Genomic DNA, 109,771 nt, shown 5'->3' with positions numbered 1-109,771 from the left:
GATGGTGACGATGCCCGGCCAGACCAGCGGCAGCATCACCCTGAGCAGCATGGTGACATTGTTGGCGCCGTCCATGCGCGCGGCCTCCTCGATCTCGCGCGGCACCGCGTCGAAGGCGTTGCGCATCATGAAGATCGAGAACGGCAGCTGCAGCGTGACGTAGACGCAGACCAGCCCGGTCAGTGTGTTGTGCAGGCCGATTTTTGTCAGCACCAGGAAGATCGGCGTCAGGATCGACTGGAACGGGATCATGATCGTCGACAGGATGACGACGAACAGCAGGTTCTTCAGCGGAAAGCGGAAGCGCGAAAAACCGTAGCCGGCGAGCACGCTGACGATCACCGACAGCACCACCGTCATCACCGAGACATAGATGCTGTTTTGCGCCGGCAGCCACAGGCCATCGCCGAAGGTGTTGAGCGTGGCGTAGTTCTCAAGCGAAAACCCAGTCGTCGGCCAGGGCGGCAGCGGCGGCTGGCGCGCCTCCTGCGCCGGCTTGAAGGCCGAAAGCACAGTCCAGGCGATCGGCGCCAGGAACAGAATGGATGCGGTGATGCCGGTCGCATGCTCGGCGATCTGCATGCCGATGCGGCGTTTGCGGCTCCTTGCCTGCGCCATCAGTCGACCCCCTCTGGCTGGCGCAGCAGCCGCAGCTGGATGAGGCTGAGCGCCACCAGGATGACCAGCAGGATCATCGAAAGGGCCGCGCCGTAGCCGAGCTTGAACGACACGAAGGACTGGTTGAAGATCCAGTAGACGGCGGTCAGCGTCTGGTTGCGCGGGCCGCCGCGCAGGATGATGTAGAACTGGTCGAAGGCGAGGATCGAGCCGGCCACCGACAGGATCAGCGCCAGCGCCAGCGTGCGGCGCATCAGCGGCAAGGTGATGGCGCGGAAACGCGCGAATGGCCCTGCCCCGTCGATCATCGCCGCCTCTTGCAGATCCGGCGGGATCGACTGCAGCCCGGTCATCAGGATGATCATGGTGAAGCCCGCCACCTTCCACACCACCATGGCGATGATCGACCAGAAGGCCGGTTGGAAGGTCGCCAGCAGGTTGAATTTCTTCTCGGTCAGGCCGAGGTCGAAAGCGGCCGGGCTGAACAGGCCGGAATCGACGTTGAGCAGCCACGACCACAAAAGGCTCGCCGAGGCGAAGCCGATGACGGCCGGCATGAAGAAGGAGGTGCGGTAGAAGCCGGTCAGCTGCCGCGGCCTTTCGATGAACAGCGCCAGCGGAAAGGCGACGGCAAAGATCGCGATCGTCACCACCACCGTGTAGTAGCCGGTGAACTTCAGCGCGTTCCAGAAACGCGTATCGCGCAGGATCGCCCAATAATTGTCGAGGCCGACAAAGCTATGCGCGCCCATCAGCGGCCAGTTGTGCAGCGACATCCAGGCGGTCATGCAAAGCGGCACAATGAAGAAGACGACGACAAGAGCGACGGCCGGCGCGACATAGAGCAGGCCGATCCACTGCCGGCGCCCGGCGCCGACGAGTTTTCTGGGGCGCGCCGGGGCGGAGATTGCTGTGATGGTGGTCATGCGGGTCTTCCATTGGTGGGACGTCCCCCTCCCCCTTGAGGGGAGGGTCCGGCCGAAGGCCGGGGTGGGGTCGCCTGCGAAGTGCTCCAACAGAAAAGAAAGCGTCGAGCACTGCCGCAACGACCCCACCCGGACCTTCGGTCCGACCTCCCCTCGAGGGGGAGGTGGCGCTTTACTTCTGCGGCGCCGAATCGATGATCGACTGCATGGTCTCCTGCGCATTGGCGATGGCGCCGTCGACGTCTTCGCCGAAGAAGACCTCGTTCATCATCTGGTTCCACGGACCGTTGGCCGAGTTGATCAGGTCGTTGAACACCACCGAATAGGGCGTGCGGCCCTTGCCCATGGCTTCGGCGGCGACCTTGTAGCGCGGGTCGAGGTCCTTCAACGCCTCATTGGCGATGTCGCCTCGCACCGGCAGGCTGCCGTATTTCGCCAGGATGGTCTGGCCTTCGAGCGAATAAGCGAAGTCGAGGAACTCCTTCACCACCGCGACCTTGGTGGTGCCTTTGGTGACGACGAAATTATCGCCGCCGGCAAACGACGACCAGCCGCCATCCTTGCCCGGCAGGAAGGTGATGCCGTAGTCGATATCGGGATATTGCGTGTTGAGCGCGCCGATGGCGAAAGCGCCGGAGGGCGAGATGCCGATATTGCCGGTGGCGAAGGCGGCAAAGAAGTTGGAGCCGGTGTCGGTCTGCGCGCCTGAAGGCACCAGGTCCTTCTTGACCATCGAACGGTAGAGGTCGATGGCGCCGCGCATCTGCGGCGTGTCCAGCGTCGCCTTCGAGCCGTCCTCCGTCAGGATGTCGCCGCCCGAGGCCCAGATCAGCGGCGTGAAGGTGAAGATGTTGCAGCCGCCGCAATTGCCGGAGAAATAGAAGCCCTTGATGTCGCCGCCGAGCGCGTTGACCTTTTCGGCATCGGCTTCGATCTCGGCCCAGTTGGTCGGGCCTTTTTCAGGGTCGAGGCCGGCCTGTTTGAACAACTTCTTGTTCCAGATCAGCACCGAGCTATCGGCCGAGAACGGCAGCCCGTAGATGCGGCCCTTATAGGTGCCGGTCTTGACATGCGCCGGCGACAGGCTGGCGAAATAAGGCAGCGATTTCGCCCAGTCGGTGATGTCCTCCAGCTGGCCTGCGGCGGCGAAGGACGGCGTGTAGATCAGGTCGAGCGACAGCGCGTCGGGCGCCGTGCCGCCGGCGGCGGCCGCACCGTATTTCGGGATGATTTCGGCGTTGGGGATGATGTCGAGCTTGATCTGGTTCTGATGCCCCTTGTTGAAGGCATCGACGATGCGCGGCATGAAGTTCGAGCCGTCGGCGCGAACCCAGATGTTGGCGGTGTCGGCGGCGGCCGAGCCGGCTGTTGCCAGCGTGCCCAGAATGCTCGCGGCGATGGCGAGCCCGGTAATGGTGGTTCTCATGCTTCTCCTCCACATGGTTCTAATTTAGCCGCGCCCCCAAGCAGGTGACTATCGACACGGCCCGTTTCGTTCAGCCGTCCGGCGGACGGCCGCATGACTGACGCACCACCAGCCGGCACGGCAGTTTTCTGATGCCCGGCAAAGCGGGTTCGCCGCCGACGAGCGAAAGCAGGGCAAGGCCGGCCTCGCGGCCAAGTGCTGCGAGATTCATATCGACCGAGGTCAGCGGCGGGCGGGTCGCCTCGGCGACGATCTGCCAATTGTCGAAGCCGATGACGCCGACCTCGTCCGGCACGCCGATACCGCGCTCGCGCAAAGCGTCGATGACGCCGCGCGCGATCTGGTCGTTGCCGCAAAACACCGCATCGGGCTTTTCGCCCGTGCCGTCGTCGCCGTCGAACAGTTTTCTGACCGCCTCATGCCCCCAGGCTTCCGACCACGGGCCGAGCAGCGGCTCCATGACGGGCAGGCCGTTCTCGGCCAGCACCTCGCGATAGGCCTGCGCCCGCGCGTGCACCACGGCAAAACTTGCGGGACCGCTGACATGGGCGATGCGCCGCCGCCCGAGGCGGCAAAAGTGCTCGACCGCCAGCCGCGCCCCGCCGGCATCGTCGGATACGAACGCGATGGCGTTGGGATCGGGCTCGGTGAAGGCGTAGATCGCCGGAATGCCGAGATTGGCGAGGTCGACCGGCAGATGGCGGTCGATGCGCTTGCCGGTGGCGATGATGCCGTCGACGCGCTTGTCGAGCATGGCATCGACATGCAGCTGGGCAAGGCGCGGGTCGTCCTCGACATTGCACAGGAACACCGAGACGCCGGCATCGACCAGCGCATCGGAAACGCCGGCCATCAGCGGCAGCGAAAAGCGGCCATAGGTGTCGTTGGTCAACAGCCCGACGGTAAAGGAGCGCCGCCGCAGCAGGCTCTGCGCCAGGCTGTTCGGGCGAAAGCCAAGCCGCTGCGCCGTCTCGCGAATACGGGTCCGCGTCTCGGCCGTCATCCGCCCTTGCCCGTTCAGCGCTTTTGACGCCGTGGCGACGCTGACGCCGGCAATGGCGGCCACCTCGCGCAAGGTGACCGGCTGTTTGGCGGGCGTTGGCTGCGCATCGGACGCCATGATTTGGATTTCGATCCTCCCATTGAGAAAAGCTTTTCTCTTATGGCCCCTGCGGGTGCTGAATGGTGGGGTCAGCGGCTGCGGGGCGATTTGGGAAAAGGTTTTCTCAGAGGGAGATTAGGACGAAGGATGTGGGGATGGCAAGGGGGAATGGCCTGGTTGTTCGGGCAGGCAACTGCGAATGTCTGCCCTAGGTCCACGACGGGCACCGCGATCGAATAATCGCGGTGCCGAAGTCTACCCGCAGAGCTAGCAGTTCTCAGTCTGTGGATCGCACGCCTTGTTTTTCTGTTTCTGTGGCTTGGGCTTGACCGCCTGCTCGGGCTCGGCCTGCTGCTGCTCGGCCGCTGGCTGCTCCTTGGCCTTCCGCTTCTCAGGCTTGGCAGCCTGCTCCGGCTCAGCCTGCTGCTGCTCGGCAGCGGGCTGCTTCTTGGCCTTCCGCTTCTCAGGCGTGGCCGTCTGTTCGGGCTCGGCCTGCTGCTGCTCGGCGGCGGGCTGCTTCTTGGTCTTCGGTTTCTTAGGCTTGGCCGCCTGTTCCGGCTCGGCCTGCTGCTGCTCGGCGGCGGGCTGCTTCTTGGTCTTCGGCTTCTCAGGCTTGGCCGTCTGTTCGGGCTCAGCCTGCTGCTGTTCCGTGGCGGGCTGCTTCTTGGTCTTCGGCTTCTCAGGCTTGGCCGCCTGCTCGGGCTCAGCCTGCTGCTGCCCGGCGGCGGGCTGCTCCTTGGCCGTCGGCTTCTCAGGCTTGGCGGTCTTTTCCGGCTCGGCCTGTTCGCTCGTTGCTGCGCCTTCGGTCGGCTTCGATTTGCGGCCAGCCTGAACCTGCTTCACCTCCTCGATGTCTTTGAGCTTAGCTGGTTTGGCATTGGCATCGGCTTTCACCTCACCTTGAAAGACCGTGACCGTATCGTTTTCCAATTTGCCGGACTGCTCGGGCGCGTCGGTCTTGCTGACCTTGACGGCAGTCACCTCCTGGTTCGTCTCCTTCTCGATCACATCAACATCAATGACTTTGTTGATCACCACATTGTTCTGGATCGTCACGTCGCCGGCCGGCTCGGCCGCCTCGACGATGCGCACAAACTCCGGCTCATCCCGGATAACGACGGTAGAAATGTCCGCAGCAAGGAATTCGCGGGTGGGGACCACAACCCAGTAATAATCCGGCGTCGTGTCGAAGGTCACCTCGATTGAAATCAAATCCGGATCGCGGCGCGGCGGCAGCGGAGCCCAAATCATGTGCTCCCTGTCACGACGCCAACTCACCCATGCCGGCGCCCAACGGGTGCCCGGAACCCAGTACCAGCCGATATCGTCGGCATAGCCCCACCGGCCGTAATGGTACGTCGCCCAGCCGAATGGCTCGTCGGATATCCACAGCCAGCCATACTGCTCGGTATAGGCCCAGTGTCCAACGGTATACGGACGCCAACCGTCAGGTACATCAACCGGCACGAAAACGGTCGCTCCGTGATACGAGACCCAATCACCATAGGAAGACAGGTCTTCGTAGAATGTGCTGATCGAAACGGTGGTGGCAGCCCTTGCCTCGGACACAAGCGACAACGGCATGATCGGGTTGGGAATTTGGACGACCGTGAGCAGACAGGCGGTTACGCCGCCGAGCATCAGTCGCACCGCAATTTGGGCAAGGACGCGTTTCATCGTAATCTTCCTCCGAAACAGATCGCCCTTCATCCTACAAACCCGCCGGCTGCCGGATTGTTCCACTTTGCTGACGTTACCCGCATCCCCTCCGGCAACGGCTTGGCATCGCACCATGATACCAAATATCAGAGTTGCTTCATGAGGGCGGTGACCGTCACAAATGCGCGGCGAAGGCGCGGCGATAGGTCGTTGGTCAGCGGGCCCGACGGTAAAGGAGCCGCCGCAACAGGCTCTGCGCCAGGCTGTTCGGGCGAAAACCCAGCCGCTGCGCCGTCTCACGAATCCGCTCGCGCGTCTCGGCAGTCATCCGCCCCTGCCCGTTAAGCGCTTTTGAGGCGGTTGCAACGCTGACGCCGGCAACGGAGAGGCCAGTAGCGTGTCGATTTGGGTGGTTGGCGACGCTTGAAGGACTGAGAAAAGGTTTTCCCAGAGGAGGTTAAGATGCGAATGCTGGGAATGCAAGCGGGTATAGTGGGGTGGGTGAGGCGAGCAGCGGTTACCAGTCAACGACCGCCTTGCGCCCAAGAACAGACGCTCGCGGCCAGCGCGGAGTTTGAAAACCCTCAAGCAGCGGGCGATTAGTCGCTTGACTGATAGGATGATGGCAACCCAGTTGTGGTAGTAGACTTAGGTAAGTTAATCACACGTCTCCAATGCTTTGAAATACGCAGTTGTGAAAAGGGGTTCCTCCAAGGCGGGCCCAGGTCGGGAGTTAGCGCACATGGAAGTCATGGATGCCGCGCTTAGGGCCGAGGACGACAAGGGAAATCGCGATCCAGCGGCTGCGCTTAGATCTAGCCCTCTCCGCATCGGTATCTCTACGCGCGCGCTTTTTGACTTGGAGGAAGAGCATCGCATATTCGAGGAGTACGGCGTCAAGGCTTATGCCGCTATGCAGCTCGAACGGGAGGGAGTCATCCTCGGCAGGGGCGCCGGCTTCGAGGTGGTCGAGCGGTTACTCGCGCTGAACGATCCCGGCGCGGCGCCTTATGTCGAGGTGATCCTCTTGTCGCAGAATTCGCCAGACCTCTCGCTCCGGGCCTTCAAGTCGATCGATCACCACGGGCTTGTCGTTAAGACGGGTAGTTTTACTAGCGGGCGGTCGCTTGCGCCCTTTGTACCGGCGTGGGGCTCCACCTCCTGCCGAACGGATGCAGGCTCAATACGATGCAGCGACTGGGCGTCGCTCGTGCCCGCCCCGACGGCGGCGGCGTGGTCTACGATGACGTAGGACCCACCGGGCTTCAGCCGCTCATAGACCGCTCGATTGAACTGGGCCGCCGTCGCGCCCCTGGCCTGAATCAGCGCGGTGTGGAGATCGTGGTAGAACAGGTGCAACCACAGGACATCCGCTGGCTGCGTGACCTCCGGCATCGCCACGAGGTCCGCCGAGACGGCCTCGACGTTCCCTCGGCCCGGCTCCTTCGAGAGCGTCTGGATGCGGCCGACCGGATCGTTCTTGAAGTGGGCGACCTCGGCCGGCACGAAGCTGTAGACCCGCCCCTCTGGTCCGACGATGTCGGAGAAGAGGCGCGTCCAGTCTCCGTCGCCAGGGTACACGTCGATGACGGTGGAGCCCGCATCGATGCGGGCGAACCGGATCAACTCGGATAGCTTGGATTGGTCGTACATCGGAATCTCCCTTACGGTTAGGCATTCGACGAGCGGGCGGCGTGCGAGGCGGGCAATCCACGGCTGATCCACCGTCTACCCCGAGCCGATGGCCGCAGAGGGCCAGCGCTACGCGAGCCCGGACGCGTCCATCTGCGAGGCCCGGGCCAGTGCTTGCGTGTCGACATATTCCCGGATGTTGGTCAGCCTACCATCCCGGACCGTGATGGCGAAGATCCAGTCGTCCTCGAACGTCCTGTTCGTAGCTTTGATCTTTCCCCTCGCGAAGCCGACGACGAGGACCCGGTCTCCTTGCGCTACGAACTCCCGGGGTTCCGTGGACGTTTCTATCGACTTGGATGCCGTCTCAAGCAAATCCGCCATCCCGGCGTGTCCGTGGCGCGTTCCGGCCAGCGGCCAGTCCTCGCCCGGGATGATCCACTCGATGTCTTCGGCGGCCAGCGCCAGCAGAGCCTCCCTGTCGCCGCGGCCGATCGCGGCGAAGAAGTCCTTCACCGTCTGGATGTTCTTCTCAATGCTCATGGAACTTCTCCATTTCGCACGGATCGCATCGTGCTCGATCCGATCCGTGCATCGTGGCCCTGCCGGTTGGCACGTCGTGTTCATCAGTCGAACTTGACCAAGTCCTTGAAGATCAGTTGACCCCAGCTATTTCCGCGCGCCTGGACTAGCAATCCGCCTTCCGAAAGCCCGCCAAGTTTGATCGGCGCGAAACCGAGCTTTTCCGCGAGCGCACCAATCTCCGCTGCGGCAGCGTCATCGTCGCTCGCCAGGAACACGACTCTCCTGCCACCATGCACGGCCGGGTCTTGGTCAAGGGTGGCAGCGATCAAATGGTTGAAGCCCTTGACCAGTCTTGCGCCAGTGAAGGCCTGTGCGACGAACTTGGACGAAGGCTGTCCTCCCAGTTCCTCAGGGGGCACGCCGTAGGCATTGGTCACATCGATGATCGTCTTGCCCTGCCAGCTGGGGAGCGCCTTCGCGACATCCGGGTGCGCTTCGAAACGGACCGCCAAAAAGATGATGTCCGCCTTGACCGCTTCCGCCAGTGTTTTGGGGATGATCGTGGGTCCGATCGCGGCCGCGTCGGATGCAAAGCTTTCCGGGTCGCGCGTGGTTGCCACGGACACTTCGATGCCCTTGCGGGCAAACGCCTTGGCGAGAGCGTGACCGATCTTGCCGAAGCCGATAAGTGCGTAACTCATAATGCTTCTCCGATCCTGTGTTAACGCCGGGTCAGACCTGCGCCATGCCTCCATCGACCGCCAGATCCACGCCGGTGATGTAAGAACTTTCATCTGAGGCGAGGAAGGTGACGGCAGCCGCAATTTCCTCTGGCTTTCCCCTGCGACCCATTGGGATCTGTGACGCAAACTGGGCGGCCGCTTGCTCGGCTTGCTCGGGGGTAAGGCCTGTCGTTGTCTCTAAGGCGGGGGTCTCGATTGGCCCGGGGCTCATCGCGTTCACGCGGATTTTGCGGTCTTTCAGCTCCAGTGTCCAAGCGCGCGCAAAGTTGCGCACAGCAGCCTTACTCGCGGCGTAGGTGCTAAACCCTGGAACCCCCAACACGTTCGACACTGAAGAGTTCAGGATAATCGAACCGCCGTCTTTGAAGAGAGGAAGGGCCTTCTGCACCGTAAAGAACAGACCCTTCACGTTCACATCGAAGGTCTGGTCAAAATGGGCCTCAGTAGCGACCGCGAGCGGTGCGATTGTCCCTGCGCCCGCGTTCGCGAAGAGAATGTCGATGTGACCATGTTTCTCTTTCACGATGGCATAGAGGTGGTCCAGATCTTCCAAGCGCGACACGTCGCCGACGACCGCCGTAACGTTTCTCGTAATGAAGGCTGCGGCCTCCTTCAGCTCTTTCTCTCTTCGCCCGGTGATCACGACGTGCGCACCTTCTTCCACGAAGCGCTTGGCTGTCGCTAACCCGATCCCGCTGCTTCCGCCCGTGATGACTGCGATTTTACCTTCGAGTGCTTTCATAATCTTTTGTCTTTCGCTGATTGGCTGTACGGTGAGGTTTCATCGAGATCCTCAAAATGGGTTCGCCGAAGTCAGGCGGTGAGTGCGGAATCGCGCACATCGGTGGTGCGAAAATGATCCAGCTACTACAGATCAGTGTGTTAGAATGGGCTTGGAAGGCGCACCGCGCGGTGCCGGATTGCACCATGATCGACTGGGATGACATTCGCTACTTTCTTGCCGTCGCGCGCGGAGGCTCGGTGCGGGCTGCCGCCAAGCGCCTCGGCGTCAACCACGCGACGGTGCTGCGACGCATCGCCCAGCTCGAGGACCGCCTCGGGGCGCAGATGTTCGAAAAGCTGCCTTCGGGCTACCGCCTGACGGCTGCGGGCGAGGAGGTCCTCGAGCTCGCGAACCAGATGGAAGCGTCGTCGCACCAGCTGGAGACGCGCGTCTTCGGGCGCGACCAGAGCGTGCGCGGGCTTCTGCGGGTGACGTTGGCTCCGTCCCTCGCGACACACCTGCTCATCGCGGACTTCGCCGATTTCGCGCGTCTGCATCCGGACATCGAGATGGAGATCTTGTCGTCCGGCGAGCTCGCAAATCTGACCAACCGAGAGGCCGACGTCGCCATCCGCGTCGTCTACGACCGCAAAACCCTGCCGCTCAATCTTCACGGCCAGAAGGGACCGGAGCTGTTCGGCGGCGTCTACATGTCCTGCGATCGACTAGCCGCATGGCGTGCGGGCGCGCCTGATCCCATCCGGTGGATCGTCATAAGCATTCATGGAATTCCGGAATGGGCCAGCGAGGGTGAGGTTCGCACCACGAGGATCCCATTCAGGACCACGGACGGCGAGGCGCAGATCGCTGCTGTACGGCAAGGGCTCGGGATGACGACACTGCCGTGCTTCATTGGCGATGCCGACCCCCTACTGGTGAGGGTGCCGGGCACCGATCTGCACATGTACGGAACGCTCTGGCTTCTCACACAGGGTGAAACACGCAAGACGAAGCGCGTGCGGCTCTTCACGGAGTTCGTATCCCGCAGGCTCGCCGCGTACGCTCCGCTTCTCGGAGGGCTGTCCATATCGCGCGAGGCGACGGTGCAGCTGTCGCCGGCTAGATGACCGAATGGCGGCTTCTAGGAGCAAGGAAACTTTGGCACGAATGACCGAATGTAAGGCGCATTGCTGCCATTCGAGAAGCGGACAATGAAGGTCGCCAAGTGGTCAAAAGTGGCCGTTCCAACTCACCCACCAACACGCCGGCGGCGCCTCACTGCTTAAAGCAGTTCTCGCGGTGCCACTGCAAGAAACGAGGATGCGGGCGCTCAGACTGTCGGCGAGGCGGAAGTGCACGGCGAGTCTTGTTTGCGAACGCCTGCACGCTGTCGAGGTCATTAACCTGTCGCGAGATCAGGATTTCCAGATCGTCGGATAGGCTGATCAATCCGCGATCGAACATCCAATGCGCTGTACCGGACAGTGCGATCCCATTGTTGACAATATCGGGACCGTTCGCTTCAACCGGTCGAATATGCGCCGCGGAAACCTCTGCTCGGCCGCCGCCATTTATCAACTTGAGTCCCGTAATCGCGCAGCGTTCGTCATAGGCGCGCAAGACGATGCGGCGGAAAATACGATCTCGTACGATTCGTGACCCAATGTAACTCACGCGGTCACGGCTCTGCTCGAACTCGAACGGCGCTGGCTCATCCTGAAAGCCAAGCGACGTGCCGCTCTCATCAACGCGCGGCAGCAATAACTCATTACTGTCCAAGCCGAGATCGATAATGCGGTTGAAGTCGGTTGGACTGATTGGCCGGACCGCCGATTGGGCGCGACCGGAAATCCGCCCTTCGTCGTTAAGTACACTCTTCTCAACGATGCCATTCGCGCCGTTAAACGGAACAGGATTGACGAAATCGAGGTAGGTTCCGGGCTCGATCAGAGCGAGGTACATATCAGGCTTCGCAGGATCGGGGATGACCTGTTGGACTTTGGCTACGGCGAAATAGCCGCGGCTCTCTTCTACCTTGCTGGGCTCATAGTAGATGATCCAGTCGCCGACGCATGCTTCAACCCGGCGCAGATATTGGCTAGGAAACTGGTATTGCTCAGCCGGGTGGTCTTTGTAGATCGAATCTGACCGGTGAATGAAGACCCCGAACCCCATGATCTTTCTACAATTTGTTCTTTGGAGATGCCTGCCCCAGGTAATATCATCCGACCTTGGGAGCTTAGTCCAGGTCGGAGAAGCTTTTCCCCACCTATCGGTCTTTGGAAGCTAATGGGGAACGCCCCTCCCCATGACAGAACGCGGCTCTAATTCACCGGGCCTGTCGCAAAAGCCCCGTCCCATCCGTCCCCCGACAGAAACGACCCCCCATGAGAAAACTCATCATCAGCGAATTCATCAGCGTCGATGGCATTGCCGAGGTCGAGAAGCTGCCGGGCGTGACCTGGAACGATGAAATGCAAAAAGTTCAAGGATGACGAGCTGGCCGACAGCGGCGCCATGCTTTTGTGCGCACGACCTATGAGATTTTTGCCGGCTCGTGGCCTAAGGAGACCGGAGACTTCGCCGACCGGTTCAACGCGCTGCCGAAATATGTCGCGTCGACGAGTTTGACGCCGCGTGGATCGGGGCGTCTCCGGCGATTGATGCGATCGAGTTCGCAGCCACCAGGCGGAAGGCGCCCTTTCTTGCTGCTGCGGTAGGAAGACTTCGTGATTCAGCCACCAACCCAAATTGCTGGATTTGGCAGCCCAGGAAGTATAGGCTTGGTTTTTGGTTCAGCGATGGAACAGAGACTAGCCGCAATTCTGGCTGCCGATATGGCGGGCTACAGTCGGCTAATGGAGGCCGACGAATCCGGCACGCTCGCACGCCTTCGCACCCATCGCATAGAACTGGTCGATCCCGCCATCGCGAAGAACAAGGGCCGGATCATCAAGACCACCGGAGACGGCATGCTCGTTGAGTTCCAGAGCGTGACCGATGCCGTGAAATGCGCCGTGGAAATCCAACAGCGCATGAAACGGCGCAATTCGGATGTGCCGCAAGAACGGCGCATCGAATTCAGGATCGGCATAAATCTCGGCGACATCATTTTCGACGATGATGATATTTTCGGCGACGGCGTCAATATTGCCTCGCGCATCGAGCAACTCGCCGACGTCGGCGGCATCTGCGTGACCGCAGCGGTGGCGACCCAAATTGCCGACCGTCTCGAAATTGCCATGGAGGACCTGGGCGAGAAGACGTTAAAGAACATCAGCCGCCCGGTTCGCCTCTATCGCGTTGGGTTTGACAGTCCTGTCCTGCCACAAGTCGAGGCAAAGCGATCCATCTCGAAACCTTCGATAGTGGTGCTGCCATTCAGCAACATGAGCGGCGACCCCGAGCAGGAATTTTTCGCGGACGGACTGACGGAGGACATCATCACGGAACTGTCCCGCCACCATGAGCTGTTCGTCATCTCGCGCAATTCCGCCTTCGTCTACAAGAACCGCGCCGTGAATGTGCGCGAGGTGGCCGAAAAACTCGACGTCCAATACCTGGTGGAGGGAAGCGTCCGCAAGATCGGCGACAGGGTGCGCGTGACGGTTCAGCTCATCGACACGGCGAATGACGCTCATATCTGGGCAGACAAATATGACCGGAAGCTGGACGACATATTCGCGATTCAGGATGAGGTGACCGCGGCGATCGCAGCCACGCTGCCCGGTCGTGTCGAGGCGGCTCAGCGGGACCAGCTCGCGCGGGCGAAACCTGCAAATATGGCCGCGTATGAATGTGTGCTTGCTGCCAAGGTGCTGCATCACCGAAGCACGATTGCGGATAATGAACGCGCGCAAACCTTGATAGAGAGGGCCGTCGCGCTCGACCCCGATTATGCCCATGCCCATGCCTGGCGGGCCTGCATTCTTGGCCAGGCCTGGGTCCATAACTGGTGCGAAGACAGGGATGCCGTCTGGAACAACATTAAGGCAGCGCTGGACAGGGCGCTGGCGCTGGACAACAACGATGCCGATGTCCACCGCATCCTCGCCGCAGTGAACGTGAACAACAATGAGCTGACCACAGCGCGCTACCATCAAGAGCGGGCGCTGGCCCTCAATCCCAATTACGACCTCGTGGTGGTGCAGCAAGGCGAGTTATTGACGTGGCTGGGGAGGCCGGAAGAGGGAATTGAATGGATCCGCAAGGCAATGCAGTTGAACCCGCACCACCCGGAGAGGTTCTGGAGCCATCTGGGAAAGGCGCATTTCGCCGCGCGCCAGTATGGCGAGGCGATCGAAGCTTTCATGCATCTGTCAACCATGGACTCGGTTCAGCACGCTTTCGCCGCTGCCTGCTACGGCTGGCTCGGCGACGAAATCGCGGCCGCGGCGCATCTAGGCAAGATCAGAACGCTCGATCCCCAATTCGACCTCGATTCATTTATCGCCACCCTGCACTATGCCCAGGAGTCTGATGTGCAGCACGTCCGCGAAGGACTGCTGAAAGCCGGTATTGCCCACCTGTAGGCAGCCGGTAACTACGAACCAGATCCAATCGGGGACAGGCAAAAAAGACCGGCCTCCGATACGGACCTTGTGGCATGACTGAACGACGGGCAGGCCGGAGAAGCTTCTCCCACGGTATCGGTCTTTGGAAGCGAACAGGGGAAAGCCCTGCCCCTGAAAAAGCGCCGCGCTAGTTGATGGCGCAGTTCGCACAAGACCCGCGCCCGCCTCCGGCAGAAAGGAACCCGCCATGCGAAAACTCATCGTCACCGAATTCATCAGCGTCGATGGGATCGCCGAGGTCGAGAAGCTGCCGAGCGTCGCCTGGAACGACGAGATGCAAAAATTCAAGGACGACGAGCTTGCCGATAGCGGCGCCATGCTTTTGGGGCGCACGACCTATGAGATCTTTGCCGGCTCGTGGCCCAAGGAGACCGGAGATTTTGCCGACCGCTTCAACGCACTGCCGAAATATGTCGCCTCGACCAGCTTGACGGCGCTCGACTGGCAGCCGGCAGAGCTGCTGACTGGCGCCTTGCCGGACGCGGTCAGAGGGATGAAGCAAGGCAGCGGCGGCAACATCTATGTGCATGGCAGCCTCAGCGTCGCGCAGGAATTGCTGCGCCACGGCCTTGTCGACCGCATCAGGCTGCTCAGCTACCCCGGTGCCGTCGGCCAGGGCAAGCTGCTGTTCCCGCCCGGCGCGCAATTGCCGCTCGAGCTGATTTCGGCCAGGCAATTCAGCAACGGCGTGGTGGCGCTGGAATATGCGGCTGGAATGGGCAAGCCGTGATGAAGGCTAATCTCCCCCCTTGAGGGGGAGATGGCCGGCAGGCCAGAGGGGGGCGGTTCGACCGGGCGCGGCCTGCCTCTTGCGTCGGTGGGGGTTGGCGCATTACGCGAGACGACCCCCTCTGGCCTGCCGGCCATCTCCCCCTCAAGGGGGGAGATTGGCAGCTTCGGCCAAGGGCGCCTCGCCCAAATCTACCGCCCCCGCCCGCCTGCCTCCACCTTCTGCACGGCCGCAATCAGCATCTCGACAAACCTCATCACCTTGGGCGGGCGGAAGCGGGCGGCGGGGTAGACTGTGTAGATGCCGCCGGAGGGCAGCCGCCACTCGGGCAGGATCTGCACCAGCCGCCCGGCGGCCAGCTCGTCCCGCACCAAAAAGTCCGGCAGCACCGACAGGCCGGCGCCGGCGCGGACCGCCGCCAGCACTGCCGGCGTCGCGTCGATCGCAATCGTTGCCTGCATGCGCACGGCCTGCTCGTCATCGCCGCGCGAAAATTGCCATAGCAGCGGTTCGCGCAGCGCCATGTTGGCGACGAAGGGCAGCCCGGCAAGATCTTGCGGTTCGCCGGCGGTGAACCGGCCTGCAAAGCCGGCGCCGCATACCATGAATTGTTGGAAGGTGCCGATGCGCCGCGCCTGCAGGCTGGAATCGGCCAGCCAGCCGACGCGGATGGCCACGTCGATGTGGCCGGAAACCAGGTCGATCGTCTCGTCGCCCAGCGTCAGCTCCACCCGGCAGGCGGGATAGCGCGCGCTGAAGGCGGCGACCACCGGCACCACCGCCGACGTGCCGTAGTCGTTAGACGCGGCGATGCGCAGCGTGCCGGTCGGCTCGGCGGCGGCCTGCGCGAGCTCGTCGAAGGCATCCTCGGCCTGCTGCAGGACCTGCAGGCAGCGGGCATGGAATGTCCGGCCGGCCTCGGTCGGATGGACGCGCCGCGTCGTGCGGATCAGCAGCGTCGTTCCGACATCGCGCTCCAGCCGAGCTACCTGCTGGCTGACGACCGCCTTGGTGATGCCCAGCCGCTCGGCGGCCCGCGTGAACGATCCGGCATCGACCACCGCTGCGAAATAGGCCAGACGGTTCAGGTTCATGCTTCGCTCATGGCAGGTGCAGCTCATTGTCAGGCAATGGCATACATTACGTCTATTTTGTCGGCCTTCAATACGCATTCCGCTTTTGCAATCTTGCGGGCATCGAGGCTGCGCGCCGCCGAGTTCCGCATTCCCAGGAGACATCCATGTTCACACGGAGAGCCATCATGAAAACCACCCTCGCCGCCGGCGCTGCCGCGGTCTTTGCTCCCGCCGGGCTCGGCCATGCGGCCGGCGGGCTTTCCTGGAAGCATTTTCCCGCTGGGCAAAACGGCTTCTTTCGCGCCCCGGTGCTGGTCTCCGGCGCCGCCGAAGCCGTGCTGATCGATGGCGGTTTCACCTACCCCGACGGCCGGGCCGTGGCCGAGGCGATCAAGGCGACGGGCAAGACGCTCACCACCATCTATGTCAGCCAGTCCGACCCGGACTATTATTTCGGCCTCAAGCCGATCAGGCAGGCGTTCCCGCAGGCACGGGTGATCGCCGCGGCCGAGACGGTGGCCGCCATCAACGGCAATGTCGAAAAGAAGCTTGCCGTCTGGGGGCCGCAGCTGAAGGAGAATGGCCCGCAGGCGCTGGCCGATGTCGTCATCCCCGAAGCGTTCGACGGCAAGGCGCTCAGCGTCGATGGCGAGAGCATCGAGATCGTCGCCGCGGAAGGCCTCGCCAACCGGCGCTATCTCTTCGTGCCGTCGCTGAACGCGGTGTTCGGCGGGGTGATGATCTTTGCCGGCGTGCATGTCTGGACCGCCGACACGCCGACCAGGGAACTGCGCGCCGCCTGGCTTGCCAATCTCGAAAAGATCGCGGCGCGCAAGCCGGCGATCGTCGTGCCCGGGCACATGGCGCCTGAGGCCGCTACGGACCTTTCGGGCGTCGAGCACACCAGGGCCTATCTCGTCGCTTTCGAGGAAGAACTGGCCAAGGCCAAGGACGCTGCCGCGCTGAAGAGCGCCATGGAAGCCCGCTTCCCCGGCCTCGGCATGGGCGTCGCGCTCGACATCGGCTCCAAGGTCGCCACCGGCGAGATGAAGTGGGGCTGAGATTGGCGCCAATCTCGAGCTGATCCGCGCCACTTACGAAGGATACACGCTCATGGTCCAGCGGGCGCTGACGCCCGACGACTGACGGCTGTCATCCGCCGAGACGGTTTGTGCGCTTGCTGGTTTCGGCCTTGGTGCAGGCCTCGACCGCCTTTTCGATCTCGCGCTTCAGTTGGTCCTTGATCGCCACCGTCTCGGCCATCAGCGCCTCGACCTTCATGAAATCGAGCACCCGGTATTTCGACACCGCCGGCCGGATCAGAATGTCGGGCCGGCTCTGGTTGAGCTTGCTGGCGATGATCGACTGCATCATCAGCTGCGTGGCGCCGAACATCAGGTCGACGGAGGTCGGGAATTTGCGCCCGGCCTCGGTCGGCGCGCCGACCACGTCGACGGCAATGATGATGTCGGCGTCGAGCTCGATGAGGTCGAACGGCACGGGATTGTAGATGCCGCCGTCGATCAGCAGCCTGCCGTCGCGCATCACCGGGCGGAACACCGCCGGGATCGCCGCCGAGGCGGCCAGCGCCGAATGCAGCTCGCCTTCGTCGAGCACCGCGAGCTTGTGTCCGTAGAAATCGGTTGCCGTCACCTTCAGCGGTATTTTGAGTTCGGCGAAGGTCTCGGGAATGGCGTCGGGGAGGAATGCCTTGAGGATGCGCTCGACATTGAACTGGCTGACCCGCAAGCCGCCCTGCACCGCCTCGGCAAAAGTGCCGGGCCGCGCCCGCCACATGCGCGTCGCCACTTCGGCGCGGCGGCCGAGGATCGAGCGCGTATAGTCGTGGATGTCCTTGCCGGTCATGCCCGAGGCCATGCCGGCGCCCATGATGGCGCCGATCGACGAACCGGCGATTGCCGCCGGCCTTATGCCCAGCTCGTCCAGCGCCTCGATGACATGGATATGCGCCAGCCCACGCGCGCCGCCGCCGCCAAAGGCGATGCCGAAGCTAGGGCTCATCCCTTGTTGGCCGCGCCGAGCTTCGGCCCGACCACCATGACCGCCGGCTCGGCGGAGAGCAGCTTCTTCGCCGCCGCCTTGACCTGGTCCAGCGTCACCGCGTTTATCAGCGCGGCACGGCGCTGCATGTAGTCAATGCCGAGCTTGCCGAGCTGGATCTCGACCAGCGTTGAGGCAATCGCGCCGGAGGAATTCAGATTGTTGATGGCATAGGCACCGATCATGTATTTCTTGGTCGCCGCCAGCTCGGCTTCGGTCGGCCCCTCCTCGGCCATGCGCTTGACCACGTCGCGCACCACAGCCAGCGTCTCGGCCGCCCTGTCGGCGCGGGTCGAGGTGGTGATGGACAGCGCCTCGGAATGCTGGTGGTCGACGAGGTCGGAGCTGACGCTATAGGCCAGGCCGCGCTTCTCGCGCACCTCGTCGAACAGCCGCGAGGTGAAGGTGCCGCCGCCGAGGATCTCGTTCATCAGCACGGCGGCGAAGAAGTCCGGCGCATTCCGCTTCACGCCGGGATAGGCGAGTTGCAGCGAGGCCTGCGGCTGGTCATAAACGACCTCGAGCTGCTGGCCGAGCTTCAGGTCGATGTCGGGAACGGGCGTAAGCGCCTGCTTTTCCGGCAGGCTGCCGAAGACCAGGTCGAGCTTCTGCTTCAGCGTCTCGTCGTCGATGGCGCCGACCACCGCGACATGCAGGCCGTTGCGGGCGAAATTCGCCTTGTGGAAGGCGCTGAGATCGGCCGGCGTGATCGTCGCGATGCTTTGCCTGGTGCCCTGGTCGGGCCGCGCATAGGGATGCCGGCCGTAGATCGCGTCCAGCCATTTGCGTTGGGCGAGCGTGTCGGGATCGCGCTCGTTGGCGATGATGCCGGACAGGATCTGCGAGCGGATGCGGTCGATCGGCACCTGGTCGAAGCGCGGCTGGTTGACCGCCACGCGCAACAGGTCGAAGGCGCCGTCGCGCTGCTCGGCCAGCATGCGCATCGAGCCGTAGATGCCGTCGCGCTGCGCATCGAAGCTCATCTCGGCGCCGACATCGTCAAGCTTGATCTGGAAGGCCTCGCTGTCGAGGTTGCCGGCGCCTTCGTCGAACAGGCCGCTCATCAGATTGGCAAGCCCTTCCTTGCCGCGCGGATCCTGCGTCGCGCCGCCATCGAAAACGAAACGAATGGCGACGATCGGCACCGAATAATCCTCCACCAGCCAGGCGGTGATGCCCTTCGACGAGGTCACCTCCTGGATGTTCATGGCGGCGCGGGCGGAAAGCGCCGGCAGGACGAGGAAGACGAGGGAGAGGATGAGGGTTGCTAGAAGAGGACCGGCGTGCGCGCGCTTCCCTTCTCCCCTTGTGGGAGAAGGTGGATCGGCGCGAAGCGTCGAGACGGTTGAGGGGTGTTGGACGGAGTGCCGTTGGTGCCAAGCTGGAACACCCCTCATCCGACCGAGCTTCGCTCGGCCACCTTCTCCCACAAGGGGAGAAGGGGAGGAGCCCACGAGGGGAGAAGGCAGAGCGGGACCATGCTGGCTCATCATCAAATCAATTCCCAGCCTGGGTTTGCGGCAGAAGATAGCCGGTCGTTGCGTGGTCGAGATTGAGATAGCGGGCAGCGACCGCCTTGACCTGGTCGGCGGTGACCTTGCGGATGCGGTCCGGCCATTGCTGGACATCCTGGACGTTACCGCCGGTGGCGAGCGTCGAGCCGTAGATGTTGGCCATGTCCTCCTGCTTGTCGCGGGCAAAGATCATCGAGCGGACGAAACGGTCCTTGGATTTTTCCAGCTCGTCGCTGGTGACGCCGTCTTTCGCGATGCGGGCGATCTCGGCGTCGACCGCGGCTTCGATGTCGGCAAGCTTGGCATCGCCGCGCGGCGCGCCATAGACGGTGAAATTGGTGTCGTCGAGCATGGTGCCCTGGAAGAAGGCGCCAGCCTCGGCGGCGATGCCTTGCCTGACGACAAGCTCCTGGTAGAGCCGGCTGCGGTTGCCGCCGCCAAGGATTTCGGACAGAACGTCGAGCGCTTCGGCTTCGCCCGGTTTTGCCGTGTGATAGGACGGAACCACCCATTGCGTGGTGAAGCTCGGAACGCTGACGCGCCCGTCGGTCAGCGTCACCGTACGCCTGGTGTTCTGTTCCGGCTCGACCGGGCGGATGCGCGGCGGCAGATCCGGGCCGCGCGCGACCTTGCCATAGGTCTTTTCGGCCAGCGCTTTGACCGTTTCCGGCTCGACATCGCCGGCCACCACCAGCACGGCGTTATTGGGCGTGTAGTATTTGTTGTAGAAGGCCATCGCGTCGGTGCGGTTCAGCTTCTCCATCTCCTGCATCCAGCCGATGACCGGAATGCGGTAGGGCTGGTTCTGCCACAGCGTGGCGTCGATCTCCTCGTCGAGCACCGCCTGCGGATTTGAGTCGATGCGCGAGCGGCGCTCCTCGAGGATGACGTCGCGCTCGGTCTTGATGACATCGTCGTTGAGGATGAGATTGCGCATGCGGTCGGCCTCGAAGCCCATCATCTCACCGACCGCCTGCGGCACCACCGTCTCGTGAAAGGCGGTGTAGTCGTAGGAGGTGAAGGCGTTGTCCGAGCCGCCGATGGAAGCGACGGCGCGGTCGAGCTCGCCGGCCGCATGCTCGCTGGTCGCCTTGAACATCAGATGCTCGAAGAAATGGGCAATGCCGGACTTGCCCGGCGGCTCGTCGGCGCTGCCGATCTTGTACCAGACCATATGGGTGACGATCGGGGCGCGGTGATCGGGGATGACGACGACCTCCATGCCGTTGTCGAGCAGGAAATCGGTCACGACGCTATCGTCAGGATTGTTATCCGCCAGAGCCGGCGCGGCCATCACCAGAGCCAGTCCCAAGAGCGTTCCGCGCAGCCATTCAGCCTGAAATGTCATAGATGGCTCCGGTTTGTGATGGGACGATAGGCGGGGTTGCTGGTCGAGGCAAAGCGAATTGTTCGTCATTTTGAAGGCGCCATCGTGGAAGCCGAACTCAGGCGGCTTCGATGAACCGGATGACCGTCTCGCCATAGTTGCGCTCGTCGACAACCGAAAAGCCCAGCCCTGCCTCGAACGGCGCCGCCGCCGCTTCCTCGATGACGCAGAGCGCGCCAGGGGCTAGCCAGCCGCCGGCCTTGGCCGAGCGCAAAGCGCGTTCGCCAAGGCCCTTGCCATAGGGCGGATCGGCAAAGACCAGGCCAAATGCGGCGATGGTGCCCGCCTCGCCCAAGCCCGTCGCGTCGCGGCGGAATATCTTGGTGCGGCCGGTGAGGCCGAAGACCTCGACATTGGTGCGGATCAGGCCGCGCCCTTCGGCGGATTCTTCGATGAAGACAGCGTAGGAGGCGCCGCGCGACAGCGCTTCGAGGCCGAGCGCGCCGGTGCCGGCGAACAGGTCGAGCACGCGCGCGCCGTTCAGTTTTTCGGGAAAGCGATGCGTCAGCACGTTGAAGACCGCCTCACGCGTGCGGTCGGTCGTCGGGCGGATGGCAAAGGTGCGGGGCGTCGCCAGCGGACGCCCGCGAAACTCACCGCCGACGATCCGCATTGCTTCCCTTCGGGCCGCCACGCGGCCGGTCGCCACCACTATCCGGACGCTCGCCGCGTGGCTTTCCGAACGGCTTTGCGCCGCCGCCTTGCGGCTTGCCGCCGGGCTTGCCGTAAGACGGCTTGAACGAGGCCTTGCGCGCCTTGTTTTCTGCCGCCTTGGCGGCATCTGCCTCAGCCCTGCCCTTGCCGATCGGCCGTGCGCCCGGCGCCATCCAGACATTGGCCTTGCGCTGGCCCGGCGGCTCGATCGGCCGCTGCTCGCGTTCGGATTTCTTCCCACCGAAGCCGCCACGAGGCTTGTCGCCACGGGGTTTGTCCCCGAAGTCGCCGCGTTCAGGTCTGGGGCCACGCTCGCCAAAGCTCTTTTTCGGCCCAAAGCTCCTGTCGGGGCTTGTCGACAGCTTGCCGAGCGCTTCGTCGCGGCTGCCTTCGCGGCGCTTGCGGTTCTTAATCAGGCCGCCCTCGCCGATCGGCCGGCGTTCGCCGTCGCGGGTGAATTTCGGCCGCTCGGGCTCCTCCTCCCGCTCACGCCTGACCGGTTTGTTGGAAAACGGCTTGGCGATATCGGCATCGAAATTGGCGCCTGATTCCTCGACCAGGCGCTCACCGAGCTGGTCGCGCAGCACGCGGCCCTTGATCTCCAGCACATGGCCTTCCGGCAAATCGTCGAGCTGGAACGGCCCGTAGGAAATACGGATCAGCCGCGTCACGTCGAGACCGAGCGAGCCCAGGATGTTCCTGACCTCGCGGTTCTTGCCTTCGCGCAGGCCGAGTGTCAGCCAGGCGTTCGAGCCCTGCTCGCGGTCGAGCGTCGCTTCGATGGCGCCATAAAAGACGCCGTCGACGGCAAGGCCTTCGCGCAGGCCGGCAAGCGCGCTTTCTTCGACCTTGCCGTGGACGCGCACGCGATAGCGCCTGAGCCAGCCGGTGGCCGGCAGTTCGAGCACCCGCGACAGGCCGCCATCGTTGGTGAGCAGCAGCAGGCCTTCGGTGTTGATGTCGAGCCGGCCGATGGTCATCAGCCGCGGCAGCCCAGGCGGCAGCACGTCGAAGACGGTTTTGCGGCCTTCGGGATCGCGGTTTGTCGTGACCACGCCGGCCGGCTTGTGGAACAGGAACAGCCTGGTGCGCTCGATCGGCGGGATCTCCATGCCGTCGAGATGGATGATGTCGCCGGGCATCACGTTGAAGGCCGGCGAGGACAACACCTTGCCATTGACCTTGACGCGGCCGGCCGCAATCAGTTCCTCGGCGTCGCGGCGCGAGGCCAGGCCGGCACGCGCCAGCCGCTTGGCAATGCGTTCGCCGGCTTCTTCCGTTGCCTCGACGCGACGCGGGCGCGGCTTGAAGCCGCCTTCCGATGCCGCCTGTGCCCTTTGTGCCCCATGGGGTCGATCGCCGCCAAAATCACGTTTGGGACGATCGCCGAAGTCACGCTTGGGATGGTCGAAGCGCCTCTCGCCGCCCTCGACTTCGGCAGCTGCCGGCCGGTCGCCGCGCGGTGCGTAAGGCTTGCGCGGACCTTCGCGATTTTCATAAGGCTTGCCCTCCGGACGCGCCCCTTTGCTGAACGGCCTGTCGCCGCCTTTGAAGTCGCGCTTCGGCCGCTCGCCTTCGGCAGCTTCTGGCCGGTCGCCGCGCGGCGCATAAGGCTTGCGTGGACCCTCGCGCTTTTCATAAGGCTTGCCTTCCGGACGCGGCACTTTGCTGAACGGCCTGTCGCCGCCTTTGAAGTCGCGCTTCGGCCGTTCGCCTTCGGCCGCCGCCGGCCGGTCGCCGCGCGGAGCATAAGGTTTTTTGGCGCCGAAGGACGGCTTGCCGCCCTTGCCGCGAGCGCTATCGCGACCGCGCGGCCCCGCCGGTTTCGGGCCGGCCTTGCGCGGGAATTTCTTGTTTTTGTCGTCCATGTGGCCTTTGCTCGTTTGCGCGGGTAGTAACAGGATCGCGCTCTAGTGGCGAGGAGATAATCGGAATGGAAACCGCGTGAAGCGGCAGGATTTCATGGCGCTGGCGCTGAAAGAAGCCGAAGCCGCCGCCCTGCGTGGCGAAGTGCCGGTTGGCGCGGTCGTCGTCGGCGGCGATACGGTCGTTGCGAGTGCCGGCAACCGCACCCGCGAGTTCGCCGATCCCACCGCCCATGCCGAGATGCTGGCGATCCGCGAGGCCTGCCGCAAGCTTTCCAGCGAGCGGCTCAGCGGCCACGATCTCTATGTGACGCTGGAGCCGTGCGCCATGTGCGCCGGCGCCATCTCCTTCGCCAGGCTGCGCCGGCTCTATTTCGGCGCTGCCGACGAGAAGGGCGGCGCAGTGGTCAACGGCGTTCGCTTCTTCACGTCACCGACCTGCCACCATGTGCCCGACATCTATCCGGGCATGGCCGAGAACGCTGCAGCAGCGCTGCTGAAAGACTTTTTTCGCGAGCGACGCGGACCCTGATTTTCTGGTCCGCCAGACGGTCCAAATCCAAGTCAACCAATCCAGGCCAGAAAGTCTCTGGCGCCGTCAGGCTACCAAGGCAGCCAGTCGAACATGCCGCCACTCTTGCTCTTGGCGGCCGCCTCCTTCTTGAGGCGTCGTTCCTTCTTGTACTCGTCCTCGCCGAGGTCGCCCTGCGGCGCAGTGTCGGCAGCAGCGCGGTATTGCACCGGCGGCTCGCTCAGATATCTGCGGGTGGTCGGGTCGCCCTGTTTGCCTTCAGCCCGGCGGCGCATGATTTCCGCGGCGCGGCCCTTGTCCGAATCGGCCGGAGTCCAGGCTGGCGGGTGGCTCGAGCCCGACTGCTTCAGCGCGGCCTTGACCGACGCCGGATCCGTCTGCACGTCATCGATGACCTGCGCCTGGTAGGCCGGGTCGTCCTGATGCAGCGTGGCATCGGCGCGCAGGCGGGCACGGCGCTGCTCCGGCGATTCGGGCCATTCGGCGCTTGCCGTCTCGATGCTTTCCTGCGGCGGCGGCAAGACTTCCTTCTGCCCCGGTCCTGGCTTCACCAGCGTGGGGCGCGGCTTGTAGTCGATACTATCCTTGCGCTTGGGTGCGAAGGAAAACGCCCCGGTGAGGTCACCGGCAAGCTGCGCGCCCGCGGTCTTGTCGGTCCCGTAAGTGGGCGAGCCCATGCAGCCGGACAAAGCGAGGCCCGATACGACAAGCGGCGCTAGCAGCGCAACGCGCGCGTAAGTTCTCTCGGTCATGCCAAAAAGTCCCACTGTAGACAGCCTCTCGATTGCCGCCGGCCAAAGAAAGGTCCGGTCCCCATCGCCTATGCTCTTCCGACGGAATTCCGGCGACAATTTGTCGTCCGGAGTTTCGCGTGTTTACCTCAACCACTCGTTAAGGGCAACGCGCGGGGGCCGATCGGCCGCCCGCCGTGGCATTTGTGCACCGCCTTAGAGGCGGCTCAAAGCTTTCAGCTCATGCAGGACAGCGGCGTCACGGGCCGAAACATCGGGGAATTCCGGATCTGAGCCGACATCGGCGGTGTAGCGCCAGGAGCGCGCGCATTTCACCAGGCCGCGGTCCTCCGCCTTCTCGACGACCACGGCGACGCCCTTGACGTCGTCGAGGGTAAAGCTGCCCGCCGGCGCCTTGCCGTGCACGATTACCAGATCGCTGGTGATCGCCATCTCGGCCATGTCGACATCGGCGATCGCCGCTTCGAGCACGGCATCGTCGAGGGTGACGACCGGCACCGCTTCCAGCGAAGAGCCGATGACCTTCTGCGCACGGGCGATTTCCAACGCGCCGGTGACGACACGGCGGACCTGCCGCACCTTGCGCCACTTCTCCGACAGCGCCTCGTTCTTCCAGTCCGCCGGGATCTCCGGGAACTGGTCGAGATGCAGGGAGACCGCATCCGGATGACGGTCGAGCCAAGCCTCTTCCATGGTGAAGGGCAGCATCGGCGCCAGCCATTTCACCAGGCAGTCGAAGAGATGGCGCACCACCTGGACGGAAGCCTTGCGCTTCACGCTGGAAGGCGCTTCGCAGTAAAGCGCGTCCTTGCGGATGTCGAAATAGAGCGCCGACAGCTCGACCACCATGAAGTCGAGCAGCGCGCGGGTGATGCGCTTGAATTCGAAGGCGTCGTAGCCTGAGCGTACGACTTCATCGAGTTCAGCGAGCCGGTGCAGCATCAGCCGCTCCAGCTCCGGCATCTTGTCCAGCGGCACCTCCTCGCCGTCGTCATGGGCGAGCGTGCCCAGCATCCAGCGAACCGTGTTGCGCAGCTTGCGGTAGGCGTCGATGTTGGTCTGCAGCACGTTCTTGCCGAGCCGCTGGTCTTCCCAATAGTCGGTCGTCACCACCCACAGCCGCAAGATGTCGGCGCCGGACTGCTTGATGACGTCCTGCGGCACGACGGTGTTGCCGAGCGACTTCGACATTTTCCGCCCCTCCTCATCCATGGTGAAGCCATGGGTGACGACGGTGTCGTAGGGCGCCCTGCCCCTGGTGCCGCAGCTTTCGAGCAGCGAGGAGTGGAACCAGCCGCGATGCTGGTCGGAGCCTTCGAGATAGACGTCGGCCGGCCATTTCAGGTCCGGCCGGCCTTCAAGCGTGAAGGCATGCGTCGAGCCCGAATCGAACCAGACGTCGAGGATGTCCATCACCTGCTGCCATTTCGAGGCATCGTGATTGCCGAGGAACCGCTCCTTGGCGCCGGCGGCGAACCAGGCGTCGGCGCCTTCCTTCTCAAAGGCGTCCATGATGCGCTGGTTGACCGCCTCGTCGCGCAGCACATTGCCATCGGCATCGGCAAAGACGGCGATCGGCACGCCCCAGGCGCGCTGGCGCGACAGCACCCAGTCGGGGCGCTCCTCGATCATGGCGCGGATGCGGTTCTGGCCGGCGGCGGGCACGAAGCCGGTATCGTCAATGGCCTTCAGCGCGCGGCTGCGCAGCGTCGTGCCGTCGCCAAGCTCCTTGTCCATATAGACGAACCATTGGGGCGTGTTGCGGAAGATGATTGGCTTCTTTGAGCGCCAGGAATGCGGATAGGAATGCTTCAGCCGGCCGCGCGCGAACAGCGCGTTGCGCTTGATCAGCTCGTCGATGACAGCCTGGTTGGCATTGCCCTTTTTGCCATTGTCGTCGATGACGCGCGCCGCTCCACCCTCGCGGTCCGGGCCGAAGCCCGGCGCGTCCTTGGTGAAGAAGCCGGCATCGTCGACCGTGAAGGGAATCGCAGTGTCGATACCGCGCTGGCGAAGATCAGAGGCTGCATCCATCCAGGCGTCAAAGTCTTCGCGGCCGTGTCCCGGCGCGGTGTGGACGAATCCGGTGCCCGCATCGTCGGTGACATGATCGCCGGCGAGCATCGGCACGGGAAAATCGTAGCCGCCGCCTAGAGCTTTGAGGGGATGCGAAAGCGTAAGGTTTTCAAGCTCTTCGGCGCCAACGTTGCGAAGCCGATTCAGAGTGACCTTGGCCTTCGCGGCAGCGTCGTCCGCAAGCTTCTCGGCAAAGATCAGCTTTTCGCCGGGCTGAGGACCAAAGGCGTTCTCGGCCGCCGTAACCTCGTAGAGACCATAGTTGATGCGCGGCGAGTAATTGACGGCGCGATTGCCGGGGATTGTCCACGGCGTCGTCGTCCAGATGACGACGTTGGCATCAAGCAGATCGAGCGACGTCTGCGTCAGCTTGGGATCCAAGGCTGGCTGCCCATCCTCGATGTTGATGACCTGGCGAGCGAGGCTGACGACCGGAAACTTCGCCCAGATCGTGTCCGACTCATAGTCTTGGTATTCGACCTCTGCCTCGGCCAGCGCGGTGCGCTCGACCACGCTCCACATCACTGGCTTGGAGCCGCGATAGAGCTGGCCGGACATGGCGAATTTCAGCAGCTCGCCGGCGATCCGCGCCTCGGCGTGGAAAGCCATCGTCGTATAAGGATTGTCGAAGTCGCCGACGACGCCGAGGCGCTGGAATTCGGAGCCCTGCACCTTGATCCAGTGCGCCGCAAACTCACGGCATTCCTGCCGGAACTCGTTGACCGGCACCTCGTCCTTGTTCTTGCCCTTGGCGCGGTACTGCTCCTCGATCTTCCATTCGATCGGCAGGCCGTGGCAATCCCAACCCGGCACATAGTTCGAGTCATAGCCGCGCATCTGGAACGAGCGGGTGATGACGTCCTTGAGGATCTTGTTCAGCGCATGGCCGATATGGATGTTGCCATTCGCATACGGCGGGCCGTCGTGCAGCACGTATTTTTCGCGGCCGGCTGCGTCTTCGCGCAGCTTGCGGTAAAGGTCCATATCCTGCCAGCGCTTGACCAGCAGCGGTTCCTTTTCCGGCAAACCGGCGCGCATCGGGAAATCCGTCTGCGGCAGGTAGAGCGTTTTGGAATAGTCGATCGTCTCGGTATCAGTCATTCGTCTGCCATATGCGTTGCCCGGCGGCAAAAGGGCCCGGGCGTTGAACTATCATGATCTGGAAAAAGCGCGAGAGGCCGCGCGCAAGATTCCCGGCGGCTCCGGCGGCCGTCAGGCCGCCCGGAACACCGGGCCTGTAATTCGTATCGCAGTCGCGAGAAGGCGCGAAAAGCTCGTCATGGCTGGGCTTTTAACCGACAGAGGCGATATTGCAAAGCCCGAACTCTGATGCTTCCTTGCGCTATGTGCCAATTGCGCATACATTTGCAGGCAAATGGCCTGCAGTGCCAAGGAGACGTTCATGTCGGTCGCAGCAAGGGCAATTCGCGCAACACACGACTTTTCCGTCCCTACGGACAAGATCGATCATCTGCGCAGTCTGGGTTTCAGTAGCGAAGAACTCTATCGTATCGTTGCCCCCCGCCGCACGCTGGCGCGTCGCAAGGAACATGCCGAGCCGCTTTCGCCAGCTGAATCCGACCGCGCCCTGCGCCTAGAACGCATCGCCGAGCAGGCGGATCGGGTATTCGGCAGCCATGAGAAAGCCCAGCGTTGGCTGAGAAGCGAGATCATAGCATTGGATGGTGCAAGGCCGATCGATCTCCTCGAGACAGAGACCGGCGCCCACGTCGTTTCCGAAGAGCTTATCCGCGTCGACTTTGGCATGCTTGCCTGACGATGCGCATCTGGCGCATCTCCAATTTCGCGGATCTCTCGGGTCGTGGCGGAACGCTCGTTGATGGAAGATGGAACAGGCGCGGGATGCCCATCGTCTATTGCACCGACCACCCTTCCACGGCACTGCTGGAGATATTGGTGCATGCGACGCGCGAAACCGTTCCGGAAACCTACCAGCTTATCGAAATCGACGTTCCGGACGGAATAGAAATGACCGAACCGGTTATCCATGACGGCTGGGACAAGGACATGGAATCGACACGGCGACAGGGCACGGACTTTCTCTCGGCCAATCGTTACGCGCTCATGAAAATTCCTTCGATCATAATGCGCAAAGCAAACAACTATCTGCTCAACCCGACCCATGACGATGCGTCACGCATTACGATTGCGGCCCTATACCGTTATCCGTTCGACAGCCGTTTGATCAAATGAGCCGACGCCTACCCGCTCACATCGAGAAATCGAAGCGATAGGTCGTCGACACGCCGATCATGAACTGATCCCTGGAGCCGCGCTCCTTGACCAGGCTGGAATCGGCGGCCGGGCCCATCAGGCGGGAATATTCGCCGAACAGGCTGGCCGTCATCGGCTCGGTCACCTTCCAGGTCACCGCGCCGCCGATGCCCGCCGACTTCACCCCGCCGCCGGGATGATATTCGCTGAGCCCCGAGGCCAGGGACTCCTTGGCATCAACGCCGTAATAGGCGTCGAAATAGTCCGATGAGGCGAACGAAACGCGCGGTCCGCCCGAAATCCTGACATCGGGCGTCACATCGTAAAAGGCGTCGGCGGCGATGTCGGCGACAAAGCCGTTGTGGGCGCGAATGCCGTGCCGCAATTCGGCGCGGGCACGCAGCCAATCCAAAGGATAGAATTCGAAGAAGCCGCCAGCCTCCCCGCCCCAGCGCACCGGGTCGAGACCCTTCAATTCGTCGGCGTCACCACCGTCGCGGGAAAACAGGAACTTGCCTGTCAGGCCGGCGCGGACGCCGCCATCGTCGATCAATGCCAATGAGATATTGTCGTTGCGCGACGTGAAGCGCGCCGCGGGACCAGCCTTGCCGAGCGAGATGATCGGCGAGGCGCTGAGCAGGTATTTCTTGCCGCCCTCGAAATTCGGGGCAACCATGCCGGTGGCGCCGACCGTCAGGTACCAGTCTCCGGACAGCCAGCCGAAGGTGCCCTCGCCTGCCTTGGCAACGCCGCAGGTGCCGAGCATGAATGCGGCCAAGACCGTCGGGATCGTCGGGACAGACCGCATCGTTACTCCATACGTCGAACGCGTTGGCCAATACAACCAGCCTTGACTGAAGCCATGGCGCCAGTTCGGTAAAATTTGACTTAATGTCCGTAACATTGGCGGCGTTGGCCGGCCTGTTCCGGATTGCAGCGAACTGTACTGGCGCACCAAGATCCCAGATCAAGACGTCTGGAATACGCCAGCAGTTGCCTCTGCAAGGGTTATAAATACTCGCGGACAAGCATGCCGGCGCTGTGAAGAGCGCGCCGACCGGCACTCAACCCCGCATTCCAAACCGGCCAAGCGTGAATCATATGCGGCCAAATTTCGAGACGTACTTTGACGTCAGCAGCGCCAGCGGCTTCCGCGAGCCGAGTTGCGTCCGACAACAGCGTCTCGGCCGAACCGGCTTGTATAAGCATTGGGGGAAATCCGCTCAGATCGGCGAACAAAGGCGAGATCAGCGGATCGCGCCGACTAGCACTATGGGGAACATAGGCGGCTGCCAGTTCCTCTAAATACGCCCGGTGGATGATAGGGTCGATCGCGTCCTTCGTTGATAGTGTCGCGCCGGACATCGAAAGGTCCGTCCAGGGCGAAACCAGCCAAAGACATCGCGGCAAGGGCTCGCCTGCCGCGCGCAATATACTGACCAGGCACAGGGTGAGGTTGCCGCCCGCACTGTCGCCGCCAACCACAATGCGATCCGGCGCGATCCCTTGCCGCCTCAGAAAGCGCCATGCCGTGAGTGCGTCTTCATGTTGTGCGGGGAAAGGATGTTCCGGTGCGCGTCGATAGTCGATCGCGAGGGTGCGCATTCCCATTGCCCGACCTGCCTCGGTAACCATTCGACGATGACTTTTAAGAGAGCCGGAGCAGTAGCCACCACCGTGGAAAAAGAGCAGAACCTTATTCCGGTCACTCCCAGGCGCCAGGGACCACTCGCCCGCGAGGCCATCGAAATCCACATGCTCGCATCGGATGTCCTCCGCAATCGGCCATACCGAACCGACTTCGTCGAGCCGTGCCCGGCGTTCGTCCCAGCGGACCGTTCGCGGCTTTGAGGTCAACAACCTCCGGACGGCGTTGATCTCTGTCAGATCGAGGTGTTCGTCCACATCGCCCATTTTGCTTCCCTAGTCTTGCCAAGCGTTGAAAACGGCATACAGCGGCAGCCACACGTCATCGACAAAGGGCCAATGCCAGCGCTGGAAATTTTTCGTTACACTTGCGCCATGGCGAATACACGGGACGACGGGTCGCCCGTAAACCCGCTTGTCATCTTTTAGCACTGGCCCACTCCCCGCACATGATCGAATATTCCATCTGATATTTGGCCGCTTCGGGTCAAAAGCGGAGGTCTGGCAAGCGGATCGCTCGGGAGTGTGGCGCTCACACCCTGCTCGCTTTACGAGAAGGCCTATCGGCGTTACCTTCAAAGCCGGCAAAAAAGGGCAAGTAGTCTTGAGGGAGAGGCGATGACACTGCACGGCGATGCCTTGAAAGATGCGATCAGCCAGACGCGGGCGAAATGGGGATGGTTCGTCGCGCTCGGGGTGCTGCTGCTTGTCTTCGGCGGCATCGCCTTCGGCAATCTGTTCATCGCAACCGTCGCCTCCGTCTTTGTCGTGGGCTGGCTGATGCTGATGGCCGGCGTTGTCGAAATCATCCATGCCTTCGGCGTGAAGACATGGGGCCGCTTCTTCTATTGGCTGCTCAGCGGTCTCCTCTACGCCGTCGCCGGCTTCTTCGCCTTCGACAATCCGGTCCTCGCCTCGACGGTGCTGACCTTCCTCCTGGCGGTCGCGCTGCTTGCCTCAGGCGTGCTCAGGGCTTGGGTCGGCTACAGCCACCGGCCGCAGCCGGGCTGGGGCTGGGTGGTCGCAGCCGGCATCATCAGCGCACTGGCGGGACTGGTCATCGCCATGGGCTGGCCGGTCAACAGCGTGTGGGTGCTGGGCCTGTTCCTGGCCGTCGACCTGATCTTCCAGGGCTGGACCTTCATCGCCCTTGGCCTGGCGCTGAAGAGATAAATTCTGGTTTGAGCATGATTTATCGGAAAACCGGTTCCCACTTTTTGCTTCGCTGACCTTCAGTTCGGGACGATGCTCTAAAAAGCTACGGCCGCGTCGAGCCCGGAAAGCGGCCTGACGCCGGCGAGCAGTGCCTTCGCCTCAGCCTCGTCGCGCTTCATCTGGGCGACCAGCGCGTCAAGCCCGTCGAACTTCACCTCCGAACGCAGGTAGCCGAAAAAGGACACGGCACAAATCTCGCCGTAGAGGTCGCCGGAAAAGTCGAAGACGAAGGTCTCCAGCAGCGGCGCGCCATTGTCATCGACGGTCGGCCGGCGGCCGAAGCTGGCGACGCCATCATGAAGCGAACCGTCGGCGCGGCGGAAGCGGACGGCATAAATCCCTTCCTTAAGGGTGGCTTCCGGCGAAAGCCTCATGTTTGCGGTCGGAAAACCGAGCGTCCGGCCGAGCTGCTGGCCGCCGATCACCTCCGCCTCGACGGTGAAACGGTAGCCGAGCAGGCCGGCGGCCTCGGCCACATTGCCCTCGCACAGCAGCGTGCGTATGCGGCTCGACGACACCACCTCGGCGCTTTCGTCGCGAAACGCATCGACCAGCGTGACGCCGAAGCCGTGGCGCTCGCCGGCCGCCATCAGATAGGCCGGGCCGCCCTGGCGGTCCTTGCCGAAGTGGAAATCGAAGCCGGTGACGGCGTGGCTTATGCCGAGGTTGCGCTCGAGCACGCCGGTGACGAAAGCCTCCGCCGACAAGGAGGCGAACTCGCGTGTGAACGGCTGCTCGACCAGCGCCGCAAAGCCCAGATGCGACAACAGCCGCGCCTTCATCGGCGGCGGCGTCAGCACGAACAGCGGCATGTCCGGCCTGAACACCTTTCGCGGATGCGGCACGAAGGTCAGCACCAGGGCAGGTACGCCGCGACGCTCCGCTTCGGCGCGCGCACGTTCGAGCACCGCCTGGTGGCCGCGGTGGACGCCGTCGAAATTGCCGATCGCCACCACGCCGCCGCGCAGATGGGCCGGCAGCGGTGCGGTTGCGGAAATGCGTTCGAACATGGCCGTCATGGCTTGAACCTATTGCAGCCTGGGAATCACTGCGACCGGCCTGTAGCCGTATTTTTCCAGGAAGGCGGCGAGCCTGGCCGGATCCGGCTGCAGCGCTTCACCGTAATCGCGGGCATGGATGCCGCCCGATACGTAAAGCACGTCGAAGCCATTGTCGGCCGCGCCCTTGATGTCGGTCATCATGCCGTCGCCGATGGCCAGAACTTGTGAACGCTCGACCGGGCGGCCGAGAATGTCGGCGATCTCCTTCATGGCGACGTCATAGACCGGCGCATAAGGTTTCCCGGCGATCAGCGTGCGCCCGCCAAGCTGTGCGTATTCGCGGGCCAAAGCGCCTGCGCACCAGATCATGCGTTCGCCGCGCTCGACGACGATGTCGGGATTGGCGCAGATGAAGGGCAGGTTTCTGGCACGCAGCCTCTGCAGAAGATCGGCATAATCTTCCGGCTTCTCCACCTCGTCGTCGAACAGGCCGGTGCAGACCACACCGGATGCTTCGAACTCCTCGACGAGTTCGACGTCGAGGCCCTCATAGAGCGTGAAATCCCGATCGGCGCCGATATGGAAGATCTTTCGCGGCCCTTCGGCGATCAGGTCGCGTGTAACGTCGCCGGACGTCACGACAAGGTCGTAGGCGGCGGGAGGAACGCCGATGGCGTTCATCTGCGCCACCACGTCGGCGCTGCGGCGCGGCGAATTGGTGATCAGCACGACAGGTATTTTCGCCGCGCGAGCAGTGATCAGCGCGGCAGCCGCCGCGGGGAAATGCCATTCGCCATTGTGCACCACGCCCCAGACGTCGCACAGGATGGCTGAATAGGCTCCCGACAGGTCTGTGAGCGAACCGATGATGTCGGGCGAATCCGCCATGCCGTTGTCCTTGTATCATGATGGTTGCAAGCGCCGCGACCGACGGTCCGTAGCGGCCGGCCCGGATTAGCCGAAGCGCTTCGCCATGTCACCAGCTTTCGTTGTGTCCGCACGATTGTCGCACGGGACACATCGTCGGCTGAAGGCGATGGGATTGGCGACTAAGGCAGGGGGCCCGGCGCGCTGGCGCAAAGGCTCCTGCCCTCATGCCCTTGCGGGTGATGGAAGCGTGTGGTGAGTGTCCCCACCCGGAGATGCGCTCTTGCCTGAACCCGCCAACCACTTTGCCTTCGCGCTGGTCTGCCTCGGCATGGTGCTGACGCCCGGCCCGAACATGATCTATCTGATCTCGCGCTCGCTGTCGCAAGGGCCGAAAGCCGGGCTGATCTCGCTGGGCGGCGTGGCGCTCGGTTTTTTGTTCTACGTGCTGTCGGCGGCGTTCGGCATCACCGCGCTGCTGCTCGCCGTGCCCTTTGCCTATGACGTGCTGCGCCTTGCCGGCGCGCTCTATTTACTGTGGCTCGCCTGGCAGACGGTGAAGCCCGGCGGGCGCTCGCCCTTCCAGATCCGCGAGCTGCCGAAAGACAGACCGCGCAAGCTGTTCGCCATGGGGCTGATGACCAACCTGCTCAAGCCGAAGGTGGCAGTGCTCTATCTGTCGCTGCTGCCGCAATTCATCAGCCCGGCAAGGGCCACGTGCTGTCGCAGCTTCTGGTGCTCGGTGCCACGCAGGTCGCGATCAGCCTGACCGTCAATGCCATCATCGCGGTGACGGCCGGCTCGATCGCCGTTTTCCTCGCCGGGCGGCCCTTATGGATTGTGATCCAGCGCTGGATGATGGGCACGGTGCTGACCGCGCTGGCCGTCAAGATGGCAACCGACGCGCAACGCTGATCGGTCCTACATCGGCCGCCTGACCTGCTGTGCCCGCTCCGGTTCGACCACCCTGCGGTAAAGATGCCAGGTCGCGTGGCCAAGGATGGGCATGACAACGGCAAGCCCGGCAAATAGCGGGATCGAGCCGATGACCAGGAGCACGGCGACCATCAGGCCCCACAGCGCCATCTGCAGCGGGTTTGTCATAACTGCCCTTGCCGACGTCTCGACTGCCGAGACCGCGCCGACGTCACGATCGAGCAGCAGCGGAAAGGCGACGACAGTCGTCGCCAGCACGATCGCGGCGAACGCGAACCCGGCCAGGTTGCCGAGCAGAATCAGCATCCAGCCCTTGCTGGTCGTCAGCACCTCGCGAATAAAGCCGATAATAGAGGCCGGAGGCTGATTGCCGTACAGGCTGGTGTAGATCGATTGCGCGGTGAACAGCCAGAGCAGGAACAGTACCACCAGCATGATACCGATGACCGCAATCGCGGGCAGCGCCGGGGAGTGGCGCACGTCGAGCGCATGCCACCAGGATGTATCCATGCCGAACTCGCGCCGGCGGCTGATTTCGTAAAGGCCGATAGCAGCGAACGGACCGACCAAAGCGAAGCCGGACATCAGCGGATAGATGAGCTGGATGGCGTTCGAGCCCGACGTCCACTGCGTCAGGATCAGGCCGACCACCGGATAGATCAGGCACAGGAACACGTAGTGCGACGGCTTGGCCCAGAAATCCTCTACGCCGAGACGGAGCGCATCGAGCAGATCCTCGGTGCTGATGCGGCGCACCGTGGGCTGTACATGCATTCCACCTGCGTCCGCCATGACATGAAAGCCGGCCATAACCTTTCTCCCGTGTGTCGGGGCGGTCACCGCCAGGATGGCCGCCCGCAGCTGCCACTTCAAGAACGGCGATATGATATCCGATCTCGGCACGCTTGTCGCGACCGCCCGGCGCCGGGGCGCCGGGCGGCTGAACGAACAGATTAGGCCGCGAAGCGATCGATCACCTCGGCCAGCGGCACGTGACCGAGGCAAGCGCCGGACCCGGCGGGCTTTTCGCCAGCTTCGACAGCGAGCGCGTATCGCACGGCCGGATCAGCTTCGATGCGGCGGCGTAGCGCCGCCAGCTTGGGATAAGCCGTGCCGTCGACCGCCTGGTGGAACTCCGCCCAGCGCGCCACGCCGATCAACGTGGTATCGGCAAGCGTCAGCCGGCCGCCGACCAGAAAGTCCGTGTCGAGGATCATCGCCTCAAGCTGATCATGGCGGTTGGTAACGACCTTGCGGCCAAAGTCACGCAAGGTTGCCAGCAGCACCGGATCGGCCGACTCCATTTCATATGCAGCCCAGAGCGGGGTGAAAGCGGCGGTGAAACCGGTGTTCACGAAAGCCATCAGCTGATGCATCCGGTCGGCTTCTGGCGAGCGGGGCTCGAAGCTGATACGGCGTTGCGTGTCGCGGGCTTCGAGCCAAGCGGCAATCGCCATGGTCTCGGTGAGCACCCTGCCCTCGTCCGTGATCAGCACCGGCGTTTCCTGACGGCCGTTGATGCTGGCATAGGCATCGTTCTTCATCTCAGTGAGCATGTCGACACGACACAGGCGGTAGGGTTGTCCGACGCGTTCAAATGCAGCGACAAGCCCCATCGAACTTCCCAGCGGGAAGCCGTAAAGGAGGATAGGTTCCATTTCTTTGTCTCTTCCATGATTTAGGGATTACGCTGCGCAGCGAAACTTGACCCTAAACGCTGGTCGCCCCATGTAAATTACGCACTATTCTGTAACCAGGTTCCCGCCATGAAAGATGTCGTCTCTCGCTGCCCGATCGAAGAGACAATGCGTGTGCTCAGCGGTCGCTGGCCCACCTTGCTGCTCTACTATCTCAAGGATGGTACCAAGCGCTTCAGCGACCTGAGGCGTGACAACCCGACAGTGTCGCACCGCATCCTGGCGCTCGAACTGCGCAAGCTGGAGGAAGCCGGGATCGTGCGGCGAACGGCGCATGCCGGCTATCCGCTACGCGTGGATTACGACCTCACGGAGCCCGGGCTCAAGCTTGTGCCGCTCATCGACGCCCTGGGCGACTGGTGGGAACATACCGAGGACGACCGGGCCGGCCGGGCTACATCGACGCCGGAAACGAGTCTGGACACAGCCGCCTAGCCGGTGGTGAAAATCGGACGCTTGCCACCCGAGGCTGGACAGCCGCTTTGGGTCGGATCCGGGCCGAATACCGAAATGCACCGGCAGCGCCAGAAGCTCATTGCCGAGCAGATACTCTAACGTCGCATTTTGGGCCGCAAGCGGACTGGCCGCTTTTAGGTCCTTGGACCATCGAGCCGGCCTCAGTTCGGATCTGCCGACGTTGCTTTCGACCGGCCCTGTGACCACGGCGGCTTCCACCGGATCGCCAGAAAAGCGAGGCAAGCGAGGGAAGGCAGCGTCAAGTTCGAGCCAGAGATTAAGAAGAACGGAGCCATCGCCGCATAGGCGTCTGCCTCCGTGGGTATGGACGGATTCACTCATGCGCAATATGAATGACGATGAGGCTGCCGTGGCGCTCACATTTTCGCCGCGTCGCTAAGGCGGGTGGCGCTCGTTCAATGCCGCTGCGCGGGGCGGGTTGGCCTTCTGGTCTAACGCCGCCCGCAGAAGTGTCGATATCAGGGGATCTGGTCAATGACCGACAACAAGCCAGACGTTACCAAGGATTGGCAAGCGACGCAGGGCCAGAAGTCCTCCGCCACGCGTCTTCGCCTTTTCGCCGCACTCTCGTGGATCGTCGCCATTGGCGGCGAGATCTACGGAATTATGCTGCTTCGCCAGAACAAGTTCGACCAGGGACACCTGCCGCTGATCATCGGCCTTCTGGTCGGCATCGCGATTTTCGCAATCGCCGGCAACTTGCTGTGGAAGGCGGCCAACAGGCACGATCCGGCCCGTGCATCCGACGCGGCCAGGTTCTTCTTCCAAAACCAGCTCGGCGCAATCATCACGCTGATTGCCTTCCTCCCGCTGGTTTTCCTGATCCTCACCGACAAAAACATGGATCCGCGGACCAAGAAGATTGCCGGCGGTGTCGGCGCTGCGCTGGCCGTGCTCGCGACGGTCACGGGGATCAGTTTCAAACCCCCGTCGGTCGAACAGTACACCCAGGATATGAACGCATGCGCAGCCCAGATCAAGTCGGGGCAGCCCACCACCGCCTGTTCGCCCGATGTCGCCGTTCAGGCGCAGGCGATCGCGACGGACACCGCCGCGGTGGCGGCGGCGACGAAGAACGCGAGCCACCCCGCCGGTCAGGATGTCGTCTACTGGATCGCGCCCGAAAACGGAGCCGCGAAGTCCGCCGAGCCGCATGTTTTCCACCTCTGCGCAGGCGTGAGTCCGCTGAAGGACAAGACCGTGAATAGTGGCTCCGTGACGGAGGCCTATGCACAGAACGCCATTCGCATCACGAAGCAGATCGATATGGAACAGAAGCAGTGCGGGTTCACCGCCACAACCAGCACCAACTGAACCCGCCTGCGCTCGCCCCCGCACTAGCGCCTTGGATCAGTGGGGGCGTCGTCAGCGGAGCTCGGCCCTTTTGTTGCGCTGCGGGTCGGCTTGCGCGAGATTCTGGTCCCCTGCCCGGCAAAAGCCATGATCACCGCTATGTCAGGCGGGAATGACCGTTGCGAAAATCGAAAATGATGAAGGCAAACCTGGCCTAAACAGGCGCATGCTGCTCAGAGCTGCCGGCCTTGGCGCCGTTGCCGGGCTCGTCGCCTGCGCCACCGCCGTGCTGCCCACCGGTGAAGGCGCCGGTGTCTCTGCTTCCGCCGCCGGCACCCTGACCGGCATTCGAGCCTCAGCCGGTCTTGGACCGCTTGTCCCCGATGCGCGGCTCGAGCAGGCGGCGCTGCAGCAGGCCGGCTACATGGCGCGCGGCGGCCGAATGAACCACACCACCGGCTGGGGCAAGGACTTTGCCTCGCGCGTCAAAGACAACGGCATTGCCGGCGCTGCTGCCGAAAACATAGCCGAAGGCCGCTTCGACCAGCAGAAGCTTTTCGATATCTGGGTACATTCGCCAGGCCACCGCCGCAACATGCTCGACCCGCGCTTCACCCGCTTCGGCCTCGCTTATGTACGCGACGGCCGCGACAGCACGCTTCGCTACTGGTGCCTTGTGCTCGGTAGATAAGCTTGCGCCATTGATCGGCGGAGGCCCTGCCGGATGACCGACCCGTCAGTCTTTGCGGCCGCCGAGCAATTCCTCGATGTCCTGCGCGCAAACCGGTTTGCTGAAATGATAGCCCTGCATTTCGTCGCAATTGTTCCTGCGCAGGAAGGCAACCTGATCATCTGTCTCAACGCCCTCGGCGATGACCCTCAGGTTGAGATTTTGCCCCAATGAAATCACCGCGCTGGCCACAGCCTGGTCGTTCTCGTCGGCGGCAAGATCGTTGATGAAGGACTTGTCGATCTTCAGCCGCGCCACGGGAAAGGTCTTGAGTGCGCTGAGGCTAGAATAGCCTGTGCCGAAATCATCGATTGAGATCTGGACACCCAGGCTTTGCAGGGCGTTCATGGTCGCGACGGCGAGCTCGATATCCTGCATGATAAGGCTCTCGGTCACCTCCAGCTCGAGATACCTGGCCTCCAGGCCGCTGTCCTTCAGCGCGCTGACGATGCGATCGATCAGGTTGCGTTCCCTGAATTGCCGCGGCGACACATTCACGCAAACGGTCAAGGGCGGCAGCCCTGCGTCTTGCCAGGCTTTGTTCTGCCGGCACGCCTCATTCAGAACCCAGTCGCCGATCGGTACGATCAGACCTGTCTCCTCGGCGGTCGGGATGAACATCGTCGGCATTACCGTGCCAAGCGTTGGATGGTTCCAGCGTATCAATGCCTCGACGCAAAAACCCGACCTGATCGAAGGTCCACCTGCGGCTGGTAGAGCAGCGTGAATTCCGAACGCGCCAAGGCGTTTCGCAACTCTTCCTGAAGCACGAATTTTTCATGCGCCCTGGTGTTGAACTCGGGAGCGTAAAACTGGAAATTGTCGCGGCCGAACTCCTTGGCGCGATACATCGCCGCGTCGGCATTTGCCAGCAGCGTATCGGGATCCGTCCCATCCTTGGGATAGTTGGCAATGCCGATGCTGGCCGTCGCCCGTACAAGATGCGCTCCGAGCTGAACTGGCTCGGCGAGTGCAGCCCTGAGCTTTTGCAAGGTCTCGGAGACGAGATCGACGTTCGCCGGCTGGTCGAAAAGCACGACGACGAATTCGTCGCCGCCAAGCCGCACGACGGTATCGGTCGCCCGGACGCAGTCGACCATGCGACTTGCGACGATCTTCAGAAGCTCGTCGCCGGCATTGTGGCCGAGCGTGTCGTTGACGAATTTGAAATTGTCCAGATCGATGAACACCACCGTCACCCAGCGATCGTATCGCTGGGCGTACAAGACGGCCTGCGAAAGCCGGTCCTCGAGCAAGGCGCGATTGGGAAGCCCGGTCAGCACGTCATGATTGGCCATGAAGTGGATCCGGTCTTCGGCCTGTTTGCGTTCGATGGCGATCCCGGCGATGCGCGTGGTGAAATCGATCAGGCGGGTCTCGGCCTCGGTCGGTTCGCGCACCGTCATCGAATACATCGCAAAGACGCCAAGCACGACGCCCTGATGCGACAGGATCGGGGTCGACCAGCATGAACGCAAACCGTGCGGCCGCACGAGTTCGCGATAATCCTGCCAAAGCGGATCCTGCATGATGTCAGCGACGATCACCGGTTCGCGCCGATAGACTGCGGTTCCGCAAGACCCTGCCTTGGGTCCGACCGCGGCGCCGTCGACGGCGTCGGTGTAGTCTCTCGCCAGGCTCGGCGCAGCGGCGTGGCGCAAATGGGTGCCATCCTTGTCGAGCAGCAAGACCGAACCGAATATCCCCGCCAGTTGGGATTCGACCAGATGCATGAGCCGCTCGAGCACGTCGTCGAGGGGAGCACTCTTTGCGATCATCTCGAGGATATGCGCCTGCCCGTCGCGCAGGATTTCGGCCTGCTTGCGCGCAGTGATGTCGCGGGCAATGCCGACGAGGCCAAAAATGTTGTTTTGAACGTTGCGCAACGGCAGTTTCGTAGACAGGAACCATTTGCCGGTGCCTGACGCATCGACGACGAACTCCTCCTCGTCGATCATCGGTTGTCCATCGCGCATCAGTTGCTGCTCGATGAGGCGAAATTTCTGCGCAAGTTCCGGCGCATGAAGGTCGAAGTCGCTCAGACCGATCATGTCGCTCGTGCTGTCTCGACCGCTGTCGGACGCAATGGCTCGGTTGGCGACGACGAAGCGGCTTTCGGTGTCCTTCACCCACATGTAGTCAGGCACCAGGTCGATCAGCGTCTGCAACGAGATACGCTCGTCGACGACCAAGCGGTTGGCGCTGAGCTCGCTGATGTCCTCGTGCGTGGCCACCCAGCCGCCGTCGGGCATCGGCTGGTGGCAAACCTGAATTGTCCGGCCGTCGGCGAGCACGGCTGACCAGTTTCTCGAAGCCGTGCCGGAATTGACTGCCCGGGCCAACGGCAGATAGGCGTCCGCTTTCATCGGCGAGGTCCCGACAGCGACGCGACGTTCGACGATTTCGCGCAGAGCCAGGCCCGGCTGCAACTGCTCCGGCGCAAGGCGATAGATTTCCGCATAGCGGCGGTTGCACAGGATCAGCCGTTCATCGGCGTCAAAAAAGCAGATGCCTTGCGAGATGTTCTCGATCGCGGTCTGGAACCGCAGCGCCTGGTCCTGAAGTGCCGCAATCGTGGCGCGAAGCTCGCGCTCGAGGGCCTCATATGAGGCAGTCGCCAGTTGTGCCAGAGTCGTCAAATTGGCGGATTCGGGCGCTTCGGCGGTTTGCCTGGATGATTTCGTGGCCAAACACAATTCCTCCCGCTGATGCTTGAGGCAAGCAAAGGAGGCTCGCCTTTAACCCAAAAGCGACTGCATATTGGTCCGGATATACTAATGGCAGGTGAACCGGCTCAATGCCGACGCGACCGGTACAGGCAACGGAGCCTCGAGCCGGTCGCGGTTGCGGTAAGCCCTGAGGCTTAGTCCATGTGCGCGGCAGGCGCCCCACCGGCGGGCGGCGCAGCCTTTGGCTTGCGCAGCAGGAAAACAAACGGGACGGCAAGCAGTGTCATCATCATCAGCAGCTTGAAGTCATTGACGTAGGAGATCATCATCGCCTGTATGTTTACCATGCGATCCATCAGCGACAGCGCCGTCGGATCGCCGCCCGCCGCTGCCGGCGACGCCGCCCAGAGGTTGGGATTGAACGGATTGACATAGGCCGAGAGCTCCGCGTGGTTGATTTGCGTGTTACGCACCAGCAGAACCGTCACCACCGACACGCCGATCGACGAGCCAAGATTGCGCACCAGGCTGAACAACGCCGTTGCATCGGTGCGGAAGCGTGCGTCGAGCGTGGCGAAGGCCACGGTGGACAGCGGCACGAACACCATTCCCATTCCAAGGCCCTGGATGACGCCGGAGCTGAGGATAAGCCAGTTGTCCATCTGCGGCGAAAAGCTCGACATCGTGTAGAGCGATTGCGCGGTCAGCAGGAAGCCGATGACGACGAGGATTCTGGCATCGATCCTGTGCATGATCCGCCCGACGAACAGCATCGCAATCATCGTGCCGACACCGCGCGGCCCCAGGACGATGCCGATGGTGAGGGTCGGATAGCCGAAGATGGTCGACAGCATTGGCGGCAGCAGCGACATGCTCGCCAAGATGAGCACGCCCATGACAAAGATGAACGCCAGCCCGGTGACGAAATTGCGATCGAGGAAGATCTTCGGGTCGATAAAGGGGTGCTCCGCCGTTAACGTATGTATGGTAAATACCCAGAAGCCGGTGATGGAAAGACCAAGCTCGATCCATATCTCGATCGAGGAAAACCAGTCGACCTCGCCGCCGCGATCGAGCATCAGCTGCAGCGCGCCGACACCGAGCGAGAGCATGGTGAAGCCGAAGAAATCGAAGCTGCGCACCCGCCGGGCGACGCTGGGAAGATATGCGGCCATGCCGAGGAAGGCGATGATGCCGACCGGCAGGTTGATGAAGAACACCCAGCGCCAGTTGAAATTCTCGGTCAGCCAGCCACCCAGCGTCGGGCCAAGGATCGGTCCCAGCATGATGCCGGCGCCCCAGATGGCCATTGCCTGGCCGTGGCGTTCCCTGGGGTTGATGTCGAGCAGGAAGGTCTGCGACAGAGGCACGATGGCCGCGCCGAACACGCCTTGCATCAGCCGGAAGAGAACGATGGTCTCCAGGCTCCAGGCGATGCCGCACAGCATGGAGAAGACCGTGAAGCCGACCACGGCCGTCAGGAACAGCTCCTTGCGGCCGAAGCGATCGGCCAGCCAGCCGGTCACCGGCGTCATGATCGCGGCGGCAACGATGTAGGAGGTCAGCACCCAGTTGATGTTGTCGGGGGAGGCGCCGAGATCGCCGGTCATGGTCGGCAGCGCAACGTTGGCGATCGTCGTGTCGAGCGCCTGCATGATCGTCGCCAGCATGAGCGCAACTGTGATCAGGCCGCGGTGCGGTACTTCGCGAAAGGGTTCTGGGCTGCTCATGACGTAAAACTTCCAGCAGGTAACAAAAACGTGTACATTAGGTTTCCGGACGGCGAGGCCCTCGCTGTAGAGAGACCCTCATCGCGGTGGGACGCGAGCATCGATGTGGGGGATACATCGACTGAGCGTCTCGACAAAGCGGGCGCCTGCCGCCCGGAAACCTGAGGACCGAAGATCCTGAGCGGAGTTGTCTGCTCAGGGAGGCTAGAGTGCAGCCCGTCTACGCATTCAATTTTTCCTGCGCCTCCCTCGGACCAATCCTGTCACCTGCATCCATCTCGCTGTTTGCTATGCGGCCGCTGTTAGGCCTCCTTACTTGGCCTCGCCTGCCGTGGCGCGGCGGAAAATGCTCGGCAGCCCGCGGGAAACGCCGGTGTCCACCGTGACGGTCGCGCTCATGCCGGTGCGCAGCGCCATCTTGGCGTCGGCATCGGCCAATTCCAGGCGGACCGGAATGCGCTGCGTGACCTTGACCCAGTTGCCGGTGGCGTTCTGCGCGGGCAGCAGCGAGAACTCGGCCCCGGTGCCGGCGCCGATCGCCTTGACGGTGGCTTCGAACGTCTTGCCCGGATAGGTGTCGACCACGATTTCGGCCTTCTGGCCCGGCTTCATGTTTGTGAGCTGGGTTTCCTTGAAATTGGCGTCGACCCAAGTGTCGCCGGTCTCGACCAGCGAAAACAGCGGCGTGCCCGAACCGACATACTGGCCGACCTTGAACGAAGCGGCCTGGCTGACGATGCCGTCGGCAGGCGCCTTGACCGTGGTCTGGACCAGATCGTAGGCCGCCTTGTCGCGTGCGGCGAGCGCCGCCATTACCGTTGGATGCTTGTCGGTCTCGATGTCGGGATTGCCGCCAAGTGCCGCCTTGGCGCTGACGATCCCTTGCTGGGCCACGGCCAGTTGCTGCTTGGCCTTGTCGAGGTCGTTCTTGGCCTCGTCCAGCGACGACTTGGCGTTGATGCCCTTGTGGGCAAGGTCGGCGGCGCGGTCATATTGCGACTGCGCGTACTGGACCTGGCTTTCGTCGGACTTCTCCTGCGCCAGCGCCTGGCTATGGGCCGCACGCAGCTGCTCGACATTGAGCCGCGCGCCCGCCACCGCCGCGTCGGCTTGGGCCAACGCGATCCGGTAGGGCTCGGGATCGATGGCGAACAACACGTCGCCCTGCTTGACAGACTGGTTGTCGAAAATGTCGACCTGAACAATGCGGCCCGCCGCATCGGCGGCTATCGACACCTTGGCCTGCTGCAGATTGGCGTTTTCGGTCTCCTGATAGCGGCCGCCGGTCACCCAGACATAGCTGCCGCCGGCGATCAACGCAGCGGGCAGCACAAACATCAAAAGGAAGCGGCCGGCACGACGCTTCTTCTTCGGCGCCACCGGCGCCGGAGCTACCTGCGCAGCGACCGTTACCGGAGCTGCCGCCGGCTTCGCGGGAGCTTCCATCTCCAGCTTGGCCGCATTCTCATCTACTTTGGCTACCGCGTTCATGCTGCTGCGCCTTCCGTATTCTTCACTTTTTCCGAGGGCGGCGTGTCACCATCTGCAAGATTCTGCACCATTGTCTCCAGCGCCTTGACCAGGACGCGGCGATCTTCCGGCGAAACGCCAACGAGCGATTCCTCATAAACCTCGCCGGCAAGGCTCTTGACGTGGGCGTAGGCCGCGTTCGCCTTGGCGGTCGGGAAAATCATGCGCACCCGCCTGTCGGTTGCGTCCGGACGGCGCTCGATCCAGCCGCCCTCCTCCATGCGATCGACAAGACGCGAGACGCTGATCGGCTCGATTTCCAGAAGCTCGGCAAGCCGCGCCTGCGCGACACCCGCCTCCTTGGCGACGCGGACCAGAAGCCGCCATTGCGCCGAAGAAAGGCCAAAACCGCTGGCGCGCGCCTCGAAGCGCTTGCGCATCAGGCGCTGCACGTCGTGGATCAAAAAGCCCAATCTGTCGATGCCATCGGAAACCATGAGCGACATATATAATAAGCGTGCTCATAATTCAAGGAGCCGGATTATGCCAGAAGCCGGCAAGTGTGCATGGCAGTCAGTGCAGGGCGATCGTGGTTAGCAATTTATCACCCCGGGCGCTTGTGACGAGTATGCAGAAGATCGGCGTTCAGATGCTCAGACTATCGATCTCATCCAGGCGGAAAAGGCTTCGACATGCGCTTGTCGGGGGTGATTGGCTACGCAGGCAAGGTAAAAGCCATAGCCTGGCAGAGAGAGATCATGTGCCTTGACCAGCCTGCCAGCCTCGAGTTCGCCACTGACGACCACATCGCTGCAGATAGCGATGCCTTGGCCTGCCGCTACCGCGTCAATCGCGTGCAGCTCTTCGCGGAAACTTAAGTCCCATGCCTGGTTGGCATTGGGGATGCTGGGATCGATCGAGCGTGCGATCGCCAGCCATCGCTGCCAAGTCGGCGCTTCCGGGTCGCGGTTCGTCCAATTGAAATGGATGAGCGGGTATTGCAGCAGATCGGCGGCGCGCTCGATCTGTCGGTCGCCTCCTGCGAACAGCTCCGGGCTGCATACCGGAAAGAATGCGTCCCGAAAAATTTCCTGCGCGGGAACATCGCGCGGCATCCTGCGCGCATAGCGGATCGCGACGTCGGCGTCACCGCCTCGCAGGTCGAGAACGGCGTCTGTCCCGATGATCTCCAGTGGAATGTTCGGATGCTGTTCGCGCCACTTCGACAGGCGCGGAACCAGCCATCGGCTGGCAAATGCATTTGGGCTCGTCACGCGCAACGGGCGTTGGCCAACACCGGCCGAGGCTGATGCTATTGCCGCAGCGAAAGCGTCGAAGCCGCTGCAAATTACCGGAAATAGCCGTTCGCCCACGCCTGTGAGCACCAGCGGTCGTGGGCGCCGCCGGAACAGCAGTTGCCCACAGACCTCCTCCAGCAATCGAATCTGGTGGCTGATGGCCGTTGGCGTCACTCCGAGTTCCGTCGCGGCCTTCCTGAAGCTCATCAGCCTGGCAGCGGCTTCGAAGGCGCGAAGCGACCCGAGCGGCGGAAGTTTTCTCATCCAGGCAGCTTAGATGAATTTAGCTCATCCAGCGACTGAGATATTCGATTTTGCAGCGAATGGCGTCGCATGAGATCATTATGATCCGACACATGTCGGTGAACGAAAGCGGCCTGTCCAACCGTGCCAGATCACGAAGGGTATCCCTCGATGAGCATGTTCAAGCTTATAGACGGTTCCGAGCCGACGTTGCAGGCGCCAGATATCGCCCGGCTCAGGCAGGCGATTCGCGGCGATCTGATCCTTCCGGACGACCCTGGCTATGACCAGGCGCGCAGAGTTTGGAATGGCATGGTCGATAAGAGGCCGGCGGCTGTCTTCTATTGCGCCGAATCCAGCGATGTCGTCACGGCCGTCAACTTCGCCCGATCGCAAGGCTTCCTCGTCGCCGTCCGCGGCGGTGGTCATAACGTCGCCGGCAGTTCGGTATGCGACGGCGGCGTGGTGATCGATGTGTCACGCATGAAGCGGATCGAAGTCGACCCGATCCGCCGTGTTGCGCGCGCAGAAGCTGGCTTGAACCTGGGCGAGTTCGACGCAGCCACACAGGTCCATGGTCTTGCGACGACCATGGGTGTCAACGCGGATACCGGCATAGCCGGACTGACACTCGGCGGCGGTTTCGGCAAGCTTGGCCGCAAACATGGACTGAGCTGCGACAACCTTGTCGCTGTCGAAATCGTGACGGCGGACGGCCGGTTGCTCACGGCAAACGCGGCCGAAAATGCAGATTTGTTCTGGGGCATTCGGGGCGGCGGCGGCAATTTCGGAATAGTCACGACTTTCGAATACAAGCTCCATCCCGTGGGTCCGCTCCTCATCGCGGGATCGATGCTATACCGCTACGAAGAGGCACGCGAAGCGATGCGGTTCTACCGTGCGTTCTCGAGCGGCGCCCCAGATGAGCTGAGCCTGGATGCAGCACTTGTCACGGCGCCCTCGGGCGAGCGCTTCTTCAGCATATCGGCGTGCTACATCGGCCCGCTCGACGAGGGCCAGCAAATCATTCAACCTCTGAGAGAGTATGGTCGGCCGGTTGAGCGCCAGATTGCTCCTGTCCCCTATCTTCAAATCCAATCGGCCGGGGACAGCCTCTTTCCGCGCGGGCGGCGCTACTACTGGAAGGCGCAGTTCATGCGCGAAATCACAGATCAGGCGATCGATACCATGCTTGCGGCTTACATGACTGCACCCAGCGAATCGCTTCTGGTCCTGCAGCAGGTTGGCGGCGCCATCTCGCGAGTACCGATGGACGGAACGCCCTACGCCAACCGGGATGCACTTTACGATTGCTTCCCGATATCGATCTGGGACAATCCGTCTGACGACGAAACGCACATCCGATGGGCGCGTGACCTGTGGGATGCAATGAGACCGTTCTCGACCGGCGGCGTCTATGCCAACAATCTCGGCGAAGAGGGCACTGATCGGGTTCTGGCAGCTTACGGCGAGAATTATCCGAGGTTGGCCGCACTAAAAAACAAGTATGATCCTACCAATTTCTTTCGCTTGAACCAAAACATTAAGCCAACAACCTGAGCGACCGCCGCAGGCCGATGCCCGGAATTCTGTAGCGCTGCTACAACTCCAAATTCCAGTTCTGGCCGACCAGATCCTTGCCGAAGGAATGATGGCGCTCCTCGTTGGACAATTTAAAGCCCGCAGCCTCATAGATGTGGCGGGCGGCGGCGAGCACGTCGTTGGTCCACAGCGTCAGTGTCCTGTAATCCTTGGCGCGGCAAAAGCCGACACATTCCTCGACCAGCCGCTTGCCGATGCCGAGGCCGCGCGCCGACGGCTCGACATAGAGCAGGCGCAACTTCGCCACCTCGTCCGACTGGCGCACGACGAAGACCGAGCCGACGACCTCCGCTTCCCGCTCGGCGATCCAGCTGCGTTCCCATTTCGGATCGAAGGATTTGACGAAGGCACCGAGGATTTCGGCGACCAGCGCTTCATAGGTTTCGTCCCAGCCATATTCCTGCGCGTAGAGCAGGCCCTGGCGATGAATAATCCAGCCGATGTCGCCGACTTGCAGAGGCCGCAGCATATAGGGAATTTTGGGCTCGGCGCTTCCGCCCAGCAAACGCTGCACCGTCTGCATGGCCTTGACCAGCCTGTCCTGTTCGGCAACCGAAAGCCGTTCGAGCAAAGCCGCGACCTGGTCGTGCGAACCCTGGTTCAGCGGAGCGAAGGCCTGCCGCCCGGCCTTGGTCAGCGCGATCGACGAGCGCCGCGCATCCGCCTCGATCGTGGCGCGCTCGACCAGATCACGCTCCTCGAACTTCTTCAGCAGCCGGCTGAGATAACCGGCATCGAGGCCGAGGTCGCGCCCAAGATCCGTGGCGGTCAGGCCATCGCGATGCGCCAGCTCATAGAGCACCCGCGCCTCGGTCAGCGAGAAGGTGGTTTTCAGCAGCCCTTCGTCGAGCAGCCCGATCTGGCGGGTATAGAAGCGGTTGAAGGCCCGCACCGCGTCGACCTGCTCGTTGCCTGGGTGATGATGAATGGTCATGGCATCCTCCTCCCGGCAAGATCAGCCATTTAGTTGACTTAGTCAAGGATCCTGTTTGAAGCAATTGTCCTGATGATGCTCACCGGGCGCCTTGACTCGCGCGAGTTGCCAGCCTATTTCAGCGCCACGTTAGCACTCCTCCAAGATGAGTGCTAACCACATGTCCGGCGCCGCCGGACGGAGGAACTGTTCTCACCATTCTCATCGAGGAATAAAAAATGGCAAAGTCGAAGTTCCGCCCGCTTCATGACCGCGTGGTCGTTCGTCGGGTCGAATCCGAATCCAAGACCGCGGGCGGGATCATCATCCCCGATACGGCTAAGGAAAAGCCGCAGGAAGGCGAGATCATCGCCGTCGGTTCCGGCGCCCGCGACGAAGCCGGCAAGCTCGTCCCGCTGGACGTCAAGGCCGGCGACCGCATCCTGTTCGGCAAGTGGTCGGGCACCGAAGTCAAGCTCAATGGCGAAGACCTTCTGATCATGAAGGAATCCGACATCATGGGCATCATCGGCTGAATATCGGCCACACCCTCACTTAAATCTTCGGGCTCAATTCAAGCCCCTGCCAGGAGCTAAAAATGGCTGCCAAAGACGTAAAATTCTCCCGCGACGCTCGTGAGCGCATGCTGCGCGGCGTCAACATCCTCGCCGACGCAGTGAAGGTCACGCTCGGCCCCAAGGGCCGCAACGTCGTCATCGACAAGTCGTTCGGCGCACCGCGCATCACCAAGGACGGCGTCACCGTCGCCAAGGAAATCGAGCTTGAGGACAAGTTCGAAAACATGGGCGCGCAGATGGTCCGCGAAGTTGCTTCGAAGACCAACGACATCGCCGGCGACGGCACCACGACCGCGACCGTTCTGGCACAGTCGATCGTCCAGGAAGGCCACAAGGCGGTTGCCGCCGGCATGAACCCGATGGACCTCAAGCGCGGCATCGACCTCGCCGTCGCCGACGTGGTCGCGACGCTGATCAAGAACGCCAAGAAGATCAAGACCTCGGAAGAGGTTGCCCAGGTCGGTACCATTGCCGGCAATGGCGATGTTTCGGTCGGCTCGATGATCGCGGAAGCGATGCAGAAGGTCGGCAATGAAGGCGTCATCACCGTCGAGGAAGCCAAGACCGCCGAGACCGAGCTCGAAGTCGTCGAAGGCATGCAGTTCGACCGCGGCTATCTCTCGCCCTACTTCGTCACCAACGCCGAGAAGATGGTTGCGGATCTGGAAGACGCCTACATTCTTCTCCACGAGAAGAAGCTCTCCAACCTGCAGGCCATGCTGCCGATCCTCGAGGCTGTCGTGCAGACCTCGAAGCCGCTGGTCATCATTTCGGAAGACGTCGAAGGCGAGGCCCTGGCCACGCTCGTCGTCAACAAGCTGCGTGGCGGCCTGAAGATCGCCGCCGTCAAGGCGCCGGGCTTCGGCGATCGCCGCAAGGCCATGCTGGAAGACATCGCCATCCTCACCGGTGGCCAGGTCATCTCCGAAGACCTCGGCATCAAGCTCGAGAATGTCGGCCTGAACATGCTCGGCCGCGCCAAGAAGGTGTCGATCTCCAAGGAGAACACCACCATCGTCGACGGCGCCGGCAAGAAGGCCGAGATCCAGGGCCGCGTCGCCCAGATCAAGCAGCAGATCGAAGAGACCACCTCGGACTACGACAAGGAGAAGCTGCAGGAACGTCTCGCCAAGCTGGCGGGCGGCGTTGCCGTCATCCGCGTCGGCGGTGCGACCGAAGTGGAAGTCAAGGAAAAGAAGGATCGCGTCGATGACGCCCTCAACGCGACCCGCGCGGCCGTCGAAGAAGGCATCGTTCCCGGCGGCGGCGTCGCACTGCTGCGCGCTTCGCTGACCATCAAGGCAACCGGTGCCAACTCCGACCAGACCGCGGGCATCGCCATCGTGCGTCGCGCGCTGCAGGCTCCGGCCCGCCAGATCGCGTCCAACGCCGGTGCGGAAGCATCGATCGTTGCCGGCAAGATCCTCGAGAACAAGGGCGCGACCTTCGGCTACAACGCCCAGACCGGCGAATATGGCGACATGATCACCATGGGTATCGTCGATCCGGTCAAGGTTGTGCGCACGGCTCTGCAGGACGCGGCCTCGGTCGCTGGCCTGCTGGTCACCACCGAAGCCATGATCGCTGAGGCTCCGAAGAAGGAGTCGGCTGGCGGCGGCATGCCTGGCGGCATGGGTGGCGGCGGCATGGGCGGCATGGGTGGTATGGATTTCTAATCCAAGCAATCCATCAAGTCTTCAGATACGGAAAGGGCGACCGAGAGGTCGCCCTTTCTGCTTTGAGAGCAAGCCGCTAAGCTCAAACAGCGGCGTCAATGCACCGCGGCAGCGGCGCCCTTAGCCAGCAATGCCCCCTCAATCAGCGCGGCGACCTCATCGGCTACCGCCAGCACCGGGGCGCGGTCGTGGGTGGCGCGCGCGATCACCATCAGCCCTTCCAGCGATGATTCGACCAGCAGCGCCAGCGCATGCGCGCGGCGCTCGGGCACCCCAGCCCTGACGAAGGCGGCCCCGAGCAGGCCTATCCATTGCTCGAAAGCCGACCGGCACAACTCGGCCAGTTCCGGCATGTCGTTCGGCGAGTCCAACACCACGGGCGCGATCGGGCAACCGAGCGTGAACTGATTGTCTTCCAGCATGCGCGCGACCGACTGGTAGATGTGGTGGACAGCCACCGCCGGGTCCTTTTCGGCAGCGAGCGCGGCGTCTAGCCTCTGCGTCACATCGGCGACGCTGTCGCGCGTCACCTCGATGACCAGCTGATCCTTGCCGCCCGGAAAGTGAAAGTAGAGCGAGCCTCTCGGTGCAGCGGAGGCGCTCAAGATGTCGCTGAGCGACGTGCCGTGGTAGCCGCGCTGCCTAAGCAGCAGCGCCGTCGTCTCGAGTATGCGGGTGCGGGTGTCGTTCGCCATGTCAACCTCTGCCAGGAGTGAGCATTATAGGCCTTGCCTCGAATATGACAACCGGTCTACATAATATGTAGATCAGTCTACATATAGAGAGAAGCAGATGCGCAGTTATCGCCTTGAAGGAACGAGCGGGACCAAGGGCCTGGTGATGCGCGACGAGGCGCAGCCGACGCCGAAGCCGCACGAGATCGTCGTGCGTGTCCGCGCCACCTCGCTCAACCGCCGCGATACGATGATCCTCAACGGCACCTATCCGCTGGCGCCGCGCCAAGGCGTTATCCCGCTGAGCGACGGTTCCGGCGAAGTCGTTGCCCTCGGCGAGGCCGTCACCCGCTTTGCCGTAGGCGACCGCGTCACCGGCAGTTATTTTGCGCGCTGGATCGATGGCCGCATCAATGCCGGTCTTATCGACCAACTTGGCTGCACGCTGGACGGGATGCTGGCTGAATACGCCGTGCTCGACGAGCAATGGGCGGTGCCGCTTCCCGATCATCTCGACTGGCATCAAGCGGCGACGCTGACCTGCGCCGGCCTGACCGCCTGGAATGCCGTGACGGCGGCCGAGATGCCGAAGCCCGGCCAATGGGTTCTTGTCATCGGTTCAGGTGGCGTCGCGCTGTTTGCGCTGCAATTCGCCAAGCTGCTCGGCTGCCGTGTCGTGGCCGTCACCTCGCGCAACGAGAAGCTGAACCGGCTGCGGGCGCTCGGCGCCGACCTCGTCGTCTCGACAGCCGGCATGCCGGAATGGGGTGCTGCGGTGAGCGAGCAGACCGGCGGCATCGACCTCGTCGTCGAGACCGGCGGCCCGCCGACCTTCGCACAATCGATGATCGCCTGCGCCCTTTACGGGCGCATCGTGCTTCTCACCATACAGGATGCGAAAGGCGGGACCGTGCAGATCCCCGGCCCGGTCTACCAGCGCAGCCTCGCCACCATCAGCCGCCTGTTCGTCGGCAATCGCACCAACCTCGAAGCCATGCTGCGCGCCATCTCGGTGCATCGGCTCAAGCCCGTCATCGACAAGGTGTTCGCCTTCGACGAGGCCAACGACGCCTACCGCTATTTCCAGCAAGGCGACGTCTTCGGAAAAGTGGTCGTCGACGGCGCCTGACTGGTTCGCCCCCAAAAAACTGATCAACCCTCAAACTAAAAGGAGAGACACAATGACCATTCGTGAAGCAGAGGCCCAATGGCAGGGATCGTTGAAGGAAGGTTCGGGCCGGCTGAGGCTCGGCAGCGGCGTCTTCGAAGGTGCCTACTCCTTCCCGTCGCGTTTCGAGAACGGTCCCGGTACCAACCCGGAGGAATTGATTGTGGCGGCGCATGCCGGCTGCTTCTCGATGGCGCTGAGCGCCATCCTCGGCCGCGAAGGTCACACTCCCGCGCACATCCACACGATCGCGAAAGCGCATCTCGGCGCCACCGCGGCCGGACCGACGCTGACCCGTATCGAACTGGAGACGGAGGCAAGCGTCGCCGGGCTGGCGGCGGCGGATTTCGAGCGGCTGGCGCAGACCGCCAAGGAGAGCTGCCTCGTGTCGCGGGCGCTGGCCGGCGTCGCCGTGATCACGCTCAAGGCCCGCCTCATCGAGGCCGCTACTGATCACTGAAGGGAAAGGAATATCCAATGACACAGGAACTCATCATCGATATCGCCGCAGCCGAACGCTCCGCCGAAACGGCCGAAATCATGCGGCGCTACAACGACGTCTTCCAGCGCCACGACCCCTCGGCGCTCGACGATCTGGTGGCGGAAGATTGCGTGATCGAGAACACCACGCCAGCCCCGGACGGTGCCCGCCGCATCGGCAAGGGCGCCTGCGTCGAACTGTGGTCGGCGATCGCGACCGGACCCGGCACGCGCTTCGACATCGAAGAAACCTTCGTCGCCGGCGACCGGGCGACGATCCGCTGGCGCTACTGGATGGCCGACGGCAATTCGCTGCGCGGCGTCAACCTGATGCGCGTGGCGGACGGGCAGATCGTCGAGGCCATGGGCTACGTGAAGGCATAAAGCTGTCTACCGGTCCGCCAGCGCCAGTTTGGCGCCGAGCATGACAAAGGCTCCGGCGAAGGTGCGGCGCATCCAGGTCAGCACCTTTGGCCGCGACACGACATGGCTGCGGATTGACGCCGCAAAAACGCCGTAGCCGACAAAGACCACGAAGGTGAGCACCATGAAGACGCTGCTGAGCTCCAGCATCTTCGACAGCGCATGCGATTCGGTGGTGCTGACGAATTGCGGCAGGAAGGCAAAGAAGAAGATCGACAGCTTCGGATTGAGGATGTTGATCAGAATGCCGGAGGCGATCACTTTGCCGGCCGAGCGCGGCGCGACATTTTCGTCGACGCTCAGGCCGCCCTTCTCCTTCAGCGTGTTCCAGGCCATGTAGAGCAGGTAGGCGACGCCCAGATATTTCAGCGTCTCGAAGGCGACGGCACTGGTATGCAGCAGAGCCGCCAGGCCGGTGATGGCGGCCGCCATGTGCGGAATGATGCCGAGCGTGCAGCCGAAAGCGGCAATGATGCTGGCCCGCACACCACGTGAAAGCCCGGCGCTCAGCGTATAGAGAACGCCGGTACCGGGCGAAGCCACGACAATCAGCGACGTCAACAAAAATTCGATGCTCACGGATGGTCTCCCGGTGCTGGCCCTGCCGCCGGCAGCGTAGTCAGCGAAACGTGCGGGCACAAGCCAGCCTGAGAGCCTATGCGCATTCAGATCATGCTGTTGGCGTGCAGCTTGCTATCGGCAATGGGCTGCCGAACTTCCCAGTGTTCGACGAGCTTACTTTCGTTCAGCCTGAAAATGTCGACGATGGCCAAGCCTTCCTCCTCCGGTTCACGTTTTGCGTGCATGTGCACGATGACGAAATCCCCTTCGGCAAAAATCCGCTTCACCTCTCCCTTCACGAGGGGAAATGACTGTTTGAGCTGCTGCAGATAGGCTTTGAAGCCCTCCCCACCATCCGCAATGTTCGGATTGTGTTGTATGTAGCGTTCGCCAAAATGCATCGAAGCAGCTTCGATGTTGCCCTGGTTTACCGCTTTGTCGATGAAGTCCAGGACGATCATCTTGTTGGTCTCGAGCGAACTATGAGCCTTGGCTGGAAGTGGATTTGATGGTTCGTCACGCATGTTTTGCTCCGTCAGGTGCCTGCTTCTGCCCGGCGTGGACAGGAGCGTCCGCACGCCAACATTGCCAACATAATCTGTCGCGATTGTGAGAGGTCGATACGCTATTCCGCTAGATTCTTATCCGATCGTCTAATAGCGTCGTCCTATTCATCGTTGGAGGATGGTTCTCGTGGACGCCTTGTCCGAAGTTCTTGCTTCGCTGAGATTTGGCAGCGCCATGATCGGCAGCGCGACCCTGCATCGGCCATGGGGTATTTCGGTGGATCCGACAAGGAATGCCGCCATCCACGTCATACAGAACGGCGAATGCTGGCTGCGGCTAGCCGGTGAAAAGGTGCCGATCCGCTTAGACCAGGGAGATGTCATCCTTGTCGCGAGCGGTATCGGGCATGCCCTTTGCAATCCGGCGGATGCACCGACGGCATCGATATCCGCCGTCCTTTCCGCAAATCAGAGCGGACCAGAACCGAAAAGCGAGCGCCCCGCGACAACTCTTCTTTGTGCGAGATATTCACTCGACGGCGTCGGGCCATACCCGATGGTTTCGCTGCTTCCTCCGCTGATTCATTTGACCCGAAATCAGATAGGCACCAGCGAGCCGCTGCGGCTTGCCCTGGAACTTCTGCAGGTCGAAGCGAAAGGCGATCTCGGCGGCCACGACATTGTCGCCCCAAGCCTTCTCGACAGCACGTTGATCTTCTTGTTGCGTGCCTGGATCGAACATCAGCCACTCGGAACGGGGGGATGGTTTGGCGCCTTGCGCGACAAAGGCATTGCGCAAGCTTTGCGGCTGATCCACGAGCGGCCGGGCAATCCCTGGACTGTCGCTTCCCTTGCCAGCGGCGCAGCACAGTCCCGGGCCACCTTCGCGCGTCGCTTCGCTCAACTGGTGGGACAGCCGCCGCTGTCCTATGTGACCCGGTGGCGGATGAACCTTGCCGCCAAGGCCCTGCGGGAAACGAACCAGAACATTGGCGAGATCGGGCGCGCCGTCGGATATGAATCGGTGCCGTCGTTCTCGCAGGCATTCAAACGGTTGACCGGACGATCGCCCGGCCTCTACCGCAGCGACTTTCGATCATCTGACTGAAGAAATTCAAACTGGGACGCCAGCCCGAGGGCCGTCATTCAAGCGTCGGCAGTCCGTGAGCCCGGCGCGCCATCAGGCAGTCGTCATCGCCCGGCATGCAGGCGCGGCAGACGTCAGGACGGATCTCGTAGATGCCGCAGGCGGTCGACTTGCCGACCTCGCCGCACAGTGCCGAACAGCGCGCGCCGTCGCAGCGCATGCCGGCTTCGTCGGCAGCCACGTATTTTTGCGGGATAAGGTCGAGCTGCGCGTCATCCTCGGTGGAGAAGCGCGGCCATCTGGACGAGTAGGCACAGCAGGCGCCACAGGTCTGGCAATCGAAGGCAACCGGACCGGCGCCCTCTTGTGGCGACGAAAAATCCTCCGCGACCGCCAAGGCAAGCGGCCTTGGCGCGGATTTCCGGCCGGCATTTTGCTGCAAGGGCGCTATTTCTTCTTCGGCTTGCGCGGCGGCGCTTCGGCCGGCGACCTGAACAGATCGGTGCCTGCTTCGGCGGCTTCACCGGTTTTTGGCGCGGCGGACGGCTTGGCCGGCTTCACGGCGGCAGCAGGTGCTGCCGGTTGGCCCTTGGCGGAAAACTTGATTGCCATATCAATCCTCGTCAGAGAAACGCGATGATGGCGCATTCGGATTGCGAAGGCGGCCGATGAGCGCCGAAACGGCCGTGATGTTCATTTCTTCGGGCGACCAGTTCCTGGCTTCCTCGATGTGCCGGGGCGCCAGCTCGCGATGCGTGCTGCCGCTGTAGGCGGCATCCTGAAAGGTCACGCGCTCGTGGGTCTTGGCGTTTTCCCGGACGTATTCGATCAGATAATTGGGGCATTCGGCACGGCCGCGGACGCCGAGCCGAACCTGGGCATCGCCGTGGACACGCCGGCAGCGCTCGAGCTTTTCAAGCACGCGCCGGACATATTCGACCGGCTTGTCGAGTTCGCTCACGACATCGGCGATGGTCGAATCGGCGGCGATCGCCTTTTGAGGCACACGTTTGGTGGCCATCAGCGTTTGCCTGCGCGTCTTGGCGAGGCCGCGAGCGCAACCGCTGCCGCCATTTCGTCGGCTTCCTTTTCCAGGCGCAGTTCGCGCAGCCGCGCGGTCTTGGCTTCGCGGGCCTGGCTGACGGCATCCCGTTCGGAATTGATGCGGTCGAGCGACATCGACTGGGTCCGCGTCTTGCTAAAAATGGATTCGGCCTGGTCGCGGGGTTTTTTTGAAGGTTCGGTCAAGGTCTTTCTCCCGGTTCGGAGCGCGCCGCCGAAAAAGTGACGAGACTGGTCTTTTGGCCAGGATCCCGCACAAAGCAATACGGCAGCCGGTTTCAAATTGCTGGAACGTCCTTACAGCCTCTTAGCACGTCCGGGCCGTCGAGCAGCGCTCTTTCGGCGGTCGAAGCGCAAAAATGAAAAAGGCCAGGCACCGCCTGACCTTCCATGAGAGCGCCCGCGCATCCCGAGAGACGCGCAAAGAAACGTTCTTCTCATGCGCATGAGCGGGGACTTAACCTCCCCGCGACCATGCGCCGGAATTTGCCATTCACCGGTGCCAGTACATCCGTGGTCACCGGTGAGGCTGAATTCCGTCTTAGGCCGCCTTCAACTGGTCGGCGGACATTTTGCCCGACTTGTTGTCGCGGACCATCTCGTAGCCAAGCTTCTGGCCCTCGACGATGTCGCGCATTCCGGCGCGCTCGACGGCTGAGATGTGGACAAAAACGTCGGCAGAACCGTCGTCAGGTTGAATAAAACCAAAACCCTTGGTGGCGTTGAACCATTTAACTGTGCCTGTGCTCATAACGAACCCTTTCCATGGCAAATATTCGTTCGTCGTCATGCGGATGCACAACAACGTTTGTCTCGATTTTGATGGGGAAGTTCGTCAAAGGCGCGCCTCGGCGCGCGGATAACAAAAGTCGGTCAAACAAACATCGACAAAATTCTTGTAGACTTCTTTGCGCGCTGTGTCAATTTTTTTGATTTGCCACACTCGCAGAGACGCGCGGCGGCGACCCGCGCTCCGGCAAATCCGACAGCAAAACCGGGCTACTGCCCGCCGAAAAACCACTTAGACCGGTTCATCGTTCACGGAAACGATGAACCGCTCTATCTCTTTGTTTTTGCGCAATTCCGGACGGAAAACCGTTCACACTTTTCCTGGAATTGCTCCAGCCGGGAACCATTTTGGCGACGCGAGCATTACTGTCGATGTCGAAAGCCGTTCTCGAAAGAGCGATTTTGAGAAAGGCGGACGACAAACAGGACGCCCCCCGCGCAGATAAAAGGCACGAGGGGCGTTCCTGCGTGATGCGACCATTCGCGCCGCTGCACCCTTCCCCTCACAGCATGCCGCGGCTGAGCCCGCCATCCACCGGCAACGCCACGCCGGTGACATAGGCGGCTGCGTCGCTGGCCAGGAATGCGGCAACCGCGCCGAATTCGGCGGGAGTGCCGTAGCGCTTTGCCGGGATTTCAGCCTGACTCTCGGCGGCGATCACAGCAGCGTCGACACCCCTGTCGGCGGCGTCCATGGCGTCGAACTGTTTCGTCCGGTCCGTCGCAAAACGGCCCGGCAGCAACAGGTTGACGGTGACGCCGTCCGCCGCCACTTCGCCGGCCAGCGTCTTGGCCCAGCCGGCGAGCGACGCACGCAGCGCGTTCGAGGCGGTAAGGCCGGGGATCGGCTCACGGACGGAAGTCGAGGAAACGGCGATGATGCGTCCCCAGCGCCACGCCCGCATGCCGGGCAGGAAAGAAATGGCGATGCGCATCTGGCTCAGCACCATGCTGGTGAACTGCTTCTCCCAGACGCTCGCATCGAAGACGCTGGCCGCGAAGGGCGGCGGGCCGCCGCCGTTGAGCAGGACGATGTCGATCCGCTGATGCTCGCCCTCGACGGCACGGATCAGCCGGGAGACGCTGTCGTTGTCGGAGAGGTCGGCGCTGAAGGTCGAGCAGATGTGGCCGGCGGCCTCGATCGCGCGCCGCGCCGCATCCAGGGTCTTCTCCCCTCGTCCGACCAGGATGATCTCGGCGCCTTTCGCCGCGAGCGCTTCGGCGACGCCGAAACCGAGGCCCTTGCCTCCGCCGAGAACAAGCGCCTTCCTTCCCTCAAGATTTGCAGCCATCAAGCCAAGCGTCCTCCTGGTTTCACTGCCCATTTCGGGCGACTTCCCTAGCGGACATGCACGATAGCGTCGGCTTCGACCGGAACATTGGCCGGCAAGCCGGCCATGCCGAGCGAGCAGCGGGCGTGCTCGCCACGCTCGCCGAAAACATGGAGCAGAAATTCGGATGCTCCGTTGCAGACCTCCGAATAGGCCGAAAAGCCGGCCGCCGCATTCACATAGACGGTCAGCTTGGCGAATTTCACGACACGGTCGAGATTGCCGTCCAGTTCCTTGTCCAGCCAATAGACGATGTTGGCCGCGCAGAGCCGGGCGGCGTTCTGCGCAGCAGCCAGATCGATCTCTCTGCCGACCTGGCCGATCGCGGCGATCTCCTGCGCGATCTCGGGAATCTGACCGGAGACATAGACGATGTCGGCGACCCGAACCGTCGGCGAGAACGGCAAAGCAGGCCGCTCGAGCGATGGCCAAGCGACACCGAACTCCTCAAATCTTCTTCTGTAGGACAAGGTGGCTGCTCCTGTTTCCGTTCGTGCGAGCGGACCTTGAATTCAGATCGGGCTTTCGGATAGCCTGATAGTGCTGACACAGCTATCAGGAATTCTTATGACTGAAGATATCGACGTCAGGCTGCTGCGCGCCTTCGTCACCGTGGCCGATACGGGAACGATGAGCCGGGCGGCCGATCGGCTTGCCCGCACCCAAGCGGCGGTGAGTATGCAGCTTCAGCGCCTCGAGGGTGAAGTCGGCGCCGAGCTGCTGCGCCGTTCGCCGCGCGGCGTGACGCTGACCGAGGCCGGCGAGATCCTGCTCGCCTTCGCCCGCAAGGCCATCGCGATCGGCGACGATGCCAGGCGCGAGATAGAAGGCCGCAGGCTGGTCGGCCGTGTCCGGCTGGGCATCGTCGAGGATTTGGCGGTGACGCGGCTGCCGTTGATCATTGCCGACTTCCGCCGCCGGCATCCTTCCGTGGAGATCGAGCTGACATCAGCCAGCAGCACCGATCTCAGCAAGTCGCTGGGCGAAGGAAAATGCGACATCGTCATGGCCGATCCGGCGCGCTTCACAATGGCGCCGCGAGGCCATCTGTCACGACAGCTGGTCTGGGCGGCAAGCCGCATGATCGAGATCGATGACGAGGTCGAGCTTCCGCTAATCATCTTCGAAGGCGCCTGCTCCTGGCAGGACAGAATGCTGGCTTCGCTCGCCGAGGCCGGGATCGGCTGGAAGATCGGCTGCCGCGTGTCGACCTTCGCGACACTGATCTCGGCGCTGAGGGCCGGGCTTGGCATCGGGCTTCTGCTGCAGGAAGGACTACCGCCCGACTGCCAAAGCCTCAACGGACGCTTCAACCTGCCGCCGGCGCCGATGGCGGATTTCGGGGTCTATCTCGCGAGGGACCCGTCGCGGCTGGTCGAGGAGTGTGGCGATTTCCTGCGGGCGGGATTCGAAGCGTAGCGAAAAGATCTGACGCCGTTCACCGTTCCTGGTCGGTCGGGCGGATAACGATCTCGTTGACGTTGACGTGTGCCGGCTGGCTCACTGCGTAGAGAATGGGCCGCGGCGATGTCCTCGACGGTCAGCGCCTTCATGGCGGCGAGCCGCTGGTCGAGCCCGGCCTTCGCCGCCGGGTTGGTGATATGGTCGCCGAGCTCGGTGCGCACCAGGCCGGGCTCGATGACGGTGACGCGAACCTTATCGGCATAGACTTCGCGGCGCAGCGATTCGGAAAAGCCGACGACGCCGAACTTGGTTGCCGCGTAGCCGCTGGCGCCCGGATTGGCGACACGGCCGGCGACCGACGAGACATTGACGATGTGACCTTTGGCGGCCCTCAGATGCGGCAGCGCCGCTTTGGTGACGCCCATCAGCGCCAGCAGGTTGATCTCGACCATGCGGCGCCAGTCGTCGAGCACCGCCTCGGCGGCCGGCGACAGAAGCATCACCCCGGCATTGTTGACGAGGATGTCGAGGCGGCTCCATTCGGCGACAACCTTGTCGACCATGGCGCTGACATCGTCGTTGCTGGTGACGTCGGCCTCGATGCGGAGCGCCGTGCCGCCGGCCTTTTCGATACGCGCGGCCAGCGCTTCGAGCCGATCGGCGCGGCGTGCGGCAATCGCCACCTTTGCCCCGGCGGCGGCCAGCGCCACAGCGGTTGCCTCGCCGATGCCCGATGAAGCGCCGGTGACGAGAGCGACCTTGCCGGCCAGTGCGGAAGAAACAGCTATCATGGTGAAGTCTCCAAAGCCCCTGCCCGATCTTCAGATAGGCCGCGGGGCGCGAAGTGGAAGACCGGCTTTGCTTGGTTACTCGTCTGGGCCGGGCTCCGGCCAAGGCTCTTTCGCCGCCTCGGCATACCAGTGGCGCATCGCCGGCATCGAAAGCACGGCGTCGACATAGGCGCGGGTATCGGTTGCCAACATGCCGCCATAGGTGTCGAAGCGGGTGACGACCGGCGCGTACCTGGCGTCGGCCGCGGTGAAATGGCCAAACAGAAACGGCCCGCCTTTGACGTATTTTTCGCGGCATTGCCGCCACAGATCCTCGATGCGCGCCCGTTGCGCCTCACCTTCGGCGTCGAGCGGCTTGTGGCCTTTCGGCCGGCGCAAATTCGTCGGCCAGCCATAGCGGACCTCGCGAAAGCCGGAATGCATCTCTGTTGCCGCCGAGCGGGCCAGCGCGCGGGCGCCGATATCGGCCGGCCAGAGCTTTTTCTCGGGAAACAGCTCGGCGAGATATTCAAGGATGGCAAGGGTTTCCCAGACGATCCGGACCTCGCCGTTCGGCAGCCGATGGTTCAGCACCGGCACTTGGCCGTGCGCAGGCGCACAAAACCTTCCTCGAACGGGATCTCCAGATGCTTCATCGCCAGCCATGGCCTCAGCGACCAGGACGAGAAGCATTTGTTGCCGATGAAGAGCGTGAATTCAGCCATTGTCCCTCCGGCCCTGTCTGTTCGGGCGTTCTGGTGCACCCTATCCTGTCGGCTTCGCGGCCGGAAGCTATCCCAACTCGACCGGCCGAACCCGGAACCTAAGCGATCCGCGACCGTTTCTCCAGGCGAACGGTTCAGGAGATGCGAGATGGTGAACAAGGATCAGGTTGCCGGCGTTGCCAAGCAAGCCAAGGGCTCGGTCAAGCAGGCCGCCGGCAAGGCCACCGGCAACAAGCGCGCCGAGGCCGAAGGCAACGTCGACAAGGCGACCGGCAAGATGCAGAAGGCTTACGGCGACGTGAAGGACAAGGTGAAGAAGGCGCTTTGACGCCAGCCCTTCGCAAACCAGGAAAAGGCGGCTCGGCCGCCTTTTTTGCGTCCTCTCCTGCCCGTCAGAAAATCAGGCTTTTGCTGTACGCATTGGTGAACGTGACCTCGCCATGATCTCCGGCGGCTTCGCCCAGCACCACATCCATGCTGTTTTCGCTCACCCGCGCCAACGCAAAGCCGCCCATGAAGGCAGCCTTCGGCTTGAACATATCGAGCCCGTCACGGTGGTAGATCATCGGCGTCGCGTGCTGGTGGCCATGGAAGATGCCGACGACGTTGTAACCCTTCAGCACAGCCAGCAGCGCCTGCCTGTCGGCTTCGCTCCACCAGTGCGGCGGACCCGTGCCGCCGTCGTCGAAGGTTTTCTCGGCGGCGTCCCATCTTTCGATCGAAAAAGTATCCCAGCCGTAATGCTGGAACAGGATGACCGGGCGGCCGTCGCCGGCATAAGTCGCCAGGTCCTGCTTCAGCCATGGCAGGCTGCTGGCGGCGCCATGACCGGTATCGCCGGCAAAACGGTGCGTCTGGACAAGATGCAAGCCGCCCCAATCCCATGAATAGCAGTCGGTCTCGACGTCGTAGTCGGTCGCCGGCGCAGGCGGCTTGAAGAACACGCCGGGGCGGTGGTTGACCTCGACGTGGTCGCGCATTTCGCGGCGATACCAGTCGACATGAGAGCGCGGGCCGTTCTGGTCGAGGTCGTGGTTGCCGAGGCCGACATAGACCGGCATGTGCACGCGGTCGGGGCCGACGCCTTGCTGGTAGCGCTGGCTGAACTGAAGCAGCTGCGTGCCCTCGCTGGGCTGGGTGATCTGGCCGCCGCCGTCGTCGGTGATGTCGCCGCCAACGACGAGGCCGAGCGGTGTGCCGATGTTGCCCGTCGAGCGCAGGCCGGTGGCAACGCCATCGATCTCAGCCGGCCATTGCCGGTCACCGACGCCGTTGAGTGCGGCGACATTGCGCAGCAAGGCAGCGTCGGTCTTGCCCTCCTGCTCGCAATGCGGGCTCAATCCGTTCGCCATGCGGCAGGCATGGACATCAGCGATAAACAAGAAGGTGGCGTCGATCGGCGGAATGCGCTGCCCGGTCTGGCCGAAGGCCGGGCGCGAAACGGCGCCGGCCGCGGCAAGGCCCGCTGCCTTCATCAGGAAGCTGCGCCGGGAGACCGGTCGGGCGGAAATGCGATGCATCATGCGCTAAAATTCAGCACGACGCGGACCGGCAGTCCAGTTGCTCGCAAAGTGTGTCGACACGTTCTCTCAGGTCTGGCATTGCTTTCGGCATTCAACTTGCGCGGGCAGAGGAGGACGCCATGAACACTGCATCCATCGGCATGACAATGGCCATTCTGGCGATGACGAGCGCAGCGCATGCCTCCGAGTGCATCGACGCCAAATCGGCCAAGGCCGGCTTCATTCTCGAAAGGCCCGGCATCCACAGCGAATTTCGTCCGGCGGCGGGCGGAATGGTTGCCGTGGCCAACAAATACCAGTCGCAATCGCCGCAGTCGCAGTACCTGTTCGGCGGGCTGATCGAAGTGTTTCGCGACAGCAGCACGGGGCAGCTGGCGATGATCCCGTTTTCCGATCTCAGGAAGGTGTTCCCGCTGAAGGCGGGGGCTAAGAGCAAGATCGTATTTGCCCGTCTCGCACCGAACAAGCCGCCGAAGGGCACCGAGACGCTGGAGATCAACGTCAAGGGCAAGGAGACGGTCAGCCTGGGTGATTGCAAATACTCCGTGCTCGCGGTCAAGCAGACGATCAGGAGCGAGGCCGGCGAGACGCGGGACGAGTTTACCGCGCTCTACGCACCCGACCTGCAGGCAGTTGTGGCCAGGCGCTATGACGAGGGCACCAGTGCCGAAAGCGTGGTCGGCTACGAGCTGATCAAGCCGCTGCCGAATTAGGAGCTCGGCCTTCCCGCCTTGGTCGTGACATCAGCGACAGGGCGCCTCTGTCCTGCCGGCGTCAGAGGGCTCTGTGCAGTATCCTGCTACGTCGCCTCGTTCCTGTTTTGGACGACATAACTCCCTGCTCCAACGCCATCAGGCAGTCGCGCAGCACGCTTGCGTCCTGTGCGGTCTTGGCCATCGACATGGCGCCGGAATAGCTGGCGACGGCTAACGCTGCAAAGCGCTGCGGATCGGTGCCCAGCTCCCGGCCCGCCTGCTGGTCGGCGCTGATCTTGTCGGCGATCGCCTGACGCCAGGTCGAAAAAATGCCGGCAAGGGCAATGCGGAAATCCGGATCGGCAAGCGACAGCTCATGCGCCAGGTTGTTAAGCGGGCAGCCGCGCACGAAACCCTGCCGCTCCAGCTCCGCCGCGACGGCCGCGAACACGGAGCGCACGCCCTCGCGCGCTGAGGGAGCCTCCCGCACCGGTGCGATCCATGTCTCTTCTACCGCGGCGGCGACCCGCTCCTCGATCACTGCAAGCGCCAGCGCCTTCTTGGTTGGGAAATGGTGGTGCAGCGCGCCGCCGGTGACGCCCGCCGTCGCCATCAGGTCGCCCATGCTGGAGGCGTGATAGCCGCGTGCCTGAAACGCCTCCTCGGCGACATCGAGCAACTTTTTGCGCATGCCTTCGGGGTCGTTGGTGCGTTTTTGAGCCCGCGACTTTGGGCGAGCGGTTATCTCTGCTGACATCTTCAGACGATAGCAGATTGACAAAACAGGACAACCGGTCTGTTTTATAAACAGGATGACTGTCCTGTTTTGGAGATCCAGCGATGAACCTGCCTTTGAACGCCGAATCTAAATCCGATCTGCTCGCCTCGCCCGTTGTCGAACTCCGGCAATACACGCTGAAACCCGGCCGGCGCGAGACGCTGATCGGCGTCTTCGACAATCAGCTGATCGAGGGCCAGGAAACGGCGGGGATGACCATCATCGGCCAGTTCCGCGATCTCGACCGGCCGGATATGTTCGTCTGGCTGCGCGGCTTCGACGGTATGGAAGCGCGGAAAAACGCTCTGACCGCCTTCTATGACGGGCCGGTCTGGGCTGCCTGGCGCGACGCCGCCAACGCCACGATGATCTCATCCGACGACGTGCTGCTGCTGAAGCCGGCCTGGCCGAGCGCCGGCCTAGACCTCTCGGGATCGCAACGGGCAGCCACACCGGATTTCGAAAAACCAACCGTAAGCAATGATTTGCAGGCAATTGTTGTCATCAGGATTCATCATTTGCGGCCGGGCCTGGAAGCCGGCTTCGCCAGGGATTTCCAGACCGGGGCTCTTCCGGTGCTTGCCGCACTTGGCGCAAGGCCGCTCGCCGCCTTCGTCACCGAGCATGCCGAAAACAGCTTTCCGCGGCTGCCGGTGCGGGCCGGCGAAAACGTCTTCATCAGCATCACGGGTTTCGACAGCGCCGAAGCGCACGCTCGCCACGAGGCAGCCTTGGCTGCCTCCCCGGAATGGCAGGCATTCGAGCAGGCCGCGCAGCGGGAATTGGCCAGGCCCGTGGAGGTTCTGCGCCTGGCGCCGACGGCGCGATCGCTGCTCGGGCGCCGGTATGACCAACGCCGTTGAAGCGCCTATATCCGCCGGAGTCCCCTCATCTGGTTCACGCCTGAAAATGCCTGGCATGGATCACCTGATAACGCGCCGTCCATGCGGTTGCCTGCTCCAGGTCAAGGGAAACGCGAAGCAGCCGGTGATCCTCGTTCTTGCGGCCAATAAGCTGGATGCCAATCGGCAGGCCGCCTTTCGACTGGAACAGCGGCAGGCTGGCGGCCGGTTGGCCGGTGACATTGAAGATTTCCGTGAAAGGCGCAAAGCCGTAGGCCCGGCTCGCCCAAGCCTCGTAATCGAAGACAGCACCATCGCCATGGATGGCGCCAAGCCGGGGTGGCAGGTCGGCCGTGGTCGGCGTCATGATCAGGTCGAACGCATCGAAGGCTCTCGCCATCGCCAGCGAAGCGCTGTGCACGTGGTCTTGCGCCCTCAGATAGTCGGCGGCCGAAGACCGCCGAAAACAGTCGAGCGCGTGACGAGTCAGGCCTTCGATTTCGCCAGCCGCCGGCATCCGCCCGATCTCATCGGCGCGCTCGTCAACCAGCCGCGCAACCTCCGACATCCAGAAGATGCTCCAGTCCGCTCCGGCGCTGGCTTCCCGCGGGAAACGCGCCTCTGTGACCTCGTGCCCCATATCCTCGAGGAGGATTATGGCTTCCTGGAATTTTTCCCCAATCTCGGACGCGACCGGCGTGCCATCCGGCCGGTGCGCCAGGCACGCGACGCGTAGACGCTCGCCGGCGGAAGACAGCCAGTCCAGGTAGGACGGCACCGATTTCGACACGGAGTAAGGCGCTCCTTGTTCTGGACCGGCAGTCATGTCCAGCATGGCGGCGCTGTCCCGAACGGTGCGGGACAGGACGTTCTCGGCGTAGAGCCCGGCGCCGACCTGACCTCGACCAGGCCCGACAGGCGTGAGCCCGCGCGACGGCTTCATGCCGAACACGCCGCAACAGACAGCCGGCACCCGGATCGAGCCGCCGATATCGGAACCGTGGGCGACCGCCACCATGCCGCTTGCCACCGCGGCAGCAGCACCACCGCTCGAACCGCCCGCCGTCAGCGAAAGATCCCAGGGGTTCAAGGTGGGGCCGCGAAAGCTGGGCTCGGTCACGAAGTCGTTGGCAAATTCCGGCGTGTTTGTCTTTCCCAGCAAGATCAGACCGGCGGCCCGCCAGCGCCGGACGATCTCGCTGTCGGGCTTCGGCTCGGCGTCCTTGAAGTAGAGCGACGAGTGCGTCGTCGGCCACTCCCGTACATTGACGCCGGTGTCCTTGACCAGGAAGGGAATGCCGGCGAGTGCGGCTTGCCGGTTGCAGCTTGCCGCGGCGGAAAGCGCCCGGTCCGCATCGATTAGTGTCACGGCATTGATGGCGGGATTGATGCTTTCGATCGCCTCGATAGCCGCCTCGACGACCTCGATAGGCGATAATTCGCCCGAGCGAACATGCCCGGCCAGGGCGACGGCATCCAACGCCACGTATTCGGAAAGATTCATGACTGCTCTCAGCCCGGATTGCCGGTCGCTTCGAGGTCGGCTTCATTCCAGACCTTGAAATATCGGGCGATGGCTGCCGCAACCAATGCCGGATCCTCCCAATGCGAATTATGCCCGCATCGCGCCGCGCTCACGAGCTTGGCGGCAGGGATTTCTTCGAGGAGCCGCCGTTGGTGCGTTTCGTCGAAGAGAACGTCGCGCCCGCCAGCAATGACAAGCGCCGGCAGGCGCAGCGTGCGCGCCTTGTCGGTCAGATCGATGCGCCGAACCTGCTCCAGGATTGCGCGCCAAAGTGCCGCCGGCATGGCTGACGCCTCCTCCGCAGTCATGGTCAGGAAGTCCGCTGGAACCTCGGCCTCGCAGGCATGCCAATAGTCATAGAACGGATCGGCCGGCGATATCGGATCTCGAAGCGCCCGCACACCAATGGTCATCGGGTGGTCCTCACCGATCTGCGGCCGCAGCGTTCCGGCCATCAGCACCAGGCCGCCGATCATCTCGGGGTAGCGCGCGGCTGCCTCGATCGCCACCATACTGCCCAGGGAATGCCCGACCAGAACCGGCCGCTCGAGCCGCAATTGCTCGATCAAACCCGCCACGTCTTCCGCGAAATCCGCCGGGGCGAAGCCGCGTGTGCCGGCCGGCGAGGCGCCATGCCCGCGCAGGTCTGGCATGACAAGCCGGCGCCCGGCGAGATGCGGCGCCAGCAAGGAGAAGCTGCGGCTCGTGTCGGAGAAGCCGTGCACCAGCACCAGCGCGGGCTCCTGACCGTCGATTTCGACGCAGGCCGTTTCAGCGCAGCCGGGACCGACCCTGCGCTTGCGGCCGTTCCAGCCCGCCTGATCGGCCGATATCACAGGCCGAGCTGCTGCTTGACTGCATCGAGCGCGGGCTTGCCATCGAATGTGGTGACACCGGCAAGCCAGGCGCCGAGCCTATCCGGATTCTCCTTGATCGCCTTCAGGCCGGCTTCCTCCGGCTTCATGCCGTCGTTGATGAGATAGCCCATGCCGAGATTTTCGAAATCGATATCGAAGGCGAGGTTCTTCAGCAACTGCCCGACATTCGGGCACTGCTGCAGATAGCCCTTGCGCACCTGCGTCGTCACCGTCGCGGCGCCGAAGTTGGGGCCGTAGAACTTGTCGCCGCCGCTCAGATATCTGAAGTCGTACATCGTGTTCATTGGATGCGGCGCCCAGCCCTGGAAGACGATGAAGCGCCTTTCCTTGATCTCGTAGCCGACCTCGGAAAGCATGCCGGCTTCACTCGATTCGACGACCTGCCAGCCATCGAGGCCGAGCGACTTATCAGCGATGGCGTCCATCATCAGCTGGTTGGAGCCCGGCTCGATGCCGTACATCTTCCTGCCGAACTTGTCTGCGAACTTTTGCAGGTCGGCAAAATCCTTGACACCGGCCTCCCAGACGTAAGTCGGTACGGCAAAGGTGTATTTGGCGCCGACGAGATTGACGCGCACATCGTCTACCGAGCCGTCCTTCTTATAGGGCCCGTAGTAGGTGATCATCGCCGGATCCCAATAGCCAAGGAACACGTCCAAATCATTGTTCTTCAAGGATTCATAGATGACGTTGATGCCCAGAAGCGAGCTTGCCGGCTTGTAGCCGAGCGCATCGAGCAAGACGCTGGTGACGCCGGTGGTGAAGGCAAGGTCGTTCCATCCAGGCTCGGCCATGCGCACGACCTTGCATTGCTCGGGTTCAGCCGCAAAGGCCGGCTGGCTAGCCAGCAGGACGCACAGCGAGGCGCCCATTCCAAGGCTACGAAGCATTTCGGTTCTCCTCATTTCATCAACAGTGTTGACCACTCGGTTTTTATATTGTCCCGCTGGTTAATTCTTGATCTCGACGGACGAAAATGTCAACGTCGGTTTTCGATGCATGGATCCGGCCCGTGAAACTCAAGCGTCTCAGCGACATACGCCGCAAAGAGCTGCGGCAAGCTGCCTTTGCCGTGCTTCAGCGCGAAGGCATAGCTGGCGCGACCATCGAAAAAGTGGCGGCACAGGCCGGCGCGTCGAAGGGCATCGTGCTGCACTATTTCAGCAGCAAGCGGGAACTGTTCGAGCACGCCATGCGGGAATCGAACCTGGTGCTGCGTCATGCGGTGGTCGAGCGGCTGAGACAGGCGCGCACGCCAATGCAACGGATGGACGCCATCATTGAAGGCAATTTCGAGCCGCATCTTTTCCAGCCGTCCCTCTGCCATGCCTGGCTTTCGCTTTGCGCGGAGGTGCCGCGCGACGAAAAGCTGGCTCGCATCCAGAAGGTGATCCATGCGCGCATGCGCTCCAACCTGCTATCCGGCCTGCGCGGTCTGGCGCCGGCGCGCGATGCTGACGAGATCGCTTTCGGCGTCACCGCCCTGATCGACGGGCTGTGGTTGCGGCTTGGCCTGCAGCCCGGCAGCGTCACGCGTGAACAGGCCATTCATCAGGTCAAGGATTTCGTCGCTACGCGGCTGGCTGTTCGGCGCGGTGCAGCCGCTGCCGAATAGACCATCGTGCCCGACAGCCGAAGTTCATACTGTGAGATAGGCCGGCGGCTTGACGACAATCGGCGACGGCGCTGCTCTCCTTACCAGACAAGACGGCAATGCGCGGGAGTGTTGGATGAGACTAGGCGGCAAACGGGCACTGGTCACCGGCGGCTCGGACGGGATCGGGCTGGCAATCGCCGAGGCGTTTTTGCGCGAAGGCGCGGACGTGCTGATCGTCGGCCGCGACGGCAAAAAACTCGAGGCCGCCCGCAAGCAGCTCGGGGATAATGTCGAAACGCTGTCGGCCGACCTGTCGGCCAGTGCCGGCATCGATGCCGTGGTCGAGCATGTCAAACGCGGCCCGCCTGTCGATATCCTCGTCAACAATGCAGGCGTAGCGTTCCTGGTGCCGTTCGAAACCGTCAGCGAGGACCAGTTCCAGCAGTCCTTCGCACTCAACGTCACGGCGGTATTCTTCCTCACTCAGCGGCTGTTGCCGCATCTCGCGCCGGGCGCGGCTTCGGTGATCAACATCTCGTCCTATTTCGCGCACAAGATGATCCCGAAGCGGCCGTCCAGCCTCTATTCGCTGTCGAAGGGCGCGCTCAATTCGCTGACCAAGTCGCTCGCCTTCGAGCTCGGGCCGCGCGGTATAAGGGTCAACGCCATCGCGCCCGGCTCGGTCGACACGGCGATGCGGCGCAGGTCGATCGAAAATCTGCCTGAGGCCGCGCAAGCCGAGCTCAAGGCCTATGTCGAGCGCAGCTACCCGCTCGGCCGCATCGGCCGAACCAGCGACCTTGCCGGCATCGCGGTCTATCTCGCGAGCGACGAAGCGGCATGGACCAGCGGCGGTATCTTTGCCATCGACGGAGGGTACACGGCGGGGTGAGGAGCGCGCGCTCTTCTTTCTCCCTTGCGGGAGAAGGAAAAGGCGCTGCTTCAACCGATTTGCATCCCCATCGTCCGCAATCTCCGCTTGAACGCGTTTGTGCAACGCGATACGCCGTTTGCAAATTGCAAACCGGAGAGACTTCGTGAGCGTGCCAGAGACCAGAACCGAAACCGACACGTTCGGTCCCATCGAGGTCGCCGCCGACCGCTATTGGGGCGCGCAGGCGCAGCGTTCGCTGGCCAATTTCAAGATCGGCTGGGAGAAACAGCCGGCCTCGATCGTGCGGGCGCTGGGCATCGTCAAGCGGGCGGCAGCGGAGGCCAATATGGAGCTGAAGCGGCTCGATCCGGCGATCGGCAAAGCCATTATCGAGGCCTCCCAGGAGGTCATCGACGGCAAGCTGAACGAGCATTTCCCGCTGGTCGTCTGGCAGACCGGTTCTGGCACGCAGTCCAACATGAACGCCAATGAGGTGATTTCCAACCGGGCGATCGAGCTTTTGGGCGGCGTCATGGGGTCGAAGAAGCCGGTGCATCCCAATGACCACGTCAACATGAGCCAGTCGTCGAACGACACCTATCCTACGGCCATGCACATCGCCTGCGCCGAACGCATCATCCACGATCTGCTGCCGGCGCTGAGACATTTGCATGCGGCACTCGAGGCCAAGACCAGGGCTTTCGCCCACATCGTCAAGATCGGCCGCACCCACACCCAGGACGCCACGCCGTTGACGCTCGGCCAGGAATTCTCGGGCTACGCGGCGCAGGTCGCCTCGTCGGTCAAGCGCATTGAGATGACCCTGCCCGGTCTGCAGGAATTGGCACAGGGCGGCACCGCGGTCGGCACCGGCCTCAACGCGCCGGTCGGTTTTGCCGAAAAGGTGGCGGCGCGCATCGCCGCAATCACCGGCATCGATTTCGTCACCGCGCCGAACAAATTCGAGGCGCTGGCCGCCCATGATTCCATGGTCTTCTCGCACGGCGCCATCAATGCCTGCGCGGCAGCGCTGTTCAAGATCGCCAACGACATCCGCCTGCTCGGCTCGGGCCCGCGTTCGGGCCTAGGCGAATTATCGCTGCCGGAAAACGAGCCGGGCTCCTCGATCATGCCGGGCAAGGTCAATCCGACCCAATGCGAGGCCATGACGCAGGTTTGCGTGCAGGTGTTCGGCAACAACGCGGCGATCAGCTTCGCCGGCAGCCAGGGCCATTTCGAGCTCAACGTCTACAATCCGCTGATGGCCTATTGTTTCCTGCAATCGGTACAGCTGCTGGCCGACGCTTCGGTGTCGTTCACCGACAATTGCGTCGTCGGCATCGAGGCCCGCGAAGACAACATCAAGGCAGCGCTCGACCGTTCGCTGATGCTGGTGACGGCGCTGGCGCCGACAATCGGCTACGACAACGCCGCCAAGATCGCCAAGGCGGCGCACAAGAACGGCACAACGCTGCGCGAGGAAGCGCTGGCCACCGGGCTGGTCAGCGAAGCCGACTATGAGCGGCTGGTACGGCCGGAGGACATGACGCACCCAGGGTAAGTTGATCGCGAAAACGTTACCTCGGTGAACAATCCGTAACCAATCCGACGTCTTTGGTGAACAGTCGGCATGCGCTAACTGGACGGCTATCCCAAGTCGTTTGGCCAAACCCTTCTGGAGAGTTACGCATGTCCACCAACACGTCCACCAACACTTCGTTTGCCGGCACCGCCTCCGGCGCCTCGGGCACGATCCTGCTCGGCCGCATCCTGCTTTCTGTCATCTTCCTGCTTTCCGGTTTCGGCAAGCTGACGGCCATTGCCGGCACCGCCGGCTATTTCGGCAGCCTCGGCCTGCCGCTGCCGATGGTGACCGCCATCGTCGTCGGCCTGATCGAACTGCTTGGCGGCCTCGCCATCCTCGTCGGCTTCCAGACCCGGATCGTCGGCTGGGTGATGGCGATCTTCACAGTCGCCACCGCACTGGTCGCCCACACCGGCTGGGACGATCAGATGCAGATGATCAATTTCATGAAAAACCTCGGCATTGCCGGCGGCTTCCTCGTGCTCGCCTCGTCGGGTGCCGGCGCCTATTCGATCGACGCCAAGCGCGGCTGAAGCGGCCCAGCATTTCCTGAACAAAGGGGCGCGGAATTTTCCGCGCCCCTTTTTCGTTGTCGGTTTATATCTGCTGGCTGGAACTCTGCTAGGATCGGCCGCCGATATCGGAGGAGACCATGCCTCGCAATGCGCTGCTCTTGCTTTCCCGGCTGCTGCTCGCCGCGCTGTTCGTGCCGTCCGGCTTCCATGCGCTTGCCGACATCGCCGGCACATCGGGCTATTTCGCCGGCCTCGGCCTGCCGCTGCCGACGCTGGTGGCTTGGGCGACAGGCCTGTTCGAGCTGATCGCCGGACTGCTCATCCTCGTCGGCTTCAAGACACCTATCGTGGCACTGCTGCTCGCTGCCTTCTGCATCGCGGCGGGCTTCATCGGCCATTATGGTCAGGGCGGCGACGATCCGACGCTGACCTTCATGCATTCGCAGATGCTGATGAAGGACATCGCCATATCAGGCGGTTTCCTCGCGCTGGCAATGGCTGGCGCCGGCGCATGGTCGGCTGACGGGCGGATGCCCAGAGCAATTGCTTCACCCAAAAGCTAGCGCTCGACTCGTCCACCTGCAGAAGTCGGCGCCGCCCCTCATCTGCCTGCCGGCATCTTCTCCCCGTATAGTGACGGGGAGAAGGAAGCTGGCCGCGACCCCGGCACCCTTTCTGCAACGCTAGGAGTAAGCGAAATCTGTTGCGAAGGGATCTTTCTCCCCGTCGCTATACGGGGAGAAATGCCCGGCAAGGCAATGAGAGGCAGCGCCAACCTGAAGCGATTGCCTTGAGGCGGAGCTAAGATTACTTGGCTGAGACAGCCTACTTCACCGTCATGCTCGGCCCGCCCTCGACTGCCAGCACCAGCCTGCGGTTGGTGACCCTTGCCAGCTGTGCCAGCCGGCCGGCCGGCCGCTCGCCGTAAAGATCGGCCAGCGCTGCCGGCAGCACCAGCGCCAGCACGCCATTGCCGCGGTTTTCCCATTTCAGCCGTGGCATGACGCCCGGCATTGCCGCGGTCAGCAAATAGACGACGCGCAGCAGTGCCGCCAGCACGCGGGCGCGTTCGAGATAGCGCGGTGTCGCCAGCCCACGGATTTCCGGAGCGGCTTCATTGAACACCCCCTCGTGGCGAAACAGGCTGACAAGCGCCAGGAAGGCGCGGCCGGGATGGTCGACGCCAATGAACGAGGCGTGGGCGATGATGTTGAGCGATTGCTTGCCGCGATATTCGGGATGGGCACGCCAGCCGATATCGGCGAGCAGGCAGGCGGCGTGGCGGTAGCGCGCTTCATCCCTGGTTTCGTCGATGCCGAAGGCGGCGAACGCCTTCCCGGTCCATTCGACAAGCTCATGCGCGTGGTCGACCGAGCGCGAGCGCAGGCGGGCAAGCTCTTCCGCCGCCGAGATCAGCGGATCGGCTTTCTGCTCGGCCTTGTCGAGCAGCGAATAGAGAAAGCCCTCGCGCACGCCCAGCGCCGAGACGATGATCTTCGAGGGCTGCATCGCCGCCATGATCTCCTGCAGCACGATGGCGCCGTAGGGCAGCAGCGAGCGGCGGTTCTTGGAGACGCCCTCGATGCCTTTGATCTTATCGATCTCGGCCTTGGCGACCTGCCGAAGGAAGTTTGCGGCGCTTTCGATGCCGATCTCGTAATGGTGCATGACGCCGAGCGGGTAGTTGGTCATTTCCATGTGCAGCCGGGCGAGGTTTCGCCAGGTGCCGCCGACCGTGTAGAAGGCCCTGCCCTGCCCGCCCTTCAGCAGCTTCGCCCGCGCCAGTTGCTCGCGCGTGATCCTAGCCGCCTGGGTCAGCGAGTTCTTCGCCATGTCCTGCAGGCGCAAGCCGCCCAACGGCAGCGTGATGCCGTCACCGATCGTCTCACCATCGATGTCGATCAGTTCGAGGCTGCCGCCGCCAAGGTCGCCGGCAATGCCGTTGGCCGGGTGGAAACCGGAGATGACGCCGAGTGCCGAATAATGGGCTTCCTCGCGGCCGCTCAGCACCTGGATCTCGGTCTTGAGCACGTCCTCGGCGCGGTGGATGAAGTCGGGGCCGTTGACGGCCTCGCGAGCGGCGGCGGTCGCCAGCACATACATGCGCTCGGCGCCGGCCTGGTCGGAAAGCGCGTGGAAGCGGCGGAACTCTTCCATCGAGCGCGTCACCGCCTCGGGATCGAGCTTTCCGGTCGAAACGATGCCGCGGCCGAGGCCGGCCAGCATCTTTTCGTTGAAAAGCAAGGTCGGCGAGCGCGCCAACCCCTCATAGATGACAAGACGGATCGAGTTCGACCCGATATCGATGATGGACAGCGGTCGGCGGTCCTGCAGCCGGCCCTGGGACGCTGAAATCATCAGCCCGTCGCTGCGTTCTGTTTCTTGCGGCGCTTGAACTGCGCGATGCGCTTGGGGGCATGCGACTTCAACGCATCGCCCCGTCCGGACAGGCTCGGATTGGTCATGAAATATTCCTGCGCGTTGAACGGTTCCTCGCCCTCTTCCAGCACGACGCGCCGGGAGGTTCCATCAGCCAATACGTCGAAACTTTGCTGGTTGTCCATGATGTTGCCGAGCATGATCTGGCCGAGCACCTGTTCATGCACAGTTGGATTGGTGATCGGCACCATGGTCTCGACGCGGCGGTCGAGATTGCGTGGCATTAGATCGGCCGAGGAGATGTAGACGATCGCCCCGTCCGATGGCAGGCCGTGGCCGTTGCCGAAGCAATAGATGCGGCTGTGCTCGAGGAAACGGCCGACGATCGACTTCACCCTTATGTTCTCCGACAGGCCGGGCACCTGCGGCCTCAGGCAGCAGATGCCGCGCACGACGAGATCGATCTCGACGCCGGCGCGGCTGGCGTCATAAAGCGCATCGATGATGATCGGATCGACCAGCGCATTCATCTTCATCCAGATGCGAGCCGGCCTGCCGTCCAGCGCGTGGCCGATCTCGTCCGAAATGTGCTTGAGAATGCGGTTGCGCAGCGTGAACGGCGATATGGCCAGCCGCATCTGCTCGGCCGGTTCGGCATAGCCGGTGATGAAGTTGAACAATTGCGCAACATCGCGCGCGATCGTCGGGTCGGTGGTGAAGAAGGACAGGTCGGTGTAGATGCGGGCGGTGACCGGGTGGTAGTTGCCGGTGCCGAGATGCACGTAATTGCGTAGCCTGCCGTCCTCGCGCCGCACGACCAGCGACATCTTTGCGTGGGTCTTCAGCTCGAGGAAGCCGAAGACAACCTGGACGCCGGCGCGCTCGAGGTCGCGGGCCCAGCGGATGTTGGCCTCCTCGTCGAAACGCGCCTTGAGCTCGACCAGCGCCGTCACCGACTTGCCGGCTTCCGCCGCATCGACCAAAGCCCGCACGATCGGGCTGTCGTTGGAGGTGCGATAGAGCGTCTGCTTGATCGCCACCACTTCCGGATCGGCCATCGCCTGGCGCAGGAACTGCACCACCACGTCGAAGGATTCGTAAGGGTGGTGGACGATGATGTCCTTCTCGCGGATGGCGGCAAAGCAATCGCCGCCGTGCTCACGGATGCGCTCGGGGAAGCGCGGATTGTAGGGCGTGAACTTCAGATCGTCGCGGGCGACGGCGACGATCTCCGAGATCTGGCTAAGCGCCAGCGGGCCGGTAAGCACGCTGATGCGGCTGGCCGAGACGCCGAGCTCGCCGGCGACGAAATCGCGCAATTCGGCCGGCATCAGCCTGTCGAACTCGATGCGGATGACCGAGCCGCGGCGTCGCCGCTTCAGCGCCGTCTCGAACAGCCGCACCAGATCCTCGGATTCTTCCTCGACCTCGATATCGCTGTCGCGGATAATGCGGAACGTGCCGGAGCCCTTGACCTCATAACCGGGGAACAGCTTGCCGATGTAGAGGCTGACCGCCTCTTCGAGCGGAACGAAGCGGACGTGATGCTTGCGATCCGGCAAGCGGATGAAGCGCCTCAGCGCCACCGGCAGGCGCAAAAGCGCGCTCATTTCCTCGCCGTTCTTGCGGTGGCGCAATTGCAGCGCCATCGAGAAACCGAGATTGGGAATGAACGGAAACGGATGCGCCGGGTCGATCGACAGCGGCGTCAGGACCGGAAACACCTGCTCCTGGAAATGGTCCTCGAGCCAGGTCTTCTCGTCCTTGGTCAGGGCATCGCGGGTGATGCTCTCGATGCCTTCCTTGTTGAGCTGCAGCATCAGCGCCGAAAGGCTGTTCTGCTGGTCCTCCTGCAGGCGCTCGACCTCGCGCAGCAATTGTTCGAGTTGCTGCTCGGGTGTGCGGCCGTCCGGGCTCTTCAGCACGATGCCCTCGCGCACCTGGCCGGCAAGACCGGCGACGCGGACCATGAAGAACTCGTCGAGATTGGCGGCCGATATCGACAGGAAGCGAACCCGCTCGAGCAGCGGATGATTGGCGTTCAGCGATTCCTCGAGCACGCGCCGGTTGAATTGCAGCCAGGAAAACTCGCGGTTGACGAAGCGGTCAGGATTGCCGCCTTCGCGGCTCGCCGCCTCGATGGTGATGAATTCGTTCTGGACCGGCTTCAGTTCGTTCATAGTTCCTGCTCTTCTCACACCTGTCCGCGGATTACGGTGTTACCGGCTTAACTTATCCTCTGACAGGCTTTTGCGACAGTTTCATTTCATCGATCTTGCAAAGAGACGGGTTATGATCCAGATGCAACCGACAAGATCAGGAGACGACGATGGCAGGCGGTTCCATTCCCCATTTCCAGAACGATGCGGGCTATCCGGCAATCGACATCGGCGTCATGGAATTCATGTGCACCGGCGCCAATCCGCCTTTCGATCACCCGCATGTATTTCTCGACATGGGCGACGACAATGAAAAAGTCTGCCCCTATTGCTCGACGCTCTATCGCTATTCGCCGAAGCTGAAGGCATTGGAAACGCAGCCGCCGGGCTGCCTCTATATCGACCAGGCCGCCTGATTCTTCCGCGACAAGCCTGATGCAGGAAACGCAGTCCCGGCAGGTCGTCATCGCCGGGGCGGGCGTCGCCGGGCTGACCGCGGCACTGGCCTTCGCCGACCGCGGCTATCGGATAAAACTGTTCGAACAGGCGCAGCACCTCGAGGCTGCCGGCGCCGGCATCCAGCTTTCGCCCAATGCGACACGCATTCTTCGACAATTAGGCGTACTCGATCGGCTGTTGCCGACGGCGGTGCGGCCGGAGGCGGTCGTACTCAAGGATGCCCCCACGCTGCGCGAGCTGGCGCGCGTACCGCTTGGCCAGGCAGCCGAAACGCGCTGGGGAGCGCCCTATCTCGTCGCCCACCGCGCGGATCTGCAGTCAGCGCTGATGGAGCGGATAGCCGAGCGGCCCGGCATCGAACTTGTCACCGGCGTTCTCGTCGTCAGTGCCGCCGTCAAACCCAATGGCATCGCCGCAACGATAGAGGTTGCCGGCACGGCCATCGAAACGGAAGCATCGTTGCTGATCGGCGCGGATGGCGTCTGGTCGTCGGTGCGAGAAACGCTTGCCCGCAACGCGGCCGAATTCGGTAGTAGCCGGTTTTCAGGTGAGCTGGCGTGGCGCGCCACCGTCGGTGCCGACAGCCCTGCCGGACAAACCTTTGCAGCGATCGGTGCGCCCGATTGCGTTACTGCATTCCTCTATCCCGGCTTCCATATGGTCGCCTATCCGGTGAGCCGTGGCACTGTCTTCAACCTCGCGGCCTTCACCAGGGGCGAGCGCATCGCCGAGGGCTGGTCGGGGCATGCCGACCCCGCCAGCCTCTCAAGCGCCATGCGCGATACCGCGCCGGCGCTGGTCCGTCTGGTGAGCGAGGCCGCGCCGTGGACGGCATGGCCGATCCACACCGTCGAGCAGCGGCGGTGGACGACGCCGGAAGGCATCGCGCTGATCGGCGATGCGGCGCATGCGATGACGCCCTTTGCCGCACAGGGCGCGGCGATGGCGATCGAGGACGCGGCGACGCTTGCCGGCTTCGTTGCCGCTTCGCCAGCCGATCTTGAGGGGGCGCTTGCCGCCTGGGAACAGGCGCGGCGGCCGCGCGTCGCCCAGGTCGCCCGCCGCGGCGCCGTCAACCGCCTCGCCTGGCACGCGGCCGGGCCGGTGGCGATGGCCCGCAACCTGTTCCTGGCGATGCGCTCACCCGAAAAACTCGCCGCCGATCTCGACTGGCTCTATGGCTGGCGGGCGTTGGACGATGGCGCGCGATGATACGCACGACAGGCTGGCGGGACAGCGCCCCTCTCTGTCCTGCCGGACATCTCCCCCACTTGGGGGGAGATTGGCCACCACATATTGCCTTTCGCCAATCTTCAAGGTTGCATGACCTAGCAAGGCACCGAAGCCGCTAATCTCCCCCCTCGTGGGGGAGATGTCCGGCAGGACAGAGGGGGCGCGAAGGAATGAGAGGTTAGCATTCGACAGCAATACCCCCGCCTAGTAAGAACGAGCTATGGCCAAGGTCATCCGATACGCATTTGACCCAACAAATTCGCCTCCGCTGACAGATGTCCAGAAAGCGGAAATCGCAGCGCTGAAAGCACGTTCGACGGATGATGTCGATACGAACGACATCCCTGAATTGACCGAAGAATTCTGGCAGAGCGCTGTCCGAAATCCATATTTCAAGCGGATCGGCCGGACCGCAGAACCGATTGATGAGCCTAAATAGCTAATTGTAAAGCCGCATCGACAGGCCGAGCGAGGCTGGCAGCGGGTTCCACCAGCCGGTGCGCAGGCCGGCCGTGCGCAGTGCCGCCGCCGTCCAGGTGTTGCAGCCGATCAGCGCATTGAAATGGCCATTGGCTTCGAAGAACCGGTCGAAGCGGGAATAGGCCGCATTCTCGATCGGAATGGCCCCGTTCGGCCCCTGCTGGAAGCTTGCCGCAATGTAATCGAGCAGCGCGGTAAAGCGTTCGTCGCCGATGTCGAAGCCGGCGACGTCGGGATGCGGCTCGGCGATTTCGCCGGAAATGTCGACATGCATCACCGAGGCATCGACGGTCAGCGCCTTCATCACCGGCACCGCCTTCAGCGCCGACCAGGTCGGCGTCTCCAGATAGAAGGCGCGGCCGCCCCAGCCGAAGACGACGTAGCGGACCTCCACCATGTCGGCTGTAATGCCGGCATCGACCGGGAAATGGAAGCGCCGGCGCACATCGTCGTCGACCGGGATGGCGATGTCGGTGTGGATTGGATTTTGCAGCACCAAGATACGGTGGCTTGCGCCGATCGGATCGGCAACGGCCGCCGGCCAGAGCGGGCGCGGCAGCAGCGTGCCCAGCGCTACCGCTAGCGCTATTGCAACGGCCAGCAGGCCAAGAAAGCGGGCAAGCTTCTTCATGGGAAAGGCATAGAACAAGCAATGCTCAAGGTGAAGCCTCTCCGGAACTTGCGCCACTGACAAAGCGCTTGACGCATATCCTCCCCGGGAGGATATGCTGAGGCATGTCAGATCACCTCCACGCTTCGCATCCTTCCATCATAAAGCGCCTGAAGCGCGCGCAAGGCCACCTCGCGGCGGTGCTGGCCATGATCGAGGCGCGTCGCCCTTGCGTTGATCTGGCGCAGCAGCTTCATGCCGTCGAAAAAGCGATCAGCAGCGCCAAGCGCGAGCTGATCAACGACCACATCGAGCATTGCCTGACGGACAGCGTAGAAACCGGCGGCAACTCGCTGGCGGAACTCAAGCAGCTGGCGAAATATCTATGAATGCCATCGTAGCCCGCATTCTGGACTGGCTCGGGTTCGGCTCGCACGCCGCACATCATCACGGCGGTCACAGTCCGCACGGTCACACCCATGGCGTCATCGATGCGACAATTGCCACCACCGATCGGGGCATCTGGGCAATCAAATGGTCGTTCGTAATCCTGGCCATCACCGCGGCATTGCAGATGGTCGTGGTTGCGTTGTCGGGAAGTGTGGCATTGCTGGCCGACACGATCCATAACATCGGCGATGCGACCACGGCGATCCCGCTATGGATTGCGTTCGTGCTGGCGCGGCGCAAGCCGTCGCGGATCTTCACCTATGGCTTGGGCCGGGTCGAGGATCTGGCCGGCATTATCATCGTGCTCATCATCCTGTTCAGCGCTGTAGTCGCCGCCTACCAAGCCATCGACAGGCTGATTAATCCACAAGTGGTGACACACCTCGGCTGGCTGACGGCGGCGGGCATTGTCGGCTTCCTCGGCAACGAGGCGGTTGCCGTGTTCCGTATCCGCGTCGGTCGCGAAATCAACAGCGCGGCACTGATTGCCGACGGCTACCACGCCCGCACCGACGGACTTACCAGCCTTGCCGTGGTCATCGGAGCCATCGGCGTCTGGCTCGGCTTTTCCTTGGCCGACCCGATCGTCGGCCTGCTGATCACGATTGCGATCTTCGGTATTGTCTGGCAATCGGCCCGCTCGGTGCTGACCCGCATGCTGGATGGAATCGAACCCGGTGTGATGGATGAAATCCGACATGCCGCCGAGCATGTTCCGGGCGCGCATATTGTCGATGCCAAGGCGCGCTGGGTCGGTCATAGATTGCACGCCGACATCGCAATTGCCGCAAACGAAACCCTGCCGCTGTCGGAAGCGAACAAGATCGCGGCAGCGCTGAAGGACGAACTGTCCCAGCATATGCCAGCCCTGGCCGAGGCGAATGTGCGGTTTTCAACCGGACATGGAGAGAACGACCATCCGCGCCCTCACGAGCACACGCATGACCACGGCCAAATGCACTGACGCTCGCCCATTTTTTGCTAGTCTCGTCCGATGTTCCAGACCCTCGTCGAATTTCAGCGCACGATCTACCTGACGCTCGGCGAGCAGATCAAACTGCTTTCGGCCGGAGGCAATTGGCTGGCGTTCATGGCCTTCCTGCCAATGGGCGTCGTGTTCGGGGCTGCCCATGCGCTGACGCCGGGTCACAGCAAGGCCGTCCTGGCGACTTATCTTGCCGGTTCGGATGCGAAGGTCTCGCGCGGCCTGCTCGTATCTATCACGCTGTCGTTCACGCATGTGACGATTGCCGTTCTGATTGCGGCTCTCTCGTTACCACTGGTCTCAATAGCATTGGCAGCGTCGGCCGCGCTCCGCTTCTGGAGCATATCAGTCGCGGGCTGCTCGGCCTCATTGGCGTCTCGATGCTCTGGCGCGCTTTGAGCCACAGCCATCACCACAGACACGAGGGCGAGGCTGTCGGCGTCATGGCAGGCCTGATCCCATGCCCGCTGACGCTTTTCGCGATGACTTTCGCCATCTCCAGGGGTGTTCCGGCAGCGGGCGTCCTGTTTGCCATCACCATGATGGTCGGCGTGGCGGTGACGCTGTCCTGCGTTGCGGTGTTGTCGATCCTGTTTCGGGAACGGCTTGTACAGTTTTTCGCGCGCCAGCCACGGCTGTTCGAAACCATCTCCCGGGCCATCGAGGGCGCCGCCGGTCTCGCCCTTGCCGGAGTCGCTGTCTGGCAGATCACCTCAGCTTGAGGGAAAATTTGGCCCCAGCCACTGCATGGCGTCCGGGCCGGTGCAGCGGTTGGAACGAGCCTAGGCGACGCCGGTCATGTCACATCGATCACGACCATCAGCCCGCCGCCGCCCTTCTCCTCGACATTGTTGTTCGTGGTGTGATGCGGGATATGGCAATGGATCAGCCATTTGCCCGGACGCTGCGCCTTCCAGATCACGTCGTAGCGCTGACCCGGCCCGACATTGACCGTATCGGCAAGGAAACGACCCGAGGCAGGGATCGTCTCGCCGTCGCGGGCAATGACCTCGAACGGCCCGCCATGGATATGCATCGGATGGATGAAGCCGTTGTTGGTGCCGATGAACCGCACCTTGAGCGTCTCGCCGACCTTCATCGGGATCGTCTCGGTCGAGGGATAGGCCTTGCCGTTGATGGTGAAGAAATTCGGCATGCCGCCCTCCATCGGCATCGACGGGTAGGTCAGCCCTTCCCGCACCAGCCACTCCTGAAGCTCGATGACGTAATCATGGTCGGCCGCGACCTCATCGGCGGGATTGGCGGGATCGATGATCAGCGCACCGTAGAGGCCGAGCGCCTGGGTCCGGTCCGGCTTGGCATGGGGGTGGTAGAAATAGGTTCCGTGCTGGGTTGCGGTGAATTCGTATGAATAGGATTGGCCGGGCTCGATCGGCGCCTGCGTGATCTCGGACGGCCCATCCATCTGGTTCGGCAGGATCAAGCCATGCCAATGCACCGTCGTTTCCTCAGGCAGGCCGTTGGTGACGTTGATCCTGACCCGGTCGCCCTGGCGAATGTGAATTCGCGGGCCGGGAATCTGGCCATTATAGGCATAGGCGTCGACCGCGACGTCCGGCAGGATCTGCCAGCGGACCACCGAAGGCCGGAGCTCGAACACGTTGATGCCGTTCTCCATCCGAAACGGCAGGTCCTGGTCACCCTTTGCCGTCAGGCCATAAGAGGCGGCCACGAGGCGCGGATCGGTTGCTGCCATGTCGCGCATCGTATCGGCCGGCGTGTCGCGATCCATGATCATGCCTTGCGGCATGATCACCCCGCCGACGTCGCGTGCCGACAGCGTCAGGTTCAGCCAGTTCGCCGGCGCGACCATGCCGATGGCGAGCGCCAGCAGGGAGACGGCACCTAGGGCAGCGACCTGCGGCGTCGTGGCATCTGTCTCCATGTGATGGCCGCCGCCTTTGCCTTTGTGGGAAGCCATATCGTGGCGCTGTCCGCGACGGCCACTGGCGTCGGCCTGCTGCATCTGCATCTGCGCATGTTGCCTCGTGGCAGGCTGCTCTCGACCATCGATGCCGGCTGCCTGCGCGCGCTGCGTCATCAGCCCATGCTTCAGCCCCCGGGCGACCAGCCAGACATTGGCCGGGTAGGCAAGCGCAAAGCCGGCGATGACACCGATCGACATTACACCCCAGAACAAAAGCTCCGTCGGTTCCATCGCGCGCATGTCGCGGCCCATCATCAGAAAACTCATGACCGGCGCCATGCCGGCCATCATGAAGTTCATCGAGATGAATTCGGGCAGGAAGCTCTTGCGCACGTTCTCCCAATAGGTGCCGCCCATCATCGATTTCATGAACAGCGACTGGAAGATGAACAGGCCGAAGGCAAAGCCGGCGAGATATTCGACGATCAGGTCGATCCACATCGGCAGGCCGAGCGCCGCCGTGACGGCGGCGGCAAGAATGATGCCGGTGGCATCTCCGGCGACGCAGTGGATGGTGGAGCCGACGCCCTGCTTCCAGAGCGGCCGGGTGAAGAGTTCATGCTCGCCCGGCCGGGGCTCCTTGTCGGCGAGCACGTAGAGCAGCAAGCCGAGCGGACCCATATAGAGGGTAACCAGGATGAAGCCCCATTTCATCACCACCGGCTCGGGATTGTTGCGATATTGGTCGAAGCCGACATAAAGCGTCGAAGCCAGCGCCAACGCGAACCAGACGACGAGGAAATAATCGATCGGTTGGATGAGCATCAGGATGAACCCTTGACCTGTCGCCGCACGCGCCCACGCGGCTTGTTATACAACTCCTAATGGCAACAAACGCGGCTGGCGCGCTTATGATCCGCGTCGGCCGTGCTCTGTTCAGGCAGGCCAATTTTTCGTTGTAACCGACTGATCTGCTGACGCCTGCCCGCAGCTCATTTCCGGAACTTTCAGTCTTATCATTGCGGCTCTCCTCTAGTGGGGTCGTTATGAGGCTTCCCATCACAGGAAGGTCAAGGGCTTTTGAGCCACCTCAAATCATCGCCGCCGTGCCGAGGCAGCACATCGCAAATTTGCCTCTTGACCTTCCCGTGATGGGAACCTTTATGTCGTGTGGCAACTGCCCGGTTGGAGTTGCAAGCCCATGACTGCCGTCACTCCTCGAATCCCAGACGAGCCTGTTTCCGCTCCCGCGATTCAGATTGGCACCGAGGGCATGACCTGCGCCTCCTATGTCGCCGGCTGGCATGACGTGACCGAGGCTAATGTCAATCTGGCTACGGAGCGTGCCACCTGAGTTATACCGCGTGCCGACGCGCGTGACCTTAATCTCGGAGACAACACATGGATCGACGCAGTTTTCTGGCGGCAGGCGTTGCCACGGTTCTCGCCAGACCGCGCGCCATCGCCCAGATGAAGATGGACGAGATGCCCGGCATGGATATGGGCGGTCACGCGGGTCACGACATGGGCGCGGCACCAAAAAGCGCGGCCATGCTGCCTGAGGGCCAGGCGTTGCGCGAGTTGCCGCTGCTAGCCAATGAAGCCAATGCGCCGCGCCTGTTCAGAGCAAACCTCACGGCTGAACCCGCCATGGTTCGCTTTGCAGAAGGGCTCGACACGCCAATCCTTGGGTACAATGGCATGAGCCCGGGGCCATTGATCGAGGTGACTGAAGGCGACCGTGTCGAGATTGCATTCACGAACCGAATTCCTGAAGAGACGAGCACCATCCATTGGCATGGCATGCCGGTTCCGGCTGACCAGGATGGCAATCCGATGGACCCCGTTGCGACGGGCACGGAGCGCACCTACAGCTTCGAACTGCCCGAAGGAAGCGCGGGTTCGTATTGGTACCATCCGCATCCACACGGCAAGACGGCCGAGCAGGTCTATCGCGGACTTGCCGGCGCGTTCGTGGTCAAGCCGAAGGCGGACCCGATCCCGGCCGAGTATGGCGACACTGTGCTGGTGTTCACAGACCTTCGCCTTGCCGCCGACGGCACCATGCCGGACAACACCATGGTCGATTTGATGAACGGGCGCGTCGGCGATCACGTGCTGGTCAACGGACAGAAAAATCCCGCGCTATCGGTCCCGTTTGGAACAAAGCGGCGATTTCGGTTCTACAACGCGACTAACGCTCGCTTTTTGCGGCTCTCCTTCGACGGCGCACCCATGACGATCATCGGCACCGATGGCGGTCTGCTGGAGGCGCCGGTGGCAGCCAAGGATGTCCTGCTCAGCCCGGCGGAACGCCTTGAACTGATCGTCTCGTTTGAGAAGCGCGGCCCCGTCACCCTGAACACGCTCGACTACGATCGCGGCTGGATGGGCGCAGGCCGCCCCGCCGATGCAGGCCTGACATTGCTTACGGTCAATGTTTCGGACACACCTGCAGAGGCGTTTCCTCCGCTGCCGGAAAAGCTTCGACCAATTGCACAACTTGGCACCCCTGCCGTCAGCCGGCGTTTCGTGTTCACCGAAACGATGACGATGAGCGCGACGGATATGCAGATGGGCTTCCTGATCAACGGCGCGGCGTTCGACATGGGCCGCATCGACGTGGTGTCGAAAACAGGACAGGTCGAGCTCTGGGAAATCGTCAACAATGCCGACATGGACCATCCGTTCCATGTTCACGGGACGCAGTTCCAGGTGGTCGAGCACGAACGTGGTGGGCAGGTCTCGAAACCGGCCCATCTCGCCTGGAAGGACACGGTCAACGTGGCGCGCGGCGAGACGGTGCGGCTCTTGCTGCGCCAGGATCGCCCCGGGCGGAGGATGTATCATTGCCACATCCTGGAGCACGAGCAGCTTGGCATGATGGGCGTCATCGACGTGCAGGCATAGCCGGTCGCTCGACGTGGCTGCACTGGCAATCTATGGCGCCCTGTTCACCGGCGCATTCCTCGCCGCAACCATCTTGCCGATCTCGTCGGAAGTGATGCTCGCCGGCTTGGTTGCCGCCGAACGTGGCGATCCGGTGCTGCTTTTTGCGATCGCCACAATCGGCAACACGCTCGGCTCGGTGGTGAACTGGATGCTGGGGCGTGGCATCGATACGCTGCAATTCAAGCGATGGTTTCCTATCACTCGTGAACGATACCAGCGGGCGAGCCGGACCTTTCGCCGCTTTGGCGCGTGGTTGCTCCTATTCGCCTGGCTGCCGGTCGTCGGGGACGCCTTCACCGTCGCGGCAGGCGCGGCCCGCATGCATCTCGGCGTATTCGTGATGCTTGTCGCATTGGGCAAGGCTGCACGATATGCGGTGATCGTCGCAGGAGGATTGTGGCTGCTAAGATAGTTCCCGATGTTCGCCATCGACCAAAGGGCAGATCCTCCCGAGCATCACCGCTCGTCGAATACGGCCCGAGCAAGACAGAGAGCCCGGTCCGCCGGTCTTGTCCCGAACCGTACAGGATCAGTGCAAGATCTGCGACAGGAACAGTTTCGTGCGCTCATGGCGCGGGTGGTCGAAGAACTCGGCCGGCGTGTTCTGCTCGACGATCTGGCCTTGGTCCATGAAGATCACCCGGTTGGCGACTTTGCGCGCAAAGCCCATCTCGTGGGTGACGCAGAGCATGGTCATGCCCTCCTCGGCCAGCCCGACCATCGTCTCCAGCACTTCCTTGATCATTTCCGGGTCGAGCGCCGAGGTCGGCTCGTCGAACAGCATGATGCGCGGGTTCATGCACAGCGAGCGGGCGATCGCCACGCGCTGTTGCTGGCCGCCGGAAAGCTGACCGGGATATTTGTTGGCCTGTTCCGGAATCTTGACGCGCGTGAGGAAATGCATGGCGATTTCCTCGGCCTGCTTCCGCGGCATCTTGCGCACCCAGATCGGCGCCAGCGTGCAATTCTCCAGGATGGTCAAGTGCGGGAACAGGTTGAAGTGCTGGAACACCATGCCGACCTCTCGGCGCACCTCGTCGATCTTCTTCAGATCGTTGGTCAGTTCCTTGCCGTCGACTATGATCTTGCCCTTCTGGTGTTCCTCCAGCCGGTTGATGCAGCGGATCATCGTCGATTTGCCGGAGCCAGACGGGCCGCAGATGACGATGCGCTCGCCGCGCATCACCTTCAGATTGATGTCCTTCAGCACATGGAATTCGCCGTACCATTTGTGCATGGCAATGATGTCGATGGCGACATCGGTGGTGGAAATGTGCATCTTAGCGGCATTGACCTTGATCTCTTCCGCGCTGACGGCGTTTTCTATGGCCATAACAAGGTCCCCTTTTTAGCGTTTGTGGCCGGTGTCGAGACGGCGTTCCGTGTACATTGAATAGCGCGACATGCCGAAGCAGAACAGCCAGAAGATGAAGGCCGCGAACACCAGGCCGGATCTGGCCGTCTGCGGCGTCGCCCAGTTGGCGTCGGAGAAGTTCTGTTTGACGATGCCGAGCAGGTCGAACATCGAGATGACGATGACCAGGCTGGTGTCCTTGAACATGCCGATGAAGGTGTTGACGATGCCGGGAATGACCAGCTTCAGCGCCTGCGGCATGACGACCAGACCCATCTTCTGCCAGTAGCTGAGGCCGAGCGAGTCGGCGCCCTCATACTGGCCTTTGGGGATCGCCTGCAGGCCGCCGCGCACCACTTCGGCCATGTAGGCGGCGGCAAACAGCGACACGCCGATCAGCGCGCGCAGGAACTTGTCGAAGCTGACGCCGGCCGGCAGGAACAGCGGCAGCATCACGCTGGCAAAGAACAGCACCGTAATCAGCGGGATGCCGCGTACCGTCTCGATGAAGATCACGCACAGCAGCTTGACGATCGGCATGTTCGAGCGCCGGCCGAGCGCCAGCACGATACCGATCGGCAGCGACACGGCAATGCCGACGAAGGACAGGCTGAGCGTCACCAGCAGCCCACCCCAACGCGACGTCTCGACATGCGGCAGGCCGAACATGCCGCCGACCAGCAGAACGAAGGCGACGACCGGCAGCGCCAGGAAGAGAAGGATGGCGTTCAGCCCTTTGCGCGGTACGCGCGGTATGAGCAAAGGCACCAGCAGTGCCACGAACAGAATGGCCACCACGATCGGCCGCCAACGCTCCTCGACAGGATAGGTGCCGAACATGAACTGGCCGAACTTGGCGTTGACGAATGCCCAGCAAGCACCGGTCCAGCCATCTGGCTGGATGCCGCCTTGCGCCACGGTGGCGCAGACCGAGCGGTCCGGTCCGGTCCACTGGGCGTTGATGAAGGCCCAATTGATGATTTGCGGCAGGATCATAGCGACCAGCGCGATGCCGACGATGGTCAAGATGGTGTCGCCCGTGGTGGCAATCAGGTTCTTGCGGATCCAGGCGGTGAGGCCACGCTCGCTCGACGGCGCCGGCTGCGCCAGCGTCATCTCCGTCCGCACCCAGGACATGTCGTGTTCCTGCATGGCCCTACCTCTCCACCAGCGCCATCCTGGCATTGACGACGTTCATGATCGCCGACGTGATCAGGCTGAGCGCGAGATAGACAGCCATCATGATCACCACGCCTTCGACCGCCTGCCCGGTCTGGTTCAAGACAGTGCCGGCAGTCGCCGTCAGGTCCGGATAGCCGATGGCGATGGCGAGCGAAGAGTTCTTGGTCAGGTTCAGATACTGGCTGGTCAGCGGCGGAATGACGATGCGCATCGCCTGCGGCACGACGACAAGCCTGAGGATCGATCCCGAGCGCAGCCCGAGTGCCGCGGCCGCCTCGGTCTGGCCCGTGCTGACGCCCCTGATGCCGGCGCGCACGATCTCGGCGATGAAGGCGGCCGTATAGCAGGACAACGCCAGATAGAGCGACAGGAACTCCGGCCTGACCTGAAAGCCACCGACCAGGTTGAAGGTCGATTGTTTCGGGAATTCGAAGCTCAGCGGAAAGCCGCTCAGCGCGTAAGCCAGCAGCGGCAGGCCGACGATCAACGCTATGGATGTCCAGAGCACCGGGAACGGCTGACCCGTCGCCATCTGCCGCTGTCGCGCCTTGCGGGCGACGAACCAGGCCATGGCAATGCCGAGGAGCAGAGCGACCAGGATCAGCCAGGAGCCTTCGCCCCAGACAGCGCGCGGAAAATAGAAGCCGCGCTGGTTGAGAAAGGAGCCGAACGGCAAATTGATGCTCTCGCGCGGCGGCGGCAGCACAGCAAGCACGCCGGAATACCAGAAGAAGATGACCAGCAGCGGCGGGATGTTGCGGAAGACCTCGACGTAGACAGTGCAGATCTTCCTGATCAGCCAGTTGCGCGACAGTCGGCCGATGCCGACGATGAAACCGATAATGGTGGCGGTGATGATGCCGAAGACGGCAACGATCACGGTGTTGATAAAGCCAACCAGGATGGCTCGGAAATAGGTCGAATCCGACGAATAAGCGATCGCGCTTTCGCTGATATCGAAGCCGGCGCGGCCCTTGAGGAAGCCAAAGCCGGAAGCGATGTGCAAGCGCGTCAGATTGACGAGGACGTTGTGGGTAACCCACCAGACCCCGGCTACAAGCAGGACGAGGACCACTGCCTGAAAGAATATACCGCGGACGCGAGGATCATTGATGAAGGAACCGCGGCTTGGCTCCTCGCGAAGAACTTCCTGCGATGCCATTCGACAGTCCCCTGGAAAGAGAGACCGGAAGGCAGACGATCTGCCTTCCGGATCCATTTTCGATCAGCGGATCGGCGGAGCGTATTGCAGGCCGCCCTTGGTCCACAGCGCGTTGATGCCGCGCGCGATCTTCAGCGGGCTGCCCGAGCCGACATTGCGCTCGAACATCTCGCCGTAATTACCGACGGCCTTGACGATGTTGACGACCCAATCGTTGGAGACCCCGAGATCGGTGCCGATCTTGGTGTCGGCTTCCTGGCCGAGCACGCGCTTGATCTCGGGACTATCCGAGTTCTTCATCTCGTCGACATTGGCCTTGGTGATGCCCAGTTCCTCGGCGTCGAGCAACGCGAAATAGGTCCACTTGACGATGTGGTACCATTGGTCGTCGCCCTGGCGTACGGCCGGCCCAAGCGGTTCCTTGGAGATGATTTCGGGCAACACGACGTGGTCGGCCGGCGCACCGAGCGTCAGGCGGATGCCATAGAGGCCCGACTGGTCGGTGGTGTAGACGTCGCAGCGGCCGGCGTCATAGGCGGCGTTGACCTCTTCCAACTTTTCGAAGACGACCGGGTTGTACTCCATCTTGTTCGACTTGAAATAGTCGGCAAGGTTGAGTTCGGTCGTGGTGCCGCTCTGCACGCAGACCGCCGCGCCCGAAAGCTGCAGCGCCGAGTTCACGCCCGGAAGCTTCTTGGCGTTGATCATGAAGCCCTGGCCGTCATAATAAGTCGTGCCGACGAAGTTCAGGCCGAGTGCGGTGTCGCGATTGATGGTCCAGGTGGTATTGCGCGACAGGATGTCGATCTCGCCCGACTGCAGAGCGGTGAACCGCTCCTTGGCGCTGAGCGGCGTAAACTTCACCTTGGTGCCATCGCCGAACACGGCGGCCGCCACAGCGCGACAGAAGTCCGCGTCGATGCCTTGCCACTCACCCTTGTCGTCCGGCGCCGAGAAGCCGGCCAGACCGGTCGAGACGCCGCATTGGATGAAGCCCTTCGCCTTGACATCGTCGAGCGTGGCCGCCGAGGCCGCCGAAGCCGCCAATCCAAACGCGGCGGCGCCCAAAATGCCGATTGCAATGTGTTTCATGACCCACAGACCCTTTTCTGTTTTTTCCAGGCGAACCTGACTTTTTCCCGTGTGAACGCAGCTATGTATTCCGGCCCGTTACCGGAATCCCGCATCGTAACCGACGCGCTGCCTCCCATTCACGAACAACATCGAAGGCGATTATTCCTGTGAGGTCAAGGGAAATGACCAAATCCGAAAGACTTTGAAAACCCACCGCCTGAAATGCCTGAAATTGCAGACAAACGCGCTCGCAAATTGGTCAGCGCGCCAATAAAGCCGGCAAAGTCCGACCGTGACTTGCCAAGCGCACCTAGCAGCCGCCCAGAGGATCTACGGCGCACTGCTGAATTGGCATATTCAAGACCTTGGCCTGGCGAGTGCGGTGCGGTTGCGCGGCCAATGCCGCCGCACTATGGCTAACGACCTACCCATGGGACGAAAAGCAATGGCAAAAGACGGCAGCGAGACGGGCATCAACACGCGGCTCGCCCATTCCGGCAACAACCCGCATGACTATTTCGGCTTCGTCAATCCGCCGGTGGTGCATGCCTCGACCGTGCTCTATCCCAACGCGGCGACGATGGCTTCACGCAGCCAGAAATACACCTACGGCACGCGCGGCACGCCGACCACCGATGCGCTGAACAGCGCGATCGATGCGCTGGAAGGCTCCGCCGGCACGGTCGCGGTGCCATCGGGCCTGGCCGCGGTGACGCTGCCGCTGCTCGCCTTCCTGTCGGCCGGCGATCATCTGTTGATCGTCGATTCCGTCTATCATCCGACCCGCAACTTCGCCGACACGATGCTGAAGCGGCTGGGCATCGAGGTCGAGTATTACGAACCGCGCATCGGCGCCGGCATCGCAGCGCTGATCAAGCCCAACACCAGGGTGGTGCTCACCGAATCGCCGGCTTCCAACACTTTCGAGGTGCAGGACATACCGGCCATCGCCAAGGCAGCACATGCCGCCGGCGCCATCGTCATGATGGACAACACCTGGGCGACGCCGCTCTACTTCCGCCCGCTCGATCACGGCGTCGACATCTCGATCCATGCGGCGACGAAATACCCTGCCGGCCATTCCGACGTGCTGCTCGGCACGGTCTCGGCCAATGCAGCCTGCTGGAATCAGCTTTGCGAGACCTTCAACACGCTGGGCTGCTGCGCCGGACCAGACGACGTCTACCAGGTGCTGCGCGGCCTGCGCACGATGGGCGTGCGGCTGGAGCGCCATCAAAAGAGCGCGCTTGCTCTCGCCGGCTGGCTGGAGAGCCAGCCGGGCGTGGCGCAGGTGCTGCATCCGGGGCTGCCCAGCCATCCCGACCACGCTTTGTGGAAGCGCGATTTTTGCGGATCGAGCGGCATCTTCTCTATCGTTCTTGCAGGCGGCGGACAGAAGCAGCAGCACGCCTTCCTCGACGCGTTGAAGTTTTTCGGCCTCGGCTATTCGTGGGGCGGCTATGAGAGCCTTGCCGTGCCGGTATTCCTGGGCGACCGCACCATCGCCAAGGGCCCGTATGACGGGCCGCTGGTGCGCCTGCAGATCGGGCTCGAGGATGTCGAGGATTTGAAGGCCGACCTGGCGCGCGGGCTGGCGGCTGCCGCAGAGGCCTGAGCCAGCACCTTTCCAGGCTGAGCCAGGAAATCGGCGTAACAGCCTGGAAAAATTGCGATCCTGAGCGATGTCATGGCGACCGACCAGCCGATGATACGGCGTCTACAAAATAGAAACCCCGGTGTGGTGGAGGCGGTAGAATAGCCTCTGCCGGCGCTTGATGCGGATCGAGGCTGGCCGGCGGATTGGTCGGGAACCTTTTGCCGGCCGATGCATCCAATGTCGCGATGAGAAGCCTATCAGGAGATCGGCCATGCCTGCTGCGTTGACGGCAACGCCCGCCGCTTCCGGCGACATGCAGCTTGTCGGCCGCGCGCTGGCACGCGATGGCGATGCATTCCGCACCATCATCAAGACGCACAACCAAAGGCTCTACCGCATCGCCCGCGGCGTTGTGCGGAACGACAGCGAGGCCGAGGACATCGTCCAGGAGGCCTATGTCAGCGCCTTTGCCCATCTCGAGGCCTTTCGCGGCGATGCCTCGCTCGCCACGTGGCTGTCGCGTATCGTGATCAACGAAGCGCTCGGCCGCTTGCGCAAAAGGCGGCGAATGGTAGCGATGCCTGAAAACCCGCAAGCCGAAATCATCCGGTTTCCCCTCAACCCGAGCGACGATCCGGAGCGGACGATGGCGCAACGGCAGATCCTTGAGCTTGTCGAACGGGCAACCGACAGTCTTCCCGATGTCTACCGGATGGTGTTCGTGGCGCGCGTCATCGAAGGATTGAGCATCGAGGAGACCGCCGAACTGCTTGGCGTGCGACCAGAAACCATCAAGACCCGGCTGCACCGCGCCCGTGCGCTGGTGCGCAAGGCGCTGGACGACCAGATCGGCCCGGTGCTGCCCGACGCCTTTCCGTTCGCGGGCCGGCGCTGCGAACGGCTGACCAATGCCGTGATGCAGCGGCTTGGTCTTTCCGGATAGGTCGCGCCGATTTTCGCGGGAACGTTTGCCGGCGACCTGCATCCAATGAGCGTCACTGAAAACGAAGCCCGATGCAGCTCCGCGTCGGGGTGAAGGAGAGCATCATGTTTATTCGACCGACCGCGGCACTGGCCGCATTTTTGCTGCTTAGCGCAGCGCCCTTGTCGCAAGCTGCCGACAAGCCGACCGATCCGCAGATCGCGCATATCGCCTACACAGCGGGCGTGCTTGACGTCGAAGCGGCCAAGCAGGCGCTGAAGAAATCGAAAAACAAAGAGGTCGTGGATTTCGCCAAGGACATGGTGCAAGATCACGAGGCGGTCAACAAACAGGCTCTCGACCTGGTCAAGAAGCTCAAGGTCACGCCTGAGGACAATCCGACCAGCAAGGCGCTGACCAAGGCGGCGGCCGAGGAACGTACCAAGCTTGCCAAGCTCAAGGGTGCGGCGTTCGACAAGGCCTATGTCGCCAGCGAAGTGGCCTACCACAAGCAGGTCAACGGCGCGCTCGAAACGCTGCTGATCCCGTCGGCCAGCAATGCCGAGCTGAAGAGCCTGCTGGAAACCGGCCTGAAAATATTCCAGGGCCACGAACAGCACGCCGAGCACGTCGCCGGCATGCTGAAGTGAGGATAGGGCCAATGGTGTCGAGGCGGCATCTGTGGGTCGCGCTGGCGCTGACCATCGGCGCCGCGCCGGCCAAGGCCGAAACCATCGAGGTGACGATCGACAAGCTTGTGTTTTCGCCGGCAAGGATCGAGGCGAAGGTCGGCGACACAATCAGGTGGGTGAACAAGGACGTGTTCGCCCACACGGCAACCGTCAACGGCGGCTGGGAAGTGATGATCCTGCCGAAGAAGGCGGCGAGCCTGACGGTGAAGAACGTGGAATCAGTCGATTATTTCTGCCGCTTCCATCCGAACATGAAAGGCCATCTCACGGTGACGTCGCCCTGACAGGCTACTGCATGTCGCGCAAAAGTGTGCAGCGGTTTTGCGATAACGACATGCATAAACAAGAGCCTAAAGCGCGTCGCATGAGGCGGGTCGAATGCGACGCGCTTTTAGGCCGCCAGCCATGCCGTCCCTACAAGAAGCGTGACCAGCGTCAATGGCAGGCCGACCTTGAAGAAGGCGATGAAGCCCAGCGGTTTGCCGGAGACCCGCGCGTGCTCGGCAACGATCAGATTGGCGACCGAGCCGAGCAGCGTGAAATTGCCGGCCAGTGTCGAGCTCATGGCGACGACCAGCCAGGCCCGCTCGGGGTTTTCCAGTCCGGGCACGAACGGCTTCAGCGCCAGCACGGCCGGGACATTGCTCATGATGTTGGACAGCACTGCGGTGAAGCCGGACAGCCGCCAGACATCATTTAGTCCAAGGTCTTTTGCCGAAGCGATGATGTCGGGCGTAAGCAGCGTCTTCTCCGCCCCGGCGACGACGATGAAAAGCCCGGCGAACATGAACAGCAGCGGCCCATCGATCTCGCGATAGATGCGCTCAGGCTTGATGGCGCGGGTCAGCAACAGAATCGCGCCGCCGATCAGCGCCGCCTTGGCAACGGGAACGCCGGCAAAGAAGGCGACCGCCAAACCGATACAGACGACCACCGCCTTGAGCACCTGCCCCGGCAGCATGCGACCGCGATAGACTTCGGGGCTGAGCTCGGCCTTGCGCGAAAATTCGGCGCGGTAGACGATGCGGATGATGACGATGACGGCGACGAGGCCGAACAGGGCCACCGGCGCAAGCGCCGCCGAGAAGGCCGGATAGGAAATCCCCGACAGGGCGCCGATGACCATGTTCTGCGGATTGCCGGTGATGGTGGCGACACTGCCGCAATTGGATGCGGTCGCCGTGGCGATCAGGTAGGGCACCGGGTTGCGGTTGATGACGCGGGTGACGTGGACGACGATTGGCGCCATGACCAGGCAGATGGCGTCGTTGACGAGGAATGCCGACAGGACGCCGGTCAACAGCGTCACCATCACCAGCAGCATGAACGGCGCATGCGCATGCTCGATGGCGAACCCGCCGAGCGCGCGAAAGGCGCCCGACACTTTCAGATGCGCCACGACGATCATCATGCCGAGCAGAAGCGTGATGGTGTCGAAGCTGATGGCGCGGTAGGCGTCTTCCATGTCGAGCGCGCCGATGGCGATCATCGCCGCACCGCCGAGCAGCGCGATGCCTGCCCGGTCGAGGCGCAGCCCGGGTACCCTGCCGACGGCAACGCCGGCATAGGTCAGGACAAGGACCAGCAGTGCCGCCGCGCCCATCGCTGTCATGTTTCGGAAATCCTGTGCGACTGGCGAGTGAACGTGTCCGGAATGGACCTAAAATATTGGCGATCCCGACAGGATTCGAACCTGTGACCATCGGCTTAGAAGGCCGGTGCTCTATCCAGCTGAGCTACGGGACCGCTGGCCGGCCGCATGACCGGCGGATTGTGCCGGCAGGGCCGGTATGGGATCAATGCGTCCAGGGCGTCCTGCGGTCATAGCGGAAATTCTCCGCATAGGAAATCTGGCGGCGCTTGATTTCCTTCGGCTCCTCGACGCGGAAAGCCAGCCCTTCCTTCTCGGCATAGGCGACCGCCTCTTCTCTTGTGTCGAAGGTCAGCCTGATCTGGCTTCGCATGTCGCCGGACGTGGTGTAGCCCATCAGCGGATCGATCTTCTTGCGCTGCTCCGGATCGAATTCCAGCACCCAATAGCCGGTCTTGGCCTTGCCGGACTGCATCGCGGTTTTGGCTGGGCTGAAAATGCGGGCTGACATGACCACCTCATTGCTGGTTGCAAGCACACGACCCCGACACCAGATTACTGTTCTCTGGCCATGCACTAGCCCGTCATTACTGCGCAATGCCGCCGGCAGCAAGGCCGATGGCTTTTTACGCTTGCTTTGGTGGGCCGAAATCACTAGGCAACAGACCGTTCGGAGTGTAGCGCAGCCTGGTAGCGCATCTGGTTTGGGACCAGAGGGTCGGGAGTTCGAATCTCTCCACTCCGACCATTCATCAAGCGAATCTCGTCGGCAGCGCAAGCGGATCACGCTCGAGCGTGTCTCCGTCGTCGGTCATGCTTAAGCGACGGACGGACAGCACGAGCCCGCGCTGCCCGTCCGACATGCAAGCCGTCAGCCCTGGATGAAGGCCAGCAGATCCGGATTGATGATCTCCGGGTGGGTGGTGCACATGCCGTGCGGTAGGCCCTTGTAGACCTTGAGCGTGCCGTGCTTCACCAGCTTGGCCGCAAGCAGCGCGGAATCGGCGATCGGCACGATCTGGTCGTCGTCGCCATGCATGATCAGGACCGGAACCTCGATCTTTTTGAGGTCGTCGGTGAAATCGGTCTCCGAGAATGCCTTGATGCAGTCGTAATGGGCCTTGGCTCCGCCCATCATGCCCTGGCGCCACCAATTGTCGACGGCGCCTTGCGAAACCTTGGCGCCGTCGCGGTTGAAGCCATAGAACGGGCCGGCCGGCACATCCCTGTAGAACTGGGCGCGATTGGCGGCCAGAGCGGCGCGAAAGCCGTCGAAGACCTCGATCGGAAGACCGCCGGGATTGCTGTCGGACTTGACCATGATCGGCGGCACGGCGCCGATCAGCACCGCCTTGGCAACACGCCCCCCGCCGCCATAAAGCGCGACGTAACGCGCCACCTCGCCGCCACCGGTCGAGTGGCCGATGTGGATCGCATCCCTGAGATCGAGATGCGCGGCCAGCGCCGCCACGTCAGCAGCATAGGTGTCCATATCGTTGCCGGTCGCGGTCTGCGACGAGCGGCCGTGGCCGCGGCGGTCATGGGCAATGACGCGGTAGCCCTTTTCGAGGAAGAACAGCATCTGGTTGTCCCAATCGTCGCCGCTGAGCGGCCAGCCGTGATGGAAGACGATCGGCTGGCCCTTGCCCCAATCCTTGTAGAAAATCTCGGTGCCGTCATGGGTGGTGAATGTGCTCATCGTTCTACTCCTTGATGGAAAGTTGGGGGGTAACACGGAAGCTTTTAGCCCCTTCAGCTGGACAAATTATAACAGCGCGGTCAGGGTGAGCATTGGCAAAACGGACATTCAACGTGGCAAAACTGACAAATGACGGCTGCGCGTGATCTGATCGAAATCGGCCTTGTCTTGTATCCCGGCGTGCAGGAAGCAGCCGTGCTCGGCCTGACCGATCTTTTCATGCTGGCAAACCGGCTGGCTGTCGAGCGGTCGCCGGACGCGCTGAGGCTTCGCGTCAGCCATTGGCAGTGGCAGGAGGCGAGCCAAACGGTCATCCGCACCTTCGACAGCGGGTCCGGTGCTCGCCATGGACCTGCCATGGTCATCTTGCCTCCGACCCTAGGTGATCCGATTCCGCGCGAGGCGGCAGCACCCTATGCCGGCTGGCTCAGGGACCGTCATGCCGCAGGCGCGACGCTCGGCTCGGTCTGCGCCGGCGCCTTCGTGCTTGCCGAGACCGGCCTGTTGTCCGGTCGCGCGGCGACAACGCACTGGGCCTATCGCGACGCGCTGGCGCTACGCTTTCCAGACATCCTGCTCGACGCCGACAGGCTGGTCATCGACGATGGCGACATCATCACCGCGGGCGGCTACATGGCCTGGACCGACCTCGGGCTGAAGCTGGTGGACAGGGTGCTCGGGTCGGCCGTCATGATGGACACGGCGCGTTTCATGCTGGTCGACCCGCCGGGCCGCGAGCAACGTTTTTACAGCCCGTTTGCGCCGCGGCTGACCCATGACGACGAAGCGATCCTCAAGGTGCAGCATTGGCTTCAGGCGAACGGCGCGCGCGACGTGACGCTCGGCGCCATGGCCGAGCTTGCCGGGCTGGAGGAGCGGACTTTCCTGCGCAGGTTCCGCAATGCCACTGGCCTCAGGCCGACGGAATATTGCCAGCACCTGCGAGTCGGCAAGGCGCGCGAGATGCTGGAAACCACGATACGGTCGATCGACCAGATCGCCTGGGAGGTCGGCTATGACGATCCCGGCTCCTTCCGCAAAGTATTCGCCAGGATAACCGGGCTGGTGCCCGGCGATTATCGCCGGCGCTTCGGCGCGGAACGAGCGGTGGTTGCAGGCGGCGATCGGGCTGAAGCGATAGCGAGGCTAGAGCAATGACCGATCGACCAAGCACGACCTGCGATGAGTGCGGCAGTACATACTTCGCCGACAGCAGTGCAATGGCCAGTGCCGAATGCGCATCTTGGCTCTATGGATATCCAAACTGCCAGCATCATTTCGAAAACGGCCGATGCACGGTCTGCGGGTGGGACGGCTCTCAATCAAAATACGTCGCCGACCTCGCTTCCAGGCGAGACCGATAGCGATCGGGATTGCCGCATGACGGCAAGCTCGCCGGGCGAGAACCCCAACCACCCATCTCCCGGCGAGCCCACTAACCTGATTTGATACGCAATCAGGACCGGGATTAGCCGGCAAGCTCTTTGCTGCAAGACAGATGCCAGCCTTTTTTCTCGAAATGGGACAGTGGCGGAACTGGAATCGTCAAATCTCGAACTCGCCCTGCCCTTCGTCCATGGCGCTGACCGTCTCGGCTGCCAGGGCGCGGGTGATCGGCGTCTTGCGCTCGAGCGCGGTGCGGTCGAGCCGTTCGACCACCCGCATGGCGGTGGCCAGCGAGCGTTCGATGCGGCGCACCAGATATTGCACGACATGCGGCTCGACCTCGACCTGGCGGTCGGCGAACAGCTTTGTGATGACGCCGGCCAGCAGAAGATCGTCGGGTTCGTGGATCTCGACGGTCGCCGCCGCCTTGAGCCGCGACGCCAGGTCGGGCAGCCTGACACCCCAGGCGGATGGAAAGCGCCGCGCCGTCAACAGCAAGGTCGAGCCGGCGCCGCGCACCGCGTTGATCAGGTGGAACAGACCGTGCTCGTCGACCGGGCCGGCGTCGACATCGTCGATCAGGGCCGGATGCGCGCCGAGATTTTCGATGCAGTCGCCGATGCGGCCTGCCTCCACTTTCACCGCGTCGGCGCGGGTCCGCCAGATCGAGGCCAGATGGGTTTTCCCCGAGCCGGCCGGCCCGGCCAGCACAACGACCGGCGACGGCCAGTCCGGCCAGCGGTCGACAAGCGCCGCCGCCTGGCTGTTGGTGCTGGAGACGACGAGCTCGTCGCGCGAATAGCCGGTGCCGTGGCCTAGATCGAGCGGCAATTGACGCGGCGGATCGATCTTGTCCGGCATCTGGCTCAACCGCGCGTGCCCCCGCGGCGGCGCACCTGCAGCGGCGGCACCGGCTCGTCGGCATGGCCCTTGTAGAGCGGCGATTCGAGATAGCGCGCGATGGCGAAGCGCACCAGAACGGCAACGGCGGCGGAAGCCGGTACGGCAATCAGCAGGCCGACGAAGCCGAACAGCGCGCCGAAGGCAAACAGCGCAAACATCAGCCACACCGGATGCAGGCCGACGCTTTTGCCGACTAGCCTGGGCTGCAGGATGTTGCCCTCGATGAACTGGCCGACGAAGAACACGCCGGCCACTGCCGCGACCATGGTCCAGTCCGGCCAGAACTGGACGAAGGCGACGCCGACGGCCAGCACCAGGCCCGTCAGCGAGCCGACATAGGGGATGAAGGAGATCAGCCCGGCGAACAGGCCGATGAGGATGCCGAAATTCAGTCCCGTCAGCGTCAGCCCGGTGGCATACATGGCGCCGAGCACCAGGCACAGCGTGCCCTGGCCGCGCACGAAGCCGGCGGTCGCCGTGTTGATGTCCCTGGCGATCGTCCTGACGGTCTTGACATAGTCGCGCGGCACCCAGCTGTCGACGATTGTCACCATGCGGTCCCAGTCGAGCAGCATGTAGAAGGCGACGACCGGCGTCACCACGAACAGGCTGATGACCGAGACCAGCGCCACGCCGGAGCTCCAGATCGAGGTGAAGACAGTGGTCAGGAGGCCGAAGCCGGAGGTCAGCAGCGAGTTCAAGCCTTCGCGCAGGCCGTTGGCGTCGACGCCAAATTTCTCTTCCAGCCATTTCGGGTCGAAGCTGGTGATCAGGCCTTGCAGCCGAGTCAGATAGTCCGGCAGCTTACTGGCGAAATCAGCCATCTGCGAGGCGAGCACCGGAACCAGGATGACGACGGCCAGCACCAGGACGACGATGAAGGCGATGAGGATGACCACCGTCGCCATCAGCCTGGACAGGCCGAGACGCTCCAGCCGGTCGGCGACGGGATCGAGGAAATAGGCGAGCACCATGCCAGCGACGAAGGGTAGAAGGATGCCGCTGAAGACATAGAGGAAGACGGCGAGGATGATGGCGCTGACCAGCCAGAAGCGGATCTGGCGGCGAAACGACGCCGATGCCGCAGCCTCCGCTGCCGCGGCTTCGGCCTCGGCGTCGATGGACCGTTCGTCAGGTGCCCGGTGTTCAGGTGCCCCGTGTTCAGGTGCCCCGCGTTCAGGTGCCGGGTGTGGAGCCTTCGCCATAGCCGCTCATATGCCTCAGCCAAGCCACGAGATAGGCCGCGGCCGAAGCCACGGTCAAGACCCCGGACAGCAATATGAGGGCCGGCCTCAGCGGATCGAGACTGATGTCAAAGGCGAGTTCGCCAAGCACCACCGCCGCCAGCACGATCTGGATCGCAGTATTGGCCTTCGACACCAGGAGCGGCTTCATCTCGACGGGATGCGCCATGACGGTGGACAAAAGCACGGCGCAGACGATCAGCGCGTCGCGCGACACCATGGTGATGACCAGCCACAGCGGCAGTTCGCCGCTGAAGCCCATGACCACGAAGACCGAGACGAGCAGCAGCTTGTCGGCCATCGGGTCGAGATAGGCGCCGAGCCTGGAAAACTGATTGAAATGGCGGGCAATGAAGCCGTCGACGCCATCTGAAATGCCGGCAATGAGGAAGCCGGCAAAGGCCCAGTCCCAGCGTTCCTGCAGCATGGCCAGCACCACGGCCGGCACCAGCACGAAGCGCATGATCGTGATCATGTTGGGGATGGTCAAACGCATATCCCGTCGCACTTGTTTGTCGATACATGATCGAGATGGAGGGTTACGGCAAGTGAGAAGCGACAAAAGTTGGGCCGTGCACGCGTTTGTCGAGAGCGCACTGGCAGCGAAGCTGTTTTGGAACAAGCGGCGCAGTGGCTGGACTCTTCGGCAACCATCAAGGGCACCATGGCGCAACAAAGAGGGAGTGAAACCTTGTCTTTGGCCGTTGGCGAAGCGCGTAAGTATCTCGATACGTTCATGACGGGACATGGCTTTCGCCGCATCCGGAAAGGCGTCTTCGAAGTCGACCGGAGCGACGATATCAGCCTAATTCTCGAAGAGGCCTTTACTGCGAGCTATGGCGATGTTCATGTGAACATGCTCGTTTACCTGGACTTTCTTACCGTCAGGCCGTTGCTTGAAAGGCTGTACGGCAAAAAACGGATCTGGCCCGGACTGTCGCAGTTTCATCCTGAAACGATATTTAACAATGAGCTGAAAGCTTATGCTCGTTACTTCGAGCACCTTGACCAGACGAGCATAGATAGGTTGCTGGGGAAATATGTCGAGCTGGCGCGACGGATCAGGGCTCAGAACCCGGACCTCGCCAGTTACGTCGCCGGACATAGCGAGTTGCTCGACAAACCTTACGAATTCACACAGCCCTTCGCAGTTCGGATCCTCGCGCTGATTGCCTGCGAAATCGAACTTGGGCACTACGAGCGGGTGAAGCAGGCTGTGCACTGGATTCGAACGAACAATAGCGGAATAGCGCTGAGCGGCTACGCCAAGGCACAACTCGACCGCGTCGACATGGTTCTGGCGGAACGAGAGGGGCGTCCGTAAGGGCGGCAGCTTGGGCGACTGTCCACTCTTTTGTCGAGCCAAGACCGTCTGATCCCGCCGTCATCCTTGCGAGGTGCGGCCGTTCATGCGAAGAGCCCGGGAAAGCAATAGCTTATTTTCCCAACTGCCGAACGACGATGGCGCAGAGAATCACAATCGCTTGGCGAGTCACGCTTTGCTATCTGGCCGGACTGACAGAAAGTCTGCTGGCTTTCGCATCTTTCGGAACCCCGCACCGCAACATAGCGACGCAAGATCTTCTGTGGGCCTTCGCTCTTGAGCTGGCCGTGGGCGTGGTCGTCTCTTGGCCCCTTTGGCTGACGGCTGCGGTCGTGGCGTTCTTGTTCGCGAGGTCGGTCGTTGCAAACCCCGGTCTGTGGGCTGCCGCGGCGGCTTTGGTCGCCGCCGGCTTCTCGTATGGAATTCTGCCCTTCGACGGCGAAATCAGGTCTCTTGCCACCGTCGGTGGCCTCGCCGCAATTCTGGCGGGGATTTCTTTTTACTGTTGGAGTATATCGCGCCCGGTTCCGCCGGTATCCAACTAAAAACACCATCATCGCGCGCTTGCCTTGCGGGGCAAAACCGTTCATGCGAAGAGCCCGCAAGCGAATGAAACCAGCGACAGGCAAGCGCAACAGATGAGCAGGCGCCGGAAATGAGCAAGCGCAAGAACGGGCTCACCTATGCCGAAGCGGGCGTCGACATCGATGCCGGCAATCTCATGGTCGAGAAGATCAAGCCGCTGGTGCGCGCCACCCGCCGGCCGGGCGCCAATGGCGAAATCGGCGGCTTCGGCGGCGTGTTCGATCTCAAGGCAGCCGGCTTTACCGATCCCGTGCTGGTCGCCGCCAATGACGGCGTCGGCACCAAGCTGAAGATCGCCATCGATGCCGGCAAGCACGACACGATCGGCATCGATCTCGTCGCCATGTGCGTCAACGACATCGTCGTACAAGGCGCCGAGCCGCTGTTCTTCCTCGACTATTTCGCCACCGGCAAGCTCGATCCCGACCAGGGTGCTTCGATCGTCGGCGGTATCGCTGCCGGCTGCCGGCAGGCCGGCTGCGCGCTGATCGGTGGCGAGACGGCGGAAATGCCCGGCATGTATCACGACAAGGATTACGACCTTGCCGGCTTTGCCGTCGGCGCCGCCGAACGCGGCCAGCTGCTGCCGACCGACGACATCGTCGAGGGCGATGTGCTGCTCGGCCTTGCCTCGTCGGGCCTGCATTCGAACGGCTTTTCGCTGGTCCGCCGCATCGTCGCGGTAAGCGGCCTTGGCTGGGGCGATCCGGCGCCGTTCAATGACGAGGCGACGCTGGCCGAGGCGCTGCTCGAGCCGACGCGCATCTACGTCAAGTCGATCCTCAAGGCGATCCGCAACACGCATGGCATCAAGGCGCTGGCCCATATCACTGGCGGCGGCTTTCCCGAAAACATCCCGCGCGTTCTGCCCAAGGATTTTTCGGCCGAGCTCGATCTCGGCGCCATCGAGGTGCCGCCGGTGTTTTCGTGGCTGGCCAAGACCGGCGGCGTCGCGCCGGAAGAGATGATGCGCACCTTCAATTGCGGTATCGGCATGATCCTGGTCGTCGCCTCGGGCCAGGCGGCTCAGGTCGCTGCCGTGCTACAGGAAGCCGGCGAGACGGTGACGCCGATCGGCCAGATCGTGCCGCGCCGCGATGCCGGCGTCATCTATCGGGGCTCGATCGGCCTATGAGCAAGAAACGGACGGTCGTACTGATCTCTGGGCGCGGCTCCAACATGACGGCGCTGATTGCGGCGGCGAGCAACCCGGCCTATCCGGCCGAGATCGTCGGCGTCATCTCCGATCGCGCCAATGCCGCCGGTCTCGGCATCGCCGCGGCTCGCGGCATCGCCACCAGGGTGATTTCGCGCTCGGACCATGCCAGCAAGGAAGCGCATGACGGGGCGATCGACGCGGCCCTTGTCTCTTTCGGCGCCGAGATCATCGCGCTGGCCGGCTATATGCGCATCCTCGGCGCGCGTTTCGTCGAGAAATGGCAGGGCCGCATGATCAATATCCACCCTGCCCTGCTGCCTGCCTTCAAGGGGCTGGATACGCACGCGCGAGCCATCCGCGCGGGCATGCGCATCCATGGCTGCACGGTGCATTTCGTCACGCTCGACATGGATGATGGGCCGATCATCGCCCAGGCCGCCGTGCCGGTGATGGTCGGCGACAATGAGGATACGCTGGCCGCGCGCGTGCTCAAGGCCGAGCACCAGCTCTATCCGCTGGCGCTGGGGCTGGTCGCCGAAGGCAAGGCGCGGATGGAAGGCGGCCGCACGGTGTTTTCGCGCTTCGCCGACGATGCCGACAACGCCACGTCGGTGGTGATCGCGCCCGACCCGCTGCGCGAAGAGACCGATCTCGAGCACCTGGCGCGGATCACGCCGTGATTGCTTTTTAATCGGCTGGGTCGTGAGCCCCACAAATTAGCCGTGCGGTGGGCTGCGAGAGTCTGCTGTCTCGACCCAGATTTTTCGGCAGCGCAGCGCAAGGATGCGATGTGCCAAAGGCAGACGCCAGTGATATTGATTTCGGGTACAACGAGGTATGACGTCCGTGCCCGAAACGACAGACTATGACACCATCGCAGGGCGTTACTCGGCGATGATCGATGACCGGCCCTGGAATGCTCTCTACGAGCGCCCGACGACCTTGCAGCTCCTGCCATCGGTCGACAATATCGATGTTCTTGACGCCGGTTGCGGTCACGGCTGGTACGCCGATTGGCTGACGTGCCACGGTGCTCGCGTGGTCGCTGTAGACCGCAGCGCCGCAATGGTTGCTCTCGCGCAGAAGCGCGTCGCAGGTCGCGCCCGCGTGATCAAGGGCGACGTGAGCAATCTGCGAGGTACCCTCGGCGACGAGACTTTTGACCTCGTGCTATCTTCGCTCGTCCTCCACTACCTGGCGGACCTACCAGCCGTCTTTTCTGAATATGCGCGGCTGCTTCGACCAACTGGCACGCTGGTATTTTCGACGCATCACCCAGTTCACGATCACGTCAGCATTCTCGATCCTGGATATTTGAATGCCGAACTGATCGAGGAGGAATGGGGATGGCTCGGCGAGAAAATGCTCTACTATCGAAGGCCGCTGCGCGATCTGACTGATCCTCTTGCGGATGCCGGATTTGTCATTGAGCGGATGTGCGAGCCGACGCCAAGTGAGGAACTGAGGCTGAAGGACCCAAAGGGACATGATCGACTTTGCCGCCTCCCGGCGTTCATTTTCGTGCGCGCCCGGAAGGGCAGCTCATAGATGACGTGATGTCGCCGACAACGCAGGTAAATCAAAGGAGACAGCTTGATGGTCACCGTCGAAAAAGTCAGCGAGGTGCTACCCGAATGGGGGCTTGACCAGCCCTTGCGCATAGCCGAAGCGGAGCGACTACGGAAAGCCTGGACAGATGGGCTGGAAAGCGGTCCGTTCGCGCGGTTCGACATCGGGGAGATAATACAGAAAGCTCGCGGCCGGTTCGGCAACGCCACCAACAACCAGCGGAATGGCTGACATCCAGATCGTTGACGATCGACAATTATCTCGTGCTTTATCGGCTGGCCGAACAGCGCGTCGAGACCGTCCGCGTCGTGCATGGCGCACGCGACGTTTCGGCCTTATTTTGAATCCATGAAGCAACTGCTGCTCCTGCGTCACGCCAAGTCGAGTTGGGACGATCCCGATCTCATCGACTTCGACCGGCCGCTGTCCGGGCGCGGGCTGAAGGCAGCGCCGCTGGTCGGCCGCGAACTGGCCCGGCGCGGCTGGCTGCCGGAGCTGGCGCTGGTATCGCCGGCGCTGCGCACCCGCGACACTTGGCGGCTGGTCTCGGCGGAATTGCCGGCGAAGGTGCAGGCCAAATTTGCCCAGGCGCTCTACGAGGCAGCGGCGGCGGACATCCTCGCCAAGGTTCGGCAAGTAAAGGCGGGGACCGGAACGCTGCTGGTGCTTGGCCACAATCCCGGGTTGGAGGAGTTCGCGCGCGGTCTTGCCGGGGCTGGATCGGATGAAGCGGCGCTGAAGAAGCTGGCGGAAAAATTCCCCACCGCGGCCCTGGCTCGGTTCGATGTCGATGGCGATTGGGCCGGTCTCAGCTTCGGCGGCGCCCGGCTGACGCACTGCATTTGGCCGAAGGATCTGCGTTAGGGATTTACCAACAGGCCGGGGGAAGGATCGCCGATCCTTTCGACCGACCGAGCTTCGCACAAACAAGAGCGGCGGGCCAGGCCCGCCGCTCTTTGTGCTCCGGAGTTTGAGGACCTATCGGCCCCAGTTGCCCCGGCCAGATTGGGGCACTACGGGTTGATCCGTGCCGAAGCGGGTCGTCGCCTCGGTGTCGACGGCGTTGTGCTCAGCCGTCAGCGGCTTGCGGATGGAACCGGTTAACCCGCCGTCGATATTGCCGACAGGCGCATTGCCAACAGGCGCGGCCGGCTGGTTGACGCCGTCCGAACCAAAATGATCGCTGCCGGCTAAGGCGCTGCCCGTGGCGATGAGGACGATGGTGGCGACGGTAAGAGCAATCTTGGTCATTTCAGGTACTCCAGTGTACTGGTCATTCGTGAGTTGTCGTTGCTTTCAACGCATTCGAGATGAGAGCGCTGTCCGCGCCGACGAATACGCACCCGGCCTTTTCCGACGTGCACGTTGCTGGACGATTTCAGCAACCGAGATTGTGGCTACAGATGAAACCTGCAAATCAAAGTATGGCGTAGGATACGACCCGGCGCGCACGCCCGTTGATAGGCGAAAGCAAGAGTAGCGGGCCAAGCCCGCCGCTCTTGTGTTCCAGGGCTGTGATAATCAGCGGCCCCAGATGCCTTGGCCGGATTCAGGCGCCACCGACTCGGAGGTCGTCTTGGCCCCGGTATGCTCGGAAGCGACCGGCTTGCGGATCGAACCGGTCAAGGTGTTGTCGACGTTGGCAGCAGGAGCGGCCGGCTGGTTGACATTGTCCGAGCCATAATGGTCGCTGCCGGCAAAAGCGGTGCCGGTGGCAACAAGGATGGCCGCGGCGGTAAGAGCGATCTTGGTCATTTCAGGTACTCCGGTATTTCTTCGTTCTGTCCGTCACGTGGCGTGCCTTGGGAGGAATTCGCGTCGCTCGGACCACCCCGAGATGGGTCGGCAAGCCTGTCGTTTCCAATCACGAAAATTTTGTACGGGTGCGCCAAATTGGCCGCTTGAAATTCGACATGCGGCTCCTTTAGCCACAATGTTATTCTTTCTTTTCAATTGGTTATGCGGTCATTGGTGATTTGCGGCGCTAACATTCTGTGAGCCGGCGTTCACCGCTTCCCGTACGCTCCGTCAACAGAACCGAACCGTTCGGTTCGAGTTCGTTTACGTTTGGCTGATCAGCGCTTTCAGAGCCTCGATCGACATGCCTGCCGACGGATCAATAGGCAATGAAAATCACGCTGCCAGTTCAGCGCCAGCGGTTTCATGCTTGGGCCGCGCGCTGGCCAGAAGCACGACGGGGCAGTTGCAGGCGGCTAAAACAGCGCCGGCGGTTTCGCCGAAGAACAGGTCCTCACCCGGACGTTGGGTAACGCCCATCACGACGATCGCCGCGCCTTTGGCCGCCTCCCGGGCGATCGCCTTGTCGGGTGTGACGCGGGTATGGAACGCTGTGTCGACATGCAGGCCGTAGCGGCCCGCCAGATCGGCGATGTCTTTCAGCACGGCCTCTTCGCGGCTATGCGACACGGATGTCGACCTGCGGCCCTTGGCTGCCCTTTGCGAGACGTAGAGAACCTTGATCCGCGCCCGGTTTGGACGGGCCAGCGCCAGTGCCAAGTCGGCGGCGCGACGCGCCACCTGGGTTCCGTTGACGGGGACGAGAATGCTGGTGCCGGCCTTCAGCGTCGGCATCTTTTCGGCAGCATTGCCGCCGTTCAGGACCAGGCAAAGCGGGCCGTCAAATCCTGCGGCAATGTCGTTGAGGGCCGGTGCAAAGGCGCCATCGGCGGTCAGCACATCGTCAAGGCCGACCAGCAACAGGCCGTATCCCTTGCGGGCCTCTTCGGCGATCGTCTTACCCGTGGCTTCCAATTCGGTGCGGGCCGTCAGGTGGACTTTATCGACAAGCGTATCATCGATCCGTTTCACCGCCTGGGCGCTTTTTCTTGCACCCTTCTTGATTTCCTGCAGGGCGCGCTCCTGTCCCTTGCTATCGGTTGGCCTGTCAATTCGGCCGTCTTTCGGCTGAAGCAAGGTGGTGGGCAGGCGAAGCAAGGTGGTGGGCATGCCGCTGCCTCCGCCGACTAGTCCGGCGAGATAGGCAGTGAACTTGCCGATCCTGCTGTCGTCGACCAGCACCAGCAGCCGCTCCAGCCTGGAAATGAAGCCGTATTCGTCCAACGCCTCGCGCTCGACACGCTGCTGCTCGTCGTGCCCAACCGGCAGCCGGCCGAGCGCCCAGCGCAGCATCGGAGGCATGGCCAAGGTGGTGATCACGGCCATGGTGACGATCATGGTGAAGAGATTGTGCGACAGGATGTTCATCGACAGGCCGATGCTGGCGACGATCACCTCGGTCGAGCCGCGCGCGTTCATTGCACTGCCGACGGCGATTGCTTCCTTGAACGACATGGCGGCGAATTTGGCGCCGATGAATGCGCCGCCAAACTTGCCGATGCTGGCGATGACCACGAGTGCGCCCGTCAGCATGGCAAGCGTCGGATCGGCGAGCACGGTGAGATCGGCGGAAAGCCCCGCCATGCCGAAGAAGATCGGCATGAACAGCGCGGTGATGACGCCGCGAAGCTGGCCTTCGATATGGCTGGAGAGGATAGGCGATTCCCCGACAAGGATGCCGGCGACGAACGCCCCCAGCACGGTATGGACGCCTATCAGATTGGTGATCAGCGCCATCGCTCCCATGATGATGAGGATCATGGTGATCACCGCAAACTCGCTGCGGAATTGATCGTTGGTCCAGCGGATCAGGGTGAAGACAAGACGGCGGCCAATGGTGAAGGAGAACACCATGAACAGTGCCACCGCGGCGATGGTGGTCACCAGCGGCGCGAACTGCAGCCTGCCGTTGGTGGCGATACCGAAGGTTACGGCGATGACCAGCCAGCCGATCGTGTCCTCGATGATCGCCGAGGAAATAATCACCTGTCCGAGGTTGCGGCGCATGAAGTTCATTTCGCGCACCACCATGGCGACGACCTTGACCGACGAGATCGACAGCGCGGTGCCCAGGAACAGCCCGGCGACGGTGCGTTGCGTGGGGTCAGCCAGCAATGCGTCCGGCAGGAACTGCGCCAGCGCGAAACCGCAGATGAAGGGCACCACGACGCCGGTAGCCGAAATGGAAAAACAGGCCGCGCCAACCCGGCGCACAAGCCGCAGGTCCGTCT

At 62.7% G+C, this 109,771-nt stretch carries 112 protein-coding genes, 2 tRNA genes and 6 pseudogenes (2 of these 120 cut by a window edge); 52 read left to right on the top strand and 68 right to left on the bottom strand.

Features of this window, described 5'->3' with window-relative positions; genetic code table 11:
• The 6 genes and pseudogenes from NKH70_RS06850 to NKH70_RS06825 form a co-directional block, all read right to left on the bottom strand.
• On the bottom strand, positions 1-618 hold the 5' portion of the coding sequence (locus NKH70_RS06850; protein ID WP_352911166.1) for a carbohydrate ABC transporter permease. Its footprint begins 240 nt before the window's first position; only the first 618 of its 858 coding nucleotides appear in the window; the start codon lies at positions 616-618; its stop codon lies beyond the left edge, outside the window.
• On the bottom strand, positions 618-1,544 hold the full coding sequence (locus NKH70_RS06845) for a carbohydrate ABC transporter permease (RefSeq protein ID WP_352911168.1): 927 nt from the start codon (positions 1,542-1,544) through the stop codon (positions 618-620). The genes NKH70_RS06850 and NKH70_RS06845 overlap by 1 nt, the downstream gene beginning before the upstream one ends.
• A gap of 172 nt (positions 1,545-1,716) precedes the next feature.
• On the bottom strand, positions 1,717-2,970 hold the full coding sequence (locus tag NKH70_RS06840; RefSeq protein WP_352911170.1) for an ABC transporter substrate-binding protein: 1,254 nt from the start codon (positions 2,968-2,970) through the stop codon (positions 1,717-1,719).
• Positions 2,971-3,040: 70 nt separating this feature from the next.
• The gene (locus tag NKH70_RS06835) at positions 3,041-4,090 is read right to left on the bottom strand and encodes a LacI family DNA-binding transcriptional regulator (RefSeq protein WP_352911173.1); all 1,050 of its coding nucleotides are present in this window, start codon (positions 4,088-4,090) and stop codon (positions 3,041-3,043) included.
• A 249-nt stretch (positions 4,091-4,339) separates the two neighbouring features.
• Positions 4,340-5,749, bottom strand: coding sequence for a DUF6600 domain-containing protein (locus tag NKH70_RS06830; protein ID WP_353025000.1), 1,410 nt, complete (start codon positions 5,747-5,749; stop codon positions 4,340-4,342).
• Positions 5,750-5,953: 204 nt separating this feature from the next.
• Positions 5,954-6,110: pseudogene (locus tag NKH70_RS06825) on the bottom strand (LacI family DNA-binding transcriptional regulator); the annotation flags it as partial.
• A 363-nt stretch (positions 6,111-6,473) separates the two neighbouring features.
• Between NKH70_RS06825 and NKH70_RS06820 the strand changes: the two are divergent.
• Positions 6,474-6,824 (top strand): annotated as a pseudogene (locus NKH70_RS06820) (5'-nucleotidase); the annotation flags it as partial.
• Here NKH70_RS06820 and NKH70_RS06815 read toward each other — a convergent pair.
• The 4 genes from NKH70_RS06815 to NKH70_RS06800 all read right to left on the bottom strand — a co-directional run bounded on the left by NKH70_RS06815 (position 6,809) and on the right by NKH70_RS06800 (position 9,373).
• Complete coding sequence (locus NKH70_RS06815) at positions 6,809-7,384, bottom strand: class I SAM-dependent methyltransferase (protein WP_353024999.1); 576 nt, start codon at positions 7,382-7,384, stop codon at positions 6,809-6,811. The pseudogene NKH70_RS06820 and the gene NKH70_RS06815 overlap by 16 nt on opposite strands.
• A 108-nt stretch (positions 7,385-7,492) precedes the next feature.
• Complete coding sequence (locus tag NKH70_RS06810; RefSeq protein ID WP_352911184.1) at positions 7,493-7,906, bottom strand: nuclear transport factor 2 family protein; 414 nt, start codon at positions 7,904-7,906, stop codon at positions 7,493-7,495.
• Positions 7,907-7,989: 83 nt separating this feature from the next.
• Entirely contained in the window at positions 7,990-8,589 is a 600-nt protein-coding gene (locus NKH70_RS06805; RefSeq protein WP_353015237.1) for an NADPH-dependent F420 reductase, read from the bottom strand.
• Positions 8,590-8,620: 31 nt separating this feature from the next.
• Positions 8,621-9,373 (bottom strand): SDR family NAD(P)-dependent oxidoreductase, encoded by a 753-nt coding sequence (locus tag NKH70_RS06800; protein WP_352911187.1) that lies wholly within the window; start codon positions 9,371-9,373, stop codon positions 8,621-8,623.
• 185 nt (positions 9,374-9,558) lie between these two features.
• Between NKH70_RS06800 and NKH70_RS06795 the strand changes: the two genes are divergently transcribed.
• Positions 9,559-10,482 carry a LysR family transcriptional regulator gene (locus NKH70_RS06795; RefSeq protein WP_353025037.1) on the top strand — a complete coding sequence of 308 codons (924 nt, stop codon included), beginning with the start codon at positions 9,559-9,561 and terminating at the stop codon, positions 10,480-10,482.
• A gap of 148 nt (positions 10,483-10,630) precedes the next feature.
• Here the strand turns inward: NKH70_RS06795 and NKH70_RS06790 are convergent, their stop codons facing one another.
• Positions 10,631-11,530: an HNH endonuclease gene (locus NKH70_RS06790; protein WP_352911190.1), complete on the bottom strand. Its 900-nt coding sequence runs from the start codon at positions 11,528-11,530 to the stop codon at positions 10,631-10,633.
• 626 nt (positions 11,531-12,156) lie between these two features.
• On the opposite strand from NKH70_RS06790, the gene NKH70_RS06785 reads away from it, so the two are divergent.
• Together NKH70_RS06785 and NKH70_RS06780 are read left to right on the top strand one after the other, a co-directional pair.
• Complete coding sequence (locus tag NKH70_RS06785; protein WP_352911621.1) at positions 12,157-13,887, top strand: adenylate/guanylate cyclase domain-containing protein; 1,731 nt, start codon at positions 12,157-12,159, stop codon at positions 13,885-13,887.
• A 229-nt stretch (positions 13,888-14,116) separates the two neighbouring features.
• Entirely contained in the window at positions 14,117-14,659 is a 543-nt protein-coding gene (locus tag NKH70_RS06780; protein ID WP_352911192.1) for a dihydrofolate reductase family protein, read from the top strand.
• Positions 14,660-14,850: 191 nt separating this feature from the next.
• Here the strand turns inward: NKH70_RS06780 and NKH70_RS06775 are convergent, their stop codons facing one another.
• Positions 14,851-15,753 (bottom strand): LysR family transcriptional regulator, encoded by a 903-nt coding sequence (locus tag NKH70_RS06775; RefSeq protein ID WP_353015990.1) that lies wholly within the window; start codon positions 15,751-15,753, stop codon positions 14,851-14,853.
• A gap of 146 nt (positions 15,754-15,899) precedes the next feature.
• On the opposite strand from NKH70_RS06775, the gene NKH70_RS06770 reads away from it, so the two are divergent.
• Positions 15,900-16,796 (top strand): MBL fold metallo-hydrolase, encoded by an 897-nt coding sequence (locus NKH70_RS06770; RefSeq protein ID WP_352911196.1) that lies wholly within the window; start codon positions 15,900-15,902, stop codon positions 16,794-16,796.
• A gap of 91 nt (positions 16,797-16,887) precedes the next feature.
• On the opposite strand, the gene NKH70_RS06765 is transcribed toward NKH70_RS06770, so the two are convergent.
• The 5 genes from NKH70_RS06765 to NKH70_RS06745 all read right to left on the bottom strand — a co-directional run bounded on the left by NKH70_RS06765 (position 16,888) and on the right by NKH70_RS06745 (position 23,219).
• Entirely contained in the window at positions 16,888-17,757 is an 870-nt protein-coding gene (locus tag NKH70_RS06765) for a patatin-like phospholipase family protein (protein WP_352911199.1), read from the bottom strand.
• Positions 17,754-19,004 carry a M16 family metallopeptidase gene (locus tag NKH70_RS06760; protein ID WP_353024998.1) on the bottom strand — a complete coding sequence of 417 codons (1,251 nt, stop codon included), beginning with the start codon at positions 19,002-19,004 and terminating at the stop codon, positions 17,754-17,756. The genes NKH70_RS06765 and NKH70_RS06760 overlap by 4 nt, the downstream gene beginning before the upstream one ends.
• Positions 19,005-19,293: 289 nt before the next feature.
• Positions 19,294-20,658 (bottom strand): M16 family metallopeptidase, encoded by a 1,365-nt coding sequence (locus NKH70_RS06755; protein WP_352911205.1) that lies wholly within the window; start codon positions 20,656-20,658, stop codon positions 19,294-19,296.
• A gap of 97 nt (positions 20,659-20,755) precedes the next feature.
• On the bottom strand, positions 20,756-21,310 hold the full coding sequence (rsmD, locus tag NKH70_RS06750) for a 16S rRNA (guanine(966)-N(2))-methyltransferase RsmD (RefSeq protein ID WP_352911208.1): 555 nt from the start codon (positions 21,308-21,310) through the stop codon (positions 20,756-20,758).
• Positions 21,291-23,219: a pseudouridine synthase gene (locus tag NKH70_RS06745; RefSeq protein ID WP_353024996.1), complete on the bottom strand. Its 1,929-nt coding sequence runs from the start codon at positions 23,217-23,219 to the stop codon at positions 21,291-21,293. Before NKH70_RS06745 ends, rsmD begins: the two co-directional genes overlap by 20 nt.
• A gap of 76 nt (positions 23,220-23,295) precedes the next feature.
• Here NKH70_RS06745 and NKH70_RS06740 point away from each other — a divergent pair, with 76 nt between their 5' ends.
• Positions 23,296-23,748 carry a nucleoside deaminase gene (locus tag NKH70_RS06740; RefSeq protein ID WP_292653914.1) on the top strand — a complete coding sequence of 151 codons (453 nt, stop codon included), beginning with the start codon at positions 23,296-23,298 and terminating at the stop codon, positions 23,746-23,748.
• Between the two features lie 71 nt (positions 23,749-23,819).
• Here the strand turns inward: NKH70_RS06740 and NKH70_RS06735 are convergent, their stop codons facing one another.
• Together NKH70_RS06735 and ileS are read right to left on the bottom strand one after the other, a co-directional pair.
• Entirely contained in the window at positions 23,820-24,500 is a 681-nt protein-coding gene (locus NKH70_RS06735) for a hypothetical protein (RefSeq protein ID WP_352715085.1), read from the bottom strand.
• 195 nt (positions 24,501-24,695) lie between these two features.
• A complete protein-coding gene (ileS, locus tag NKH70_RS06730) occupies positions 24,696-27,677 on the bottom strand; it encodes an isoleucine--tRNA ligase (protein ID WP_353024995.1) in 2,982 nt (993 codons plus the stop codon).
• 301 nt (positions 27,678-27,978) lie between these two features.
• On the opposite strand from ileS, the gene NKH70_RS06725 reads away from it, so the two are divergent.
• Positions 27,979-28,353 carry an Xre family toxin-antitoxin system antitoxin gene (locus tag NKH70_RS06725; protein ID WP_353024994.1) on the top strand — a complete coding sequence of 125 codons (375 nt, stop codon included), beginning with the start codon at positions 27,979-27,981 and terminating at the stop codon, positions 28,351-28,353.
• A gap of 2 nt (positions 28,354-28,355) precedes the next feature.
• Positions 28,356-28,790, top strand: coding sequence for an RES family NAD+ phosphorylase (locus NKH70_RS06720; protein ID WP_352911216.1), 435 nt, complete (start codon positions 28,356-28,358; stop codon positions 28,788-28,790).
• Between the two features lie 16 nt (positions 28,791-28,806).
• Here the strand turns inward: NKH70_RS06720 and NKH70_RS06715 are convergent, their stop codons facing one another.
• The gene (locus NKH70_RS06715) at positions 28,807-29,619 is read right to left on the bottom strand and encodes a MipA/OmpV family protein (RefSeq protein WP_352911219.1); all 813 of its coding nucleotides are present in this window, start codon (positions 29,617-29,619) and stop codon (positions 28,807-28,809) included.
• A 200-nt stretch (positions 29,620-29,819) separates the two neighbouring features.
• Positions 29,820-30,725 carry an alpha/beta hydrolase gene (locus NKH70_RS06710; protein WP_353015992.1) on the bottom strand — a complete coding sequence of 302 codons (906 nt, stop codon included), beginning with the start codon at positions 30,723-30,725 and terminating at the stop codon, positions 29,820-29,822.
• 351 nt (positions 30,726-31,076) lie between these two features.
• On the opposite strand from NKH70_RS06710, the gene NKH70_RS06705 reads away from it, so the two are divergent.
• Entirely contained in the window at positions 31,077-31,631 is a 555-nt protein-coding gene (locus NKH70_RS06705) for an HdeD family acid-resistance protein (protein ID WP_352911224.1), read from the top strand.
• Positions 31,632-31,708: 77 nt separating this feature from the next.
• On the opposite strand, the gene NKH70_RS06700 is transcribed toward NKH70_RS06705, so the two are convergent.
• Complete coding sequence (locus tag NKH70_RS06700) at positions 31,709-32,692, bottom strand: bifunctional riboflavin kinase/FAD synthetase (protein WP_352911227.1); 984 nt, start codon at positions 32,690-32,692, stop codon at positions 31,709-31,711.
• 9 nt (positions 32,693-32,701) lie between these two features.
• Positions 32,702-33,562 carry a TIGR01459 family HAD-type hydrolase gene (locus NKH70_RS06695; RefSeq protein ID WP_352911229.1) on the bottom strand — a complete coding sequence of 287 codons (861 nt, stop codon included), beginning with the start codon at positions 33,560-33,562 and terminating at the stop codon, positions 32,702-32,704.
• A 262-nt stretch (positions 33,563-33,824) separates the two neighbouring features.
• Here NKH70_RS06695 and NKH70_RS06690 point away from each other — a divergent pair.
• Positions 33,825-34,456 (top strand): annotated as a pseudogene (locus NKH70_RS06690) (LysE family translocator).
• A gap of 6 nt (positions 34,457-34,462) precedes the next feature.
• On the opposite strand, the gene NKH70_RS06685 reads toward NKH70_RS06690, so the two are convergent.
• Positions 34,463-35,287, bottom strand: coding sequence for a DUF2189 domain-containing protein (locus NKH70_RS06685; protein WP_353024993.1), 825 nt, complete (start codon positions 35,285-35,287; stop codon positions 34,463-34,465).
• A 143-nt stretch (positions 35,288-35,430) separates the two neighbouring features.
• The gene (locus NKH70_RS06680; RefSeq protein WP_352911234.1) at positions 35,431-36,135 is read right to left on the bottom strand and encodes a glutathione S-transferase family protein; all 705 of its coding nucleotides are present in this window, start codon (positions 36,133-36,135) and stop codon (positions 35,431-35,433) included.
• A 108-nt stretch (positions 36,136-36,243) separates the two neighbouring features.
• On the opposite strand from NKH70_RS06680, the gene NKH70_RS06675 reads away from it, so the two are divergent.
• The 3 genes from NKH70_RS06675 (at position 36,244) to NKH70_RS06665 (ending at position 38,635) form a co-directional block, all read left to right on the top strand.
• Positions 36,244-36,609: a winged helix-turn-helix transcriptional regulator gene (locus NKH70_RS06675; RefSeq protein ID WP_352911237.1), complete on the top strand. Its 366-nt coding sequence runs from the start codon at positions 36,244-36,246 to the stop codon at positions 36,607-36,609.
• A gap of 516 nt (positions 36,610-37,125) precedes the next feature.
• Complete coding sequence (locus NKH70_RS06670; protein WP_352911239.1) at positions 37,126-37,965, top strand: hypothetical protein; 840 nt, start codon at positions 37,126-37,128, stop codon at positions 37,963-37,965.
• 151 nt (positions 37,966-38,116) lie between these two features.
• Positions 38,117-38,635, top strand: coding sequence for a CAP domain-containing protein (locus tag NKH70_RS06665; protein ID WP_352911241.1), 519 nt, complete (start codon positions 38,117-38,119; stop codon positions 38,633-38,635).
• A gap of 45 nt (positions 38,636-38,680) precedes the next feature.
• Here the strand turns inward: NKH70_RS06665 and NKH70_RS06660 are convergent, their stop codons facing one another.
• The 6 genes from NKH70_RS06660 to NKH70_RS06635 form a co-directional block, all read right to left on the bottom strand.
• Positions 38,681-39,304, bottom strand: a complete 624-nt coding sequence (locus NKH70_RS06660) for a putative bifunctional diguanylate cyclase/phosphodiesterase (RefSeq protein WP_353024992.1) — start codon at positions 39,302-39,304, stop codon at positions 38,681-38,683.
• A 32-nt stretch (positions 39,305-39,336) separates the two neighbouring features.
• Positions 39,337-41,364, bottom strand: coding sequence for a diguanylate cyclase domain-containing protein (locus tag NKH70_RS06655; RefSeq protein ID WP_353024990.1), 2,028 nt, complete (start codon positions 41,362-41,364; stop codon positions 39,337-39,339).
• 173 nt (positions 41,365-41,537) lie between these two features.
• Positions 41,538-43,073, bottom strand: a complete 1,536-nt coding sequence (locus NKH70_RS06650) for a DHA2 family efflux MFS transporter permease subunit (RefSeq protein WP_292653931.1) — start codon at positions 43,071-43,073, stop codon at positions 41,538-41,540.
• 312 nt (positions 43,074-43,385) lie between these two features.
• Positions 43,386-44,564 carry an HlyD family secretion protein gene (locus NKH70_RS06645; RefSeq protein ID WP_352911245.1) on the bottom strand — a complete coding sequence of 393 codons (1,179 nt, stop codon included), beginning with the start codon at positions 44,562-44,564 and terminating at the stop codon, positions 43,386-43,388.
• On the bottom strand, positions 44,561-45,040 hold the full coding sequence (locus NKH70_RS06640) for a MarR family winged helix-turn-helix transcriptional regulator (protein WP_352911623.1): 480 nt from the start codon (positions 45,038-45,040) through the stop codon (positions 44,561-44,563). Before NKH70_RS06640 ends, NKH70_RS06645 begins: the two co-directional genes overlap by 4 nt.
• Before the next feature lie 156 nt (positions 45,041-45,196).
• Positions 45,197-46,105 (bottom strand): LysR substrate-binding domain-containing protein, encoded by a 909-nt coding sequence (locus NKH70_RS06635; protein ID WP_352911248.1) that lies wholly within the window; start codon positions 46,103-46,105, stop codon positions 45,197-45,199.
• Positions 46,106-46,255: 150 nt separating this feature from the next.
• Here NKH70_RS06635 and NKH70_RS06630 point away from each other — a divergent pair, with 150 nt between their 5' ends.
• The gene (locus NKH70_RS06630; RefSeq protein WP_352911250.1) at positions 46,256-47,644 is read left to right on the top strand and encodes an FAD-binding oxidoreductase; all 1,389 of its coding nucleotides are present in this window, start codon (positions 46,256-46,258) and stop codon (positions 47,642-47,644) included.
• 40 nt (positions 47,645-47,684) lie between these two features.
• Here NKH70_RS06630 and NKH70_RS06625 read toward each other — a convergent pair whose 3' ends face one another.
• Entirely contained in the window at positions 47,685-48,620 is a 936-nt protein-coding gene (locus NKH70_RS06625) for a bifunctional helix-turn-helix transcriptional regulator/GNAT family N-acetyltransferase (RefSeq protein WP_352911252.1), read from the bottom strand.
• A 218-nt stretch (positions 48,621-48,838) separates the two neighbouring features.
• On the opposite strand from NKH70_RS06625, the gene groES reads away from it, so the two are divergent.
• Entirely contained in the window at positions 48,839-49,135 is a 297-nt protein-coding gene (gene groES, locus NKH70_RS06620) for a co-chaperone GroES (protein ID WP_006203049.1), read from the top strand.
• 62 nt (positions 49,136-49,197) lie between these two features.
• Positions 49,198-50,853 (top strand): chaperonin GroEL, encoded by a 1,656-nt coding sequence (gene groL, locus NKH70_RS06615; RefSeq protein WP_352911254.1) that lies wholly within the window; start codon positions 49,198-49,200, stop codon positions 50,851-50,853.
• A gap of 95 nt (positions 50,854-50,948) precedes the next feature.
• Here groL and NKH70_RS06610 read toward each other — a convergent pair whose 3' ends face one another.
• Positions 50,949-51,548, bottom strand: coding sequence for a TetR/AcrR family transcriptional regulator (locus tag NKH70_RS06610; RefSeq protein ID WP_353024987.1), 600 nt, complete (start codon positions 51,546-51,548; stop codon positions 50,949-50,951).
• Between the two features lie 97 nt (positions 51,549-51,645).
• Between NKH70_RS06610 and NKH70_RS06605 the strand changes: the two genes are divergently transcribed.
• The 3 genes from NKH70_RS06605 to NKH70_RS06595 are packed head-to-tail and all read left to right on the top strand — an operon-like array spanning position 51,646 to position 53,559.
• Positions 51,646-52,656 carry a zinc-dependent alcohol dehydrogenase family protein gene (locus NKH70_RS06605; protein ID WP_352911260.1) on the top strand — a complete coding sequence of 337 codons (1,011 nt, stop codon included), beginning with the start codon at positions 51,646-51,648 and terminating at the stop codon, positions 52,654-52,656.
• A 52-nt stretch (positions 52,657-52,708) separates the two neighbouring features.
• Positions 52,709-53,155 (top strand): OsmC family protein, encoded by a 447-nt coding sequence (locus NKH70_RS06600; protein ID WP_352911262.1) that lies wholly within the window; start codon positions 52,709-52,711, stop codon positions 53,153-53,155.
• Positions 53,156-53,172: 17 nt separating this feature from the next.
• Positions 53,173-53,559 carry a nuclear transport factor 2 family protein gene (locus NKH70_RS06595; protein WP_352911265.1) on the top strand — a complete coding sequence of 129 codons (387 nt, stop codon included), beginning with the start codon at positions 53,173-53,175 and terminating at the stop codon, positions 53,557-53,559.
• Positions 53,560-53,565: 6 nt separating this feature from the next.
• Here the strand turns inward: NKH70_RS06595 and NKH70_RS06590 are convergent, their stop codons facing one another.
• On the bottom strand, positions 53,566-54,177 hold the full coding sequence (locus NKH70_RS06590) for a LysE family translocator (RefSeq protein ID WP_352911268.1): 612 nt from the start codon (positions 54,175-54,177) through the stop codon (positions 53,566-53,568).
• Between the two features lie 86 nt (positions 54,178-54,263).
• A complete protein-coding gene (locus NKH70_RS06585) occupies positions 54,264-54,683 on the bottom strand; it encodes a nuclear transport factor 2 family protein (protein WP_352911270.1) in 420 nt (139 codons plus the stop codon).
• A 160-nt stretch (positions 54,684-54,843) separates the two neighbouring features.
• Here NKH70_RS06585 and NKH70_RS06580 point away from each other — a divergent pair.
• Positions 54,844-55,344 (top strand): annotated as a pseudogene (locus tag NKH70_RS06580) (cupin domain-containing protein); the annotation flags it as partial.
• Between the two features lie 96 nt (positions 55,345-55,440).
• Positions 55,441-55,773, top strand: coding sequence for a helix-turn-helix domain-containing protein (locus NKH70_RS06575; protein WP_352911626.1), 333 nt, complete (start codon positions 55,441-55,443; stop codon positions 55,771-55,773).
• 34 nt (positions 55,774-55,807) lie between these two features.
• On the opposite strand, the gene NKH70_RS06570 is transcribed toward NKH70_RS06575, so the two are convergent.
• From NKH70_RS06570 to NKH70_RS06540, 7 genes are all read right to left on the bottom strand, one after another.
• Positions 55,808-56,149 (bottom strand): YkgJ family cysteine cluster protein, encoded by a 342-nt coding sequence (locus NKH70_RS06570; RefSeq protein WP_352911628.1) that lies wholly within the window; start codon positions 56,147-56,149, stop codon positions 55,808-55,810.
• Positions 56,150-56,199: 50 nt separating this feature from the next.
• Positions 56,200-56,364, bottom strand: a complete 165-nt coding sequence (locus tag NKH70_RS06565; RefSeq protein ID WP_352867447.1) for a hypothetical protein — start codon at positions 56,362-56,364, stop codon at positions 56,200-56,202.
• A gap of 1 nt (position 56,365) precedes the next feature.
• Positions 56,366-56,773, bottom strand: coding sequence for a hypothetical protein (locus NKH70_RS06560; protein WP_352492579.1), 408 nt, complete (start codon positions 56,771-56,773; stop codon positions 56,366-56,368).
• Positions 56,773-57,000 (bottom strand): hypothetical protein, encoded by a 228-nt coding sequence (locus NKH70_RS06555; protein ID WP_352911631.1) that lies wholly within the window; start codon positions 56,998-57,000, stop codon positions 56,773-56,775. The genes NKH70_RS06560 and NKH70_RS06555 overlap by 1 nt, the downstream gene beginning before the upstream one ends.
• 355 nt (positions 57,001-57,355) lie before the next feature.
• Positions 57,356-57,565, bottom strand: a complete 210-nt coding sequence (locus NKH70_RS06550) for a cold-shock protein (protein WP_010915421.1) — start codon at positions 57,563-57,565, stop codon at positions 57,356-57,358.
• A 541-nt stretch (positions 57,566-58,106) separates the two neighbouring features.
• Complete coding sequence (locus NKH70_RS06545; RefSeq protein ID WP_352911273.1) at positions 58,107-58,895, bottom strand: SDR family oxidoreductase; 789 nt, start codon at positions 58,893-58,895, stop codon at positions 58,107-58,109.
• 47 nt (positions 58,896-58,942) lie between these two features.
• Positions 58,943-59,404 carry a RidA family protein gene (locus NKH70_RS06540; RefSeq protein ID WP_352911275.1) on the bottom strand — a complete coding sequence of 154 codons (462 nt, stop codon included), beginning with the start codon at positions 59,402-59,404 and terminating at the stop codon, positions 58,943-58,945.
• A 97-nt stretch (positions 59,405-59,501) separates the two neighbouring features.
• Between NKH70_RS06540 and NKH70_RS06535 the strand changes: the two genes are divergently transcribed.
• Positions 59,502-60,353, top strand: coding sequence for a LysR family transcriptional regulator (locus NKH70_RS06535; RefSeq protein WP_352911278.1), 852 nt, complete (start codon positions 59,502-59,504; stop codon positions 60,351-60,353).
• Here the strand turns inward: NKH70_RS06535 and NKH70_RS06530 are convergent.
• Both NKH70_RS06530 and NKH70_RS06525 read right to left on the bottom strand, forming a co-directional pair.
• Positions 60,281-61,129, bottom strand: a complete 849-nt coding sequence (locus NKH70_RS06530) for an SDR family NAD(P)-dependent oxidoreductase (protein ID WP_352911280.1) — start codon at positions 61,127-61,129, stop codon at positions 60,281-60,283. The two genes, NKH70_RS06535 and NKH70_RS06530, sit on opposite strands and share 73 nt — an antisense overlap.
• Positions 61,130-61,204: 75 nt before the next feature.
• A pseudogene (locus NKH70_RS06525) lies at positions 61,205-61,833 on the bottom strand (glutathione S-transferase).
• Between the two features lie 148 nt (positions 61,834-61,981).
• Here NKH70_RS06525 and NKH70_RS06520 point away from each other — a divergent pair.
• Positions 61,982-62,161, top strand: coding sequence for a CsbD family protein (locus NKH70_RS06520; protein WP_352911281.1), 180 nt, complete (start codon positions 61,982-61,984; stop codon positions 62,159-62,161).
• Between the two features lie 64 nt (positions 62,162-62,225).
• On the opposite strand, the gene NKH70_RS06515 is transcribed toward NKH70_RS06520, so the two are convergent.
• Complete coding sequence (locus NKH70_RS06515) at positions 62,226-63,356, bottom strand: metallophosphoesterase (RefSeq protein ID WP_352911283.1); 1,131 nt, start codon at positions 63,354-63,356, stop codon at positions 62,226-62,228.
• A gap of 119 nt (positions 63,357-63,475) precedes the next feature.
• Here NKH70_RS06515 and NKH70_RS06510 point away from each other — a divergent pair, with 119 nt between their 5' ends.
• Complete coding sequence (locus NKH70_RS06510; protein ID WP_352911286.1) at positions 63,476-64,069, top strand: hypothetical protein; 594 nt, start codon at positions 63,476-63,478, stop codon at positions 64,067-64,069.
• 61 nt (positions 64,070-64,130) lie between these two features.
• On the opposite strand, the gene NKH70_RS06505 is transcribed toward NKH70_RS06510, so the two are convergent.
• The gene (locus NKH70_RS06505; RefSeq protein ID WP_352911288.1) at positions 64,131-64,742 is read right to left on the bottom strand and encodes a TetR/AcrR family transcriptional regulator; all 612 of its coding nucleotides are present in this window, start codon (positions 64,740-64,742) and stop codon (positions 64,131-64,133) included.
• Positions 64,743-64,891: 149 nt separating this feature from the next.
• Here NKH70_RS06505 and NKH70_RS06500 point away from each other — a divergent pair, with 149 nt between their 5' ends.
• Positions 64,892-65,692: an NIPSNAP family protein gene (locus tag NKH70_RS06500; RefSeq protein ID WP_352911290.1), complete on the top strand. Its 801-nt coding sequence runs from the start codon at positions 64,892-64,894 to the stop codon at positions 65,690-65,692.
• A 34-nt stretch (positions 65,693-65,726) separates the two neighbouring features.
• Here NKH70_RS06500 and NKH70_RS06495 read toward each other — a convergent pair whose 3' ends face one another.
• The 3 genes from NKH70_RS06495 to choX are packed head-to-tail and all read right to left on the bottom strand — an operon-like array spanning position 65,727 to position 68,964.
• Positions 65,727-67,175 (bottom strand): amidase, encoded by a 1,449-nt coding sequence (locus NKH70_RS06495; RefSeq protein ID WP_352911293.1) that lies wholly within the window; start codon positions 67,173-67,175, stop codon positions 65,727-65,729.
• 8 nt (positions 67,176-67,183) lie between these two features.
• A complete protein-coding gene (locus tag NKH70_RS06490; RefSeq protein WP_352911295.1) occupies positions 67,184-68,032 on the bottom strand; it encodes an alpha/beta fold hydrolase in 849 nt (282 codons plus the stop codon).
• Entirely contained in the window at positions 68,029-68,964 is a 936-nt protein-coding gene (gene choX / locus NKH70_RS06485; protein WP_352911297.1) for a choline ABC transporter substrate-binding protein, read from the bottom strand. Before choX ends, NKH70_RS06490 begins: the two co-directional genes overlap by 4 nt.
• 122 nt (positions 68,965-69,086) lie before the next feature.
• Between choX and betI the strand changes: the two genes are divergently transcribed.
• From betI to NKH70_RS06460, 5 genes are all read left to right on the top strand, one after another.
• The gene (gene betI / locus NKH70_RS06480; RefSeq protein ID WP_502908325.1) at positions 69,087-69,689 is read left to right on the top strand and encodes a choline-binding transcriptional repressor BetI; all 603 of its coding nucleotides are present in this window, start codon (positions 69,087-69,089) and stop codon (positions 69,687-69,689) included.
• Between the two features lie 115 nt (positions 69,690-69,804).
• A complete protein-coding gene (locus NKH70_RS06475; protein ID WP_353024982.1) occupies positions 69,805-70,563 on the top strand; it encodes an SDR family NAD(P)-dependent oxidoreductase in 759 nt (252 codons plus the stop codon).
• Positions 70,564-70,708: 145 nt separating this feature from the next.
• The gene (fumC, locus tag NKH70_RS06470; RefSeq protein WP_352911303.1) at positions 70,709-72,106 is read left to right on the top strand and encodes a class II fumarate hydratase; all 1,398 of its coding nucleotides are present in this window, start codon (positions 70,709-70,711) and stop codon (positions 72,104-72,106) included.
• A gap of 128 nt (positions 72,107-72,234) precedes the next feature.
• A complete protein-coding gene (locus tag NKH70_RS06465) occupies positions 72,235-72,663 on the top strand; it encodes a DoxX family protein (RefSeq protein WP_352911306.1) in 429 nt (142 codons plus the stop codon).
• Positions 72,664-72,782: 119 nt separating this feature from the next.
• On the top strand, positions 72,783-73,208 hold the full coding sequence (locus tag NKH70_RS06460) for a DoxX family protein (RefSeq protein WP_352911309.1): 426 nt from the start codon (positions 72,783-72,785) through the stop codon (positions 73,206-73,208).
• A 262-nt stretch (positions 73,209-73,470) separates the two neighbouring features.
• Here NKH70_RS06460 and ppx read toward each other — a convergent pair whose 3' ends face one another.
• Together ppx and NKH70_RS06450 are read right to left on the bottom strand one after the other, a co-directional pair.
• A complete protein-coding gene (gene ppx, locus NKH70_RS06455; RefSeq protein WP_352911312.1) occupies positions 73,471-75,003 on the bottom strand; it encodes an exopolyphosphatase in 1,533 nt (510 codons plus the stop codon).
• Positions 75,003-77,204 (bottom strand): RNA degradosome polyphosphate kinase, encoded by a 2,202-nt coding sequence (locus NKH70_RS06450; RefSeq protein WP_352911314.1) that lies wholly within the window; start codon positions 77,202-77,204, stop codon positions 75,003-75,005. The genes ppx and NKH70_RS06450 overlap by 1 nt, the downstream gene beginning before the upstream one ends.
• Positions 77,205-77,353: 149 nt before the next feature.
• On the opposite strand from NKH70_RS06450, the gene NKH70_RS06445 reads away from it, so the two are divergent.
• The 3 genes from NKH70_RS06445 to NKH70_RS06435 all read left to right on the top strand — a co-directional run bounded on the left by NKH70_RS06445 (position 77,354) and on the right by NKH70_RS06435 (position 79,314).
• Complete coding sequence (locus NKH70_RS06445; RefSeq protein ID WP_353024981.1) at positions 77,354-77,599, top strand: zinc-finger domain-containing protein; 246 nt, start codon at positions 77,354-77,356, stop codon at positions 77,597-77,599.
• A gap of 19 nt (positions 77,600-77,618) precedes the next feature.
• Positions 77,619-78,854: an FAD-dependent monooxygenase gene (locus tag NKH70_RS06440; protein ID WP_352911317.1), complete on the top strand. Its 1,236-nt coding sequence runs from the start codon at positions 77,619-77,621 to the stop codon at positions 78,852-78,854.
• A 241-nt stretch (positions 78,855-79,095) separates the two neighbouring features.
• Positions 79,096-79,314, top strand: a complete 219-nt coding sequence (locus NKH70_RS06435) for a hypothetical protein (protein ID WP_352911320.1) — start codon at positions 79,096-79,098, stop codon at positions 79,312-79,314.
• Here the strand turns inward: NKH70_RS06435 and NKH70_RS06430 are convergent, their stop codons facing one another.
• Positions 79,315-79,986 (bottom strand): TIGR02117 family protein, encoded by a 672-nt coding sequence (locus NKH70_RS06430; protein WP_352911323.1) that lies wholly within the window; start codon positions 79,984-79,986, stop codon positions 79,315-79,317.
• A gap of 104 nt (positions 79,987-80,090) precedes the next feature.
• Between NKH70_RS06430 and NKH70_RS06425 the strand changes: the two genes are divergently transcribed.
• The 3 genes and pseudogenes from NKH70_RS06425 (at position 80,091) to NKH70_RS06415 (ending at position 82,122) form a co-directional block, all read left to right on the top strand.
• Positions 80,091-80,354 carry a metal-sensing transcriptional repressor gene (locus NKH70_RS06425; protein ID WP_352911326.1) on the top strand — a complete coding sequence of 88 codons (264 nt, stop codon included), beginning with the start codon at positions 80,091-80,093 and terminating at the stop codon, positions 80,352-80,354.
• Positions 80,351-81,379 (top strand): cation diffusion facilitator family transporter, encoded by a 1,029-nt coding sequence (locus tag NKH70_RS06420; protein WP_502908324.1) that lies wholly within the window; start codon positions 80,351-80,353, stop codon positions 81,377-81,379. The genes NKH70_RS06425 and NKH70_RS06420 overlap by 4 nt, the downstream gene beginning before the upstream one ends.
• 30 nt (positions 81,380-81,409) lie before the next feature.
• Positions 81,410-82,122: pseudogene (locus NKH70_RS06415) on the top strand (HoxN/HupN/NixA family nickel/cobalt transporter).
• A gap of 74 nt (positions 82,123-82,196) precedes the next feature.
• Here the strand turns inward: NKH70_RS06415 and NKH70_RS06410 are convergent.
• Complete coding sequence (locus NKH70_RS06410) at positions 82,197-84,113, bottom strand: multicopper oxidase domain-containing protein (protein ID WP_353024979.1); 1,917 nt, start codon at positions 84,111-84,113, stop codon at positions 82,197-82,199.
• Positions 84,114-84,489: 376 nt separating this feature from the next.
• Between NKH70_RS06410 and NKH70_RS06405 the strand changes: the two genes are divergently transcribed.
• From NKH70_RS06405 to NKH70_RS06395, 3 genes are read left to right on the top strand one after another with little or no spacing between them, the layout of a single operon-like run.
• The gene (locus NKH70_RS06405) at positions 84,490-84,642 is read left to right on the top strand and encodes a hypothetical protein (RefSeq protein WP_352911333.1); all 153 of its coding nucleotides are present in this window, start codon (positions 84,490-84,492) and stop codon (positions 84,640-84,642) included.
• Positions 84,643-84,689: 47 nt separating this feature from the next.
• Complete coding sequence (locus tag NKH70_RS06400; protein WP_352911334.1) at positions 84,690-86,198, top strand: multicopper oxidase family protein; 1,509 nt, start codon at positions 84,690-84,692, stop codon at positions 86,196-86,198.
• Between the two features lie 13 nt (positions 86,199-86,211).
• A complete protein-coding gene (locus NKH70_RS06395; protein ID WP_353024978.1) occupies positions 86,212-86,652 on the top strand; it encodes a YqaA family protein in 441 nt (146 codons plus the stop codon).
• Between the two features lie 117 nt (positions 86,653-86,769).
• Here the strand turns inward: NKH70_RS06395 and NKH70_RS06390 are convergent, their stop codons facing one another.
• From NKH70_RS06390 to NKH70_RS06375, 4 genes are all read right to left on the bottom strand, one after another.
• Complete coding sequence (locus tag NKH70_RS06390) at positions 86,770-87,519, bottom strand: amino acid ABC transporter ATP-binding protein (protein WP_031194215.1); 750 nt, start codon at positions 87,517-87,519, stop codon at positions 86,770-86,772.
• Between the two features lie 69 nt (positions 87,520-87,588).
• Complete coding sequence (locus NKH70_RS06385) at positions 87,589-88,746, bottom strand: amino acid ABC transporter permease (protein ID WP_352911339.1); 1,158 nt, start codon at positions 88,744-88,746, stop codon at positions 87,589-87,591.
• A 4-nt stretch (positions 88,747-88,750) separates the two neighbouring features.
• Entirely contained in the window at positions 88,751-89,938 is a 1,188-nt protein-coding gene (locus tag NKH70_RS06380; protein ID WP_352911342.1) for an amino acid ABC transporter permease, read from the bottom strand.
• A 63-nt stretch (positions 89,939-90,001) separates the two neighbouring features.
• Positions 90,002-91,030: an amino acid ABC transporter substrate-binding protein gene (locus NKH70_RS06375; protein ID WP_352911345.1), complete on the bottom strand. Its 1,029-nt coding sequence runs from the start codon at positions 91,028-91,030 to the stop codon at positions 90,002-90,004.
• A gap of 427 nt (positions 91,031-91,457) precedes the next feature.
• Here NKH70_RS06375 and NKH70_RS06370 point away from each other — a divergent pair, with 427 nt between their 5' ends.
• The 4 genes from NKH70_RS06370 (at position 91,458) to NKH70_RS06355 (ending at position 94,507) form a co-directional block, all read left to right on the top strand.
• Positions 91,458-92,627, top strand: a complete 1,170-nt coding sequence (locus tag NKH70_RS06370; protein ID WP_352911348.1) for a cystathionine beta-lyase — start codon at positions 91,458-91,460, stop codon at positions 92,625-92,627.
• A 253-nt stretch (positions 92,628-92,880) separates the two neighbouring features.
• A complete protein-coding gene (locus NKH70_RS06365) occupies positions 92,881-93,552 on the top strand; it encodes an RNA polymerase sigma factor (RefSeq protein WP_352911351.1) in 672 nt (223 codons plus the stop codon).
• 104 nt (positions 93,553-93,656) lie between these two features.
• On the top strand, positions 93,657-94,181 hold the full coding sequence (locus NKH70_RS06360; RefSeq protein ID WP_352911354.1) for a DUF4142 domain-containing protein: 525 nt from the start codon (positions 93,657-93,659) through the stop codon (positions 94,179-94,181).
• An 11-nt stretch (positions 94,182-94,192) separates the two neighbouring features.
• Complete coding sequence (locus NKH70_RS06355) at positions 94,193-94,507, top strand: cupredoxin domain-containing protein (protein WP_352911357.1); 315 nt, start codon at positions 94,193-94,195, stop codon at positions 94,505-94,507.
• A 107-nt stretch (positions 94,508-94,614) separates the two neighbouring features.
• Here NKH70_RS06355 and NKH70_RS06350 read toward each other — a convergent pair whose 3' ends face one another.
• From NKH70_RS06350 to NKH70_RS06340, 3 genes are all read right to left on the bottom strand, one after another.
• Positions 94,615-95,835, bottom strand: coding sequence for an anion transporter (locus NKH70_RS06350; protein WP_352911360.1), 1,221 nt, complete (start codon positions 95,833-95,835; stop codon positions 94,615-94,617).
• A 57-nt stretch (positions 95,836-95,892) separates the two neighbouring features.
• Positions 95,893-95,969, bottom strand: a tRNA-Arg gene (locus NKH70_RS06345).
• Positions 95,970-96,019: 50 nt separating this feature from the next.
• On the bottom strand, positions 96,020-96,325 hold the full coding sequence (locus NKH70_RS06340) for an ETC complex I subunit (RefSeq protein WP_023677641.1): 306 nt from the start codon (positions 96,323-96,325) through the stop codon (positions 96,020-96,022).
• Positions 96,326-96,485: 160 nt separating this feature from the next.
• On the opposite strand from NKH70_RS06340, the gene NKH70_RS06335 reads away from it, so the two are divergent.
• Positions 96,486-96,562 (top strand) — tRNA-Pro (locus NKH70_RS06335).
• A gap of 123 nt (positions 96,563-96,685) precedes the next feature.
• Here NKH70_RS06335 and NKH70_RS06330 read toward each other — a convergent pair.
• Positions 96,686-97,513, bottom strand: coding sequence for an alpha/beta fold hydrolase (locus tag NKH70_RS06330; RefSeq protein ID WP_352911363.1), 828 nt, complete (start codon positions 97,511-97,513; stop codon positions 96,686-96,688).
• Between the two features lie 129 nt (positions 97,514-97,642).
• Here NKH70_RS06330 and NKH70_RS06325 point away from each other — a divergent pair, with 129 nt between their 5' ends.
• A complete protein-coding gene (locus NKH70_RS06325) occupies positions 97,643-98,671 on the top strand; it encodes a GlxA family transcriptional regulator (protein WP_353024976.1) in 1,029 nt (342 codons plus the stop codon).
• 387 nt (positions 98,672-99,058) lie between these two features.
• On the opposite strand, the gene hdaA is transcribed toward NKH70_RS06325, so the two are convergent.
• The 3 genes from hdaA to NKH70_RS06310 are packed head-to-tail and all read right to left on the bottom strand — an operon-like array spanning position 99,059 to position 101,536.
• On the bottom strand, positions 99,059-99,760 hold the full coding sequence (gene hdaA / locus NKH70_RS06320) for a DnaA regulatory inactivator HdaA (protein WP_254820322.1): 702 nt from the start codon (positions 99,758-99,760) through the stop codon (positions 99,059-99,061).
• A 5-nt stretch (positions 99,761-99,765) separates the two neighbouring features.
• Positions 99,766-101,007: an AI-2E family transporter gene (locus NKH70_RS06315; RefSeq protein WP_353024974.1), complete on the bottom strand. Its 1,242-nt coding sequence runs from the start codon at positions 101,005-101,007 to the stop codon at positions 99,766-99,768.
• Complete coding sequence (locus tag NKH70_RS06310; RefSeq protein ID WP_352911370.1) at positions 100,979-101,536, bottom strand: CDP-alcohol phosphatidyltransferase family protein; 558 nt, start codon at positions 101,534-101,536, stop codon at positions 100,979-100,981. Before NKH70_RS06310 ends, NKH70_RS06315 begins: the two co-directional genes overlap by 29 nt.
• A gap of 75 nt (positions 101,537-101,611) precedes the next feature.
• On the opposite strand from NKH70_RS06310, the gene NKH70_RS06305 reads away from it, so the two are divergent.
• Positions 101,612-102,370 (top strand): hypothetical protein, encoded by a 759-nt coding sequence (locus tag NKH70_RS06305; protein WP_353024973.1) that lies wholly within the window; start codon positions 101,612-101,614, stop codon positions 102,368-102,370.
• 83 nt (positions 102,371-102,453) lie between these two features.
• Here NKH70_RS06305 and NKH70_RS06300 read toward each other — a convergent pair whose 3' ends face one another.
• A complete protein-coding gene (locus NKH70_RS06300) occupies positions 102,454-102,960 on the bottom strand; it encodes a hypothetical protein (protein WP_352911374.1) in 507 nt (168 codons plus the stop codon).
• Between the two features lie 65 nt (positions 102,961-103,025).
• On the opposite strand from NKH70_RS06300, the gene purM reads away from it, so the two are divergent.
• From purM to NKH70_RS06270, 6 genes are all read left to right on the top strand, one after another.
• Complete coding sequence (gene purM, locus NKH70_RS06295) at positions 103,026-104,090, top strand: phosphoribosylformylglycinamidine cyclo-ligase (protein WP_353024971.1); 1,065 nt, start codon at positions 103,026-103,028, stop codon at positions 104,088-104,090.
• On the top strand, positions 104,087-104,794 hold the full coding sequence (gene purN / locus NKH70_RS06290) for a phosphoribosylglycinamide formyltransferase (RefSeq protein WP_352911376.1): 708 nt from the start codon (positions 104,087-104,089) through the stop codon (positions 104,792-104,794). Before purM ends, purN begins: the two co-directional genes overlap by 4 nt.
• Positions 104,795-104,960: 166 nt before the next feature.
• A complete protein-coding gene (locus NKH70_RS06285) occupies positions 104,961-105,662 on the top strand; it encodes a class I SAM-dependent methyltransferase (protein WP_352911379.1) in 702 nt (233 codons plus the stop codon).
• 48 nt (positions 105,663-105,710) lie between these two features.
• Positions 105,711-105,914, top strand: coding sequence for a hypothetical protein (locus NKH70_RS06280; RefSeq protein ID WP_352911381.1), 204 nt, complete (start codon positions 105,711-105,713; stop codon positions 105,912-105,914).
• 11 nt (positions 105,915-105,925) lie between these two features.
• Entirely contained in the window at positions 105,926-106,027 is a 102-nt protein-coding gene (locus tag NKH70_RS06275; protein WP_352911382.1) for a hypothetical protein, read from the top strand.
• Positions 106,028-106,031: 4 nt separating this feature from the next.
• Positions 106,032-106,547, top strand: a complete 516-nt coding sequence (locus tag NKH70_RS06270) for a SixA phosphatase family protein (protein WP_352911385.1) — start codon at positions 106,032-106,034, stop codon at positions 106,545-106,547.
• 114 nt (positions 106,548-106,661) lie between these two features.
• Here the strand turns inward: NKH70_RS06270 and NKH70_RS06265 are convergent, their stop codons facing one another.
• From NKH70_RS06265 to NKH70_RS06255, 3 genes are all read right to left on the bottom strand, one after another.
• Complete coding sequence (locus NKH70_RS06265; RefSeq protein WP_352911386.1) at positions 106,662-106,934, bottom strand: DUF680 domain-containing protein; 273 nt, start codon at positions 106,932-106,934, stop codon at positions 106,662-106,664.
• A 270-nt stretch (positions 106,935-107,204) separates the two neighbouring features.
• Entirely contained in the window at positions 107,205-107,438 is a 234-nt protein-coding gene (locus NKH70_RS06260) for a DUF680 domain-containing protein (protein ID WP_352977718.1), read from the bottom strand.
• 378 nt (positions 107,439-107,816) lie between these two features.
• On the bottom strand, positions 107,817-109,771 hold the 3' portion of the coding sequence (locus NKH70_RS06255) for a cation:proton antiporter domain-containing protein (protein ID WP_352977719.1). The gene runs 382 nt beyond the window's last position; 1,955 of the gene's 2,337 nt are visible here — the last part of the coding sequence; its start codon lies off the right edge, out of view — the gene reads right to left on this strand; the stop codon is at positions 107,817-107,819.

This window comes from Mesorhizobium sp. M0991 (assembly GCF_040318915.1).
GTDB lineage: Bacteria > Pseudomonadota > Alphaproteobacteria > Rhizobiales > Rhizobiaceae > Mesorhizobium.
Note: the sequence above shows the minus strand (reverse complement) of the source record. Positions and strands in the feature narration are given on the sequence as shown.

What these genes read in the sequence shown, in the direction of transcription:
- NKH70_RS06845 (WP_352911168.1), bottom strand. Translation starts at nt 1,544, where the DNA reads ATGACCACCATCACAGCAATCTCCGCCCCGGCGCGCCCCAGAAAACTC.
- NKH70_RS06840 (WP_352911170.1), bottom strand. Translation starts at nt 2,970, where the DNA reads ATGAGAACCACCATTACCGGGCTCGCCATCGCCGCGAGCATTCTGGGC.
- NKH70_RS06835 (WP_352911173.1), bottom strand. Translation starts at nt 4,090, where the DNA reads ATGGCGTCCGATGCGCAGCCAACGCCCGCCAAACAGCCGGTCACCTTG.
- NKH70_RS06830 (WP_353025000.1), bottom strand. Translation starts at nt 5,749, where the DNA reads ATGAAACGCGTCCTTGCCCAAATTGCGGTGCGACTGATGCTCGGCGGC.
- NKH70_RS06815 (WP_353024999.1), bottom strand. Translation starts at nt 7,384, where the DNA reads ATGTACGACCAATCCAAGCTATCCGAGTTGATCCGGTTCGCCCGCATC.
- NKH70_RS06810 (WP_352911184.1), bottom strand. Translation starts at nt 7,906, where the DNA reads ATGAGCATTGAGAAGAACATCCAGACGGTGAAGGACTTCTTCGCCGCG.
- NKH70_RS06805 (WP_353015237.1), bottom strand. Translation starts at nt 8,589, where the DNA reads ATGAGTTACGCACTTATCGGCTTCGGCAAGATCGGTCACGCTCTCGCC.
- NKH70_RS06800 (WP_352911187.1), bottom strand. Translation starts at nt 9,373, where the DNA reads ATGAAAGCACTCGAAGGTAAAATCGCAGTCATCACGGGCGGAAGCAGC.
- NKH70_RS06795 (WP_353025037.1), top strand. Translation starts at nt 9,559, where the DNA reads ATGATCGACTGGGATGACATTCGCTACTTTCTTGCCGTCGCGCGCGGA.
- NKH70_RS06790 (WP_352911190.1), bottom strand. Translation starts at nt 11,530, where the DNA reads ATGGGGTTCGGGGTCTTCATTCACCGGTCAGATTCGATCTACAAAGAC.
- NKH70_RS06785 (WP_352911621.1), top strand. Translation starts at nt 12,157, where the DNA reads ATGGAACAGAGACTAGCCGCAATTCTGGCTGCCGATATGGCGGGCTAC.
- NKH70_RS06780 (WP_352911192.1), top strand. Translation starts at nt 14,117, where the DNA reads ATGCGAAAACTCATCGTCACCGAATTCATCAGCGTCGATGGGATCGCC.
- NKH70_RS06775 (WP_353015990.1), bottom strand. Translation starts at nt 15,753, where the DNA reads ATGAACCTGAACCGTCTGGCCTATTTCGCAGCGGTGGTCGATGCCGGA.
- NKH70_RS06770 (WP_352911196.1), top strand. Translation starts at nt 15,900, where the DNA reads ATGTTCACACGGAGAGCCATCATGAAAACCACCCTCGCCGCCGGCGCT.
- NKH70_RS06765 (WP_352911199.1), bottom strand. Translation starts at nt 17,757, where the DNA reads ATGAGCCCTAGCTTCGGCATCGCCTTTGGCGGCGGCGGCGCGCGTGGG.
- NKH70_RS06760 (WP_353024998.1), bottom strand. Translation starts at nt 19,004, where the DNA reads ATGAACATCCAGGAGGTGACCTCGTCGAAGGGCATCACCGCCTGGCTG.
- NKH70_RS06755 (WP_352911205.1), bottom strand. Translation starts at nt 20,658, where the DNA reads ATGACATTTCAGGCTGAATGGCTGCGCGGAACGCTCTTGGGACTGGCT.
- rsmD (WP_352911208.1), bottom strand. Translation starts at nt 21,310, where the DNA reads ATGCGGATCGTCGGCGGTGAGTTTCGCGGGCGTCCGCTGGCGACGCCC.
- NKH70_RS06745 (WP_353024996.1), bottom strand. Translation starts at nt 23,219, where the DNA reads ATGGACGACAAAAACAAGAAATTCCCGCGCAAGGCCGGCCCGAAACCG.
- NKH70_RS06735 (WP_352715085.1), bottom strand. Translation starts at nt 24,500, where the DNA reads ATGACCGAGAGAACTTACGCGCGCGTTGCGCTGCTAGCGCCGCTTGTC.
- ileS (WP_353024995.1), bottom strand. Translation starts at nt 27,677, where the DNA reads ATGACTGATACCGAGACGATCGACTATTCCAAAACGCTCTACCTGCCG.
- NKH70_RS06725 (WP_353024994.1), top strand. Translation starts at nt 27,979, where the DNA reads ATGTCGGTCGCAGCAAGGGCAATTCGCGCAACACACGACTTTTCCGTC.
- NKH70_RS06720 (WP_352911216.1), top strand. Translation starts at nt 28,356, where the DNA reads ATGCGCATCTGGCGCATCTCCAATTTCGCGGATCTCTCGGGTCGTGGC.
- NKH70_RS06715 (WP_352911219.1), bottom strand. Translation starts at nt 29,619, where the DNA reads ATGCGGTCTGTCCCGACGATCCCGACGGTCTTGGCCGCATTCATGCTC.
- NKH70_RS06710 (WP_353015992.1), bottom strand. Translation starts at nt 30,725, where the DNA reads ATGGGCGATGTGGACGAACACCTCGATCTGACAGAGATCAACGCCGTC.
- NKH70_RS06705 (WP_352911224.1), top strand. Translation starts at nt 31,077, where the DNA reads ATGACACTGCACGGCGATGCCTTGAAAGATGCGATCAGCCAGACGCGG.
- NKH70_RS06700 (WP_352911227.1), bottom strand. Translation starts at nt 32,692, where the DNA reads ATGACGGCCATGTTCGAACGCATTTCCGCAACCGCACCGCTGCCGGCC.
- NKH70_RS06695 (WP_352911229.1), bottom strand. Translation starts at nt 33,562, where the DNA reads ATGGCGGATTCGCCCGACATCATCGGTTCGCTCACAGACCTGTCGGGA.
- NKH70_RS06685 (WP_353024993.1), bottom strand. Translation starts at nt 35,287, where the DNA reads ATGGCCGGCTTTCATGTCATGGCGGACGCAGGTGGAATGCATGTACAG.
- NKH70_RS06680 (WP_352911234.1), bottom strand. Translation starts at nt 36,135, where the DNA reads ATGGAACCTATCCTCCTTTACGGCTTCCCGCTGGGAAGTTCGATGGGG.
- NKH70_RS06675 (WP_352911237.1), top strand. Translation starts at nt 36,244, where the DNA reads ATGAAAGATGTCGTCTCTCGCTGCCCGATCGAAGAGACAATGCGTGTG.
- NKH70_RS06670 (WP_352911239.1), top strand. Translation starts at nt 37,126, where the DNA reads ATGACCGACAACAAGCCAGACGTTACCAAGGATTGGCAAGCGACGCAG.
- NKH70_RS06665 (WP_352911241.1), top strand. Translation starts at nt 38,117, where the DNA reads ATGACCGTTGCGAAAATCGAAAATGATGAAGGCAAACCTGGCCTAAAC.
- NKH70_RS06660 (WP_353024992.1), bottom strand. Translation starts at nt 39,304, where the DNA reads ATGCCGACGATGTTCATCCCGACCGCCGAGGAGACAGGTCTGATCGTA.
- NKH70_RS06650 (WP_292653931.1), bottom strand. Translation starts at nt 43,073, where the DNA reads ATGAGCAGCCCAGAACCCTTTCGCGAAGTACCGCACCGCGGCCTGATC.
- NKH70_RS06645 (WP_352911245.1), bottom strand. Translation starts at nt 44,564, where the DNA reads ATGAACGCGGTAGCCAAAGTAGATGAGAATGCGGCCAAGCTGGAGATG.
- NKH70_RS06640 (WP_352911623.1), bottom strand. Translation starts at nt 45,040, where the DNA reads ATGGTTTCCGATGGCATCGACAGATTGGGCTTTTTGATCCACGACGTG.
- NKH70_RS06635 (WP_352911248.1), bottom strand. Translation starts at nt 46,105, where the DNA reads ATGAGAAAACTTCCGCCGCTCGGGTCGCTTCGCGCCTTCGAAGCCGCT.
- NKH70_RS06630 (WP_352911250.1), top strand. Translation starts at nt 46,256, where the DNA reads ATGAGCATGTTCAAGCTTATAGACGGTTCCGAGCCGACGTTGCAGGCG.
- NKH70_RS06625 (WP_352911252.1), bottom strand. Translation starts at nt 48,620, where the DNA reads ATGACCATTCATCATCACCCAGGCAACGAGCAGGTCGACGCGGTGCGG.
- groES (WP_006203049.1), top strand. Translation starts at nt 48,839, where the DNA reads ATGGCAAAGTCGAAGTTCCGCCCGCTTCATGACCGCGTGGTCGTTCGT.
- groL (WP_352911254.1), top strand. Translation starts at nt 49,198, where the DNA reads ATGGCTGCCAAAGACGTAAAATTCTCCCGCGACGCTCGTGAGCGCATG.
- NKH70_RS06610 (WP_353024987.1), bottom strand. Translation starts at nt 51,548, where the DNA reads ATGGCGAACGACACCCGCACCCGCATACTCGAGACGACGGCGCTGCTG.
- NKH70_RS06605 (WP_352911260.1), top strand. Translation starts at nt 51,646, where the DNA reads ATGCGCAGTTATCGCCTTGAAGGAACGAGCGGGACCAAGGGCCTGGTG.
- NKH70_RS06600 (WP_352911262.1), top strand. Translation starts at nt 52,709, where the DNA reads ATGACCATTCGTGAAGCAGAGGCCCAATGGCAGGGATCGTTGAAGGAA.
- NKH70_RS06595 (WP_352911265.1), top strand. Translation starts at nt 53,173, where the DNA reads ATGACACAGGAACTCATCATCGATATCGCCGCAGCCGAACGCTCCGCC.
- NKH70_RS06585 (WP_352911270.1), bottom strand. Translation starts at nt 54,683, where the DNA reads ATGCGTGACGAACCATCAAATCCACTTCCAGCCAAGGCTCATAGTTCG.
- NKH70_RS06565 (WP_352867447.1), bottom strand. Translation starts at nt 56,364, where the DNA reads ATGGCAATCAAGTTTTCCGCCAAGGGCCAACCGGCAGCACCTGCTGCC.
- NKH70_RS06560 (WP_352492579.1), bottom strand. Translation starts at nt 56,773, where the DNA reads ATGGCCACCAAACGTGTGCCTCAAAAGGCGATCGCCGCCGATTCGACC.
- NKH70_RS06550 (WP_010915421.1), bottom strand. Translation starts at nt 57,565, where the DNA reads ATGAGCACAGGCACAGTTAAATGGTTCAACGCCACCAAGGGTTTTGGT.
- NKH70_RS06545 (WP_352911273.1), bottom strand. Translation starts at nt 58,895, where the DNA reads ATGGCTGCAAATCTTGAGGGAAGGAAGGCGCTTGTTCTCGGCGGAGGC.
- NKH70_RS06535 (WP_352911278.1), top strand. Translation starts at nt 59,502, where the DNA reads ATGACTGAAGATATCGACGTCAGGCTGCTGCGCGCCTTCGTCACCGTG.
- NKH70_RS06530 (WP_352911280.1), bottom strand. Translation starts at nt 61,129, where the DNA reads ATGATAGCTGTTTCTTCCGCACTGGCCGGCAAGGTCGCTCTCGTCACC.
- NKH70_RS06520 (WP_352911281.1), top strand. Translation starts at nt 61,982, where the DNA reads ATGGTGAACAAGGATCAGGTTGCCGGCGTTGCCAAGCAAGCCAAGGGC.
- NKH70_RS06515 (WP_352911283.1), bottom strand. Translation starts at nt 63,356, where the DNA reads ATGATGCATCGCATTTCCGCCCGACCGGTCTCCCGGCGCAGCTTCCTG.
- NKH70_RS06510 (WP_352911286.1), top strand. Translation starts at nt 63,476, where the DNA reads ATGAACACTGCATCCATCGGCATGACAATGGCCATTCTGGCGATGACG.
- NKH70_RS06505 (WP_352911288.1), bottom strand. Translation starts at nt 64,742, where the DNA reads ATGCGCAAAAAGTTGCTCGATGTCGCCGAGGAGGCGTTTCAGGCACGC.
- NKH70_RS06500 (WP_352911290.1), top strand. Translation starts at nt 64,892, where the DNA reads ATGAACCTGCCTTTGAACGCCGAATCTAAATCCGATCTGCTCGCCTCG.
- NKH70_RS06495 (WP_352911293.1), bottom strand. Translation starts at nt 67,175, where the DNA reads ATGAATCTTTCCGAATACGTGGCGTTGGATGCCGTCGCCCTGGCCGGG.
- choX (WP_352911297.1), bottom strand. Translation starts at nt 68,964, where the DNA reads ATGCTTCGTAGCCTTGGAATGGGCGCCTCGCTGTGCGTCCTGCTGGCT.
- NKH70_RS06475 (WP_353024982.1), top strand. Translation starts at nt 69,805, where the DNA reads ATGAGACTAGGCGGCAAACGGGCACTGGTCACCGGCGGCTCGGACGGG.
- NKH70_RS06465 (WP_352911306.1), top strand. Translation starts at nt 72,235, where the DNA reads ATGTCCACCAACACGTCCACCAACACTTCGTTTGCCGGCACCGCCTCC.
- NKH70_RS06460 (WP_352911309.1), top strand. Translation starts at nt 72,783, where the DNA reads ATGCCTCGCAATGCGCTGCTCTTGCTTTCCCGGCTGCTGCTCGCCGCG.
- ppx (WP_352911312.1), bottom strand. Translation starts at nt 75,003, where the DNA reads ATGATTTCAGCGTCCCAGGGCCGGCTGCAGGACCGCCGACCGCTGTCC.
- NKH70_RS06450 (WP_352911314.1), bottom strand. Translation starts at nt 77,204, where the DNA reads ATGAACGAACTGAAGCCGGTCCAGAACGAATTCATCACCATCGAGGCG.
- NKH70_RS06445 (WP_353024981.1), top strand. Translation starts at nt 77,354, where the DNA reads ATGGCAGGCGGTTCCATTCCCCATTTCCAGAACGATGCGGGCTATCCG.
- NKH70_RS06440 (WP_352911317.1), top strand. Translation starts at nt 77,619, where the DNA reads ATGCAGGAAACGCAGTCCCGGCAGGTCGTCATCGCCGGGGCGGGCGTC.
- NKH70_RS06435 (WP_352911320.1), top strand. Translation starts at nt 79,096, where the DNA reads ATGGCCAAGGTCATCCGATACGCATTTGACCCAACAAATTCGCCTCCG.
- NKH70_RS06430 (WP_352911323.1), bottom strand. Translation starts at nt 79,986, where the DNA reads ATGAAGAAGCTTGCCCGCTTTCTTGGCCTGCTGGCCGTTGCAATAGCG.
- NKH70_RS06425 (WP_352911326.1), top strand. Translation starts at nt 80,091, where the DNA reads ATGTCAGATCACCTCCACGCTTCGCATCCTTCCATCATAAAGCGCCTG.
- NKH70_RS06420 (WP_502908324.1), top strand. Translation starts at nt 80,351, where the DNA reads ATGAATGCCATCGTAGCCCGCATTCTGGACTGGCTCGGGTTCGGCTCG.
- NKH70_RS06410 (WP_353024979.1), bottom strand. Translation starts at nt 84,113, where the DNA reads ATGCTCATCCAACCGATCGATTATTTCCTCGTCGTCTGGTTCGCGTTG.
- NKH70_RS06405 (WP_352911333.1), top strand. Translation starts at nt 84,490, where the DNA reads ATGACTGCCGTCACTCCTCGAATCCCAGACGAGCCTGTTTCCGCTCCC.
- NKH70_RS06400 (WP_352911334.1), top strand. Translation starts at nt 84,690, where the DNA reads ATGGATCGACGCAGTTTTCTGGCGGCAGGCGTTGCCACGGTTCTCGCC.
- NKH70_RS06390 (WP_031194215.1), bottom strand. Translation starts at nt 87,519, where the DNA reads ATGCACATTTCCACCACCGATGTCGCCATCGACATCATTGCCATGCAC.
- NKH70_RS06385 (WP_352911339.1), bottom strand. Translation starts at nt 88,746, where the DNA reads ATGCAGGAACACGACATGTCCTGGGTGCGGACGGAGATGACGCTGGCG.
- NKH70_RS06380 (WP_352911342.1), bottom strand. Translation starts at nt 89,938, where the DNA reads ATGGCATCGCAGGAAGTTCTTCGCGAGGAGCCAAGCCGCGGTTCCTTC.
- NKH70_RS06375 (WP_352911345.1), bottom strand. Translation starts at nt 91,030, where the DNA reads ATGAAACACATTGCAATCGGCATTTTGGGCGCCGCCGCGTTTGGATTG.
- NKH70_RS06370 (WP_352911348.1), top strand. Translation starts at nt 91,458, where the DNA reads ATGGCAAAAGACGGCAGCGAGACGGGCATCAACACGCGGCTCGCCCAT.
- NKH70_RS06365 (WP_352911351.1), top strand. Translation starts at nt 92,881, where the DNA reads ATGCCTGCTGCGTTGACGGCAACGCCCGCCGCTTCCGGCGACATGCAG.
- NKH70_RS06360 (WP_352911354.1), top strand. Translation starts at nt 93,657, where the DNA reads ATGTTTATTCGACCGACCGCGGCACTGGCCGCATTTTTGCTGCTTAGC.
- NKH70_RS06355 (WP_352911357.1), top strand. Translation starts at nt 94,193, where the DNA reads ATGGTGTCGAGGCGGCATCTGTGGGTCGCGCTGGCGCTGACCATCGGC.
- NKH70_RS06350 (WP_352911360.1), bottom strand. Translation starts at nt 95,835, where the DNA reads ATGACAGCGATGGGCGCGGCGGCACTGCTGGTCCTTGTCCTGACCTAT.
- NKH70_RS06340 (WP_023677641.1), bottom strand. Translation starts at nt 96,325, where the DNA reads ATGTCAGCCCGCATTTTCAGCCCAGCCAAAACCGCGATGCAGTCCGGC.
- NKH70_RS06330 (WP_352911363.1), bottom strand. Translation starts at nt 97,513, where the DNA reads ATGAGCACATTCACCACCCATGACGGCACCGAGATTTTCTACAAGGAT.
- NKH70_RS06325 (WP_353024976.1), top strand. Translation starts at nt 97,643, where the DNA reads ATGACGGCTGCGCGTGATCTGATCGAAATCGGCCTTGTCTTGTATCCC.
- hdaA (WP_254820322.1), bottom strand. Translation starts at nt 99,760, where the DNA reads ATGCCGGACAAGATCGATCCGCCGCGTCAATTGCCGCTCGATCTAGGC.
- NKH70_RS06315 (WP_353024974.1), bottom strand. Translation starts at nt 101,007, where the DNA reads ATGGCGAAGGCTCCACACCCGGCACCTGAACGCGGGGCACCTGAACAC.
- NKH70_RS06300 (WP_352911374.1), bottom strand. Translation starts at nt 102,960, where the DNA reads ATGAACGGTTTTGCCCCGCAAGGCAAGCGCGCGATGATGGTGTTTTTA.
- purM (WP_353024971.1), top strand. Translation starts at nt 103,026, where the DNA reads ATGAGCAAGCGCAAGAACGGGCTCACCTATGCCGAAGCGGGCGTCGAC.
- purN (WP_352911376.1), top strand. Translation starts at nt 104,087, where the DNA reads ATGAGCAAGAAACGGACGGTCGTACTGATCTCTGGGCGCGGCTCCAAC.
- NKH70_RS06280 (WP_352911381.1), top strand. Translation starts at nt 105,711, where the DNA reads ATGGTCACCGTCGAAAAAGTCAGCGAGGTGCTACCCGAATGGGGGCTT.
- NKH70_RS06270 (WP_352911385.1), top strand. Translation starts at nt 106,032, where the DNA reads ATGAAGCAACTGCTGCTCCTGCGTCACGCCAAGTCGAGTTGGGACGAT.
- NKH70_RS06265 (WP_352911386.1), bottom strand. Translation starts at nt 106,934, where the DNA reads ATGACCAAGATTGCTCTTACCGTCGCCACCATCGTCCTCATCGCCACG.
- NKH70_RS06260 (WP_352977718.1), bottom strand. Translation starts at nt 107,438, where the DNA reads ATGACCAAGATCGCTCTTACCGCCGCGGCCATCCTTGTTGCCACCGGC.